The sequence below is a fragment of the Nisaea sp. genome (assembly GCF_040217065.1).
Lineage (GTDB): Bacteria > Pseudomonadota > Alphaproteobacteria > Thalassobaculales > Thalassobaculaceae > Nisaea.
Window position 1 is genome coordinate 398035 of record NZ_JAVJNX010000004.1, and the last position, 113520, is coordinate 511554.

Consider the following 113520-nt stretch of genomic DNA (forward strand, 5'->3'; position numbering starts at 1 on the left):
CGTAAACCTCGCCCCATACCGCTTAGACGCGGCGCCCGCTCGTAAGGGCGGGCGCCGTTTTCACATCCAGAGGCAAAAACGATGTCCGCCAAGTCCGAGCCGAGCTGCGAGCTGTACCTGATCACCCCGCCGAAGATCGAGATCGATGCCTTTGCGGAAGACCTCGCCGCCGCCCTTGATGCCGGACCGGTCGCCTGCCTGCAGCTCCGTCTGAAGGAAGTCTCCGACGACGAGATCAAGCGGGCCGCCGAAGCCCTGCTGCCGGTCTGCCACGAGCGCGGCGTGCCCTTGTTGATGAACGACCGCCCGGATCTCGCCCTGCTGACGGGCTGCGACGGCGTGCATATCGGCCAGCAGGACACGCCCTATGCGGAAGCCCGCCGGATCCTCGGCGACGAGGCCATGATCGGCGTGACCTGCCACAACTCCCTGCATCTGGCCATGGAAGCGGCGGAAGCCCTGGCCGACTATGTCGCCTTCGGCGCCTTCTATCCGACCGAGACCAAGGAGATCCTGCACCACGCAGAGATCGAGACCCTGGAAAGCTGGGCCGGTTCCACCACCGTGCCCTGCGTCGCCATCGGCGGCATCACCCTCGAAAACGCGCAGCCGCTGATCAATGCCGGCGCGGATTTCCTCGCCGTGATTACGGCGGTGTGGAAGCATCCGGAGGGACCGGCGGCGGCGGTGAAGGCGTTTGAGGAGCTGATGGCTCCTGCGTCAGCTTAACCGCTCGATCTCGCCATAAAGCTGTCAGGCTCTTAACTTCAGCAGCAAGATGGAGAGCCGCTTTAGCTCTCCACACCGCATGTCTCCCAAGCCGTGCGGGAGGGACACAGCCGCTCACGAAGCCGCCTTGTCGATAACCTCTTCCGCCCACTGGTTCAAACTCTTGCCAGCCAGTTCCGCAGCCAGCGCGGCCTTGCGATGCGTCTCGGGATCGACCCGGAACATCATCTTGCCGGAATAGGCTTTCTGCGGCTCCTTGCCGACCCTGGCGCAGGTCTCGAGGTAGTCATCGACCGCCTCCTCGAAAGCCGCCCTCAGACCCTCGACAGTCTCCGCATGAAAGCCGACACCGTCCCGAATGCCCGCGATCCGGCCGACGAGGATGCCGTCCTCGTCGTCATAGTCGATCCGCGCGGCGTATCCTTTGTAGCGCATCATGTTCTTCACGGAGTCACTCCAATACGTCCATAAAGCGCCGCGCCGCCCGCACCTGATAGCGCTTGGCTTCTTTCGCCGGATGCGGCCGGTGAAACGTCTCGATCTCACCATCCTTCTCGAACCGGACCCTGGAGCCGCGCCCCTCGATGAGGCGGGCCCCGGCGGCGACAAGAAGCGCTTCGATCGCCGACCATTCCAAAGTTCCCGGCACGGGTTCCGAGAAAACGAGCCCGAGGTTTTTCCGGTGCCGGTTATTCATATCTCAATATAAAGCGATAGCACTTTATGCAAGCATCTGCGACGCATGCAATTTCTGCAGGACCGCCACCAATAGACTTCCCCCGCGCAACCTGATAAAAGCGCGCCGCACCTGACCCAGTGTGCGTCCGCGCGGATTCGCGCGACGCCGGACACCGCGACAGCTCGACGGACAGAGATATGAAAATCAACGGTAACGCCATCCGCATCGGTAATGTCATCGAACACAAGGACCGCCTGTGGGTCGCCATGAAGACCCAGGCCGTGAAACCCGGCAAGGGCGGCGCCTTCAACCAGGTCGAGCTGAAGGACATCCGGTCCGGCACCAAGCTGAACGAGCGCTTCCGCGCCGACGAGCAGGTCGAGCGCGTGCGTCTGGAGCAGCGGTCGGCCCAGTTCCTGTTCGCCGAGGACGCGCTGCTGACCTTCATGGACAACGAGACCTACGAGCAGACCCAGATCTCGCGGGATCTGCTCGGCGACAATGTGGTCTTCCTGCAGGACGGCATGGAAGTGCAGATCGAGAGCCACGAGGGCGAGCCGCTTTCCGTGCAGATGCCGGAAACCGTCGTGCTCGAGATCGTCGAGGCCGACGCCGTGGTGAAGGGGCAGACCGCCTCCTCGTCCTACAAGCCGGCGATGCTGGAAAACGGCGTGAAGATCCTGGTGCCGCCGCATATCGAAAGCGGCACCCGCGTCGTCGTGCGGACCGAAGACAGCACCTATGTCGAACGCGCCAAAGACTGAGGCCGACATTTAACCAAGGCTGGATGCCGGGATAGCCCGCATCGCCCCGACCCTGTTTGAACTGGAGAGACCATGGCGACCCGTTCGCCCGCAATCAACGTGATGGTGAAGGCCGCCATGAAGGCGACCCGCCAGCTGCTGCACGATTTCAACGAGGTCGAGCAGCTCCAGGTCTCGAAAAAGGGCCCGGCCGATTTCGTCTCGAACGCCGATACCGCGGCGGAAAACACCATTGTCGACACGCTGAAATATGCCCGGCGCGACTACGGTTTCCTGCTCGAGGAAGGCAAGGAGATCGAGAGCAAGGACGAGCTGAAGCGGCGCTGGATCATCGATCCGCTGGACGGCACCACGAATTTCCTGCACGGCATCCCGCATTTCGCGATTTCCATCGCCCTCGAGGAAGAAGGCGAGATCGTCTCCGCCGTGATCTACGAGCCGACCCGGGACGAGCTGTTCTGGGCGGAAAAGGGCAAGGGCGCGTACCTGAACGACCGCCGCCTGCGTGTTTCGGCGCGCCGAAACCTCGAGGACAGCGTTTTCGCCACCGGCATTCCGACCCTGCGCGGCACCGATCACGAATCCTATCTGAAGCAGCTCGAAGCGGTGATGACCCGCTGCTCCTCCGTACGCCGCCTCGGCGCCGCCGCGCTCGACCTCGCCTATGTGGCGGCCGGGCGCTATGACGGCTATTGGGAACGCGGCCTCAGCCCGTGGGATATTGCAGCGGGCCTGCTGATCGTGAAGGAAGCGGGCGGCTATTGCACCGATTACCGGAACCGCGACAAGGCTCTGGAATCCGGCGAGGTCGTTGCCGCCAACGACCAGGTTCACGGCAGACTTCTGAAAGTTTTGCGGGACGCGACGAAGGCCTGAGTCCGATTGTTGCGCTCGACCGGGCGAAACCGGGCCGATAATTGCACCCCGAAGCCGAAACTCGGTGATTTGTTTTTCGTCGCATAAGGATATGATTCTAACAATTTTTAATATTATTTTATTCACCTTTTGTTTACGCAATTCCGCCCTGTTCGCTGTGTCGTGATTCGCAGGCGCATGGTCGCCCGCGCAAAATCGGGAGATATGAATTGCATAGGTTTTCCATCGCGCAGCGCGTTCTGCTTATCAGCGTAGTCGCTCTCATCGGCTTTATCGTAATCGGCTCCGTTATCCTCTGGGGCCAATCCGTGCGCACCACGGGCGCGGAACGCCAGAAGGCTGAACTGAGCCGACTGGAACGGGCACAGGCGGTCTCCGAACTCTTCCTGCTGGCGCGCCGGAGCGAGAAGGATTTCCTGCTGCGGCTCGACCCTAAATATATCGACCGACATGCGAAGATCTCGACGGAGGTCAAAACCATCCTCGCCAGCCTCAAAGGCGAGGTGAATGAGACCAACGCCGCGATTCTCGAGGGCGTCGAGAAGACCTACGATGCGTACCAAGCCCAATTCGTGGAGGTCAGCGCCAACTGGCAGCAAATCGGTTTCGACGAGAAATCGGGGTTCCGGGGGGCGCTGCGTGGCGCCGTGCACGAGGCGGAAACCCTGATCAAGGAGAACGCGAGCGACGACCTCATGGTCAAGCTGCTGATGATGCGCCGGCACGAGAAAGACTTCATTATTCGTCAGGATCCGAAATACATCGGGCGGCTGTCGGACCGGATTGCGGAATTCACCGAAATCCTCGGAACCAAGTCGCAAATCGACGCCGCGATCAAGACCGAGATCCAGGCCAAACTCGAGGCCTACAAGACGCGGTTCGGAAATCTCGCGGAAATGACGCTGACGGTCGGCCAACAGACCAAGAATCTTTCGGCACTCTACGCCGAGGCTTCGCCGCTGCTCGAGGAACTGCACGCGAATATCAGCAGCCAATACGCCGCCTTAACCGCGGACGTAGCCGCGACCGATGAGCAGGCGCTCATCCTCACGGAGATCTTTATCGTGATCATCGGCGGCGCTGTCTTTGCCATCGGCCTGATCGTCGGCCGCTCCATCAGCCGGCCCATCGGGAACCTGTCCGCCCAGATGCACCGGCTGGCGGAGGGCGACAAGTCCATCGAGGTGCCCGTGCGGGGCAAGGACGAGATCGCCGAAATGGCGCGGGCCGTGCAGGTCTTCAAGGACAACATGATCCGGAACGATGAGATGCAGGCCGAATCCGATGCGCGCCAGGAGCGGGAGCGGAAGCGCGCCAGCGACGTCGACGCGCTGACATCCTCGTTCGACGGCGATGTCGGGGAATTGCTCAACGCCCTGTCAGCTGCGGCCGCCACGCTGCAGAGCACTTCGGCGGAAATGACCGAGACGGCATCGGATTCCGGCAACCGCGCAACCGCCGTTGCCAGCGCCACGGAAGAGACCACCGCGAATGTCCAGACCGTCGCTACCGCGACCACGGAGCTGTCTGCCTCAATCGCCGAAATCTCCTCGCAGGTGGCCAATGCGACGGCCGTGGCCACCGATGCGGCGCGGCAGGCAGACGACACCTCCACCGTGATCGACGAGCTGAACGAGGCCACAGGCCGGATCGGCGAGATCGTCACCCTGATCCGCGAGATCGCGGAGCAAACCAACCTGCTGGCGCTGAATGCGACGATCGAATCCGCCCGCGCCGGCGAGGCCGGGAAGGGCTTCGCGGTGGTCGCCTCGGAAGTGAAGAATCTTGCCGGACAGACCGGAAAGGCCACGGAGGACATCGCGGCCCAGATCGGCGCCATCCAGGAACGCACCTCGGGCGCGGTTGACGCCATCCGCTCCATCGTCGCCAAGGTCGGGGAAATGGAGAACATCACCGGCTCCATCGCCGCTGCTGTCGAGGAACAGAATGCGGCCACCCAGGACATCTCCCGGAACATCGAGGATGTCGCCACCGCGGCGCAGGATGTCAGCCAGAATGTCGGTTTCGTCGGCGAGGCTTCGCGAAACACCAGCCGAATGGCCGGCGATGTGCTCGGTGCCTCGTCCGAGATGAACGAGAAATCCTCGAGTCTCGGTCAGCGCATCAAGGATTTCCTGCAATCGGTCCGGGCCGCCTGACCGGCCAGGGGGCAATGCGGGCGGTTCGCAGGATAGGCGGTTGTCGCGAAAAGGCCTGTTGCGATAAGGTCATCGGTGAAATTAACCCTCTACCCGAGGACGCACTGACATGGCCGGATCAACTTCCCGGGGCAATTGCCCGGTGTTTCTTCTCCTCGCGGGCCTGATCGGGCTGTCGGCCACACCGGCATCCGGTCAGGACACAATCTATATCGGCGGCTCCGGCGGGTCGGTCGAAGTCAATCTCGATGTGCTCGACCAGCTCGGCGCGCCGCCGACCGTTGCCGGCATGCTGCGGGCCGATATCCGTCGCGGCACGGCGCTCGCAGATGCGCCTCTGCCCCTGCCGGGTGAAACACGCGCTGTTGTGTCCCGCGGCGCCCCGATGCCGCCGCCGACGCGGCCGACCATCAGCAGGACCAGCCGCTCGCTGGCCTCCGGACCGATTACCCAGCCACGTACCAGTGCCCCCCGGCAGCCGGCATTGCCGTCCGCGCGCAGCACGGCCGGGACCCCGGCTCCGGCAATCGTGACCCCGAGCGTGCCTGCCCCGGCCCGGGTCGCCGCACCGATCCCGAACGCACCGGCAGCGGCCAGGAGCGCGGCGCCGATCGTTGCGCCGGCCGCGAAGGTCATGATTCCCGCCCCGGCCCCCAAGGCGCCGGAGACGAAAACCAGAATCCCGGATATCGAGATCCCCAACGCCCCCAAGGCAGCCACCCGCACGAAAGCCGTCGTCCCCCCGCCACCACCGGCGATCACGGCGCCGGCCGTTGCAGCGCCGGCCGCCAAGGCACCGGAGCCGGCGAAACGGGTTGCTGCCGCCGCGCCGGCCCCAAAAGCCGCCGCACCGGCGCCAAAGGCTTCCGCCGGAAGCGCCATCAGCATCGCCTTCGGCACCGACGCAAAATCCCTGCCGGCGAACGCCGAGGGCACGCTGGATGACGTGGCGCAGAAAATGAAGGCGGACACGGCGATGCGGGTCCAGCTGCTGGCCTATGCCAGTGCCGGGGAACGCTCCGAAGCCAAGGCCCGTCGGCTGTCCCTCTCCCGCGCTCTGGAAGTGCGCTCCTACCTGATCGGCAAGGGCGTCGCCAGCACCCGGATGGATGTGCGCGCCCTCGGCAACCAGGCCCCGGACGGGGCACCTGACCGTGTCGATCTGACCCTGATCAGCCGCTGACCGGAACCATGACGGACAGGATGCCGAGGAGAAATGCCGGCGGCCGGAAATTGGCCGTATTTCTCGTTCATACGACCGGACAGGCAGCCGGGACATAAAGCTCAAACGGCCAAGCCAGGCCAAAATCACGGGATCGATCAGGTGACCAAACCCACGCGTTTTCTTGTCCGGATGGCGATCTTCCTTGCGCTTGTCACTGTGGTCGCCGTGCTTCTGGTCGGCGCGCTGCTGGATGCCTTCATGGCGAATGCCGCGCTCAACGGCATGATCCTGGCCACCCTGGCCATCGGCGTGCTCTATGTCGTCCGCCAGGTCATGTCGCTCGGCCCGGAGGTCGCCTGGATCGAGTCCTACCGGTCCGGCCAGCCCGGCCTCTCCATGCAGCAGGCCCCGGCCCTGCTGGCCCCGGTCGCAACCATGCTGGGCGAGCGCCGGGACGACCGGGTCAGCCTGTCCGCCATATCCCTGCGCTCGCTGCTCGACAGCATCGATTCCCGGCTCGCGGAAAGCCGCGACATCTCCCGCTACATCGTCGGCCTGCTGATCTTCCTCGGCCTGCTCGGCACATTCTGGGGCCTGTTGCAGACGGTCGGCGCCGTCGGCACCGTGATCGGCAGCCTGAGCATCGAAAGCGGCGATATCGGCAGCGTCTTCGGTGACCTGAAGAACGGCCTCGAATCACCGCTGAACGGCATGGCGACCGCCTTCAGCTCGTCCCTTTTCGGGCTCGCCGGCTCGCTCGTCCTCGGCTTCATGGAGCTGCAGCTCGGACAGGCCCAGAACCGGTTCTACAACGACCTCGAGGAATGGCTCTCCGGCCTGACCCGGCTCAGCTCCGGCGGCGGCGTGCTGGCGGACGGGGAACATTCCGCCAGCGCCTACCAGACCGCGCTCTGGGAACAGACGGCGGACTCTCTCGACAAGCTGCAGCGGGTCATCCTGCGCAGCGAGGACGACCGGCGCCAGGCCAATACCAACCTGATGAGCCTGAACGAGAAGCTCGGCACCCTGGTCGACCAGATGCGCAGCGACCAGGACCTGATGCGGAAGATCGGCGAGGCCCAGCTGGAAATCCGGCCGGTGCTGGCCAGGATCGCCGAGAGCCAGACCAGCGGCCGGGACGAGCTGATGCGCAGCCATCTGCGCAATATCGAGGCCTATATCGCCCGCCTGGTCGAGGACAGTGCCGAGGGCCGGAACCGGACCGTGGAGGAAATCCGCCAGGAAATCCGCCTGGTCGCCCGGACCATCGCCGCGCTCGCCGAAGAAGAGCGCTAGGGGAGCCGCGGCCATGTCCGCCCGCAGCCGCGCCTCGATGCGCGAAACCAACATCTGGCCGGGATTCGTCGACGCGCTCGCCACGCTGCTGATGGTCATCATCTTCGTGCTGATGGTGTTCATCGTCTCGCAATTCTACCTGACCCAGGCCCTGTCCGGCCGGGACGAGGCCCTGCACCGGCTCGAGGCGCAGATCTCGGAGCTGTCCGAGCTGCTCAACCTGGAACGGGAAACCAACACCGAGCTCCGGCTCAATGTCGCCCAGCTCTCCACCGAGCTGCAGGCCTCCATCGCCAGCCGCGACGCGCTGAGCCAGCAGGTCACCCAGCTGGCCGCGCAGAGCGAGCGGCTGGAGGACCGGCTGGCCGAGGCCGTGCGCGACAAGGCCGCGATGACGCAGCGCCTGACCGAGCTGGAGAACGGCCGGGCCGGCCTGAATGAACGGCTGACCGAGGTGCTGAGCGAGCGCGACGCCCTGATGGCCAAGCTGCGCTCGGTCGAGACCGACATGGCCCTTGCCAGGGCGGAACGGGACGAGGTCACTGCCGGTCTCGAGGATGCCTTCAGGGTGATCGCCGCGGACCGGGAGACCATCAAGGCGCAGCTCAAGGACCTGGAAAGCCTGCGCCGCGATCTGGTCGCCCTGAAACAGGCCCGCCAGGACCTGGAATCGGAGGTCGCGGATCTGGCCGCCCAGAAGCTGGCCCTGCAGAAGACCCTGAGCCAGAGCGAAGAGCAGCGCGCGGCGGCCGAGCTGAGCGCCGAGGAGCGCAAGCAGCGAATCGACGCCCTGGTCGCCGAGATGAGCCAGGTCCGGGACCGCAGCAAGGAGCTGACCGCCGAGCTCAACGAAAGCCAGGAACGCACCCTGCTGCAGCAGAAGGAGATCGCCGAGCGCGACGTCCGGCTGTCGGAGCTGACCGCCAATTTCAACGAGACCGCCGCGGCCCTCGGCGCGGAAAAGGAACTGTCCGCCAAGGCCCAGGACGCCGTCGCCCTGCTGAACCGGCAGATGCTGGCGCTGCGTCAGCAGCTGCTCGCCCTGCAGGAGGCGATGGACGCGCTCGAGGCGAAGAACAAGGAACAGAAGGTCGAGATCGTCGATCTGGGTGCCAAGCTGAACCGGGCACTTGCGACCAAGGTGCAGGAACTGGCCCGCTTCCGCTCGGAATTCTTCGGCCGCCTGCGCGAGGTTCTGAGCGACCGGCAGAATATTCGCATCGTCGGCGACCGGTTCGTCTTCCAGTCCGAGGTGCTGTTCGACAGCGGCTCGGACCAGATCGGCCCGGCGGGCGAAATCCAGCTCCGCCAGTTCGCCGACGAGCTGAAGGACATCGCCGCGAAGATCCCGACAGGCATCGACTGGATCCTGCAGGTCGAGGGTCACACGGACCCGGTACCGATCTTCAACGAGCGCTTCAAGAACAACTGGGACCTCTCCGCCGCCCGCGCGATTTCAGTCGTGCAGACGCTGATCTCGGAAGGCATCCCGGCCGGCAAGCTCTCCGCCACAGGCTATGGCGAGTTCCAGCCGATCGACGAGCGCAAGGACGAGATCGGCAACCGCCGGAACCGCCGCATCGAGATGAAGCTGACCCAGCGGTAAAATGCTCATTTCACCGCTGGGTCATCCCGGCCAAAGAGCCGGGATCTTTGCGATCACAGAACCACGCCCGCCATCCATGGATCCCGACCTCCGTCGGGATGACGGAGTAGGCTGGATGTAGATTGAAGTTTATGGCTGCTTGTGATTCGTCATCACAATCACCGTCATCCCGACGCAGGTCGGGATCCACGGCTCCGTCTTCGCCGCGCTCCTGACGCCGCTGCTCTAGAACAGATGCTCATAGAGATCCCGCCACTCCGGATTGGCCTTCTGGATCAGCCTGATCTTCCAGGCCCTCCTCCATTCCTTTAGCTGCCGTTCCCTCTGGATTGCGCCCTCCATCCGGTCGTGCAGCTCGAGAAACACCAGCCGCGTCACACCATGTCGGGAGGTGAATCCGGGAACGGAGCCAATCCTGTGTTGTGCGATGCGACGCGTCAGATCGGACGTCACACCGATATAAAGCGTGCCGTTCCGTTTGCTGGCGAGGATATAGACGCACGGCTGCATGGCTCGCTCATGGGCAGAAGAGAGCCATTTTCTGGATTGAGCGCGCCATCCATGGAAAGCCCCCCCTATTCCGCCGAGATCGCCATCCCCGCTGCCGCCGAATCCGCGAATTGCAGCTCGGCCAGGTGGCGGTAGAGCGGGCTGCTTTCCAGCAGCTCGGCATGCTTGCCCTCGGCAATCAGGCGGCCGTCTTCCAGCACCAGGATCCGGTCCGCCTTCAGCACCGTGGCCAGGCGGTGGGCGATCACCAGCGTGGTGCGGCCCGGCATGATCGCTTCCAGCGCCTTCTGCACGGCCCGCTCGCTTTCCGCGTCGAGCGCGCTGGTCGCCTCGTCGAGCAGCAGGATGACCGGATCGCGCAGGACGGCGCGGGCAATGGCGATGCGCTGGCGCTGGCCGCCGGAGAGGCGGACGCCCTTCTCCCCGAGATGGGTGGTGAAGCCGTCGGGCAGGGCGTCGATAAAGCCCCAGGCATTCGCGACCTCGGCAGCGGCGATGACCTCGGCGTCCGACGCATCCGGGCGGCCGTAGCGGATATTCTCCATCGCATTGTCGGAAAAGATCACCGGTTCCTGCGGCACCAGGCCGATCAGCGAGCGGAAGGCGCGCGGGTCGGCTGCCGTCAGATCGACGCCGTCGATCCGGATATGCCCCGCCTGCGGGTCGTAGAACCGCAGCAGCAGCTGGAAGATGGTCGACTTGCCGGCGCCGGAAGGGCCGACGATAGCAACCCGCTCGCCGGGCTTCACCGACGCGGTGAAGCCGGACAGGGACGGGATGTCGGGACGGGCCGGATAGCAGAAATCGACATCCTCGAAGCTGACCAGTCCTTTCGCCGGATCGGTCAGCGGCACCGGATTGGTCGGCGCGGAGACCTCGCTCTCCGCCTGCAGGAGCCCCATCAGGCGTTCCATGGCGCCCGCAGCCCGCTGCAGGTCGCCAAGGACCTCAGAGAGGGCTCCCGTGGAGCCTGCGACTACCGCTGCATAGAAGACGAAGGCGGAAAGCTCGCCGGCGCTGATCCGGCCGGCCAGAACGTCCCGGCCGCCGATCCAAAGAATCACGGCGATGGAGCCGAAGACCAGCGAGATGACGATGGCGGTCAGGGCCGCACGGGCCCGGATCCGGCCGAGGGCGGCACTCAGCGCGTCCTCGACCCGGGCGCCGAACCGTTCCCGGTCCACCGGCTCGTGGGCGAAGGCCTGCACGGCGCGGATGCCGTACAGGGTTTCCTCCGCATAGGAGCCGAGATCGGCCACCCGGTCCTGGGTGTCGCGGGACAGCCGCCGCACCTTGCGGCCGAGCACGATGATCGGAACCACCACGATGGGCACGACCAGCAGGACAAAGCCGGACAGCTTGGCGCTGGTGATCAGCAGCATGACCAGCGCGCCGCAGAACAGCAGCATGTTGCGCAGGGCGATGGAGACGGAGGAGCCGACCACGGTCTGCACCAGGGTGGTGTCGGTGGCGATGCGGGACAGCAGCTCGCCGGTCCGCGTGGTCTCGAAAAAGCCGGGGCTGAGGGAGATCACGTGGTTGAACACCGCCTTGCGGATATCCGCCACCACCCGCTCGCCGATCCAGGAGACCAGGAAGAAGCGGGCATAGCTCGACCCTGCCAGCAGCACGACCACGCCGATCAGGACGATTACCGCCCGGTCCAGCAAAGCCGGATCGCCGGCCGAGAAGCCCTTGTCGACCAGCAAACGCAGCCCGTTGCCCATGGCCAGCACGGTGACTGCGGCAACAATCAGCGCCACCGCCGCGCCGGCAACCTGGAGCCGATAGGGCCGGACGAACGGCAGCAGGGCCCGCAGGGGGCCGAGTTTGCGCCGGCTATTCTGTTCGCTCATATCGGATTCCCGTAAGAACAGGTCCCTTCGCCCTTGCGTTCGGTCCCTGTCTCCTCTATATCGTCGCGCTCTTATTCACGGATTGATACCCGCGCCCATGAACGCTCGGGGGCAGGAGTACGAAAAATGAAGACCGATATCCATCCCGAATATCACGCGATCACTGTCGTGATGACCGATGGCACCGAATACCAGACCCAGTCGACCTGGGGCAAAGAGGGCGACGTGCTTCGGCTCGAAGTCGACCCGTTGACCCATCCGGCATGGACCGGCCAGCACCGGATCCTCGACAGCGGCGGCCAGGTTGCGCGCTTCAACAAGCGTTTCGCCAATCTCGGCATCTAAGACCATTTGCCGCAGGCTTCGGCCGGCGGAAACTGAAACGGGCGTCCTTCGGGGCGCCCGTTTTCATTTCTGCATATTTCCCTCTTGAATCCGATTTTACGCCTTCCCAAATTCTTGTCAGGCGCCGTTGCCAGCTTCGGGACGGTGCTTCTGGAACGCCACCCGGCCTGCGATCAGGCGGGTGACAGATTGACGACCATGTTGCTTGGAAAGGATATGGACCCAATGCGTACGATCGATTTTTCCCCGATGTTCCGTAACTCCATCGGCTTTGACCGGATGGCGCAGCTGGCCGACTCGGCGCTCCGCGCCCCGGCCACCAACAGCCAGCCGACCTACCCGCCCTACAATATCGAGAAGGTGGGCGAGGACGATTACCGCATCACCATGGCGGTTGCCGGCTTTGCCGAGCAGGATATCGACGTTACGGTGAACCAGAACTCGCTTCTCATCACCGGCAAGGTCGAAAAGGCCGAAGACGGCAGTGACAGGGAGTTCCTGTATCGCGGCATCGCGGAGCGCACCTTCGAGCGCCGCTTCGAGCTCGCCGATTTCATCAAGGTGACTGGCGCAGCTCTTGAGAATGGCCTGCTCCACGTCTCCCTAGTGCGTGAAATCCCGGAAGAGGCGAAGCCCCGCAAGATCGAGGTGCGGCCGTCCGTGAAGGCCATCGAAGGCAAGAAAGCGGCTTAACCTCCACCGCTTTCAATCACGCCACGTGACAGACACCCGGGCCCGCACGCCCGGGTGTCTATCTATTGGCGCCTGATACCTCCCCATGGTCGCCGGCCAGCCCGGCGGCAACGTCATGGATCCTGCCCGTGATGGATTTCATCCGGGCGGCCATCCGGCGGTCCCGGCGCCTGATCAGCCAGATATCCCGCCATACCGCATGCGGAAGCATGGCAATCGAGAGCCTTTCCCTTTCAGGGAAGGAATCAACTCCGCTCCGCGGCAAAACCGTGAAGCCGAAGCCGTGCGCCATGGGCGCGGGGATCTGACCGATCTGGTTCACGAACGAGCGCAGACGAAGCTGATCCGCACCATTGAACGCGTCGGGAAAATTCGCCGAGAGCAGGGCATCCGCATATGCATATCCGTCCGGATGCGCGATGAAGCCGAGCCTGTCCAACTGACTGAAGGCAATCTCCCCGGCCGCGAATTCTTTCGGGAGGACGAGACACAACTCCTCGCTCCCGATCCGTTCAGCGACAAGGCGCACATGCTCGGGCGGGCGGGTGACGACGCCAAGATCGAATCTGCCCTCCACGACCTCTTCCACAATGCGCGGTTCCGGCATCGCTTCCAGCCGGACGGCCAGACCCGGCGCCTTCTCCATCAGGGGAAAGAAGGACGGGAAGAGAAGCGTGGCAAAGCTGCCGGAACAGGCGACAAGAACGTTGCCGACCTCGGGGTCATCAATCCAGATGCTGTCGCGCAGGATCTTCTCTTCCTCGCGCCGCCGCTGCCCGACGGCCAGCACGGACTCTCCCGCTGCCGTAAGACTGAAACTCTTGCCGACCTGCGAAATCAGAGGTCGGCCTATCTGTTCCTCAAGCTTGCGCAGATGTTGGGAGACGCCCGGCTGGGTCATGCCCAACAGCTCTGCGGCCCGGGTGAAGTGACGGGTTTCGGCCAGAAGGACGAATGTGTGGAGCCAGCGTGAGTTCAGCATGATAATTACATTATGTTATTAAATATAATTCTAATCATTATTTAATGTTCTTCACCAGCATGTCCATATCCATGCCACCCCTAACGGAAGGACATCATCATGCTCCCAACACCCCGCTCGTTTTCGCATATCGGATTATCGGTCCCCGACATTGAAGCAGCCGTTGCGTTCTACGCCGAAACCCTCGGCTTCTATGTCATCATGGAGCCGACCGAGATCGTCGAGGATTCCACCGACATCGGGCAGATGTGCACCGATGTATTTGGCCCGGGCTGGAAACGCTTGCGTATTGCGCATCTCGCGACGGCCGACCGGGTCGGGATCGAGCTCTTCGAATTTGAGGGCAACGACGCCCCCGAGGACAATCTCGACTTCAGGCGCCACGGCACCTTTCATTTCGCGATCCAGGATCCCGATCTGGAAGGCCTGCTCGCCCGTATTGTCGCCGCCGGCGGCAAACAGCGCATGCCTGTCCGCGAGTATTTTCCCAACGATAAGCCGTACCGGATGGTCTATGTGGAGGATCCCTTCGGGATCGTTTTCGAGATCTACAGCCATAGCTATGAGCTGACTTATTCGGCCGGTGCCTATACCCAGCCCGGCCGCTGATCGCCCTCGCACGTAGCAGGGGCAGTTTCAGGCAGCCGCGGAGGGCAGCTCGAGCGCGGTCTCGCAGCGGGCAATCCAGGCGGTGAGGTTCGGGCGCTTGGACAAATCGAAGCCGCCCTCCCCTGCCAGCCTTGTATAGGCAAGCAGGGCGATGTCGGCCACGGAGAGACTCTCGCCGACCAGAAAGCTCTTGCCCGCAAGCTGGGCGTCCATATGGTCCAGCGCCGCCTCGGCCCGCTCCACCCGCCAGGCCTCGCGGTCGCCGGGCCCCTTGCCCTGATAGACCATCTGGAACCGGCAGACGGCGACATAGGGCTCGTGGCTGTACTGCTCCCAGAACAGCCACTCGTTCACCTTGGCCCGCAGGAACGGGTCCTGCGGCAGCAGCGCCGTGTTCTCCGCCAGGAAGAGCAGCACCGCATTCGACTGGGCCAGGCTGCGGCTGTCGTCGAAGACCACGACCGGCACCTGACCGACCGGATTCACCGCCAGGAATTCCGGCGTCCGGCTCTCGCCCGCCATGACGTCCACATCGACGAACCTGTAGTCGAGGCCGAGCCAGTCGGCGGCGAAGACGATCTTCTGGCAATTGCCCGAGCGCCGGTCGCCGTAGAGCGTGAACGCGGGACCGCTCACGCCCGCTTCTCCCGGCTGGAATAGCTCAGCGGCTGCGGCAGCCGGGCCACCATCTCCTTCGGCACGACCTGCCAGAACTGGCCGATCTCCTGCCCCCAGTTGATCAGCAGGCGCTCGGCGAAGCGGGACTGGGTCTGCTCCACATGTTCCTGCACCAGACGCTTCAGGGCCGCTTCCCAGTAATCCGTCTCGATCCGCTGCCAGAGTACCGATTCCGGATTGACGTTGCGTTCGAAGCTGCCGTCCGCATCGTAGATGAAGGCCATGCCGCCGGTCATGCCCGCGGCAAAGTTCTCGCCCACCGCGCCGAGCTGCACGATCGTGCCCCCGGTCATGTATTCGCAGCCGTTCGAGCCGCAGCCCTCGACCACCGCATCGGCGCCGGAGTTCCGCACGGCGAACCGCTCTCCTGCCTGTCCTGCGGCAAAGAGCTGCCCTGCCGTCGCCCCGTAGAGCACGGTGTTGCCGACAATGGTGTTCTCGTTCGAGGCAAAGGGCGCCGCCGTCATCGGCCGGATGACGATGGTGCCGCCGGAAAGGCCCTTGCCGACATAGTCATTGGCATCGCCGAACACTTCCAGCTTCAAACCCTGCACCGCGAAAGCGCCGAGGGACTGGCCGGCAGAGCCGCGCAGGCGCACGGTGATGTGCCCCGGCTGCAATCCGAACATGCCGTATTTCCGGGTGATCCGGGAGCTGAGCTTGGTGCCGATGGCGCGCAGCGTGTTGGCGATGTTGTAGGTGAGCTGCATCTTCTCGCCGCCCTCGAGCGCTGGCTGCGCATCCTTGATCATCTGCGCGTCCAGCGTCTCCGGCACCTCGTTCCGGCCTTCCACCGCATTCATCACCGGCAGCCCGCCGCTGTCGGCGCGCACCAGGATCGGGTTCAGGTCGAGATCGTCGAGGGACGGATCGCCACGGCTGACCTGATGTAGCAGGTCGGTCCGGCCGATCACTTCTTCCAGCGACCGGACACCGAGTTCGGCAAGAATTTCGCGGACTTCTTCGGCCACGAAGGAGAACAGGTTCATCACCTTTTCCGGCGTGCCGTCGAACTTGGCGCGCAGGCTCTGGTCCTGGGTGCAGACCCCGACCGGGCAGGTGTTGCTGTGGCACTGACGGACCATGATGCAGCCCATGGCCACCAGCGAGGCGGTGCCGATGCCGAACTCCTCGGCCCCGAGGATGGCCCCGATGACCACGTCCCGGCCGGTCCGGAAACCGCCGTCGACACGCAGCAGGACCTTGTGCCGAAGCCGGTTCAGGGTGAGCACCTGATGCACTTCGGAAAGGCCCATTTCCCACGGGATACCGGCATATTTGATGCTGGTCTGCGGGCTGGCGCCGGTACCGCCGCCATGGCCGGAAATCAGGATCGTGTCCGCCTTCGCCTTGGCCACGCCCGCGGCAATCGTGCCGATGCCGGAAGAGGCCACCAGCTTCACGCAGACGCGCGCATCCGGGTTGATCTGCTTCAGGTCGTAGATCAGCTGCGCCAGATCCTCGATCGAATAGATGTCGTGGTGCGGCGGCGGCGAGATCAGGGTCACGCCCTCGGTCGAATGCCGCAGTTTGGCGATCATGGCATTGACCTTGATGCCCGGCAGCTGCCCGCCCTCGCCCGGCTTGGCGCCCTGGGCGACCTTGATCTCGATCTCGCGGCAATTGTTCAGATATTCCGCCGTGACGCCGAAGCGGCCGGACGCGACCTGCTTGATGGCCGAGCTCGGGTTGTCGCCGTTCGGCCGCGGCTTGAAGCGTGCCGGGTCCTCACCGCCCTCGCCGGAATCCGACTTGGCGCCGATCCGGTTCATGGCGATGGAAAGGGTCTCATGCGCCTCCGGGCTGAGCGCCCCGAGGGAGATGCCCGGCGCCACCAGGCGCTTGCGGATCTCGGTGATGGACGACACGTCCTCCAGCGCCACTTCGTCGCCGGTCGGCTTGAAGCCGAGCAGATCGCGCAGATTCACCGGTTTCTGGGCGTAGATCTCGTTCGCGTACTTCTTGTAGAGGTGATAGCTGTCCGTCGCGACCGCGTGCTGCAGGGCATGCATCATCGGCCCATCGAAGGCGTGCCGCTCGCCCTGGCGGCGGAACCGGTAGAGCCCGCCGACCGGCAGCGTCACCACGGTTTCGTCGAACGCCTTGCGGTGCTGTTCCAGCGCCTTTTTCTGGATGCCGGGCAGGCCGAGGCCGGAAATCCGCGAGGACATGCCCGGGAAGAACCGGGCGACCAGCGACCGGGACAGGCCGACCGACTCAAAGTTATAGCCGCCACGATAGGAGGACAGGACGGAGATGCCCATCTTGGACATCACCTTCAGGATGCCGTCCTGGATGGCCTTGCGATAGGCGCCGACACAGGCGTCGAGCGACTTGTCGCCGAACAGGCCTCTTGCATGCCGGTCCGCAATGGCTTCCTGGGCGAGATAAGCATTTACCGTCGTGGCGCCGACCCCGATCAGCACGCAGAAATAATGCGTGTCGAGACATTCCCCGGTCTGCACATTGATCGAGGTGAAGGTCCGGAGCTGCTGGCGCACCAGATAGGAATGCACGGCGCCGGTGGCCAGGATCATCGGGATCGCCGCCCGGGTGGAGCAGATCGCCTTGTCCGACAGCACCACATGGGTGCAGCCGCCGCGCACCGCGTCTTCCGCCTCGCGCTGGATCCGGTCGATGGCTTCCGCGAGCGCGGAGTCGCCGCCGGAGACGTCGAAGGTGCAGTCGATCTCCTCCGCCGTGTCGCCCATATAGTCCCGCATGGCCTGGAACTCGGCATTCGAGAGGACCGGGGATTCAAGCAGCAGGTGTTCGCACTGCTCCTCGGTCTCGTCCAGGATGTTGCCGAGATTGCCCAGACGGGTGCGCAGGGTCATCACCCGGCGCTCGCGCAGACTGTCGATCGGCGGGTTCGTCACCTGGCTAAAATTCTGCCGGAAGAAATGGTGCAGACCGCGGTACTTCTCGGAGAGCACCGCCAGCGGCGTATCGTCGCCCATCGAGCCGATGGCTTCCTTGCCGCCATCCGCCATGGGTTGCAGGATCAGCTCCATATCCTCAAGCGACCAGCCGGAAACCACCTGGCGGCGGCGCAGATCGTCGCGCTCCAGACCCGGCTTCTCCTCGTGGTGGCTCTTGATCAGCTTGTCGATCTTCGTGCTCTGCTTGATCCACTTGCCGAACGGACGTGAGGAGGCGATGTGCGCCTTCAGTTCGGTATCGTGGTAGAGCTTGCCGCTAATCAGGTCGACCGCGATCATCTGGCCCGGATCGAGCCGGCCCTTCTCGATGATGTTCTTGTCCTTGATCCGGACCATGCCGGTTTCGGACCCGGCGATCAGCAGGCCGTTGTCGGTGACGCTGTAGCGCATCGGGCGCAGCCCGTTCCGGTCCATGCCGCCGAGCACCCAGTGCCCGCCATAAGCGGCAATCGCCGCCGGGCCGTCCCACGGCTCCATCACAGCATTGCAATAGGCGTAAAGGTCACGCAGTTCCTGGGTCAGGTTGCCACCATCGGCGACCGCCTCCGGGATCATCATGCTCTTCACCATGGGCAGAGACCGACCCGCCCGGACCATCAGTTCGAACACCGCGTCCAGCGCGGCGCTGTCGGAGCTGCCGTCCTGGATCACCGGCTTGATGTCTTCGATCTCGTCGCCGAACGTATCCACGGCCATCCGGGTCTCGTGGCTGCGCATCCAGTTCCAGCAGCCCTTCAGCGTGTTGATCTCGCCGTTATGGGCAAGCACGCGGAACGGCTGGGCGGCACGCCAGGCCGGGAAGGTGTTGGTCGAGTAGCGCTGGTGATAGATGGCGAAGTTGGAGACGAAACGCTTGTCCAGCAGATCCGGGAAGAACTCGGAAACCTGTTCGGCCAGGAACATGCCCTTGTAGATGATCGACCGGCAGGACAGCGAGCAGATGTAGAAGTCGGTGATGTTCTCGGCCAGCGCGGCACGCTCGATCCGGCGCCGGATCAGGTAGAGATCGCGCTCGAACTTGATCTCATCCGCCCCGGCAGGTCCGGAGACCATGATCTGCTCGATTTCCGGACGGGTGGCGTTCGCCTTCTCGCCGATCACCTCGACATTCACCGGCACCTGGCGCCAGCCATAGATCTTGTAGCCGCGGGAGAGGATCTCTTCCTCGACGATACAGCGGCAGCGCTCCTGCGCCGCCAGATCGGTCCGCGGCAGGAACACCATGCCGACGGCGATCAGGCTGTCGCCGACCGCCTGCCCGGCACGCTCGACATGCTCGCGGAAGAAATCCTGCGGGATCTGCAGATGGATGCCCGCGCCGTCGCCGGTCTTGCCGTCCGCATCGACCGCGCCCCGGTGCCAGATCGCCTGCAGCGCCTGGATGCCGGCCTCGACCACGTCGCGGCGCGGCGTGCCGTCGATGGAGGCAACGAAGCCGACGCCGCAATTCTCGTGCTCGTCCGCCGGGTTGTAGGCGTGGGCGGCCTGCAGCCGCTCCATATTCGCCTTCCAGTCGGCCACGAAGGCGTCGCCACCGGTCATCGGGAATTGGTTATCCTGTTTCATGTCGGTCATCCTCGGCTTCAGGAAGCGCGATCGAGCACGGCATGGGCCTTCTGCTCGATATAGGCGTGAATCTGGTCCGCAACATCCCGGCCATCGCGCACGGCCCAGACCACGAGGGACGCCCCGCGCACGATGTCCCCTGCGGCAAAGACGCCGTCGAGACTGGTCATCATGCTCGAGAAATCGATCGACAACGTGCCCCAGCGGGAAACCTTGAGGTCTTTCTCGCCGAACATGGTCGGTATGTCTTCCGGATCGAAGCCGAGTGCCAGAATGGCCAGATCCGCCGGTATCGTGAAACTGCTGTCCTTAACCACTTCCGGGGCCTGGCGGCCGGTCGCGTCCGGCACACCGAGATGTATACGGTGGCAGCGCACACCGTCGACGACACCGTCGCCGGTGAAGGCCTCGGGGGCGGAAAGCCACATGAACTCGACGCCTTCTTCCTCGGCATTCTGCACCTCGCGCTGGGAGCCCGGCATGTTGGCCTTGTCCCGGCGATAGACGCATTTGACCGATTTGGCCCCCTGGCGAATGGCCGTGCGCACGCAGTCCATCGCGGTATCGCCGCCGCCGATGACGACGACATTCTTGCCCTCGGCATTCAGACTGCCGTCCTCGAAGGCCGGAACACTATCGCCGAGGCCCTTGCGATTGGACGCGGTCAGATAATCCAGCGCCGGACGGACATTGCCGAGACCGACGCCCGGGCACTTCATGTCGCGCGCCTTGTAGACGCCGGTAGCGATCAGGACGGCGTGATGTTTCTCGCGCAGCGCGGCCACGGTGATGTCCTTGCCGACATCGACACCGGTATGGAAGTGAATGCCGCTCTCCTCCAGCACCCGCGTCCGGCGCTGGACGACGTCCTTCTCAAGCTTGAAGTTCGGGATGCCATAGATCATCAGGCCGCCGATGCGGTCGTACCGGTCGTAGACATGCACCTGGTAGCCGCGCTTGCGGAGCTGCTCCGCCGCCGCCAGCCCGCCGGGACCGCCGCCGATGATCGCGACACTTTCGCTACGCTCGCGCACCGGTGTGACCGGCTTCACCCAGCCCTGCTCGAAGGCCGTCTCGGTGATATATTTCTCGACGGAGCCGATGGTGACCGATTCGAACCCCTTCTCGATCACGCAATTGCCTTCGCAAAGCCGGTCCTGCGGGCAGATCCGGCCGCAGATCTCGGGGAAATTGTTGGTCGCGCTGGCGATCTCGTAGGCTTCCTCGAGCCGGCCCTCGGCGGTCAGCATCAGCCAGTCCGGAATGTTGTTCGACAGCGGACAATGCACCTGGCAATAGGGCACGCCGCACTGGGAGCACCGGCCGGCCTGTTCGGCAGCATGATCGGTCACGAACTCGTCATAGATCTCGTCGAAATCCTGACGGCGCGCATCCGCCGCGCGCTTGGCCGGCATCCGCTTCGCGGTTTGGACGAATTTCAGCATGCTGTCGGTGGTCATTACGCTCTCTCCCATGGCCCTAAGGGCCTTAGTCCGCTTCAGGCTTGTAGCGCCGCCCGAATTATCATTTTGACGGCACCATACCTCATCGGGGAGCGCTTATCTACGGAAAGAAGAGAGAAAGGTCAATAGTTAGGACTAATTTCCTCTATATCATCGCCTCGATGTGTGGAGCACAACTGCATGCACGAAGCGCGATCAATATTTAGTCTCTTTTCGGACCTTTGTGTAATATTCTTTACGTCACAACGGGATGTTATAATCTTACCTCTGTCACATGCCGGAGAAACGGGGGTCCCGGCTGCGCCATCCATCCTCACCGCCCCTCGGCAACATCAAGACCGGAGCCCGACGGTGCCGATACTTCATCTGGCCATTCTTGCCCTGGTTCAGGGCATCACCGAATTCCTGCCCATCTCCTCAAGCGGCCATCTCGTTCTCGTCCCCTTCATGATGCAGTGGCAGGATCAGGGCCTGATGCTGGATGTTGCCGTCCATGTCGGCACGCTCGGCGCCGTGATGGTCTATGCTTGGCGCGAGATCGGGATGATGATCGCCGGCCTCTGGAAACTGGTGCGCGGCCGCGTCGATCAGGGGACCAGGCTGATGCTGCAGGTCATTATCGGGTCAATCCCCGTCGTCATCGCCGGCTTCGCGATCACCAAATATGCCGGCGGCATGCTGCGCAGCGTGGAAATTATCGGCTGGACGACGCTCGGTTTCGGCCTGCTGCTCGGCTTCGCGGACCGGGTCGGCATGACTGTCCGGCGGCTCGAGCATATGAGCTACGGCGGCGCGCTGGCGATCGGCATGGCACAGGTTCTTGCCCTGATCCCGGGTACCAGCCGCTCCGGCATCACCATGACCATGGCCCGGTTCCTCGGCTTCGAGCGGGCCGATGCGGCCCGCTTCTCCCTGCTGCTGTCCATTCCGGCCATCGCCGGCGCCGGCACGCTGACCGGCATCGACCTGTGGCAGAGCGGTGACGTCGCCCTGACCCGGGACGTCCTGACGGCGGTCGGTCTCTCCTTCGCGTCGGCCCTGCTTGCGATCACCCTGATGATGGCCTGGCTGCGCCACGCCGGCTTCATGCCCTTCGTAGTCTACCGGATCCTGCTCGGCGCCCTGCTGCTCTATCTGGTTTATGCCCCCTGACGGCGCACATTGGTGCCGGATCGGGCATCGACCGCAGCTGACAGGATTTCTAGACTTCCGACAAAGCCAAACGAAAACGCCAGGGAGGCGGCATATGAGGTTCGCAACATTTGAATTGGACGGCAAGGCGGTCTGGGGATTGGCGTCCGACGCGGGGCTGCATGCTGTCGACGCCGACACCCTTGCCCGATACCCGAGCCTGAAAGCCGCCATCGCGGCGGACGCCCTGGCTTCGGCCGCCGCCGCCCTGAAAGACAGCGCCCCATCGGCCACGCTGGCGGACGCGCACTTCCTGCCGGTTATTCCCGATCCCGAGAAGATCCTCTGTGTCGGGCTCAATTACGAGGCACACCGCCTTGAGGGTGGCTGGCCGGAAGTCGAAAACCCGACGATCTTCAGCCGCTTTGCCAATTCGCAGATCGGCCACCGCCAGCCGCTGATCAAGCCGAAGGTTTCCGACAAGCTGGACTACGAAGCCGAGCTCGCCGTCATCATCGGCAAACCCGGCCGTCATATCGCCGAGGCGGACGCCATGGATCATGTCGCAGGCTATGCCTGCTACAATGAAGGCAGTGTGCGGGACTGGCAGCGCCATACCACCCAGTTCACCCCGGGCAAGAACTTCATCGGCACCGGCGCGTTCGGACCGTATCTGGTCACGAAGGACGAGATCGACGATCTCGGCCCCCTGGTGATGGAAGCGCGCCTGAACGGCGCCGTCATGCAGCACACGAAACTCGACGACCTGATCTTCTCCGTTCCCCGGCTGATCAGCTACATCAGCACCTTCACCGAACTGGTACCGGGTGATGTGATCGTCACCGGCACGCCGGGCGGGGTCGGCTCCCGCCGGGATCCGCAGGTCTGGATGAAGCCCGGCGACGAGATCGTGATCGAGATCGACAGGATCGGCCTGCTGTCCAACACCATCGTCGCGGAAGCCTGACCCCGTGGCGACGGTCATTCCCTTCGACAGGGATTTCGAGCCGCCCTACGGCGTTATCGAGCGGCTCGCCCCGGGTCTCCGGCGGATCGTCGCCCGCAATCCCGGCCCCTTCACCTTCCGCGGAACGGCAACCTTCATCGTCGGGGAGGGAGACGTCGCCGTGATCGATCCGGGACCGGATCTGCCGGACCATGTCGCGGGCCTGGTGGCCGGTCTTGGGGACGAGAAAGTCACGCATATTCTCGTCACCCACACCCATCTCGACCATTCCCCCGCCGCCGCCGCCCTGAAAGCGGCAACAGGCGCGCCGACTTACGGCTTCGGTCCGCACGGCCGCGGCCTGGACGGCGTTGAGGCCGGTGGAGACGCGGACTTCGTCCCTGATGTCACACTCGGGGACCGCGACATGATCAAGGGCAGCGGCTGGCAGCTCGAAGCCCTGCACACGCCGGGTCATACATCAAATCATCTGGCCTTCGCCTGGCCGGACCGGAAAATCCTGTTTCCCGGCGATCTTGTCATGGGCTGGTCCACCAGCGTGATCTCGCCGCCGGATGGAAATATGGGGGACTATCTCAGGAGCCTCATCCGGCTGCTTGACCGGGACGACGAAATTTACTGGCCGACCCATGGCGGACCAATCCGCAATCCGAAGCCCTTCGTCGAGGCCTTTATCGCCCACCGCCGGGACCGTGAAGACGAGATTCTTGCCTGTCTCCGGAATGGGCAGGAAACCATCGCTGACATGATTCCGGTGATCTATGCCGATGTGCCGCCCGCATTGCACGGGGCCGCGGCCCGCTCATTGCTTGCGGCATTGATACATCTTGTCGAGACCGGGACAATCTGGTGCAGCGCGCCGGCCGATGAAGAGAGCATCTATCGGTTACGATGAGCCGGCCCTGTTTCACGATAAGTTTTCTAGTTAACCAGTGATTTTGTTTTTAAAAAACAATAGACTGGAAACAACGTGGTGGAATTGTAGAATTCTCAATTGAGCGCCGTCTTTTGGATGCTCCCGTATTCTTTTCGGTGAATTTCATTTTATGAACGATAAAAAGCAGGAAATCGACATCCATCAGGCCATTTTGGTGGCGGTTTACAATGCTGAGAACGAAGGGCGTTATGATGACGCCGAAGAAATATTATCGAAAGCGATCCAGCAGCAATCGACACCGCAGAGGACAGCATTGTATCTCGGGGAGCTGGCGCTCATCAATCTGGCGCTGAAGCGATACGACAAAGTGCTCGGGATCTGCAGCAACCTCCTCAGCAATGATGATCTCAAAGTCCAGCATCCCCTCCTCTATCTGAACCTCATCGCCTGCCAGGAAATCTCCACTTTCCTGCGCTCTGGAAAAGACGTTGCAGAGGTTCCGTTCCGGGGTAGGACACTGAAATTCGCGATCTCGGGGCACAACAGCGAGCTCGAGATTCAGCATATCCGGCAAAAACTCTACGAGCCGGAAGAGGTCGAGCTTATTCTGAAGCATATCGGGGAAACCGATATCGTCCTCGATCTCGGGGCAAATGTCGGCAACCACGCCATCGCGTTGGCGACGGCCCGCCCAGGCTCGACTGTGCATGTGTTTGAGCCCATTAGAATAACCTGCGACCTGCTGCGCCGGAACATCGCCCTTAACGGTTTGAAAAATATCGATGCGTCAAATCTCGAAGTGGCTGTTGATTCCGAAGACGGCATGCTCAACATGGTGCAGCGGATCAACCTGGCGAGCAGTCGCGAAGCCATGAAAGGCATCGGACCGGCGATTCCGAAACGCGCCTTGCGGGAGCTTTGGCCGGAACGGGTCGATTTCATAAAGATGGATGTCGAAGGCGCGGAGCTGCGCATCATCAGGTCGGTCCTGGACCTGATCCGCAGAGACCGCACCAAGATCATTCTCGAGTGCTACAAAAGCACTGCGGAACAGGATTTTTCCGACTTGGCCGACCTGGGGCTGGAACAGATAGACTGCATCGAGCAATCGGCCGTTTTCAACGTCCTGGTCCAGCCCAGGTAACGGCGAAAGCCCGCGCCAGCCAAACCCTCAGCTATACCGGATATAGGGTGATTCCGTGCGATAACTGAAGAAGGGGTATGTCTCTCTCGGCCTCAGCTTTTCTTTGTTGCGGCGTTGGATTTCCAGCAGCATGAACTCGGTCACATCCACCAGAGGAAGCTTGAGTGCCTCATGCAACGGGAAAAAATCGAGATCAGCCAGCTCGCCACTCCCGCCGAGTTCGCCCGACATGTGCTCGGCCCAGGCAAAGAAAAACCGGGCATTGAAACGCGCCTTGCGCTTTGACGGCGTGATCGCGTGACCGACATAGCCAAGTTTTGCGAGATCCGGCGCGATGCCGCGCGCGGCGAAATCCAGCCACGTCTCGTGTCTCGTCGATCCGATATCTGCCGGCCCCGCCAGCAGCAAGCCGGTTTCCTCGAAGGTTTCACGGACCGCAGCCACGGAGAATGCCCGCGCGCGGCGCTGATCCTTGGAAATACGGGTCAAGAGTTCGGGCGCGAGATCGGAAGCGACACCGACGGAGCGGTCCGCAGCATCGACCTTGCCGCCAGGAAAGACGAAGACGCCGCCGAAGACGGCTTTCTTTCCCCGTCGCCCCATCAAGACCTCAAGCCCATCCCCGCTTCGTCGCAGAATGATAAGGCTCCCGGAATCTTTCGGGCGAACGGGTTTCTGTCCGGGCTCAGCGAGTCCGGGCAGGGATTTCGGCGGGGCACGTCTCATGGGACAATGGTGACCGGGTAAAGTTGAAGTCACCCAGTCTAGGCCGGTTGTGGTGAGACCTCCAACCCTGTTCGTGCCCTTCCGAAAAGGCGGTCTCTAGAGGCTATTCATCGCGCCGTAATAGGCAACAGAGCCGATGAGCCCGAGAATACCAGCACAGGTCAGGATGGTCTGCGTGATGTTGATCTGGTTCATGTCCGTATTCCTTCCGTAGGTGGACTGTTCGATGATCCGAATATAGGCGGGATGCTGCTCCGCAACATCCGCATATACCGCAACGCACAATTGCGCCTACAGCATGGATGACAAAAAACGCAAGCCATTATCTCCAAAACGGAATGAATGAAACATGATTGCGCCGTGAACGCTCAGCTCATCAACGGCGCATCCAATAGAGCGGCAAGACGGCGCGCAGCCGTTCGCGCCAGTTTCAAGGTCAGGGCTTTGCGGCGCGCGGCGGCTAGTTTGCTGGCCTCCGCCTCCCGAAAGATCACGGCATCATAGTGATCGGCGAGAATCAGACCGCAATGCGGGTCATGTGGCAGAAATTCGCGCGGGAAATCCGGCGCGACGGCGAAATAGAACCGGTCGCAGAACTCGAGATATTCGTGCCATTTGCCGTCCGCACGATAATCAGCCAGATCGGACTTGACCTCGACGATCGCAATCTCGCCCGAAGCATCGAGTGCCATGACATCGACCCGGCGCCCGGATCGAAGCGGCATTTCGGTGACATGGCACCAGCCGAGATTGCTGAGAAGCCGTGTGACCCCGCGAGTCACCTGCAGAGTCACTTCAGGGCGGCGCACACTTGTTTCGGGAGGGGCAGGCATGGCAGACGCCCCGTCAATCCAGCTTGAGATTGCTCGCCCCGCGCGTGTCCGCCCCGGAGAGATCCGCGCCACGCAGATCCGCGCCGTCGAAATCCGCATCGCGGAGCACCGCGTTGCGCAGATCGCAATCGCGCAGGTCAGCACCGTTGAAAACCGCGCCGCTCATTTCCGCCTGATGGAAATCGCCGCCGCGCAGCACGGCATTGTCGAAGCGGGCGCGCTCAAAATGCGCCGGCCAGCGCTGTGTCTTCGCCCCGACGATTTGCACCGGACTTGCCTGTACCCCGACAAGCCGCGCCTCCATCAGATTGGCGCGGCGCATGGTGACCCCGCGCAAGTCCGCGTTCGAGAGATCCGCCGTCCGCAAATCCGCCAGCGCCATATCCGTCATCAGCAGATTGGTTCCGGAGAGATCGGCCCCCGTCAGCACACAGCACTCCATGTTCGCCGCCGCCAGATTGAGGCGGCTCAGGCTCTGGCGGCTGATATCCCGCCGTGCCAGGTTGGCCCGCTCGCCCTTCTTGCCGTTGCTTTTGATCCAGACATCATGGCGGACCATGATATCCGACATTTCCGGGCCCAGGGTATCCAGCAGCTTCGGCATCCGTGCCAGGCGGAACTCGGGATCGCTCGGGTTCATGTTGGAGAACACGGCCCCGGCCAGATCCGCATCGGTCAGGTCCGTGCCACTGAAAATCACGTTATACAGGATGGCGCCGTTTAGAATGGCCCCGGTCAACACCGCTTCGGTCAGGTCCGCCCCTTCCAGGTCCGCCCCCGTCAGGTTGGAGTGACTGAGATCCGCCCGGACGAAGCGCGTATTGCGCAGCTTTGCATCGGTCAGATCGGTCTGCACGATAAAGGCGTTTGAAAGCCGGGCACCGCTCATATCCGCGCGGGTCGCATTGGCGACGGCGAGATCGGCATCGACAGTATTGTAGGTCACCGCGACGAGATTGCCTTTCCGGTCCGGTTTCAGCAGCACGCCGTCCCGGAGATCCGCTTCCATCAGCAGCACATCGCAGAGATCGGCCCCGCGCATGCAGGCCCCGCGCAGATCCGCGCGGGAGAGATCTGTTCCCTGGAGGATGGTCTCGCGCATGTCGCAGGCGAACAGGTTTGCTGTCTGCAGGTTTGCTCCCCGGACATCGGCGCCGCGCAGGGACGAGCCCGAGAGTTCGGCGCCGCGCAAATCCTTGCCGGCAAGATTCATGAACTTGAGATCATATCCCGGTAGGTTGGCACGGCCGCCTCCGGTCTGCCCGCGCAGAAACATGCCGTGGCGCTCGATGACATCTTCAAGTTCCGGAGCGGAAATACGCTTCAGGGGAAGGTCGTCGGTTGCCGACGGACCGAGATCCAGCCGCTTTTCCGACGCGGCCCATGCAACCTCGGACGGGATACCCGTTACTGTCTCATCGTCAGGCTTTTTTCCTGGCAAGAAGCGCGCCTACTCTCCGACTCTGTGCACCAGCTGGAAATCGCCGTGCGGTTCATGCAGTAAATATGTCTTGAGCCCGGATCTCAAAACAATACTCGAAAAGGACGCGCTACATCCAATCCTGAGCTTGCGGAAAATTGTACGCGACGAAGCGATACGTTGACTGAACGGCCTCGCGGATACCTTTGGAACGGGATGACAGATCGATTTCCCATGTCTCGATCACCTCATCCCAGATCATGATCTTCTTGTGCAGTTCGTCGCGCATCTCGCGAATGAAATTGATCTGCTTGTCGTAGCTCTTCAGGACCGTGAGAATTTCACCGGTCTGGGCGTCGACCTGATCGAAAATGAAGCTGAAATCACGAATAGGCGGCTCCATCAATGTTCTGACGCGCTGCACCTCGCTGACGAACTGGCGATCGCCCCGGTGCAGAGCCGCCACCTGAAGCAGCTTGTTCTGGATCGCGCCCGCATGGGTAAAACGGTCGCGCAGGGCTTCGATATAGGCGAGTTCCCGGGCAACCCGGTCCACCAGATCGATCACTTCCTGCTTGCGGTCCGCGCCCAGCCCAAGTTTCTCGGCAATATCGGCGATGCCCTTCTGAATCCGCTCCTTTGTCTCCGGCTTCGCCATTTCAGCCTGGATATCGGCTTCGCCCGGCATGAAGACATCTTCGCCGGACACCCACTTGGCGATCTGGGCCATCAGCCGGTTCTTGGCGCGCTCAAGATGCTTTTCCTCGATCGACCAGCTGGCGGAACCGTCAAGCAGCTCACGCGGGATCGTGTCACCGGGGCGAATATCCTTGACGTAATTCAGGCCTTTGCGAACCGTGACGAGCAGTTTGCCGTCCTGGGAATCTTCATCGATGCCGAACTCGGTGCACAGGGACTCAAGCGGGACAGACGCCTCAAGGTCGCCGACCTTCACCCGCAAGGCCGCGGTCCGGTCCTGGCCGCTCAACATGAAATGAGCGCCATTTACCTTGAAAATTCTATGCTCGAAAGCGAAGTGCGTGGATGGATCCAGCGCGCCTTCTTCTTCAGCAGCAGTCATTTTTGCTCCACACCATCAGGCACACGGCCACGGGCTGATTGCCCCGTCGTATTGAAGACATCATGCATCAGAAGCATTAAACGAATTGCTAACATTGTTGCTGCTCTATCTCAACGTACCTCTTTGCAAGTCGATTAATAGTGGAAATTGATTAACGGAAAATTAGGAACGCTCCGGGTATGGTGTAAATTGAAGAAGGTCGCGTCCTCAAGACGAGCCGCGCGGTCTGAAAGTCCAACAAGTGCTGAGGGTGCGCCGTGGGTGAAGCTAAGGGAAAACTCTTCTCAGTGGAGCGCCGCGCTCAAGCGCGTGGCGAGCCGGTCCAGTCACCTACCTCGCCCAACGGTGTAACGGCAGCGTTCTCCTCCAACGCCTTCGAACAAGCCCTTCTGGCCGAGATTTCCAGCTTGAGAACCGAGCTTTCCGAGATCCGAAAGACTCTTGGCATGGGCGTTCCGGCCCCGGCACATCCCGCCCCGCCGGTCGAACCGGAAGAGACGGAAAGCGGTATCGATCAAAACGATATCGATCACGATTTGCGCGTCGAGATCGCGCAGATGGTGCGATCCATCGGCAAGGCGAAAACGCAGATTGCCGCGATCAAGCATCCGATGTCCGCGGAAGACCAGATGCAGACCGCCTCCCTGCAACTGGACACGATCGTGCAGACCACCGAAACCGCGACCAATGAAATCATGACGTCGGTCGATGCCATCGAAGGCACCCTGAAACAGATCCACGGCTTCACGCTCGACGACCCCGAAGTGCAGCAGCTGATCGATCAAGCCTCCAACCAGCTCATCTCGATCATCGAGGCCTGCAGCTTCCAGGACCTTACCGGCCAGCGGATCAATCAGGTGGTCAAGACATTGCGCTTCATCGAAAGCCGCATCCTCGCCATGATCGATATCTGGGGCGGCCTTGAGGCCTTCAGGGATCTGCCGATTCCAGAAGACGAATCCGGGAGCGGCGTGACAGAGGAGGAAGAGGGTCTGCTCAACGGCCCGGCGCTTGGCAGCCAGGGCCTCAGTCAGGACGATATCGACGCCCTGTTCGACTAGACCGGACATTCGCGCCAAAGAATGCGTGCACGGCAGGACCAGAGGATGAGTCGGGGATCTTGATCCCGGCGGGCCGATCACCTACATGAGGTGGGCGCGTGATCAATGAGGATGCGCGCCCTGAGTGCCGCTCGCGCGGGCTCGCAGATCGTCTCGCTCATGCCATGAGGGGTTGGTCCCATGTCGCGTATGTCTGTTTTTAGTTCTCCGCTCTTGCTCGGTTTCGATCATTTCGAACGAACCCTTGACCGGATATCGAAGTCCACCGCCGACGGTTATCCGCCGTACAATATTGAGCAGACGACGGCTGCAGGGCTGCGTATAACGCTTGCAGTCGCCGGATTCAGCTCCGACGAGCTCTCGGTGCAGATCGAGGACAACCAGCTGGTTATCCGCGGACGGCAAAGCGAGGAAGATGACAGAGTCTACCTGCATCGGGGCATCGCAGCGCGCCAGTTCCAGCGCACCTTTGTGCTGGCGGAAGGCATTGAAGTCGAATCTGCGGACCTCGACAATGGCCTGCTCCACATCGATCTCCGGCGCCCGATGCCGGAAGTGAAAGTGCAGACCATACAGATCAACGCCGGTAGAACAATTCCGTCGTCGAGCACGGCGAAGAAACTCGATGTCGAGCGCGCCGACTGACTTTTGTCGGTCGATCGATTGGAATCAGGACATCCGGGACAGTGTCCGGAAGACGGAGATGCAGATGGGAACCGAGATGAGCGGACTGAACAGCGTACGCCGCCTGAGTTCACGGGACTTCGCAGCCCTCGGGCTGTTTGATGTCGCCTTTGTGAAACCGGTGACGAGCGACGGTGAGGAGAATTTCGAAATCCGCACGGCCGACGGGCTTCTGGTTGCCGACGCGCCCAGTTGGGAGGCTGCCGTCACCATCATCGCCGAAAATGAGATGCAGGCGGCGCGCATCCAGTAGGGCGCCGCCACAACAGGAATTCCTCCGGGAATACCGGTAGGGCGCAAGGCGGCCTCAGGCCGCGTTACTGGCCGTTGCTTCTGTCAACAGGGCATAGATCGCGTCGACGCTGTCGGCACCACGGATCTTCTCGCAGATGCCCTTGTCCCGCAGCAGGCGGGATACCCGCGCCAACGCCTTCAGGTGATCCGCACCAGCGGATTCAGGCGCCAGCAAGAGAAAAATAATATCCACCGGCTTGTCGTCGATCGCATCGAACTCAACGGCGCGGTCGGCGCGCGCGAACACGGCATAGAGCCGGTCAAGCGCCGGCAGCTTGCCATGGGGGATGGCAATGCCATCACCCATGCCGGTCGTGCCGAGGCGCTCGCGCTCCAGCAGCACGTCAAAGATCGCTCTCTGCTCAAGTCCGGTCACATCGGCAGCACGGCGGGAAAGCTCCTGCAGTGCCTGCTTCTTGGATGTGACCTTCAAATGAGGGAGAACCCCCTCGGGGAAAAGGATGTCCGCGATTTCCATCGTGTCTACCCTGCTTGTGCTCCATCTATGGCGCGGCCCGCCAGGCTCCTGCTGACTCTCGTCAGCCGCCTGGGCGCCGTGCCGATCTACCTGGGATCCGGCTCAGCCCTGAGCCAGCCCCTTCGGATCAATCCAACCGATATTACCGTCACTCCGACGGTAGATCACGTTCATCTCGCCATGCGCCCGGTTCCGGAACATCACAATCGTGAGTTCGCCGAGCTCAAGGCGCATCACGGCCTCTTCAACCGAAAGATCTTCGATCGACGTGGTCATCTCCGCGACAACGACCGGCTGCCACTCATCCTCTACCGAGGGTTCCGAGGGCACGTGGTCCGCCGCAAGGACATACTGTTGCGCTGCAACTTTCGCGCCACCGTTCCCGCGATGATGATCACGGACGCGGCGCTTGAAGCGGCGCAGGCGCTTGTCGATATGTTCACCCGCCTGATCCGCGGAGGCGTAGGCATCGCCCGCCATACCCTGGCCGCGCACAAACATGTCGCGTCCGACATGGACCGCGATATCGGTGCGGAAATCGTTCCCTTCCTTGGAAACGGTCACGCTTCCGTCCAGAGGATCGCCGAAATATTTTTCTGAGATCGCGGTAACCAGACGCTCGATATGTTCCTTGAGCGCGTCGCTGACCTGGATCTGCTTGCCGTTAATCGATAATTGCATGCTTCTTTCGCGGTCGATTGAATCTGACCTGTCTGTGTCTGGCTCGGAGCTCGCAAGCACCGGTGAGAATTCAGCCTGACCGCCGCCCCGCCAGCGAAGGCGCGGAACTTATTCGCGCCCAAGGGGAGAGTCAAGCATTGCGCTTACCGGTTTCCTAAGTGCCCGACACTAGGATCAAATTCGCATCGACTTTTCACGCCTCCTCTGAACCGACGAGGGTATTTTCATCGCTTCGCGATATTTGGCAATTGTTCGCCGCGCGATATCGACGCCGTCGCCCCTTAGTATCTCCACGATGCGATCATCTGATAACACTTTTGTCGGTGGTTCCTCGTCGATCAACTTCTTGATTTTGAACCGGACCGCTTCCGCGGAAAGGGCGTCGCCACCCGCAGATGATGCAATCGCACTGGTGAAGAAGTATTTAAGTTCGTAAATACCGCGCGGCGTCGCCATGAATTTATTCGAGGTGACACGGCTGACTGTGCTTTCGTGCATTTCGATCGCCGCGGCGATGTCCCGCAGCACAAGCGGCCGCAGATACTGCACGCCATTCTGGAAGAAACCATCCTGCTGGCGGACGATTTCGCCGGCCACTTTCAGGATCGTCGTCGCCCGCTGGTGCAGCGAGCGCACGAGCCAGTTGGCCGATTGGTGACACTCGCTCAGATATTCCCGGTCCGACTTGTGCTTCGGCGCCCGGCTGACTTGCGAGAGATAGGCGTTATTCACCAGAACCCGCGGCAGGGTGTCGGGATTGAGTTCGACGATCCAGGTGCCGTTCGGCGCCGGCCGGACCAGCACGTCCGGGACCATCGCCTCGCTGTTGTCGGGTTCGAAGGCCAGGCCCGGTTTCGGGTTGAGGGAGCGGATCTCCTCGATCATCTCGGTCATGTCCTCGGCATCGACGCCGCAGACCTTCAGCAACCCCTGCATATCGCGCTTGGCCAGCAGCGGCAGATTGTCGAGCAGGGCCTGAATCGCCGGGTCGAGCCGGTTCCGGTCCTTCAGCTGCAGGGCAAGGCATTCCGACAGGGTCCGGGCAAAGATACCGGGCGGATCGAGGGACTGCAGTTTTCCGAGCACCGCCTCGACCGCATCGAGCGGACAGACGAGACGCTCGGCCACATCCTGCAGCTCGCCGGTGTAATAACCGGCATCATCCAGCGAATCGAGCAGGTCGGCCGCGATGATGCGCTCATCCGGCCGGGCGATATCGAGCGAGACCTGCTCCAGCAGATGCTCACGCAGCGTCTTGTTCTGCCGGACGGTTTCTTCCAGACCCGGCATATCCTCGCCGCCGCCGCGCCCGCCGCCGCTGCCGGCGCTTTCCCAGCTGCCGAGCGTCGGGGACAGGGACGGATCCGCCTCTTCGACGCTGGCGCTGCTCCAGTTGTTGTCATAGTCCGAATCGCCGGGATCGTCGCCGGTTGCGGGCAGGGATTCCGCGCTCGTCCGGTCCATGGTATCCGGGCCGTCAGGCGCCTCGTCCCAGCCGCTGTCGGCCGCGGCGCCGGGCACAGCCTCACCCTCGATCGCCTTGTCATAGGCCGCGAGATTGTCCGCCTCGAGCGCTTCAAGGGTTGCCGGCCCGTCGCCGTCATTGCGCTCCAGCAGCGGGTTCTGCTCGATCTCGGCTTCGACGAATTCATTCAGTTCAAGATTGTTGAACTGCAGCAGTTTGATCGCCTGCTGCAGCTGTGGCGTCATGACCAGATTCTGAGACTGTCTGAGGTCCAGTCTGGCTGAGAGCGCCAAGGACGGTCTCCCTAAAGCCGGAAACGTTCGCCGAGATACACCCGGCGCACGTCGTGATTGGAAACAATCTCATCCGGCACGCCGTCCATCAGCACCTTTCCATCGTGCAGAATGAAGGCGCGGTCGACGATATCCAGGGTCTCGCGGACATTGTGATCGGTGATCAACACACCGATGCCGCGGTCCTTGAGATGGGAAATCAGGTCGCGGATCTCGCTGACGGCGATCGGGTCGATGCCCGCCAGGGGTTCATCGAGCAGAATGAAACTCGGATGTGACGCCAGGGCGCGGGCAATCTCCACCCGGCGCCGCTCACCACCCGACAGTGCGATGGCCGGCGTCCGGCGCAGATGGCTGATCGAGAATTCCGCCAGAAGGTCTTCCAGCAGGGCATCCCGCTTGCCGGGATTTTCCTCGACCACTTCCAGTACCGCCCGGATATTCTGCTCGACCGTCAGCCCGCGAAAAATCGAGGCTTCCTGGGGAAGATACCCGATCCCGAGCCGGGCCCGCCGGTACATGGGCAGGTCCGAAATATCCGCGCCATCAAGATGGATGGAGCCGTAATCGGCGGCAATCAGCCCGGTAATGACATAAAAGCAGGTGGTTTTGCCCGCGCCGTTCGGGCCAAGCAGGCCAACGGCCTCTCCACGCTGCACGGAAAGGCTGACATCGCGCAATACCGGCCGTGACTTGTACCGCTTGCCGAGATTCCGGGCGACAAGCCCGAGATTCTTGCTGACCAGGCGCGGGCCACCGCCAGCTCCCGACGAACTGTCCGCCGCAGCGCTATTACTGTCGTTCATCCCTAGCCTAGCCCCGCTTTCCGGTGTGCCTATTGCCGTGACGGGTCATTTGATGCCCGTCTTCGGATTGAACAATCCCCTGACCCGCTGTCGCGTGCCGTTCGGACCGGCCAGCAATTTGCTGATACCGGTCTTCAGGTTGACTTCGGCCCGTTCGCCATTCAGCTGGTTCTCGCCTCGGGTGATCCGGACATTTCCCTGCAGGACAGCGGTCTCAGAAATAACATTGTAGATGCCTTCATCGCCCCGCGCGACCTCCTCGGCCGTGGAGATCACGACATTGCCGACCGCATCCATGCGTGTCGCCACCAGGGTGCCCGTCGAATCCTTTTCAAACCGGGCGATCAGCGTGTCCGCCCGGATCGTCCGGTCTTCCTTCTTTGCCACGGCATTGCCCCGGGCCACGGCGATCTGGCGCTGATCCCAGTATTCCAGACTGTCCTGCGCCGTGATGGTTTCGGTACCCGTCTCCAGCCGCGGCGGCGTCTTTGCGCCCAGCAGGACGGCGACCGCCTCGTCCAGGTCGTAGACGGCGCGCTCGCCATAGCCGGTCTGCTTCTCGGAGGAGATCACCACATTTCCGATCGCCTCGATCCGGTAGATATCCGTGGCGCCCTTCTGTTCTCGATACAGCGCCGTCAGCGTATCCGCCGCGACCGTCACGCCATTCCGCTCGGCCTTGGCATTGCCGCGCGCGACATACATCTGCTCGTCGCGGATCCATTCGATACCGTTGTCTGCCTCGACGGTCACCGGCCCCTGGTCACCGTCGCCGCTCTGCAGGGACTGGCCGCGGGCATCGGGAGAGCCCAATGAGATCACGGCAACGAAAATGGCGGCGCCGAGAAAACTCCCGAAGCGCGGCCCGAAAAGCGGGTCACGCATCACTTCACACCCCGGGCCTCAAGCCCCTGGAGATGATCCGGATACAGGGTCAGCTTGCTTTTCCCGATGAAAATGACGCGCTCTCCCCCGTCATAGATCCGGAAGCCCTCGCCGGTCACGATACCGCCCTGGCCGTGGGCGCTGACCGGATCGTCGCTCGTCGCCAGTCCCTCATTCAGCAATACCCGCGCCGTGTCGGACGTCACCGTGTAGCCCCGGTCGTGAAACACCGTCACACCACCGGAAAGATCGATCGTTTTCTGCACCTTGTCATAGATTCCAGTGGCCGCGGAAAGCGCCATCCATTCCTCGTCATTGACCGCCAGATCCGCCTGCGGATTGACCAGATCAAGCTGATCGCCGTCATGCGACGCCTGGCTCGCGCGGGACGCAGTGACCTCGTAGGGACGATGTGCCTCGTCCACCCCGACATAGCGCGGCTGGTCCATGCTGAGCCCGTCCGTTGCGGCGGCCAGCACGCTCTTCACATTGTCGCCGAGTCGGAATTTTGTGTGGTCCGGGATCAATTGCGGCCAGCTCACGATCAGGGCGATGATGGCCAGCGCCAATGCCGGGAGGATCAGTTTCATCAGGACAACGGTCCGGCTGGCACGAAACTGGGCGGCCCTGAGCGCCCGCGGACCGCTTGAAACGAAGCGTCGCCCGACGAGTTTCTCACCCATATTTCCCGCAGCGTGGTCGGCCATCCAGTCCTCTTTCATGAATCCGCGGGAATCATCCTTGAATCCCGCTCGCGGCACCGCTTTCTTCGCGCTGGCACCGTCATGCGCCCCTTATTGGCCCGACAATTGCTTGTCTTACACCCGAAGTATGGCGAATACCCGGCAAAGGGTCAACGAAACCCGATAGTTCCGCGGTCAATGAGCGAAAATATCTTCCCCGCCATAGCCGATCAGATCGAGAGCGGCGCGGACCGGCAGATAGGCGAAGCTCGCCGCGGCAATCCCGTCCCGGCCCTCACGCACCAGACGACGGTCCAGTTCCTCCCGCATCTTGTGCAGATACAGGACGTCGGACGCAGCATAGGCCATCTGCTCCTCGGTCAGCGTCTCCGCGCCCCAGTCCGAGGATTGCTGCTGTTTCGACATGTCGACACCGAGCAATTCCCGGCACAGATCCTTCAGGCCGTGACGGTCCGTATAGGTCCGCACCAGCTTGGACGCGATCTTCGTGCAATAGACCGGCCCGGTCACCACGCCGAGATAGGCCTGCATGACGGCCACATCGAAACGGGCAAAATGGAACAGCTTCAGGACATCCGGATCGGTCAGCAGCCGGGACAGATTCGGCGCGTCGTAGGCGCCCTGGGAAAACTGCACCAGATGGGCATTGCCGTCGCCGGAAGACAGCTGCACCAGGCAAAGCCGGTCACGCTCCGGCCGCAGCCCCATGGTTTCGCTGTCGATCGCGACCACAGGTCCGAGATCAAGACCGTCCGGCAGATCGCCCTTGTGCAAAGTGATGGTCATCAGGTGCTCCGTCCCGTCAGCGGCCGGAAATGACCGCGCGCAAAATCAGGTCCTACGACAGAATATCGGGACCCGCCAACCGTTTTGCTATTTCTTTCGGGAAGACGCTGCCGCGGAGCGGAAGCGGATCATACAAAACCCGGCGCATTTTGCGACTTCGGAAGAGATGGTGCCCAGGAGAAGACTCGAACTTCCACGACCTTGCGGCCACTGGCACCTGAAGCCAGCGCGTCTACCAATTCCGCCACCTGGGCACAACGGCGGGAAACGTGTCCGCCGGTGAGGCCGGGTAAATGCCAGCACGCGGCGCGTCTGTCAAAGGCTTTTTGCTGCGGGTCGGCAATCCGGTCGCCGGCCGTCCCGTTGGCCGGGAAATTGATCGCCCGCGGCGCGGCGCTATATTATAAGCGCCTGTGAGGTTAGGAATAGCGCTGCCGGTTTCGCGTGGGCCGGTGCAGCGCACTTGAGAAGGATGATCGCCATGTTCCGAGGCAAGAAAATCACCGTTTTCGGCGGCTCCGGATTTATCGGACGCAACATCGTGCGCGAACTCGCGCAGCAGGGCGCCCGGGTGACCGTCGGATGCCGCGATGTCGACGGCGCCAAGCATCTCAAGGTCCAGGGCGTGGTCGGCCAGGTAACGCCGGTGCATGTCGATGTGACCAGGGGCGAGGGCATCGCGGCGCTTCTGGATGGCGCCGACATGGCGATCAATCTGTGCGGCATCCTGTTCGAGAGCGGACGCAACCGGTTCGACGCTGTGCAGGGTACGGCCGCCGGCCTGATCGCCACCGAAGCGGCGAAAGCCGGCGTCAGCAAATTCGTCCATGTCTCCGCCATCGGCGCGGACGCCGGTTCCGCCTCCCGCTATGCCCGCAGCAAGGCCGCCGGCGAAGCCGCCGTGCAGAGCGCCTTTCCGACGGCCACCATCCTCCGCCCCAGCGTCGTGTTCGGCCCGGATGACGATTTCTTCAACCGCTTCGGCGCCATGGCCGAGAAGGCACCGTTCCTGCCGCTGATCGGCGGCGGCCGGACGAAATTCCAGCCGGTCTATGTCGACGACGTCGCCCGGGCCGCGCTTGCCGCCCTGACGTCCGACGCGGCGGAGGGCAGGATCTACGAGCTGGGCGGCCCGACAATCTACAGCTTCAGGGAGCTGATGGAGCTGGTGGTGGCGCAGACCGGGCGCAAATGCCGGCTGATCGACATCCCGTTCTGGCTCGCCACCCTGCAGGCGGCCTTCCTGGAAAGACTGCCGACACCGCCGCTGACCCGCGATCAGGTGGTTCTGCTGAAAACGGACAATGTGGTGTCGCAAGGCGCGGCGACCCTGAAAGATCTCGGCATCGAGCCAACCGCCTGCGAGGCGATCCTGCCGACCTACCTGGACCGCTTTCGCCCCGGCGGCCGCTACAACCGCTTCCGCGCCGCTTAAGGCAAAAATCCGCACCTGACAGACGGCCGTCGGTCCGAACGGCCGTCAAAGCGACCGCGCCCAAGAGCGGCCGGCGGCCCGGACTCGCCCGAATGGCCGCCGCACCGCCCCGATCCGCGCGGGACGCGGCGCAAGCTTCTGTCCCGGCACATCGCGCACGCCCCCAGAGAAAATCACCCGCCGGCGTGAACACCGGACAGATTTCTCGTTGTTTCGTAAAATTCGCGTGACCGATAACGAAACAAGCTCCTGAAATCGCTCCAAACTCACGCTTGATTTCAATAAAATCTCAATATTTCTATTTCTTTTTATTAATTTTCGTGCCTATGTCTAACGACTAAATCTTGCAATTATCTTTCTTGCTCGGCAAGATGCAGAAATATTGGCACAATATTCATCTTAGATATTTTTGAATTATTGTATCTCGAACAGAACAGTGCGGACTAGACGTGCTGTGTTCTGCCCAACGACACGTCACACCTGAATTTGAACCTGCGGCCTCTTTGCCGCCAGATGGAGTATCGGACATTGGCATTACCTGAATGGCTTAAGCCGGGCGTACTTGGCTTTGGAGTCGGCGCTATCGCGGTCACGATCGTCGGCTTTTCCTGGGGCGGCTGGGTCACCGGCAGCAAGGCGGACAAACTCGCCTCCGACAGGGCGGAAGTCGAAGTCGTGAAGGCTTTCGTCCCGGTCTGCGTGGCCCGATCCATCTCGGATCCGAATGCGGCCAAGACACTGGCCGACCTGGAAAACGCACAGTCCTACCAGCGCGACGATGTGATCATGGATTCCGGCTGGGCCACGATGCCGGGCGCACGCAGCCCCTCCAGGCCGCTGGCCCTGGCCTGCATCGAAGAAATCATGCCGAAAACCTGACGAACACCGAGCCGCTTTGGCGGCGCAGTGTCCGACATGGACCGTATATGAATAACCCGGCAAGCAAGATTCCGTTGGGAGCGTTGCTTGCCGGGAACGATACCGGCCAGAGGCCAGACCGCTTGCCCCCGGCCGGCATATCCTCGCCGGAGAGCATCACCGGCCCGCGCCTGCACATTGGCCGGGCCGTCGGCGCGCGGCCCCCGGATGACCCACCCGCCGACCTTTTCAGGCTGATCGAAGTCCCCGACGGTGATGGTTGCGGCGGCCATAACAGGTTCCAGGCGGCCTGATACTCAACCAGTTCACACTCAATTCGCGGCAGAACGGAACGGCACCGGCCGGGTATCTTCTTGGCCTCGATCCTGTGAACAGTGCATCGGATCGGAGCGGAGCTGTCGTCGACGGCCTTGTTAGACCTTTTCAGGACGCGGCCATGAAGCCCAGTTGCGCCGATATATCCGCAACGGCCTCCAGAAGCGGCACCGCGTAAAGATCGGTGTTTTCGGACAGCCGGAACAGCGGTACCGAGACACTGACACTCGCGACCGGGCGGGCGGCGCCTTCACAGATGGCAGCGCCGAAGCACACAATCCCGACCTCGTTTTCCTGGTTGTCGCAGACGAAGCCGGCGGCCCGCGCCTGCCGCACAATCTCTCTCAAGGCGTCGCGATCGGTCGTCGTGAAAGATGTGACCCTGGGGAGCGCCATCTGATCAATCAGGCGGTCCGCTTCCGCTGCGGGCAAGGCACTCAAAAACGCCTTGCCGACTCCACTTGAATGAAACGAAATCCGTGTGCCTATCGTCGAAGCCATACGGACGCTTTCCCGGCTTTCGATCTTGTCGATATAGACGAGTTCCTCCCCGCTGCGGACGGCAAGATGAACCGTCTCCCCCGTTGCATCCCGCAGCCGGGCCAATATCGGCTCGGCAATTCTGCGCACGTCGTTCTGGGCCAGGGACCGGCGCGCGAGGCTGACCAGCCTGCCGCCCAGCTTGTAACGCTGGTCTCGTGTCGCCTCGATCAGCCCTTCCGCCTCCAGCGACGCGATAATGCGATAGAGCGTTGGCCGGGTCAGCCCGCTGTCCCGGAGCAATTCGGCCCGTGTCGGCGCTACGCCTGCATCGGCAATCTGCTGCAGGAGCTTCATGTTTCGGGCGAAACTCTGCGCGCCTTGAATGGTCTTCGGCATGTGCGGGCCGCCCCTCTGGTGCCGGCGATTGACAACTCCATGCCTGATGCATAGGGTTCATTTAATGGACAATAGTCCATATTATGGACAAATGCAAGCGCCAAGACCGGCTGCGCTACCGGAACCACACTGAATGTCGACGGCGGCTCTGCCGCGCTGTAATCAAGAAAGGATAGCCCGTTGCCCCTCGTAGAAACCGACGAGAATCCCCGCACACCCTACCAGCTGCCGATGCCGCCGGACGCCGTGCCCGAGATTGTTGTTCCTGACGCCTTGTCGGAAAGCGACGAGCGCATGTGGGTCCGGCAGAGCGCGCACGTGTTCTTCCGGCCGCTTTGTCTCAACGTGTCCCAGGGCTACTGGATGAACCTGCTGAAGGTGACAAAGTCGGGCGTCCTGTCCCGGCATCGGCACCCCAATGCGGTGCATGGCTTTGTCCTGAAAGGCCACTGGCATTATCTCGAGCATGACTGGGTCGCCGAGGAAGGCAGCTATGTCTACGAGCCCCCCGGCGAGACCCATACACTGGTCGTGCCGGACGATGTCGATGAAATGATCACCTACTTCCAGGTGAACGGCGTGATGTATTACGTCGATCCATATGGCAACCATCTGGGGTACGAGGACGTCTTCACCAAGATCGACATGTGCCGTGCTCACTTTGAAAAGGTCGGTCTTGGCGCGGACTATGTAAAACATTTCATTCGTTGAGCTCATGAGTGACACGATCCGCGTCCGGGGTTTCAAACCGGGCACCCGAATTCACATGGCGATGGGACAGACATGACGCGGCTTCATTACTTCAATGGTCGAGGGCGGGCAGAGACGACCCGGTGGATGCTGGCGGCATGCCGGATCGGATTTGAGAACGTGCCGGTCGATACGCCGGAAGCGCTCGCCGCATTGCGGGCGGCCGGCAAGCTTCCGTTCGATCAGATGCCGCTGCTGGAAATCGACAAGCTCAATCTGAGCCAGTCGACGGCGATGATCCGTTATCTGGCGCGGCGCGGCGGCTATTACGGGGAAACCGATGCGGACGCGCTCTGGTGCGACATGATAGCCGGTGCCGTCGCAGATTTCGCAGAGACCGCACTGCAGGCCGCCTTCCAGCCGACCGAAGACTCGGCAGTGGAAACATTGCGGGCCCGGTTCCGGAAGTTCGGACCGCGCTTCGAAGCCCGGCTGGCCGGCAACCCTGCGGGTTTCTGTGCCGGTGCACGCCTCACATTCGCCGATATCGTCCTGGCCGAAGCACTGTCCGCATATCTGGACTGGGTGCCGGATATCCTTGGGAACAGCCCGCATCTGGCAACGCTGCATGAGCGGGTTCTGAATGAGCCGGGTATCGCGCGCTATCTGCAGTCGCCACAACGCTATCCGATGGCCGGCGCCGATTATGTGATAGATGTCGCCAGGGTGCTGCAACGCGCCCTTCCGGCCCATTTTCCAGACCCTGACCGGTTTGTTCCCGGCCAAGACGGCCAGGAAGATCAGATTTCCAGAGAGTGAAGCAAAGGACGACAGACTATGGACGTAGCAAAGAAAAAGGCCGTCATTTTCGGCGGCACCTCGGGCATTGGCCTCGCCGCCGCAAAACGGCTTGTGGCACTGGGCGCCGAAGTGATCGCTGTCAGCCGCAACCCCGACAAGGCCGGCGACGTGCCCGCGGGCATCACCCTGAAGAAATGCGACGTGCTCGACCGCGACGCCCTGCAGGCCATGCTCAGGGAATGCGCTCCCTTCGATATCCTGGTGAGTGCCGCGACCGGCGGCGAGCGGGCGATCGGTCCGTTTCTCGAAATGGACATGGACGGTTTCAAGGCGTCCTTCGACAAGCTCTGGGGATATGCCAATGTGGTGCGTTTCGGCGCCGAGCATTTGAGCGACGACGGCACCATCGTTCTGGTCAGCGGCGCTCCGGCGCGAAAGACCAGACCGGGTCAGGTGGCCATCGGCTCTGTCGGCGGGGCGGTTGAAGCCATGGTTCGCGCCATCACCGCCGAAATTGCGCCAAAGCGCATCAACCTCGTCTCGCCCGGAATCATCGATACGCCGATGGTTGCCGCCCAGGGCGACGCACGCGCTACGTTCTATTCGAAAGCAACGGGCGGAAACATCATCCCGCGCGCGGGCACGGCCGACGAAGTGGCGCAGGGGATCATATTCCTGATCCAGAACGACTTTGTCACCGGCACGACCATCGATGTCGATGGCGGCTGGCTGTTGTCGTAACAGGACCTGATGCAGGCGCCGGTCAGTCCGGCAAGCCCGCCAAAAATGGACGAAGCCCCAAGGTTTCCCTTGGGGCTTCGGTGGTGGAGCCAAGCGGGATCGAACCGCTGACCTCTACAATGCCATTGTAGCGCTCTCCCAGCTGAGCTATGGCCCCGTAACCTTGCGCCGGGTTGGGCCCCGGCGGCGGGTGGGCTCGCTATGTAGCGAGCCCGGCCCGTCGGATCAAGTGCTTTCTGCCGATGCCGGCAAAACGCTGCCGATCAGGAGTCGTCCTGGTCTTTCTTGACGACCACGACATCATCGTCATCGCCGAGATCCGACGTATCCTCGATCAGCGAATCATCATCGCTGTCGTCGTCATCGTCGAGATCGCCGATCAGCGTGTCGTCCGACGAATCATCATCATCATCGTCGTCATCATCGTCATCGCTCGAGGCGGGCTTGGCGGTTTCCGCTTCCAGCTCCTCGACCTCGTCGTCCTCTTCCTCGTCGAGATCGGCATCCTCCGTCTCGGCAGGTTTCTTCTTTTTCACGTCCGCCACTGGAACCGGGCGTCCCCGACGGCTTTTCAGCACCGCCTCGGGATCATACGCGGTTTCGCATTTCGGGCAGACGATGGGAGATTTCATCAAGTCATAGAAGCGCGCGCCGCAGGATTGGCAGGTGCGCTTGATGCCCCATTCCGGTTTCGCCACGTCGTTCCTCCGACAGTCACTTGACTCTGGATCGCTAATGCAAGAGGCGCCGAATAACGGTGATGCGCGCATCTGTCAAAGTGAAAATGCGCAATGGAGCCCCCGGAATCCTGCCAATCGTGCCTATTTCTCCCAGACAGGCCGCTACCCTCTGTGATAGAGAGCCTGCGGTCAACCCGAAGCCGACGCGAATTTGCCGCGAAAAGCCCCGTGAGAACCCCATGACGTCCCTTACCTCATCAAAATGCGCCGCCCTCACCGGAACCCTCAAGGTGCCGGGCGACAAATCGATTTCCCACCGCTCCCTGATCCTCGGCGGTCTCGCCGTCGGCCGGACCGCGGTGTCGGGTCTGCTGGAAGGCGAGGATGTGCTGGCGACGGCCGCCGCCATGCGGGCGCTCGGCGCCACCGTCAACCGCCTGGACGACGGCAGCTGGGAGATCTTCGGCCGCGGCATCGGCACGCTGGACGAGCCGGAGGACGTGCTCGATCTCGGCAATTCCGGCACCGCCGCCCGGCTTCTCATGGGACTGGTCGCCGGCCATCCGATCACGGCCGTCTTCACCGGCGACGCCTCCCTGCGCCGCCGCCCGATGAGCCGGATCACCACACCCTTGAGCCAGATCGGCGCCGTCTTCCATGGCCGTTCCGGCGGCCGGTTGCCGCTCTGCGTCCTCGGCGCCACCGATCCGTTGCCGATCCGCTACACGCTGCCGGTCGCCTCGGCGCAGGTGAAATCGGCCATCCTGCTGGCCGGTCTGAACACGCCGGGCGAGACCACCGTGATCGAGCCGGAGAAAACCCGCGACCATACGGAAACCATGTTCCGCCATTTCGGCGCGGACGTGCGGGTCGAGGATCTTCCGGAAGGCCGCGTCATCACGCTGACCGGCCAGCCCGAATTCAAGGCAAGCGACATCGTCGTTCCCGCCGATCCCTCCTCCGCGGCCTTTCCGGCCGTGGCGGCGCTGATCACGCCGGACTCCGACATCACCCTGCTCGCCGTCGGGCTCAACCCGCTGCGCTTCGGCGTGTTCGAGACATTGCTGGAAATGGGCGCGGATATCGAGATTTCGAACCGCCGCATCGAGGCCGGAGAGCCTGTCGGCGACATCCGGGTCCGGAGCAGCGCGCTGAAAGGCATCGAGGTGCCGGCCGAGCGCGCGCCGAGCATGATCGACGAATATCCGATCCTCTCCGTCGCCGCCGCCTTCGCCGAGGGCGCGACCATCATGCGCGGGGTCGGCGAGCTGCGGGTCAAGGAGAGCGACCGGCTGGGCGCCATGGCCCGCGGCCTTGCCGCTGCCGGCGCCCGTGTCGAGGAGGGCAAGGATACGCTCGCCGTCACCGGCTCTTCCAACGGCGTGGCCGGCGGCGCGACCATCGCCGCCGATCTCGATCACCGCATCGCCATGTCCTTCCTCGTCCTCGGCATGGCAGCCCGGTCCCCGGTCACCATCGACGACGGCCGGACCATCGACACCAGTTTCCCCGGCTTCGCCGATCTGATGCGCGGCGCGGGTGCGAGGATCGACAGCGGAGACGCCGCATGATCATTGCCATCGACGGACCGGCCGCCGCCGGCAAGGGCACGCTCGCGCGGCGCCTGGCGGATCATCTCGGATATGCCTATCTCGATACCGGCTCGCTTTACCGCGCGGTTGCCGTGACATTATTGCGCCGCGGCGCCGACCCGGAAGACGCGGAGGCGGCGACCGACGCGGCCCGCACGCTGGACCTGGAGCTTCTCGGCAGCCCGGACCTGCGTACCGGGGAGGCCGGGGCTGCGGCGTCGAAAGTCGCGGCAAATCCCGATGTCCGGGCCGCCCTGAAAGACTTCCAGCGGCAGTTCGCCGGCAATCCGCCGGGCGGCGCCGGCGGGGCGATTCTGGACGGCCGGGACATCGGCACGGTGATCTGCCCGGACGCGGACCGGAAACTCTTCGTCACCGCGTCGGTGGAAGCGCGGGCCGGGCGGCGATTCAAAGAGTTGCAGGAACGGGGCGAGGCCGCTATATATGCGCGCGTTTTACAGGATATGCGTGAACGTGATGCCCGCGATGCCGGTCGGAGCGATGCCCCGATGAAGCAAGCGGACGATGCGATCCTGATCGACACGTCGTCGATGACCCCGGACGAAGCTTTTACAGCGGCACTGGACGTCATCAGCGGCGCGGGCTGATCACCGCAGACTGCGGAATGCGAGAGATGCCGGTCATTAGGTCCGATGACCGGTTTTGGAAACCAACGGTGGCTGACAGGCTCAGCCGCGTTCCAGCCCTGGACCGGGTGGAACGGTCCCGCGATGCGGGACGCAAATTCTATTTGCACAGCCACCATGAACAGATGCCGGCGAACCTCGGTTTTCCGGCAAGACCCACTGAGGAGCTTACATGGCTAATGCAGCCGGAGCGGTTCAAGAACCGGAAATGACTGAGAATTTTGCTGCCCTGCTCGACGAGTCCTTTGGCGACGTCACGAGCATCGAAGGCAGCGTCGTAAAGGGCACCGTTATCTCCGTCGACGGTGATGCGGCCCTGATCGACGTCGGACTGAAGTCCGAAGGCCGCGTGGCGCTGAAGGAATTCGGCAACCCGGGCCAGAAAGCGGAACTGAAGCCCGGCGACATCGTCGAGGTCTATGTCGAGCGCATGGAAGACCGCAACGGCGAAGCCATGCTCAGCCGTGAGAAGGCCCGCCGCGAGGAAGCCTGGGCGGTTCTGGAAACCGGGTTCGAGAACAACGAGCGCGTTACCGGCACCATCTTCGGCCGGGTCAAGGGCGGCTTCACCGTCGATCTCTCCGGCGCCGTGGCCTTCCTGCCGGGCAGCCAGGTCGACATCCGTCCGGTCCGCGACATCGGTCCGCTGCTGGGTACGCCGCAGCCGTTCCAGATCCTGAAAATGGACCGCCGCCGGGGCAACATCGTCGTTTCCCGCCGTGCGGTTCTTGAAGAGTCCCGCGCCGAAGCCCGTTCCGAGCTGGTCGCGAACCTCCAGGAAGGTCAGGTCCTTCAGGGCGTGGTCAAGAACATCACCGACTACGGCGCGTTCGTGGATCTCGGTGGCGTCGACGGCCTGCTGCATGTCACCGACATCGCGTGGCGCCGCATCAACCATCCGAGCGAAGCCCTGCAGATCGGCTCCACCGTCAAGGTGCAGGTCATCCGCTTCAACCCGGAAACCCAGCGTATTTCCCTCGGCATGAAGCAGCTCGAGGCGGATCCGTGGGAAGGTGTGGATCTGAAGTACCCGGTCGGCACCAAGTTCACCGGCCGCGTCACCAACATCACCGACTACGGTGCGTTCGTCGAACTCGAGCCGGGCATCGAAGGCCTGGTCCATGTCTCCGAAATGAGCTGGACCAAGAAGAACGTGCATCCGGGCAAGATCGTCTCCACCAGCCAGGAAGTCGAGGTCATGGTCCTCGATGTCGATCCGGCGAAGCGGCGCATCTCCCTCGGCCTCAAGCAGTGCATGGCCAACCCGTGGGACGATTTCGTCACCAGCTACCCGGCCGGCACCGAGATCGAAGGCGAAGTCAAGAACATCACCGAATTCGGTCTGTTCGTTGGCCTCTCCGGCGAGATCGACGGCATGGTTCACCTTTCCGACCTCTCCTGGGAGCAGTCGGGCGAGGAAGCCATCAAGGAGTACAAGAAGGGCGACATGGTCAAGGCGAAGGTCCTTGACGTGGATACCGACAAGGAGCGCATCTCCCTCGGTATCAAGCAGCTCTCCGAGGACCCCTTCGAGTCCGGTGCTTCCGACCTGCGCAAGGGTGTGGTTGTCACCTGTACGGTGACCACGCTGACCGACAACGGTCTCGAGGTTTCCGTCGGCGAAGGCCTGCACGGCTTCATCCGCAAGGGCGACCTGTCCCGGGATCGTTCCGAGCAGCGTCCTGACCGGTTCGCCGTCGGCGAGAAGGTCGATGCCAAGATCACCCAGATCGACAACAAGACGCGCAAGCTGACCCTGTCGATCAAGGCCCGTGAAGTCGAGGAAGAGAAGAAGGCCATGGCCGACTACGGCTCCTCCGACAGCGGCGCCAGCCTGGGCGACATCCTCGGTGCTGCCCTGAAGCAGCGCGAAGAGCAGGACGACTAAGGGTTAACCCCGATTCGACCGTTTCACGTTATGCGGCGCCGCCCAGTTTTGGGCGGCGCCGTTTTCGTTTCTTCCGTGTCAATTCCGCACCTCTGATTTTGTGAAGTGCATTTTTATTATGCAAAAGAGAGACTTACACTTGACGAACCGGTGTAATCTTCTGTTTTATTAGCACCATGTCCCGCTTGGTCGCGAGATGAGTGCGACAGACGGTCAATTGGGGGAGCTTGGCAAACATGACCAAATCTGAGTTGATCATGCGTCTTGCCGAGGCGAACCCGCACCTCTATCAACGCGACGTGGAGCGGATTGTTTCCGCTATCTTCGACGAGATTTCCGATGCCCTCGCCAGCGGCGATCGTGTCGAACTCCGTGGTTTCGGCGCCTTTTCGGTAAAAAAGCGCGACGCCCGCGTCGGTCGCAATCCGCGTACCGGCGACTCGGTTCCCGTGCAGGAAAAGTTCGTGCCCTTCTTCAAGACCGGCAAGCAGCTGCGCGACCGGATCAACGACGGCTAAGGCCTCTTCGGCGGCCCGGCCTCCCGGACGGTTCAACGATTATCTTCTCCTATCGCGTCTCGGGACTTCGATCCACGCGCCCGATGGCCTATATTTGACCGCAGTCTCGAAATTACGGTAGCGCCATGGCCCGCAGATCCCTCTTTGCCAAGATTCTCGGCTTTCTGATCGGACTTCCCGTCGCGGTCGTCATCATCCTGTTCGCCGTCTCGAACCGGCACGGCGTCGAGGTCGGTTTCTGGCCGCTGCCGATCACCGTCGAGGTCCCGGCCTATTTCCTCGGCCTGTGCACCATGATGTTCGGCTTTGTTCTCGGGGTGATCGCCACCTGGTTCAGCGGCGGAGAGACCCGCCGCCGGGCGCGGCTGGCCGAAGGCAAGGCGCGCCGGCTCGAGGACGATCTGGACCACAGAACCCACGAGGTCGAGGATCTCCGGAAAGCCCTGCCGGCACCGGGGCGCCGCTGAGCTTCGAGAAAGCCGATCATCACATGGCCAATCATCACATGGACGTCAAAATCTGCGGCCTGAAGACGCCGGAAGCCATCGCCGCGACAGCGGCGGCGGGTGCCAGCCATATCGGGCTGAATTTCTTTCCGCCTTCCCCGCGCGCGGTCACGCCCGAGGAAGCCGCCGAACTGGTGCGCCATGTCCCGGCAGGGATGAAGGTCGTCGCCCTGATGGTCGATGCCGACGACGCGCTGCTCGACGCCGTCTGGGCGGCCGCGCATCCGGCCATCTTCCAGCTGCACGGCAAGGAGACGCCGGAGCGGGTGCGCGAGATCAAGCAGCGTTACGGCGCCCAGGTGATGAAGGTCATCCGGGTGGCCGAGGCGGCGGATGCGCGCGCAGCCGAGGCCTTTGACGGGGTCGCCGACCTGATCCTGTTCGACGCCAAGCCGCCGAAGGACAAGGACAAGCTGCCCGGCGGCAACGGGCTCATCTTCGACTGGACGGCACTGAAGGCCTACCGGGGCAAGACGCCCTGGATGCTGGCCGGCGGGCTCGATGCCCGGAATGTCGCCGAGGCGATCCGGGTGACCGGCGCACAGGCGGTTGATACCGCCTCCGGCGCCGAGGATGCACCCGGTGTGAAGAACCCGGAAAAGATCCGGGCCTTTGTCAGTGCCGCATTGCAGGCAGATTAGCGCCCGCGAAGCCGTTCCCGGTCTTGCCTTACAAGGGCGCCCAACGCATTATGCGGCGTTTCGCGCGCCGCCCTGAACCCGCGCCGCGAGTCCACACGCCCCGATCCGACGAGGAAGCCTGACAATGGCAAGCTCCACGCCAGCCCTGAACTCATTCCGCAACGGCCCCGACGAGAACGGCCATTTCGGTATTTTCGGCGGCCGCTATGTCGCCGAAACCCTGATGCCTTTGGTCCTGGAGGTCGAAAAGGCCTACCTGACGGCGAAGGGCGATCCGGATTTCTGGGCGGAGATGGAATATTACCGGAAGCATTATATCGGCCGTCCGAGCGCGCTCTATTTCGCGCCCCGGCTGACCGAGCATTTCGGCGGCGGCAAGCTCTACTTCAAGCGGGACGAGCTGAACCATACCGGCGCGCACAAGATCAACAACGTGATGGGCCAGGCCCTGCTCGCCAAGCGCATGGGCAAGACCAAGATCATCGCCGAGACCGGCGCCGGCCAGCACGGCGTCGCCACGGCGACCGCCTGCGCGCTGTTCGGCATGGAATGCGAAGTCTTCATGGGCGCCGAGGACGTGAAGCGGCAGAAACCGAATGTCGACCGCATGCGCCTGCTCGGTGCCAAGGTGGTGCCGGTGACCTCCGGCTCCTCCACCCTGAAGGACGCCATGAACGAGGCCCTGCGCTACTGGGTCTCGAAGGCGGAAACCCATTTCTACATCATCGGCACGGCCGCCGGACCGCATCCCTATCCGGCCATGGTCCGCGATTTCCAAAGCATCATCGGCGAGGAAACCCGCTGGCAGATGGAGGAGGCCGAAGGCAGGCTTCCGGACGTCCTGGTTGCCTGCATCGGCGGCGGCTCCAATGCCATCGGCCTGTTCCATCCGTTCCTCGATGACGAGAGCGTGGAGATCATCGGCGTCGAGGCGGCCGGACATGGCATCGACAGCGGCGAGCATGCCGCATCGCTGACCGGCGGCAATCCGGGCGTGCTGCACGGCAACCGGACCTATCTTCTGCAGGACGATGACGGCCAGATCACCGAGGCACACTCGATCTCGGCCGGTCTCGACTATCCCGGCATCGGCCCGGAGCATTCCTGGCTGCATGAGAGCGGCCGGGTGAAATATGTCAGCGCCACCGACACGGACGCGCTGGAAGCCTTCGCGCTCTGTTCCAAGCTGGAAGGCATCATCCCGGCACTGGAGCCGAGCCATGCGCTGGCTTATGTCGGCACCATGATCGGCGATCTGGCGAAAGACAAAATCGTGGTCATGAATCTGTGCGGCCGCGGCGACAAGGATCTGGATGCGGTGATTCCGCGGCTCGAAGAAATGGGCAAACTCTGATGGATTACACCGCTTCCCGCCTCGATAGCTCCTTCGCGGCCCTGAAGGCCGAGAACCGCGCCGGTCTCGGCATCTTCATCACCGCCGGCGATCCGGACCCGGAGACCTCGCTCGCCATCATGCAGGCCCTGCCGGGCGCGGGCGCCAACATGATCGAGTTCGGCATGCCCTTCTCCGATCCGATGGCGGACGGCCCGTCCGTCCAGGCTTCCAGCCAGCGGTCGCTGAAGGCCGGCGGCAGCCTGGCCAAGACCCTCGCCCAGCTCCGCGCATTCCGGGAAGGCGACAAGACCACGCCGGTCGTGCTCATGGGCTACTACAACCCGATCTATATCTACGGGGTCGACAGGTTCCTGAGTGACGCGATCGCGGCCGGGGCCGATGGCCTGATCGTTGTCGATCTGCCGCCCGAGGAAGACGACGAGCTGTGCCTGCCCGCGGTCAAGCGCAACCTGCCCTTCGTCCGGCTGGCCACGCCGACGACGGACGACGCCCGCCTGCCGACGGTGCTGACCAATACCGGCGGCTTCATCTATTATGTCTCCATCGCCGGGGTCACCGGCACGGCCGAGGTGCCGATCGACAAGGTCACGGCGGCCCTGGAAAGACTGCGCAAACATACCGATATACCGATCGGCGTCGGTTTCGGCATCAAGACGAAAGAGCAGGCCGCCGCCGTCGCCTCGGTCGCCGATGCCTGCATCGTCGGCTCGGCCGTGGTCGATGCGATCAAGAATTCGCTCGATTCCTCCGGCAAGGCGACGGCCACAACCGTTGGCGCCGTCACAGACCTTGTCTCCGACCTTGCAGCCGGTGTACGGCAAGCCCGGTCTTGATACTATAATCACCGCACCCTGCGGAGAGGACGGATATGAACTGGATCACAAACTCGGTCCTGCCGAAGATCAAGGCGCTGGTACAGCCGCGCGACGTTCCGGACAATCTCTGGATCAAGTGCGGCGGCTGCGGCGAGATGATCTTCCACCGCAATCTCGAAGAGAATCAGCAGGTCTGCCCGAACTGCGAGCATCACATGCGGTTGGGCGCGGAAACCCGGATGAAAATGCTGTTCGACGATGACAGCTTCAACCGGATCGAGCTGCCGAAACCGGTTCTCGACCCGCTGAAATTCCGCGACCGCAAGCGCTATACGGACCGCCTGAAGGAAGCCCAGGCGAAGACCGGCGCGGATGACGCGATCATCGTCGCGCATGGCAAGATGGGCGGCACGCCGGTCGTGCTGGCGCTGTTCCGCTTCGATTTCATGGGCGGCTCCATGGGGGCGGCGGTCGGCGATGCGCTGGTCCGCGCAGCCGAACTCGCCAAGGCCCAGAAAGCCCCGCTGGTGGTGTTCCCGGCCTCGGGCGGCGCCCGCATGCAGGAAGGCATCCTGTCGCTGATGCAGATGCCGCGCACCGTGATCGCGCGGGAAATCGTGCGCGAGTCAGGCCTGCCCTTCGTCGTCGTGCTGACCGACCCGACCACCGGCGGCGTCACCGCCTCCTTCGCCATGCTGGGCGACATCCATATTGCCGAGCCGGGCGCCATCATCGGTTTCGCCGGCCAGCGGGTGATCCAGGAAACCATCCGCGAGCAGCTTCCGGAGGGCTTCCAGCGCTCGGAATACCTGCTCGAGCATGGCATGGTCGACATGGTGGTGCACCGCAAGGAGCTGCGCGACACGCTGATCCGGGTGTTCTCCATGATCCGCAATCCGATGCCGAAAGCCGTCGTGGTTGCCTTGCCGCAAGCCGACGAGACGGAGCCCGACGAGAACGACAGCGACAGCTGACCGCACTCGCTCGCTGGAGGATCCCGACATTTCCGCATCCGCGCCCTCGCCGCAGCCGATCCTGGACCGGCTGCAACGGCTGCATCCGAAGCTGATCGACCTGACGCTGGACCGGCTGGAACGGCTGCTCGGCCTGCTCGGCAATCCGGAGCGGAAGCTGCCGCCGGTGATCCATGTCGCCGGCACCAACGGCAAGGGCTCGACCGTGGCCATGCTGCGGGCGATCTACGAAGCGGCGGGCCGCACGGTCCATGCCGACACCTCGCCGCATCTGGTCCGCTATAACGAACGCTTCTATATCGCCGGCAAGGAGATCGAGGATTCGGCGCTGGTCGGGATCTTGGAGGAGTGCGAGCGGGCCAATGGCGGCACCCCGATCACCCTGTTCGAGATCACCACGGCGGCGGCCTTCCTCGCCTTCTCCCGCACTCCGGCAGACGTGCTGCTGCTCGAGGTCGGCCTCGGCGGCAGGTTCGACGCGACCAACGTGGTCGACAAGCCCGCCGTCTCCGTGATCACGCCGATCTCCATGGATCACATGGGTTTTCTCGGCGACACGATCGAGAAGATCGCCTTCGAGAAAGCGGGCATCCTGAAGCCGGGCGTGCCGGCGGTGATCGGCCCGCAGGACCCGGCGGCACTGGCCGTGATCGAGGCCCGCGCGGCGGAAGTCGGCGCCCCGCTCTACAGGTACGGCCATGAATGGACCATTGCCGAGGGCGGCGACGGCATGCTTTTCAGCACCGGCGGCAAGACCCGGCGCTATCCGCGCCCGGGATTGCTCGGCGCGCATCAGGTTTTCAATGCGGGACAGGCGCTGATGGCGGCCGATCTCGCCGAAACCTCCGTCAAGACAACCGAGGGCGCCCGCGCCAAGGGCATCGCCGAGGCCTCCTGGCCGGCCCGGATGCAGCATCTGGAAAGCGGCGCACTGACCGAATATCTCAATCCCGGCTCCAGCCTTTGGGTCGATGGCGGCCATAATGAGAGCGCCGGCGAAGCGGTTGCGAAAATCCTCGACGGCTGGGCAGCCGAGCCCGGCGCCCTGCCGGTCTATCTGCTGTTCGGCTCACTCAACACCCGCGACCCGGCGGCTTATCTGAAACACATGCGGGGGCGGGCCCAGCGGCTCTACGTCCTGCCGATCCCGGGCGAGGAAAACAGCCTCACCGAGGACGCGCTGATGGACGGCGCCAAGCGCGCGGCCCTTCCCGCCATTCCGGTTTCCAGCGTCAAGCAGGCGCTCCGCGACAGCCAGAAAAAGGGCAAGTCCGTGCGCTTCCTGATCTGCGGCTCCCTCTACCTCGCCGGGCACGCGCTCGGACTTAATCAAAACGCCTGATCTCTCGGGCGTTTCTTATCTTTTTAATCGTCATTCCCGCGCAAGCGTGAACCCAGTGATCATAGGACTTTCCCCTACGTTCCCTGGGTCCCTGCTTTCGCAGGGATAAAAATTTGGAAACAGGGAGCAGCAGCATGGATCTCGGACTCACAGGCAAGAAAATCATCGTCACCGGCGGCACCCGCGGCATCGGCCTTTCGATCGCCGGCGCCTGCGCCGCCGAAGGCGCGTCCGTTTCCGTCTGTGGCCGCACCGAGGCCAGCCTGAGCGCCGCCGCTGAAAAACTCGCGCGGCATGGCGGCCTGGTGCACACGGCGCCCTGCGACGTTGCCGACGCGGACGCGCTCAAGGCCTATATCGAGGCGGCGGCGGAGGCGCTCGGCGGCATCGACGGGCTGGTGAACAATCCGTCCGGCTTCGGCGCCAGCGATGACGAGGACGGCTGGAAGAAAAGCATGGATGTCGACCTGATGGGCGTCGTCCGGGCGACCTGGGCCGCCTACCCGCATCTCGTCGCCAGCCAGGGCGCGGTGCTGACCATCTCGTCGGTCTCCGGCATCGGCGCCACCACCAACATGCCCTACGGCGCGGTGAAGGCGGCGGTGATCCAGCTGACCCAAAGCCAGGCCAAGAAATTCGCCGCCGACCGGGTCCGGGTGAACTGCATCGCCCCCGGCTCCATCATCTTCCCGGGCGGCAGCTGGGAGCGGCGCGAGACGGAGAATCCCGAACTCTACCACAACACCCTCAACCGCATTCCGTTCGGCCGCTTCGGCACGCCGGAGGAAATCGGCACCGTGGCCGCCTTCCTGCTCTCGCCGGCGGCAAGCTGGGTCACCGGCCAGACCGTCGCGGTCGACGGCGCGCAGAACCTGTAGACCACCGGAGCCTTCCGGACAGCATCTCGAACGAAACAGGCCCGGCAATTTGCCGGGCCTGTTTCCGTATGAAGCCTCCAACACGCACATCATGATGCGGCGGCTGTTTGCCAATTGATTCAAGCGCCACCAGAAAACTCGATTTTATTTTTTTACAGGATAAAACATCGATAAAATTTGACGCCTGCCCGAGCTTATCCCAAGATTAATCCAAACAAACAACCGGCAGCTTCCACTCATGGTGAGCATACGACCCAAGACGATTGTGACGACAACGGTACGGGCCGTCGGGACGTCTCATGCGCGTTCCGACATCACGGTCCGTGACGTCAGCTCCATCATCGACGAGCCGGAGGAGCGCGGCGGCAGCAATACCGGCCCGTCCCCGACGGAGACCACACTGGCCGGGCTGGCCGGTTGCACGAATGTCATTGCCCATAAATGCGCCAAGGCACTCGGTATCGATATCGGCCATCTCGACATCACGGTCGCGGCCAGATTCGACCGGCGCGGCGTGACGCTCACCGAAGAATTCGACCTGCCGTTTCCGGAAATCGACGTCACCGTCATGGCGGACGGGCCGGTCTCCGACGCGGATCTGCAACGCGTCGCCGAGGAGGTCGGCAAGTTCTGTCCGGTCTCGAAGCTCTTCAAGGCGGCCGGGACGAAGATCACGGAAACCTGGAAGAGCAATTCACATCAATCCTGAACGGGCAAAGATCCGTCGGATAAAGGGGAGGACCTCATGACTATAAAATTCAAGAAGGTACTTGCGGCGGCAGCCGTATTTGCGGTCCTTGCCGCGCCGGTCGCACGCGCCGCCGAAACCATCAAGATGGTGGCCATCGACGGGTATCCGGACCGTGCCATGTGGGTGAAGGAGTTTTCCGGCTTCTTCCTGCCCGAGGTGAACCGTCTGCTTGCAGCCACCGGCAACTATACGATCGAATGGCAGGAAGCCTACGGCGGCACCATCGTCAAGCCGAAGGGCGTGCTCGACGGCGTCAAGCTCGGGCTCGGGGATGTCGGTGTGGTGACCACTGTCTTCCACAGCTCGAAGCTGCCCCTGCAGGGGCTCGCCTTCGTCACCCCCTTCATCAGCTCCGATCCGCGTATCGTCGCCCGGGCGATGGATGAAATTGCCGCCGAATTCCCGCAGATGGGGGCGGCATTCGAGAAGCAGAACCAGATCCTCCTGGCGAACGGCGTGGCCCTCGACAGCTACCAGGTATTCTCGCGCGAGCCGCTGTCGGATCTTGCCGGAATGCAGGGCAAGAAGGTCGCGGGTGCCGGCTACAATCTCCGCTATCTCGAAGGTGTCGGTGCCGCCGGGGTGCGCGGCGGGCTGACCAATTTCTACAACATGCTGCAGACCGGCGTTGTCGATCAGGCCATGTTGTGGCCGGAGGCTGCCAAGACCTTCAAGATCGCCGAAGTCGCACCATACATGCTGAAAGCCGATCTCGGCTCGGTCAACACCAAGGCGCTCACGGTCAACAAGGACCGCTGGAATTCACTGCCGGACGAAGTGAAAACGGCGATGCGGACCGCAGCCGTCGCCTATCGCGACCGGATCGCTTCCGTTGCCGTCGACAAGGCCGCGGCCAGTGTCGCGGCCTACAAGGCCGGCGGCGGCGCGGTGGCCGACCTGACGGACGAGCAGCGCAAGAAATGGGCCGCCGCGATGCCGAATATCGCCGCCGAATGGGCGGACGGTCTTGAGGCTCAGGGCATTCCGGGCCGGAAGATCGTGCGGGCCTATATCGACAAGCTGAAGGCTGCGGGCGCCGTCCCGGCCCGCGACTGGGCAAGCGAATTCGGGAGCTGAGCCCTCGTGCCTGTTGAAACCGCACCGCGGCAGAGCGCGCCGGTCGCGCATCTCGCCGCGGCGCTCTCCCGCATTGTCAACCGCGCGGCCATGGCGCTGAACGCTGTCGGTACCCTGTTCGTTATGGCTCTCGTCATCGTCGTCGTTGCCGACGTGATCGCGCGCGGGGTCTTCACCGCGCCGTTCAACGGCGCGGTCGAGCTGGTCGAGTTCTCGGTCGTCTTCATCGTCTTCCTGCAATTGACCGACGTCGTCCGGGTGCAGCGGATGACCCGTTCCGATGGCGCCCTGAACACGCTTACGGCCATCCGTCCCGGAATCGCCCGCTGGCTCCGGGTCGGCCTCGACCTGTTGTCCGCAATCTTCATGGGCTTGATCGCAACGGCCATTTTCCCGGAATTCACAGACGCCTGGGTGAATGAGGACTTTGTCGGGACACCCGGCATCTTCACCGTCCCGGCCTGGCCGATCAAACTGGCCATTTTCACCGGTTCCGGCCTCTGCGCCCTGAGGTTCTGGCTGACCGCAACACTCTCCATCCTGCAGCGCGGCGAATCCCATGAGCACGCTTGAGGTCGGGTCCCTTTCCGTCGTCCTGATCGTCGGCCTGATCTATGCCGGCCTGTATGTCCCGATCGCGCTCGGCGTGGTCTCCTTCCTCGGGATCTGGCTGATCCGGGACGACCCGACCCTGGCGATGAACCTGCTGAAGATCACCATCTCGGACAGCGTGACGGAATATACCTTCGCCACAATCCCGCTCTTCACCTTCATGGGGATCGTTGTCTCCAAGGCCGGGCTCGGCAGCGATGTCTATTTCGCCATGAATGTCCTGTTCCATCGGGTCCGCGGCGGGATCGGGATGGCGACCGTCGGGGCGAATGCGCTTTTCGCCGCGGTGACCGGCTCGTCGATCGCATCCGCGGCCGTGTTCACCCGGGTCTCGGTGCCCGAGATGCTCCGGCTCGACTACAATCCGCGTTTCGCGGTCGGTGTGGTCGCCGGCTCCTCGGTGCTCGGCATGATCATCCCGCCGAGCGCCATGCTCATCATCTATTCCTTCGTCGCCGAGCAATCCGTCGGCCACATGTTCCTGGCCGGGATCGTTCCCGGCCTGATGCTCGCCGCCGCGTTCGTCATTGCCATTGCCCTGATGGCCTATCTGCGCCCGGGTTTTGTCGGCGGCCAGCCGCTTGCCGCCCTGGAAGCAGGCCCGGTCCCGAAGCAGGGCCTTACTGCGCTGCGCCGGACCCTGCCGGTGATCCTGCTCATCGTCCTGGTCCTTGGCGGGATCTATGGCGGGCTTTTCACCCCGGTCGAGGCCGGCGCCGTCGGATCGGCCGCAGCCCTGGTGATCGCGCTGTTCCGGCGCAAACTGACCGGCGCCGCCTTCAAGGAAACCCTGATCGAGACGGGCCATATCACGGCGAATATCCTGTTTCTGATCACCGCGGCCTCGATGTACAGCCGGATGCTGGGATTTGCCGGCCTGCCGGACGAGATCAGCCAGCTGCTGGAAAACCATCAGTTCTCCCTGTTCGGGATCATGGTGCTCTACGTGCTGCTGATGCTGTTCCTCGGCACCCTGCTCGACACCGCCTCGATCATCCTGATCGTGGTGCCCCTGTTTCTGCCGGTCATCGAGCCCATGGGCCTCAGCCTTGTCTGGTTCGGGATCGTCACCGTCATAGGGGCCGAGATCGGTCTTCTGACCCCGCCGCTCGGGCTGTCCTGTTTCACCATCAAGGCGACACTCGACGACAGCCGGATCACGCTCAAGGATGTCTTTCTTGGCTCCCTGCCCTTTGCGGCTATCATACTTGTCGTCCTGATCCTGCTGATCGAATTCCCGGTGCTCAGCACCGTCCTTCTACCCTGATTTCCGGAGCACGCTCATGCGCACCGTTGACCCGACCACGATAAAAGACGCACTGATGGACACCTGCGGGCCGGGAACCAGTCCGCGCACGCGCCTTGTTCTCGAGCGGCTGGTGCATCACTTGCATGCCTTTGCCAAGGAGGTCGATCTCAGCCACGAGGAATGGCGGCTCGGCATCGATCTGCTGACGCGGGCCGGTGAGATCACGGACCGGGAGCGCAACGAGTTCGTCCTGTTTTCGGACGTCCTCGGCCTGTCTTCCCTGGTCGACATGCTGCATTCGCCGAAGGATGCGACCCCTTCCAGCGTGCTCGGGCCGTTCCACATTCTCGGCGCGCCGGAAATCCCGTCCGGCGGAGACCTGATCGGCGATAACGAGGGCGATCATGTTGCCGTTATCGGCGCGATCCGCTCGACCGACCGCAGCCCCGTGGCCGGCGCCGTCATGGAGATCTGGCAGACCGCCGCCAACGGCCTCTATTCGAACCAGGACACCGATCAGCCCGAATACAACCTGCGGGCCCGGCTCAAGGTCGGTGAGGATGGCCGGTTCTGCTTTACCACTGTCCGCCCGGCGCCCTACACGGTACCGACGGACGGCCCGGTCGGGACCGTGCTCGGCGCCATGGACCGCCACCCCTGGCGTCCGTCACACCTGCATCTGATCGTCGAAGCGCCGGGTCACCGCTCCCTGGTCACGGAGCTGTTTCCGAGCGACGACCCCTATCTTGACGAGGATGCGGTCTATGGCGTGCGGGAAGCCCTGGTGACGGAATATGTCCCCCGGACCAGCACAGAGGATCTCCCGGCGGAATTGGAAGCGCGCGAGCGCCTCGCACTGCCCTATTTCAGGGTCGATTTCGACATATCTCTGGCACGCGAGACGGAGGACCAGCCCCGGGAGGCGTCCCGGATCTAGGTTCCGGCAGTGTCCAGCATCGACCCCTCAAGATATCCGCCCGTGCGGGTGTAATGCGCGATCAGGGCGGCGACGGCGGCATCCGCATCGCCGTCGATCGCGGCTTCCATGATCGCCTTGTGCTCCGCCTCGATATCCCGTTTGGGCAGTGCCGCCGGGCGCGAAAGCTGCCGGTAACGGATATTGCGGTCATAAAGCTGGTCGCAGAACCGGATCAGGATGTCCGACCCGCAGCCGCCGATCAGGGCCATGTGAAACGCCTTGTGCAGGGCTTCCCATTCGCTGGACCCGGAAAGATCGCCCGCCTCCGGCCCGCCGCGCGGCGTCCGCGAGAGCCGGTAATACGCCAGCACGACCCTGTCCTGCCAGGCGCTGTCGCCCGCGGCGATGGAATCCCGCAGGGCCCGCTCCTCCATCCAGCAGCGCGTCTTCAGGATGTCCCGGAATTCAAGCCCGCTCACCGGAGCGACCCGGAACCCGCGCTGGTCAAGCCGCTCCACGAGACCGTCGGATGTCAGCAGGCTGAGGGCTTCCCGGATCGGGCTGGCGCCGAGATCGTAGCGTTCCCGCAACTGATCGATCTTCAGCTTGACCCCGGCGCCGAGCGCCCCCGACAGGATGTCCTGACGAAGAGCGGCACAGGCCTGCGTCGTCCGGGACTCAGGGCCCCGGCCCGGTTCTGCAAGTGCAGATGTATTCAGTACGTTTGTATCGACGGCATCCAAAGCGACATATTCTCCAAACCATGCTTTCCGGTGAGTCTATAACAAATCGATGGTAGGGGCATCTCTGTCATAATATCGATTATTTATTATTTTCCTTCCATAATCGATATTATAGCGTTCCCGCACCGGAAATTCCGGCGATGCGAACGCGCTCCTAATCCGCGCGAAGACGGCGGGATCGGCGAATGGCGAAACCCGCTCAGAGATAAGGCCAAGAGGAATGAACACCGCAACACTAAAGGCCCGGACCGAAATCGAAGCGCTCAAGGCGCGGATCTCGCAGCTTGACGGCGATTCTCTGGATCTTCTGTTCCGGCAGGCGCGAACGCATAACACCTGGACGGAACTTCCGGTACCCGATGCCATGCTGCACGACCTCTACGAGATCGTGAAAATGGCACCGACCGCGAATAACGGCTGCCCGGCCCGCTACCTCTTTGTCCGTTCGGAAGCGGCGAAAGAACGCCTCGCGGGCTGTGTCGCCCCGGGCAACGCCGACAAGGTCCGCGCCGCGCCTGTCACGGTGATCATCGGATACGACACACGCTATTTCGAAACACTCGACCGGCTGTTCCCGCACAAACCGGAATTCAAGGCCAAGTTCGCCGGCAACCTTGCCGCAGCGGAAACCGCGGCCTTTCGCAACAGCAGTCTCCAGGGGGCCTTCCTGATTCTGGCGGCCCGCGCCCTTGGCCTGGATACCGGCCCGATGTCCGGTTTCAATAACGCCGCTGTGGACGGCGCCTTCTTCGCCGGCACATCCGTCAGGTCGAATTTTCTCTGCTCGCTCGGTTATGCAGATCCGGCCGGACTGTTCGAGCGCCTGCCGCGCCTCGATTTCAGCCAAGCCTGCACGCTCCTGTAAAGAGCTGGAGGGTCAGCCTCTCAACCCGTCATCCTTTTGAAGAACGGGATGACGGTGACGGAGCGATTGCGGGCGCGGCCGTCGACCGGCTCTGGACGTCATCCCGGCCGCAGAGCCGGGACCTTGTCGAACATAGAGCGAACTCCTCGAAAGGTCCCGGATCAAGTCCGGGATGACGAACTTGGGGAGGGCTTACCCCTCGATCAATACACCACCACGCTGCGGATGCTCTTGCCCGCATGCATCAGGTCGAAGCCCTTGTTGATGTCTTCCAGCGGCATGGTGTGGGTGATCAGGCTGTCGATGTCGATCTTGCCGTCCATGTACCAGTCGACGATCTTCGGCACATCCGTCCGGCCCCTTGCGCCGCCGAAGGCGGTGCCGCGCCAGGAGCGGCCGGTGACGAGCTGGAACGGGCGGGTTGAGATTTCCTGACCGGCACCGGCGACGCCGATGATGATGCTCTCGCCCCAGCCCTTGTGGGCGCATTCCAGCGCCTGGCGCATGGTGTTCACGTTACCGATGCACTCGAAACTGTAATCGGCGCCGCCACCGGTGAGGTCCACCAGATACGGCACCAGATCACCCTCGACCTCCTTCGGATTGACGAAGTGGGTCATGCCGAATTTCTCGGCGATTTCCTTGCGGGCCGGGTTCAGGTCAACACCGATGATCTTGTCGGCGCCGACCATGCGGGCGCCCTGGATCACGTTCAGGCCGATCCCGCCGAGACCGAAGACAACAACGTTCGAGCCCGGCTCAACCTTGGCCGTGTTCACCACGGCGCCAACGCCGGTGGTCACGCCGCAGCCGATGTAGCAGATCTTGTCGAACGGAGCGTCCTTGCGCACTTTCGCCAGCGCAATCTCCGGCATCACCGAGTGATTGGCGAAGGTCGAGCAGCCCATGTAGTGGAAGATTTTCTCGCCATTGATGGAGAACCGGCTGGTGCCGTCCGGCATCAGGCCCGCGCCCTGGGTGGTGCGGATCTTCTGGCAGAGATTGGTCTTCGGATTGAGGCAGTATTCGCACTCACGGCATTCCGGGGTGTAGAGCGGAATCACGTGATCGCCCTTTTGCAGGCTGGTCACGCCCGGGCCGACCTCGACCACAACGCCCGCGCCCTCATGGCCGAGGATCGCCGGGAAGATGCCTTCCGGATCGTCGCCCGAGCGGGTGAATTCGTCCGTGTGACAGATCCCGGTCGCCTTCATCTCGACCAGCACCTCGCCCGCGCGCGGCCCGTCCAGCGTGACGGTCTCGATGCTGAGCGGCTTGCCTGCCTGGAATGCAACGGCGGCTTTGGTTTCCATGGGGTGCTCCCTCTCGTGCCTTTATCGGAATTGGACGCATACAGTCTTTCATCAGTTCCGCTTTTGCAATGCGCGTCTCGGAGCGTTCCGAAACCGCCACCGCTCTCGACCTGTTCGGAAAAGCAGGGAAAGATAGCGGCAACAAAAAAATCGGGAGGAGACCGGACGATGAGTATCAAAGCGGTGATTACAGGCGGGGCCAGCGGCATTGGATATGCCACCGCAAAGAAGATCCTCGCGGACGGCGGCACCGTCTGCCTGCTGGATATGAACGAGAAGGCGCTGGCGGACGCGCAGACAAGTCTCGGCGGCGACCGGGTGATGACGGCGGCGACGGATGTGCGCGATGCGGCGGCACTGGATATCGCCATCCGCGCCGGGGCCGAATTCATGGGCGGTCTCAACGCCTGCGTCGCCAGCGCCGGGATCGGTTACCGGGTGCCCATCCTCGAATCCGACACCAACGAATTCGAACGTGTCCTGTCCATCAACCTGACAGGCGTCTATTCGACACTCCGCGCGGCGGCTTTGGTCATGGTCGAGCAGGGAAGCGGCGGGTCCATCGTCACACTGGCGAGCGTCTGCGGTGTGCGCGGCTGTGCCGACCGGGCCGCCTATGGCGCCGCCAAGGCCGGGGTGATCAACCTGTCTGAGACCGCCGCCATCGAGCTGGCCCAGCACAGGATCCGGGTCAACGCGCTCTGTCCGTCACCGATCAACACGCCGCTGATCGCCGGTGTGCAGGACGAGGCGGCCGTCGCAGACTGGATGGTCGGCATTCCGATGGGCCGCTATGGCGAGCCGGAGGAAGTCGCCGAGCTCGCATCCTTCCTGCTCAGCGACAAGGCCTCCTATATCACCGGCCAGTCCATCGGCGTCGATGGCGGCTGGATGGGCGCGGGTTTGCAGAATTCCGCCTACCGGGTGGCCGTCAAATGACCGGCGGGAAAGACATCAGGATCGGCAGCTTCCGGGTCCGCACCGTCACAGCGCCCCTGCCGCAGCCGCACAAGACCGCGTCGGGGACACTTGAGGCCGCGCCGCTGGTCCTGCTGGATATCGAGACCGATGCGGGCGTCACCGGCTCCGCCTATCTGTTTCCCTATGCCGCCTTCTTCCTCCGCCCGCTCGCGCTCCTGGTCTCCGAACTTGAGGAGCTGATAAAGGGCCAGCCGCTGATGCCGCGCGACATCTGGACCATGCTGAAAACCCGCACCCGGCTGGCGGGTTATCCGGGCCTGATGGCCTGTGCCGTCGGCGGCATCGACATGGCTCTCTGGGACGCGCTGGCGAAGGCCCATGGACTGCCGCTGGCCTCCCTGCTCGGCGCAGAGCCGCGTCCGGTCTGGGTCTATGACAGCCTCGGCCAGATGGGACCGGAAGAGACCGCCCGGGACATTGAGCGCTCCCTGAAAGACGGCTTCCGGGCTTTCAAGGTCAAATCGGGCGATCCCGATCCGAGGGTCGATGTTGCCGTTGCCCGCGCGATCAGATCGGTCGCCGGGGACGACGCCTGGACGGCGATGGATTTCAATCAGGCCTTCACCGCCGAGGAAGCCGTCAAGCGCATGCATCTGCTCGACCATGAAGGCATTGCCTGGATCGAGGAGCCTGTGGCCTGGGATGATTTCGAGGGACACGCCAATGTCCGCGCGGCAATCGCGACGCCGGTACAGAGCGGAGAGAACTGGTACGGCGCCCGTGACATGGCGAAGATGATCGAGGCTGGCGCAATCGACCATGCCATGCCGGACGCCATGCGGATTGGTGGCGTTACCGGCTGGATGGAAGTCGCAGGCCTCGCCGCCGCGCACAATATCCCGGTATCGAGCCATCTCTTCCCGGATCACTCTGTGCATCTGCTGGCGGCGACGCCGACCGCTCACATCCTCGAATGGTTCGACCTCGCCGCCGGTATTCTGGCGGAGCGGCCAAAGATCGTGGACGGCATGGTCAGCCCGCTCGACCTGCCTGGTGCCGGCATTGTCTGGGACGACAAAGCGATCGCGGAATACGCGGCCTGACCGCCAGACCGCCTAGCCTATCGACATCAGGCTGGCATTGCCGCCGGCCGCCGCCGTGTTGATGCTGATGGATTGCTCCTCGACCAGCCAGTCGAGGCAGTAATCCTCCCGGTCGGACACGAGCCCTGCGGATGACACGCCCTGCACGCCGACCAGAGGGCCGTCCCGTTCCGCCGCCTGCTTCTGCACGGTGATCAGCGCATCCGCGTCTCCCTCGAACAGCACGGCGGCGAGCTCGGTCTCGGCCTGCCAGTCCTGTGTCAGGTGCACCCGCTCCTTGAGATCGGCGGGCAGGCTGCCGACCAGCGCGCTGGCCGCATCGCTTTCCTGCAAGACGGCCTCGTCCCCCGCCGCGAGGATGGCCGCGACCTGCCGGAGCAAACCGGCCTCGCCCTGCGCGATGGCCGCGACACGGCCTTTCGGGTGGACCAGATAACGGTTCCGCTCCCCGACAGGACCCGGCAAATCCAGATCGGTGCCGAGGGGCGAGCGGGCGATATAGGCCGCCGTCATGTCCGCTTCCGTCGTCCGGCCTGCCTCACGCAGCCAGGCTTCGAGCTGGTGCGCCGGTTCCGGGCCAACATCCGGCGCCCGGTCGGAGATCGCCGAGCTGAAGGGGCGGCGTGCCAGCAACCGGGTGAGATAGAGCGGGCCGCCCGCTTTCGGGCCGGTGCCGGAAAGGCCACGGCCACCGAACGGCTGCACGCCGACGATGGCGCCGATGATGTTGCGGTTCACATAGACATTGCCGACCCTGATCCGCCGGGCCACCCGGTCGATGGTCTCGTCGATCCGGGAATGCACCCCGAATGTGAGGCCGTAGCCGGTCGCGTTGATGTCGTCGACCAGCGCATCCAGCCCCTTCCGCCTGAAGCGGACAACATGCAGGACCGGGCCGAACACCTCGCGCTCCAGCTCGGCCAGGCTGCCGATCTCGATCAGGGTCGGCGGGATGAAGGTGCCGTGCCGTGTGTCGGCGGGCAGGTCGAGCTGTTCGACCTTGTTGCCGCGCTCCCGCATGGTCTCGATATGCGTGCGGATACCCGCCTGCGCTTCCGCCGTGATGACCGGGCCAACATCGGTCGAGAGCCGGTCCGGATTGCCGATGGCGAGCTCGTGCATGGCGCCCTTCAGCATCTCCAGCATGCGGTCGGCGACATCTTCCTGCAGGCAGAGCACACGCAGGGCGGAGCAGCGCTGACCGGCACTGTCGAAGGCGGACATGATGACATCTGCGACGACCTGTTCAGGCAGGGCCGAGCTGTCGACGATAAGGGCGTTCTGGCCGCCCGTCTCCGCGATCAGCGGGATCTGCGTGCCGTCCGGCGCAAGACGCCCGGCAAGGCCGGCCTGGATCAGCCGTGCAACTTCGGTCGAGCCGGTGAACATGACACCGCGCACCCGCCTGTCCGCGACCAGGGCCGCGCCGACCTCGCCCGCGCCCGGAACCAGTTGCAGCGCGTCCTTCGGAATTCCTGCCTCGTGCATCAGCCGGACCGCCTCGGCGGCGATCAGCGGGCTTTCCTCCGCCGGTTTCGCCAGCACCGGGTTACCGGCAGCCAGTGCCGCCGACATCTGACCGGTGAAGATCGCCAGCGGGAAGTTCCACGGGCTGATGCAGACCACGGGCCCGAGCGGACGGTGGCTGTCCATGTTGAATTTCGTCTCCACCTCCATCGCGTAATAGCGCAGGAAGTCGACGGCCTCGCGCACCTCGGCGATGGCGTTGGCCATGGTCTTGCCGGCCTCGCGCACGCAAATGCCCATCAGCACCGGCATGCGGGCTTCCATCAGGTCGGCGGCCCGCATCAGCAGGGCGGCACGCTCTGCCGGTTCCGTCGCCGCCCAGACCGGCGCCGCGGCCTCGGCGATCTCGAAGGCCCTATCGATCACAGCCGCGTCCGCATCGCGCACGGTGCCGACCAGATCGCGCCGGTCGGACGGGTTGCGCACTTCGCGCACCGGGCCGGTTTCGGCGGCGCCCTCCACCGTCGGTGCCGATTGCCAGAAGGTCTCCGCGCTGGACAGCAGAGCGGCGGAAAGGGAGGCCAGCCGGTGTTCGTTCGACAGATCCAGTCCCTGCGCGTTCGGCCGTTCCGGGCCGTAGAGCGTGCGCGGCGCGCTGATTTTCGGATGCGGTGCGCCGACCGGCTCGACCTTCAGGGCCTCCGCCACCGGATCGGCGATCAGATCGTCGATGGAGAAGGCCGAGTCGGCGATCCGGTTCACGAAGGAGGTGTTGGCGCCGTTCTCGAGCAGACGCCGGACCAGATAGGCGAGCAGGGTTTCGTGGCTGCCGACCGGGGCATAGACCCGGCAGGGCCGGTTCAGCTTGTCCCGCCCGACGACTTCCTCATAGAGCGGCTCGCCCATGCCATGCAGGCACTGGAACTCGTACTGGCCGGCGTAATAGTTCGGCCCAGCCATCTGCATGATGGCGGCGAGGCTCTGGGCATTATGGGTGGCGAATTGCGGATAGACCGCGTCCGGCGCCGCCAGCAGCTTCTTGGCGCAGGCGAGGTAGGAAACATCCGTGTGGATCTTCCGGGTGAAGACCGGGAATTCCTCCAGCCCGTCCACCTGGGCGCGCTTGATCTCGCTGTCCCAATAGGCGCCCTTCACCAGCCGGATCATCAGCCGGTGGCCGCTGCGCCGGGCCAGGTCGATCAGGTAATCGAGCACGAAGGGGCAGCGCTTGGAATAGGCCTGCACCACGAAGCCGATACCGTTCCAGTCCGCCAGATCCGGATCGAAGCAAACGGCTTCCAAGAGATCGAGGGAAAGCTCCAGCCGGTCCATTTCCTCAGCATCGATATTCAGGCCGATATCATAGGAACGGGCGAGCAGGGCCAGCTTTTTCAGGATCGGCAGCAGCTCGTTCATCACCCGGTCCTGCTTCATCCGCCAGTAGCGCGGATGCAGGGCGGACAGCTTGATGGAGATGCCGGGGCCTTCATAGATGCCGCGGCCCTTCGAGGCCTTGCCGATGGCATGGATCGCCTGCTCGTATTCCTTCAGGTAGCGGGCCGCGTCCTCGGCCGTCGTCGCCGCCTCGCCCAGCATGTCGTAGGAATAGCGGAAGCCCTTCTTCTCCATCGACCGGCTGTTCGCCAGCGCCTCGGAGATGGTCTGCCCGGTGACGAACTGCTCGCCCATCATCCGCATGGCAACGTCGACGCCGCTGCGGATCAGCGGCTCGCCACCACGTCCGATCATCTTGGTCAGCGCCGCGCCCATGCTGTCCTCGCTCTGGGTCGCGGTCAGCTTGCCGGTGACGACAAGCCCCCAGGTGGCGGCATTGACGAACATGGAGGGGGAATGGCCGAGATGGGATTTCCAGTCGCCGCTGGAGATCTTGTCGCGGATCAGCGCGTCCCGGGTCTGCCGGTCCGGGATCCGGAGCAGCGCCTCGGCGAGGCACATCAGGGCGACGCCTTCCTGGCTGGAGAGATCATATTCGTGGATCAAGCCCTCGACGCCGCCGCGCACGCTCTTCTCGCGCAAGGACTCGACCAGGGTACGGGCCAGACGGGCCGCCTCCCGCTGCTTGGCGGGGGGCAGGGTCGCCTCGGAAATCAGATAGGGCAGGCATTCCGGCTCCGGCTTGCGGTAGGCCGCCGTGATCGCCGCCCGCAACACGCTTTGCGCCTGCACACCCTGGGCAAACTCCAGAAACGGCCGGGTGAGCTGCTCGCCGGCCAGCATGTTTTCATCGAAATCGCGATCGGCATCGCCCGAAAGATACCCGTCCAGCGGCTCACCCCGCTCGATCCGCTCGATGGCGCCGACGAGGGACTGTTTCACCAGCCAGTGGGGCGTACGGCCGATCAGGTCCGCGGCATTCTTGAGCCGCGCCCGCAAGTCCTCGCTGACCTTCACACCTATGGTCTGTGCCGCCATTACCGCCTCCCCTGGATCGATCCGAAAGCGAAGGTTACACCAGCAACGCCTTGCAGGTGCAACCTGATTCTTTTAAAGGGTAACCGAGACCGATTGCATCGACTCCAGTAGCGGCCGGTGGTCATGAAAACCCGTCTCGAGCGGCGCCGAGACAACGCAGTCGGACGATATCTTTCCGATATACAGCCACATCAACAATCGAAGTACATTCCTCATAGCCGGCGCCAGAAAATTGCTCCGCAGACAAGGATCAAGAACACCCTTGCAAGAGCAAGCCCTGACTTGGACGGGAGGATTCGTCAATGCCACTTTCAGGTTCTAAGCTGATCGTTTTAGCTGCAGCGATTGCCGTGACACTCGCATCGGCACCTGATGCAACCGCACAGTCAGCAAGAGAGACCGACCCGCGCGTAATGGGCTGGATGGACGGTTTCCCGCCCGCGCCCGACAAGCTGATTACGCAGCCGGATTCGGATTACTTCAATTTTCCGAAGCTCCGGTGGTCGGTCTGCCACCTGCGAGAACTCCTTCCAACGAAACAAATCAGCCGCGGACTCGGCGCCCCCATATCGCTGCAATATCTTCCGCCTGAGGAACTCTCCGGCGAACGGCAGGCAATCGACATGCTGACCTTCAAGCCGTCGAACAGCAACGACGAGATGACATGGGAGGAATCGCTCTACGCGAATTACACCGACGGCATACTGATCATCCATAAGGAGCGGGTCGTTTACGAACGCTACTTTGGCTGCCTCAGAGAAGACGGCAAGCATGCCGCCATGTCGATGACGAAGTCGCTCACCGGGCTTCTGGCCCAAATCCTGGTCGAAGAAGGCGCCCTGGACGAAACACTTCCGGTGCGCGACCTCATCCCCGAAATCGAGGATAGCGCTTTCGCGAACGCCACCGTCCGCCAGGTCATGGATATGACCACCGGCGTCCGGTACTCCGAGGACTACTCCGACCCCAAAGCAGATATCTGGATCTATTCAGCTGCGGCAAGCCCGCTGCCCAAGCCCGAGGGATACAATGGTCCGGACGGATATTGGGAGTACCTGCAGCAAGTGAAGCCGGACGGCAAGCACGGCGAACAGTTCCACTACAAGACAATCAACTCGGACATGCTGGGATGGATCATCTCGCGGGTCTCCGGCAAGTCCGTAGCCGATCTCGCCTCGGAACGGCTCTGGCGGCGGATCGGGATGGAGCAGGATGCCTACCAAACGGTCGACGGCAAGGGGGTCCCCTTCGCCGGCGGCGGTCTATCAGCAGGCCTGCGCGACCTCGGACGGCTTGGGCTCGTCATGCTGAACGAAGGTGTGATCAACGGCGAGCGCTTGTTTCCGGCGGAGGTGGCGCAAAGGATCCGCACCGGCGGCGATCCGGCGAAGTTCACCGGTTTCCCGACAATTCCGCAGGGTAGTTACACCAGCCAGTGGTGGGTTTTCCACAATGCCCATCAAGCCTATGCCGCGCGTGGAGTTTACGGGCAGACGATCTACATTGACCCGACCGCTGAGATGGTGCTGGTACGCTTCGCCTCATTCCCGAAGGCGCAGAACAGCTTCATCGACCCCACGTCGTTGCCAGCCTATCAGGCAGTGGCCGAATACCTGATGTCGAAGTAAGCGATCCGGGTCACGCGTGGCAGATCAGAAAAGCGGCCGTGCTGTAAGGAGAACCAGCCCCTCGACACGCCGGCAACCCGAACCGATTACATCGGCTCCAGTCGCAGCAAGTCGCCGCCGGAGCTGTCCGTCAGAACATAGAGATAGCCGTCCGGCCCCTGCTTCACCGCGCGGATGCGCTCTTCCAGATCCTCCAGCAGCACTTCCTGCTCCGTCACCCGATCACCATCGAGCACCAGCCGCCGCAGATGCATGTGCGCCAGCGCCCCGACAAAGAGATTGCCGCGCCAGTTCGGGAACTTGTCGCCGTCATAGAATTCCATCCCGCTCGGCGCGATGGAGGGCACCCAGTAGACCACCGGCTGCTCCATGCCGGGTGCGGCCTTCTTGTCGGAGATGATGGCGCCGCTGTAATCGATGCCATAGGTGATCGCGGGCCAGCCGTAATTCCGGCCGGGACGGAGGATATTCACCTCGTCACCGCCACGCGGCCCATGCTCCTGCGCCCAGATCGTGGTGGTGCCGGGCCGCAATGCCATGCCCTGCACGTTCCGGTGCCCGTAGGAATAGATCTCCGGCAAGGCGCCCGACCGGCCGACGAGCGGATTGTCCTGCGGCACCGAGCCGTCATCATTGATCCGGGCAATGGTGCCGATATGGGTTCCGGGATTCTGCGCCTCGTTCATGTAACCGCCCCGGTCGCCCATGCTGACGAACAGCGTGCCGTCCGGCGCGAAGACGAGCCGGGAGCCGAAATGCCTGCCGCCGCCGACCTTCGGGTGCTGCCGGAAGATCACCTCAAGGCCCGTCAGCGCATTGCCGTCAAGACGCGCCCTTGCGACTTCGGTTCCGGCGCCGCCGTCACCCCGCCCGGCAAAGGACAGATAGACCAGCCGGTTCTCGGAAAACTTCGGATGCAGCACCACGTCGAGCAGGCCGCCCTGACCGGAGGCATAGACCTCCGGCGTGCCGCTTACCGGCTCCGGCTCCAGCCCGTCCGGCCCGACAATGCGCAGTGCCCCTTCCCGCTCCGTCACGAGAATGCGATCGTCCGGCAGGAAGGCGAGCCCCCAGGGATGTTCCAGGCCACCGGCCAGTCTGGTGACCCTGAAATCGTGGACCTCGGAACGCTCGGTCATCGGCATGTCGGCGACGGCCGCACAGGCCGTCATGCCAAGCAGCAGCATGCCGCTTATTGCTCCGACTCTCCGGCCGGGCCGCCGTGAAAAAGATCGCGCCTGCATGTCATCCTCCGCCTCAATAGCTGACATGGACATGGCATTCCGGGCGCCGCCTGCAAGGCCCGCGATGCGGACAACGGCTTCAGGAAAGGACACAGCCTATATCCACATAAAACATCCGGTCTATTTTCCCGTAAATTATCCAGAACATTATTGTACTGTTTACAGAACGAAATTCAGGCCGAGCCTGATCAGAATGCGCAAGACCGAAGCCGGACAACGGCTCGCAAGCGTCATAAGAGGGGAAGAACAGCGAATGACGGATCAGACGGAAAACGCGCGACGGGCTTTTGCCGAGATCGACCAGTCGGTCCTCACGGCACTCTCGGAGATATGGCCCCTGGTCAAGAGTGGCCTGCCCCTGATCCTTGACGCGTTCTACGATCACATCAGCTCTGCCCCGGAAACAGCCATCATCCTGAAAAAGGGACGCAGCATCGAGGCGCTGAAGGAAGCCCAGACCGAGCACTGGCAGTCGGTTTTCAACGATGGATTCAACGCCGGTTATTTCGAGCGCGCCCGCCGGATCGGCACCGTCCACTCCCGCATCGGGCTGACCCCGCGCTGGTATATCGGCGCCTATGCCTTCATCCAGCCGCGCCTGTTCTCGCTGATCGCGCGGAAACACAAACGCGCCGACACGGCCGCCCGGTACTGCAATGCCGTGGCAAAGGCCATTGCGGTGGACATGGATATGGCGCTGGACGCCTACAACTCGTCGGGCGAAGCGGAAAAGCTGAAACAGCAGGTCCTCAATCTCGCCGACACCCTGGAGCGGGAAATCGACCAGACCGTCGAGGAAGTCATGCTGCAGGCCGGCCGGGTAGCCGAACTGACCAACAGCCTGGCCGCCGCCGCCACCGAAATGGCAGCGCTGGTGAACGAAGTGCGCGGCGCCACCGACATCACGGCGAACAACGTGAATTCCGTTGCCGCCGCAACCGAGCAGCTCAGCGCATCAAGCCAGGAGATCGCCACACAGGTCTCCGACTCCGCCCGGCTGACCAGCGAAGCGACGGACAGCGCCGACAGCGCGCGCGCAGGTCTCCGCCCTTGAGGAAGCCACCAAGAACATCAGCTCCGTCGTCGACCTGATCAACACCATCGCCGCCCAGACCAAACTGCTGGCCCTGAACGCGACGATCGAGGCGGCCCGCGCGGGCGAGGCGGGCAAGGGCTTTGCCGTCGTCGCTTCCGAGGTGAAATCGCTGGCACAGCAGACCGAGAACGCCATCCAGGATGTCAGCCAGCATACCGCCGGGGTGCAGAACGCAACCCGCTCCTCGGTCGAGGCCATCACCGGGATCGCGTCGAAGATTGCCGAGGTGAACGGCATTTCCTCGGGCGTCGCCTCCGCCGTCGAGGAACAGCTGGCCGCCACGACCGAAATCGGCCGCTCCTCCAGCGAGGCATCGGACATGACCGGCCAGGTTGCCGCGTCCATCGCCAAGGTGGCCGAACATGCCGAGCGCACCAGCCGGTCGGCCAGCACGATCGAAACCCTGGCGAAGAATGTCAGCCTGAATGTCAGCGACATGAAACGCCGGCTCGGCATCGTGGTGCGGGCAGGCGAGAGCGCGAACCGCCGGGGCACCGACCGGGTGCCGACCGTGATCGACGGGACCATCCAGTTCGGCGATATCAACGAACAGGGCTTCATCGCCGATCTCTCGCCCCGTGGCGCCCTATTGCTCTGTGAAAGCCAGGAGAGCGTGGTGCCGGCGACGTTCGGCAACATCACGCTCGCCAACGGGGTCCGCATCCCGGCGCGGGTGGTGGCCGCGACATCTCTCGGCATTCATGTCGCCTTCGAGGATATCGACGCCATGGCGGCCGAAATGGTCGGCTCCATGATCGAGCAGGCCCTGAGCGAGAATGACGTCTTCCGCGACATCTGCATGACCGCTGCAGGCGAGGTGGAGACGGCCCTCGAGTCCGCTGTCAGTTCCGGCCGGATTTCGCTCGAGGACATGTTCGACAACAATTATGCGGTGATCCCGGGCTCCAACCCGACACAGTTTTCCACCAGGTTTGTCGACCTTACCGACGAGCTGCTGACTCCGATCCAGGAACATCACAAGGAGCGCGACGATCGCATCCGTCTGCTCTGCGCAACCGACCGGAACGGTTATATCGGCACGCACAATGTCGCGGTCTCAAAGCCGCAGCGCCCGGACGACCCGGTCTGGAACGCCGCCAACTGCCGCAACCGGCGGATTTTCGACGACCGGGCGGGCCTGCTCGCCGCCGGCAACAGGGAGCCCTATCAGCTGCAGACCTATATCCGGGACATGGGCGGCGGAAAGAACGTGCTGCTCAAGGAAATCGACGCGCCGATCACCCTGTCCGGGCGCCCCTGGGGCAACATGCGCTGCGCCTTCGTGCCCTGAACATGCCGGCATCCGGCAAACCGGCTAGCTGTTGACCTTGCAATAGAGCTGCCGGACGGTCCCGATACGCTCCAGTTCGGCAAAGGACGGCGCGGCGGCCCAGGCCGAGGGCGCCGCGCCGTCGACCGGGACTTTCCCGCTTGTCAGCATGTGCCGGATCGTGCGCGGCGCAACCGTGGATACACGCCCGCGCCGTGTGTTCGAGGTGATGGCGACGCCGACCAGGCGCCCCGCTTCATCCAGCGTCGGCCCGCCGCTGATGCCGCCGAGACTGCCCGGGGCCACACCCTCTCGGCCGGTCTCGGCCCAGACCAGGACGAGGCGGCCGAGGCCGCGCAGCGCGGTCGAGCGCAGATCTCCTCGGCCCAGCAGAGTGGAGGTTACCCGGCCCTTGCCGGCGCCCGGGAAGCCGTAATGGTATCCGACATCGCCGATCTCCGGCAGCGGCCCCAGGGAGAGCGCGGGAGAGCGGCCCGCATCGGCCTGCACGAGGGCGATATCCGCATCCGGATGCTGAAGCGCGCTGTCACGGATCGGCACCACATGCCGGCGATCGACCACGAAGCCGAGCCGGTCGCAGCCTTCGACGACATGCCGCGCGGTCAGCCAGTATCCGGGCGAGATGACAAAGGCCGTCCCGACACCGCTCTGGATCTTGTGCCGCGCTTCGACCTGCAATCTCAAATCGCCGGGTCCAGGAGGCGGTAGCGGCCGGCGCAAGGTACGGCCGGGCACCTGCCCGGCGTCCGGTGCAGCCGGCGCCGCTTCATGGCGGGGGCGAACCGGCGGCGCGTCAGGCGCGGGCTGCAGCTGGTCGCCGCCCCATTCGAACAGCGCCGCCAGGATGAAAGCCGCCACGGCCCCGAGGATGCCGAGCTTTTCGGGCGGAAGGGAGCGCTTCATGGTCTAGCCCGAAACAGCCGCCGCGTTCAGGGCGGCAACCGAGAGCTTGATCGAGACGAGCAGCGTCGCGGCCCCGATCTCGCCATCCTCGATCCGCCGGGAAAGATTGCGCACCGTGAGATCCGTCACCCGGAAGACCAGTATCTGGATCAGCAGCGTGACCGTGCCCCAGATCAGGATATCGAGAAGGCTGACACTTGCCGCCAGGCAGAAGGCGAGCGGGATCGCCAGCCCGAGAATGGCGCCGGCAAGCGACAGCGCGGCCGCCGCATTGCCGTCCCGGATCAGCTTCAGCTCGTCATGCGCCGTGATCCTCATATAGATCACCGTGCCGATCATGAGCATTCCCAGGCTGGCCGCAAAATGCGCGACCAGATAGGGCAGACCCGCCGCCAGGCTGCTGAAGACACCGGACATCGGCAAAATCCCTTTCTCGAATCACCCGCCGGACAATAACCGCTTCCACGGCCGCCGGTCACTACATATGGGACAACCGGAATCGGAGCACCACAAAATATTCGAAATTTTTAGGGATATTCACCTCTGATTGCGTTTATAGTGAATCGTCGGCTGAACGGCGATGAGTTGAAAATTATTTTTAAGCCATTTGATGAAATTTGGTTTAAGATTGGAAATCAAATCGTCGATCAACCTTCTGAAGGAAACGAGTTTCGGTGATGCCACGCTACATCATCCTTGACGAGCAGGCCGAACGCGAAGCACGTGTCATGCACCGCTATCGCGTTGAGGTTGCCGCATACTGGATGAAGTGGCATCTCTGTGTCGGACTGGTTTCCGCCCTCGGGATGATCTTCCTGACAGGTCTCGTGGTTGCCCTCTACAACGCGGCAATCCTCGGCATCGGACCGACCCTGAACGATTGGGGCGATTTCTCCTTCCTGCTGCACATCAATATTTTCAACTGGCGGGTCGATCCGGACTATTACCATCGGCTGGTCACCTACCCGATGATACCGGTCACCCTCGACCATATGCCCTGGGCCCATCTTTTCGGCTTCATCACGATAGGCACATGCCTGATCACGGCGATGATGAGCGTGCTGCATTTCGAGCCGATCGTCAGCCATGATCCCAACCGCTATATCCGGATCGAGCCGGTCAGGCTGAAGCCCCCGATCGAGGTCTATTTCGAGACCGACCGCGGGCTCGACCAGAAATGCGTGATCGACGTCGTCTTCACCGCGCCCGGCCCGGCCAGCGCCCAGGTCATCCGCGAGAAATCCAAGGCGATCTCCCTGCATTGCCAGACCGAAATCCAGCGGCTGGTCGACAGTGCGGTCTGGCAGATCCGGGTGCCGCAGCTGCGGCGGCAGCTCGCCCGGATCGCCGTGGAATACGTCCCCCGCGATGCGATTCACGACCTCAAGATCCGTTCAATCAAGATGCACCCGGTGATGCGCCCGGTGCCGCTGATGGCGGCAGAGGCTCAGGCCGAGGCAGCCGCCGTGCTGCCCGGCGCCGAGCGGATACCGGAACCGGTTCCCGCGGAATAGCCGCCCGGCGGCGTTTCGGCAATTGCGGCTCAATCGCCGGCACGCTCCCAGACAGTCACATTCTTCTGCTCAATCATCGGCGCGACATGGCTGTCAAACGCCTTGAAATGGGCGCTCCCCAGATGGGCCTTGAAGGCCGCTTCATCCTCATAGACCTCATAGAGGAAGCAGTGCGCCGGGTCCTGCGGATCGAAGCAGACCTCGAACAGGCTGCATCCGGGCTCTAGCCGCAGGGATGCGGCCGCATTCTCGAGCATGGCCGGCCTGAAAGCCTCCGCCATGGCCGGCCTGATGTGGAACTCGACGGTGATGACATACATGTTCTTGTCCTTTCAGAAACAAAATGGACCGGTCCGGGTCACGGCATCAAATTGCTGACACCGACCCAGAGCAAGCGCGCCGCCAGCAGCGTCAGAACGGTCTTGAAACCGATCGCGAAGATGCGCTCCGGCATGCGCTCCAGAAACCGTTTCCCCGTCGCCGTGCCGAGGAACCCGGTCGCGATCATGGCGGCGATCAGAGGGATCCATTCCGGGAAGGCGAAGCCGACGATGCCGAACGCCACGACCTTCACGCCGTGCTGTACGGTCATGCAGGCGCTGTGGGTCGCCACCGTGACCATCTTGCCGTAGCGGTCCGGCGGCAGGAACGCGGCCAGCAGCGGGCCGGTCGCCCCGACGAACATGGTGGCGAATGTGGTCGCCGCGCCGACCACGATGAAACCGGCGGCCGAAATCTTGTGCTTGCCGAGTTTCGGGCCCCAGACCGTGTAGAGGATGAAACAGGCCAGCACCGCCTGCAGGGCCGCCTGCGGGACCGAGATGACGACCTGCGCCGCGACGGCGACGCCAAGCAGTGCACCGATCACGAAAAATCCGGAAATCCTGCGCTCGGCATGCGCCCGCATCATATAGGCACGGCCGGCATTGGAGCCGAACTGCACCACACCATGCACCGGAATCACCGCCAGCGGCGGCAGAACCGAGCCGATCGCAACCAGCATCATGACGCCCCCGCCAAGGCCGAAGGTAACGGTGATCGCGGACGTCACGTAGCTGAACAGGATCAACGCGATACCGGCCCATAACGGCACGGAGTCGGGCAGTAAAAACTCGATCACGATGCGTGCCCCCCGGCACAGGGATTGTCAGAAGCGGCCGCAGCTTAGCGCATCCGCGTCCGCCCGCCATCCCGTTGCGTCAGCCGACTTGTACCGCATAACGCGCCCTGTAGAGTGAGCATCCGATTTCGGTCATATTGCTGTCGTAGATTTCAACAGCCCCTGTCGGCGACGCGTCGACGGCACCCTTTGGAGGCCCCTCGTGAAGAAACTGGTTCTGGCAGTTCTGGCGCTTATCGTCGTTCTCGGCGCGATCGTCCTGGTCGGGCCCAGTTTCGTCGACTGGAACAGCTACAAGGCGGAGATCACGCGGACCGTCGAGGAGCAGACCGGGCGCCGGCTCGAGATCGACGGCGACATCAGTTTCCAGATCCTCCCGGCGCCGCGCCTTTCCGTGGCGCAGCTCACGCTGGCCAATATCGACGGCGGCAGGGCCGACACCTTTGTCTCGGCCGGCGCCCTGCAGATCCATGTCGCCCTGGCGCCGTTGCTGCGCGGCCAGATCAAGGTCGCCTCCGTCACCCTGAAAGACCCTGTCGTCGCACTCGAGCAATTCGCTGACGGACGCAACAACTGGACCTTCGGCACGCCCGGCGGCGCGGCGCCGGACACGGCATCCGAGGCGGCCGGCTCCGGAGCCGCCGACGCCGGAGCGATCGATTTCAGCCTCGACGGCGCCACCATCGAGAATGGCCGGATCTCATTCTTCGATCACGGCACCGAAACCGCCCATACCGTCGCCGGTCTCGACGCCGCGCTCAGCGCCAGCAGCCTGAACGGCCCCTTCAGGCTGACCGGTGATTTCCGCTACAGGGATGTCCCGGTCACGCTTTCCGCGGCGACCGGCAAGATCGATGCCGGGCGGGCGACGCCGCTTGAAGCCGTGCTCTCCGTCGCCGGCAAGGCGGCGGAGCTGTCCTATGGCGGCACGCTGGTGCTCGGCGACGCGCCGCGGCTGATGGGCACGGTCACGGCCGCCGGCAAGGATCTGGTAGCCGCCGGTGCCGCCCTGGCGCCGCTCGGCACCGGTACCGAAGCCCTGCCGGCCGCCCTCGCCGGCCCGTTCAAACTGTCCGCGAAACTGGAAGCCTCCGCGGAACAGGCCAGGCTCGGCGATCTGGTCCTGACGGCCGGCGGGCTCTCGGCGAAGGGCACCGTCACCGCCGCCCTCGATGACCGGATCGCAGTCAATGCCGCCCTGGCCTTCGATCGCTTTGCCCTCGACACCCTGCTGACGGCCCTGGAGAGCCCGTCCGGCGCCGCACAGGCGACAGCCGCCGGCGCCGCGGCGCCCGGCACCCCGGCGCGCGCGGCATTTGCGCTCCCCGCCGGAATCGACGCCGATCTGGTCCTGACCGCCGATGCCGTCGACTATCGCGGCGGGGTGATCCGCCAGCCGCGCATCGAGGCCGCGCTGAACGATGGTGTGGCGGTTTTGAAGAGCTTCAGCGCGCAGATGCCCGGCGGCTCCGATCTCAGCCTCTCCGGCAGCCTGGAGAGCAGCAACGGCAACCCGCAATTTTCCGGCCGGGCCGATTTTGTCTCGGACAATCTGCGCGAGACCCTCGGCTGGCTCGATATCGACGTCTCCTCCGTTGCCGCCGGCCGGCTGCGCAAGGGCAGCCTGGGTGCCGACATTTCGGCAAACCCGGATCAGGTGCAGCTGACCAACTGGATCATGGATCTCGATACCACCCGAATCCGGGGCGGCCTCACCCTGCTGCTGCGCGACCGCCCGGCCTTTGGCCTGGCGCTCGATCTCGGCAAGGTCAATCTCGATGCCTATCTGCCGCCGGATGGCACGGCGGAAAAGCCGGCACCGGCCGGGGCCGCGGGCGGAACCGGGCCGGCCGGCCGGTCCCCGATGGAACGGGCCGCAGTCGCTTTCAACAGTTTCGATGCGAATGTCCGGATCGGATTCGACGAGATCACGGTGCGCAAGACCACGATCCTCGGCGGTCAGGTCGAGGCCCGGATCCAGGATGGCGCGCTGTCCGTCACCAGATTTGCCGTCGCCGATCTCGCCGGCGCGAAGATCTCGTTGAGCGGCTCGCTTGCCGGGGCGGTGTCCGATCCGAATACGAAGCTGCAGTTCGAGATCGACGCCACGTCGGTCTCCCGGCTCGCCCGCCTCGCCGGACTGGAGCCGAACGAGACGCTGCAGCGCATCGGCGGTGCCAGACTCAGCGGCAGTATCTTCGGCGACCTGTCGGCCCTGACCATTGATGCGACGGCAAATGCCGCCGGTGCCAGCGCCTCGGTCAAGGGCGTGGTGCAGCCGCTGGCGCAGCCGCTGAATCTCGATCTGGCCCTCAAGCTGCAGCATCCGAGCATGAACACGCTCGCGGCGACCCTGTCTCCCGGTGTCCTGCCCGACGGCATGACGATCGGCTCCCTGGCGCTCGCGGCAACCGTGATGTCGGCGCCGGACGGCGCCTACGGCCTCGACGCCACCATGGATCTCGGCGGCGGCCAGCTCGGGCTGAAGGGCACGGTCTCCCCCGGCCCCGACAGCACCGGGCTGGCGCTCGATACCCGCTATGCGCATCCCGATGTGGTTGCCCTGATCCGCAGCCTGTCGCCGGACTACACCCCGTCGAAACGCGATCTCGGCCCCGCCACCATGCAAAGCCGCCTGGAGGGCAGCACCGCGGCCCTGAAGATCAACGGCCTCAGGCTCGGCCTCGGTCCAGTCGCGCTGAACGGGACGGCAACGCTCGCCCTTGGCGGAACCCGGCCGAAGCTGACTCTGTCGGCTGATTCCGGAACCATCGCCATCGATCCCTGGCTGCCGAAAGGCAGTGCCGCGCCGGCCGGCGGCGTCGCCCCGATCGTGCCGGTGAAAAGCAGCTCCCGGACCTGGTCGCGGGAGAGCATCGACACCTCGGGGCTGCTCGCCCTCGACGCGGATATCAGCCTGAAGGCGGAACAGCTGCTGTATGGCGCCTACAAGCTCGACTCGCTCGATCTGGCTGCCGTTCTGGACGCCGGCGCCCTGACAGTCTCCCGCCTGTCATCCGGCCTGTTTGGCGGCACGCTTCAGGGCACGGGTTCGCTCACGCATGCGACAACACCCACGGCCGGGCTGACCCTGTCGATCAAGAATGCCGATGTGCGCGAGGCGGCCATGACCGCGTCCGGCGCAGCGCAGGTGACAGGCACCCTGGATTACGAAACCACGCTCAACACGGCGGGCCGCAGCGAATATGCCCTGGTCTCCGGACTGCAGGGCGCGGGCTCGATTGCGGTGACGGACGGGACGGTCGAGGGCTTCGACCTGCCGGCGGTGAGCGAACAGCTGAAGCAGCTCGACCGGTCCGTCGATTTCCTGGTGCTGGCCCAGCGGGCCATGCAGGGCGGTACGACACCCTTCGACAGCCTGACCGGAAGCTACAAGATCAGCAATGGCGTGCTGCAATCGGAAGACATCGCGCTCAAGTCCGGTACCGCCGAAGGACGGGGCACCGCCGTCGTCAACCTGCCGCCGCAGGAGATGGATGTCCGCACCCAGTTCTGGCTCAGCCAGCATCCGAACTCGCCGCCGATCGGCCTGCGCCTGACCGGACCGCTCGACAATCCGCGCCAGATCCTCGACGCCAACAAGCTGCAGGCCTATGTGCTGCAGCGGGTGATCGAGCGCGGCATCCTGCGGCAGTTCAACAAGGGTGGCAGTTCGGGCAGCGACGGCTCGACAGCGACAACGCCGGACTCCGCACCGACGGAACCGGTCGAGAAGGTCGATCCGCGCAAGGCCTTGCGCGGCGTGCTGAAGGGGCTACTCGGGAACTGACGGCTTCCGGCCCTGCAGATCCGACAGAACGAACACGCGCAGCGCACTCGACAGGTTGCCGCTGCGCGCGGCGTCGATTTCCGAGACCAGCATGTTGATCGAGAGATCCCGGGCGGCGGCGATCTCCTTCAACGCCTCCCAGAACGCCTGCTCGAGCGACACCGAGGTGACGTGCCCCGAAACCGTCACCGTCCGTTTGCGGATCCGGGCCGGATCCCCGCCCGGTGCCGCAGTCACGGCGCGCGCCGGGTGAAATGGGCGACCAGTTCGATATGCGGCGTCCAGAGGAACTGGTCGATCGGCGTGACCTGCAGGCAGTCATAACCGCCATCCACCAGCGTCCGCGCATCCCGGGCGAAGGTCGCCGGGTTGCAGGAGACATAGACGATCCGCTGCACCTTTGACTCCGCCAGCGCCGCCGCCTGCTCCCGCGCGCCGGCCCGGGGCGGGTCCAGCACCACGGCATCGAATTTTGCGAGCTCCTTGCCGGCGAAGGGACGCTGGGTCAGGTCGCGCTTCTCGGTCCGGACACGGCCGCCCAGCCTGGCGACATCGGCACCGGTCCGGATCGCCGCCAGCAGACCGTCGTCGCCTTCCACCGCCAGCCGTTCCGCGGTGCCGTCCAGCGCCAGGCAGAGGGTACCGCAGCCGGCATAGAGATCGAGCACGGCACGGGCGCCGTCAGTGCCCGCGCGCACCAGTTCCTGGATCGCCGCCTCGCCAGCCGCCGTCGCCTGCAGGAAGGCGCCGGGCGGCGGTGCCACCGATACCGTGCCGAAGGTGATCACCGGCGTGCGGCGCTGGGCCAGCGGCACCGCTTCCGGCAGGCTGTCGCCCTCGGCATGGTAGGACAGCCGGGTCAGGTCCTGGTCATCGGCGAAGGCGGCGAGCCGCTCCCGGAAATCGAGATCGGGATGATCCGGCAGGCGCAGCAGCAGGTCGAGCCCGTTATCCAGTTCGTTCACCACGCAATCGACGGACTGCCCCTGTTCCAGCATGCCCTCGAAGAGCTGCCGCAGCGGTGCCATCAGGGCGAAGACCGCCGGGCGCAGCACCGGGCATTCGCTGATCTCCACGATCCGGTTGCTGCCCCGCTCGTGGAAGCCGGCGACCAGTTTCCTGCCGACCACGCGCAGCACGAAATCGGCCCGCCGCCGGGCCGCCGGCGCGCAGGTCCGCAATGCCGCCACCGGGACATCGGCAAGGCCGGCCCGGCCGAGATACTGCACCACCTGATCCCGTTTCCAGGACTGGTAGGCACCGGCCTCGAGATGCTGCACGGCACAGCCGCCGCAGGTCATGAAATGGGTGCAGGCCGGATCGACCCGGTCGGGCGCCGCCTCAACCAGTTCCACCAGGTCGCAGACCACGCCCTCGCCGCGATCGGAAACCGGCCGCACCCGGACCCGTTCGCCAGGCAGAGCGAAGGGGATGAAAAGCGGCCGGGTCTCGCTGACATAACCGGTCTTGATCTCCGCTTCCGCCAGCCCGTCGCCGCGCCCGCCGAGCCGCGTGACAACCACGTCGAGGAGCGGCGTATTGGCCGGGTATCCGCGGCGTGCCGCCGGCCGTTGCGCCGGCCGCACCCGCTTGCTTCTCTGCCGTCCTCGGCCCATAAAGCCCACCCTTTTCTGCATGCGACGTATGGCGCCTAACCCCAGTCGGCGGCGCCTGCTATGGTGATGACATGCGACGCGCCAGGCTGACAATAACCGAACTGCGAAATCCGGCGGGACACAGCCATGCCCGGCGCCGGCTGATCGCCGCTGTTTTCGGCATTCTCGCCCTGCTCACCCAGGCGGGCTTCACCCTCGGGGCGGCCGCCGGCAGCGCCGCGGCCGAGCCCGGAAGCCTTTCCGCGGACCTTGCCCACCGCTGCCTCGGCGCCATCGACGGCCCGGCCGATGATTTGGCGGATGACAGCACATATGGCGGCACGCTGGAGTGCGGTCATTGCACCCTGTGCGGTTTCGCCGTCCAGGCAGTGCTGCCGGTCTCCCCGGCCGCAGCCGGACATGCCGCCATCGCACGCCTTCCGGCCGCCCTGCCCGCGCAGGCTTACCGGCGCAGCGCCGCCCGATTCCGCAATCCCCGGGCGCCGCCTCTCCGAGCTTTCGATTAGCTTGCCTAACATTCAGCGGCCCTGCCGCATCCGATTCAATCGAAAGACAGAGCAATGATCCAGTTTGTAAAAGCCGCCGCGCGGGTTGCCGCGCTCGCCGTCGTCACCCTGCCGCTGTTCGGCGGCATCGCCTGCGCCCATGAATTCAAGGCCGGCGAGATCATGGTCGACCATCCCTGGGCCCGGGCAACCCCGGGCCGGGCCAGGAACGGCGCCGCCTTCATGACCCTGAAGAACCACGGCAGCACCGACGACCGGCTGGTCGGCGCCTCCGGAGCGGTGGCGGACCGGGTCGAGCTGCATACCCATATCCACGAGAACGGGGTGATGAAAATGCGCCCGAGCGGTCCGGTTTCGATCCCCGCCGGCGGCGAGGCGATGCTGAAGCCCGGCAGCTTCCACGTCATGATGATCGGCCTGAAGGCGCCGCTCGTCGAAGGCGAGACATTCCCCCTGACCCTGAGATTCGAGAAATCCGGCACGGTGACGGTCGAGGTGAAGGTTGAATCGGTCGGCGCCGGCGCCGGCGCCGGAAAACCCATGAATCACGACATGAAGTCCGGTCACGGCATGAAGAAGAACTGAGCCCGGCCTACCGGGTTCGGGCGGTCAGGCCAGGTCTTCCAGCTTGACCGCGCCGGGCCGGGTGGCGATCCAGGCCGCGACCAGCGCCAGCACCAGACCGGTCGCCGCGGCCAGCCGCCAATCCTCCAGCACGAAGCCCCAGAGTATGGCGAAGGAAACCGAGATCATCGTCACGGCGGCGATCTTGGCCCGCGTCGGAATCACCCCATGCTCATGCCAGGCCCGCACACCGCGCCCGAAACGCGGATGGTTGTAGATCCAGAGATGGAACCGTTCCGACGAGCGGGAAAAGGCCCAGACCGCGATCAGCAGGAACAGCGTGCCCGGAATCCCCGGCAGCACGATCCCGGCGATGCCCAGCCCCGTGCAGAAGATCCCGACCCCCAGCAGCACGTAGCGGAAGGGGCCGCAGATGGTTTTCGGAAGTCCGCTCACTCTTGTCTCCGCGCGTTCCGGCAAGGCGCCGATTGTCGGTACGGCCCGTTAAGAAATGGTGTTGAACGGCCGTTTGCCTAGAGGCTCCGGGCGAACCATATCACGCGGCCGACGATATTCACCTCCTCGACCGTCCGCTCGTATGTCTGATAGCGCGGGTTTTCGGAGCGGATCAACACGCGCGGCGGATCGCTGTTGGGAATATATTCAAGCTGTTTCGCCACCAGCCCGATGCCGTCATGCAGCACGAAGATACCCGGCGGCGAAGGAGCCGTGCGGCTCAGATCGATCATCACCTTGTCGCCGGAACACAGCACCGGCTCCATGGAATCGCCGTCGATGGATATCACCCGGAGGTCCCGGGCCGTGGCCCTGAGCTCGTGCCGCAGCCAGCCGGCATCGAAATACCAGTCATTGCCGCCAGGCTCATGCTCGAGATTGGCGCCGCCGCCGGCGGATGCGGAAACCCGCACTTCGGGAACCGCTACAAGACCGGCGTGACCGGACGGACCGACGCCGCCGAACGGCGGCTGGGCCGTTCCCGGCCCGGCGCTGCGCATCGGCGCCGGCACCGAGGCCTCCCGTTCCGGCCGCAGCACCGCCTCGTCAACGCCGAGATGCCGGGCCAGCGCATGGCGGGTGTCCTCGGGCAGTTTGCGCGGCGTGCCCCGATTGATGAATTGGTGGAGATAGGCGTGATTCTTGCCGCAGGCCAGCGAGGCTTTCTTCAGGTCCGTCGGCGGATCACAATGCGCCACCAGTTCCAGGATGCGCTTTCGCTGGAGATCAAGCTTCATGCCCGGAGCCTAGACTTACTCAATCGGACAGGCAAGAGTTTTTTTCCTATTGATAACTCATGATTTTTCCGATAAAACAATCTAAGCGTCAGTGATGTAGGTATTTTTCGACCGGCAAAATCCGATCCGGCCGCGATTCACCGCCTCATGGCGAAAACCACCTCATCCTTTTGACGGCGCTCCGACCATCGCATCGTGGCCTGGATCGGTTCCGAATGGAGGAGTCACATGACCAGCACGCAGATTGTGCCGGATCCAAAATGGATCAAACACTACCTGAGAGAAGCAGCGGACACTTTGCATCGATTGCCGCGGGCCTATGCCAAACCCCGGCTCACCGGCTGGCCGGACGTGGTGCAGAACAGCTTTGCCTACGACCATACCCCGCGCCGGACACGGCCGGCATCCCCGAGTCCGGCGGCCATCGACCGGCTCGACGAGAGTCTCGGATGGATGTTCGTCTGCAACCAGGAGCAGCGGGTCGTCGTCTGGGCCCGGGCCTGCGGCATCGCCTGGCGCCGGATCGAGGATATGGACGGGCGCAGCCACATGACATTGCGCCAGATCGAGGACAGGGGAGTGGCGGCGATCCGCGAACGGCTGCGGATCACACCCCCTCCGCGGATTTTCGATCTGCCTGATTGATCGTTTTTTTCCGATTACACCAAATATCACCACATTGAAAATACACACTAAATTCCGGATTTCGCTCCATACGCATACATAAAGGTGGCGCTCTATCGGAAAAAACCGCTTTACATGGTTTATAAAATCGGCTAAATACTATTCTAACGTCGGCGCCTTGTGGGAACACCCCGCAGGGCGCTTTTCTTTTGGGTGAGACACATGGCCGATTCCCCTGCCCGGACCCGCAAGAAACGGGCGTTTCTGAAAGCCCTGGCAGAAACCGGCAATGTCAGCGAAGCGGCCCGCACAGCCCGCCTGGACCGCAGCCAGGCCTACCAGATCCGGCGCCAGGAAACCGACTTCGCCGCGGCCTGGGATGCCGCGCTGGACACGGCCGTCGACCTGCTGGAATCCGAGGCCCGGAGCCGGGCGGTCGAGGGGGTGGAGCAGCCGCGCTTTCACCAGGGCCGGATCTGCGGAACGGTCCGGAAATATTCCGACTCACTGCTGATGTTCCTGCTCCGGGCACACCGTCCGGAGACTTTCCGGGAGGGCCGGGATGCCGGATCCGAAGATCTCGACCGCCAGCTCAGGGGCGCCAAGGAAAAGCTCGCCGCCCGGCTCCAGGCCCTCGCCCCGGCCGCCGGCGCTTCAGACCCCGGCGCTCCGGACCCCGGCGCTCCGGACCCCCACGCTCCGGACCATGGGCCCGGCGGAACGGGCCCGGTTTCTGAGCGGGATCAGTGACGCGGAAGCCGCCCTGCTGCTGCATGACTGGCCGTTCTGGGCCCGGGCCAAGCAGCTGCCGCCGGACGGCGACTGGCGGGTCTGGCTGATCCTCGCCGGCCGCGGCTTCGGCAAGACCCGGACCGGGGCCGAGTGGGTCCGGGACGGAATCGAATCCGGGCGCTGCCGCCGGGTCGCGGTGATCGGCGCCACGGCGGGCGATGTCCGCGACGTCATGGTCGAGGGCGAGAGCGGCCTGCTGGCCGTTGCCCCGCCCTGGCAGCGGCCGCTCTACGAGCCGTCGAAGCGCCGGCTGACCTGGCCGTCCGGAGGGGTCGCGACATTGCTGTCGGCCGACGATCCGGACCAGGTCCGCGGCCACCAGTTCGACGCCGCCTGGGCCGACGAGATTGCCGCCTGGCCCCGGCCCGATGCCTGGCACAATCTGATGATGTCCCTGCGGCTCGGCCGCCGGCCGCAATGTGTCGCCACCACGACGCCGCGCCCCAGGGCCTGGCTGAAGCGCATCGCCGAGGCGCCGGACACGGTGCTTGTCCGCGGCCGCAGCTCGGAGAACCGGCTCAACCTGGCCCCCGGCTTCCTGGCCGCCATGGAGAGCGCCTATGGCGGCACCCGGCTCGGCCGGCAGGAGCTCGACGGCGAATTCCTGGAGGATGTGCCCGGCGCCCTGTGGCGCCGGGACGGCCTGGAAGCCGCCCGCGCCGCCCCGTCGGAACGGCCGGTGCCGGACCGGATCGTCGTCGCCATCGACCCGGCGGCGAGCCACCATGCCGGCTCGAACGAGACCGGCATTCTGGTCGCCGGGCGGGCCGGCGAGACGGCCTATGTGCTGGAGGATATTTCCGGGCGCTATGCCCCCGGTGACTGGGCGGCCCGCGCCATCGACGCCTACCACCGGCATGGCGCGGACCGCATCGTCGCCGAAGTCAACCAGGGCGGCGACATGGTCGAGCAGGTTCTGCGCAGCGTCGATCCGTCCGTGCCCCTGCGTCTGGTCCGGGCCAGCCGCGGCAAGCAGATCCGGGCCGAGCCGGTCGCCGCCCTCTACGAGCAGGGCCGGGTCCGCCATCTCGGCCGTTTCGACCTGCTCGAGGACCAGATGTGCGCCTTCACCGGCGCGCCGGCCGGCGCCGCATCGCCGGACCGGGTGGACGCGCTGGTCTGGGCCCTGACGGATCTGCTGCTGAGCCGGAACAGGACACGCACCGACCAGTTCCTGATCTGAAGGGAGCCGCAGCAACGGCTTTCCGGGAATGACCATTGGGGAGGGGAACATGCCAGCGACCGCGTGCCTCGAGGCAAGCGTCGGACCCGGCATCGGACAACCGCACGATATCGCGCTGGTCCAGGCGATGCTGGTCCATGTCAGGGATCTGGACGGCCGGTCCTACTGGCCAGCCAGGATCGACGGCAGGGCCAGCGACAGCCTGGCGGATGCGATCGACCGGTTCCAGGAGGATTTCGGTCTGCTCGACGCCGCCGGTGACGATATCCGCTGCATGATCTCGCCGGCCTCCGCGACCTTCCAGTGCCTGCGGGAGGCAACGGCGCGGGAACTGGCGGGCCTGCGCGCCGTGACAGGCACCGCCACCCTCTATATTCCGCCCCGCGGCGGCGCCCAGATCCTGCGGGTGATGGTCGCGAGGCTGCGCAGTCTGGGGCACGGCGGCGACGCTCCCCTCGGCCGGCGGCTGGCTGCCCTGGCAGAGCGGATATTTGACCGGCACCGCTTCCTGATCCGCTTTCCGGCACCGGAAGACCAGCATCCGGTCCGCCGGGTCCGGGTGCATTTTCACGGCCTGAAATGGCTGACGGAACAGGGCCGGCTGACCTCTTCGGAAGACCCGCAAAGTCCGGTTCCCGACGCTGTCTGGGCACTGGTCGCGGATGAAACCCGGCCGATCGGATGCCTCACGCCGGAGCAGATCCACCATGCCGGCCGCCGGGAACTCTGGCTCCGGCATGACGGCTGAACCAGCGCACGGAAAGGCCCGACCATGAGTGCAGATGTCGCCACCCCGAATGCCGCCTACCAGGACATGGCCACCGACTGGGAGCTGATCCACGACCTGCTCGGCGGCACCCGCATCATGCGGCAGCGCGGCGAGAAATGGCTGCCCCGGGAGCCCGGCGAAAGCCGAGAGGCCTATGCCATCCGGCTGAACCGCAGCGTGCTGTTCAACGGGCTGCAGCGCACCATCCAGACCCTGCTCGGAAAGCCGTTCCACCGGCCGGCCAGCCTGACCGGCACTCCGCCGGAGGCCCTGGCGGCGCTGGCGGACAATGTCGATCTCGGCGGCCGCAACCTGACGGTGTTCGCCCGCGACGTCATGCAGGCCGCTCTGACGGACGGGCTGACGCATATCCTGGTGGACCATCCCCGCATCGGCGACGGCGCACCGGAGGTTGCCCGGCCCTATCTCGTTCATGTCCGGGCCGCGGACCTGATCGGCTGGCGCGGCCAGGACAACGGCATCGGCAGCGCCCTGACCCGGGTCAGGATCCGCGAGAGCGTGCACCGGACGGCGGGCACCTGGGAAGACAGGACCGAACGCCAGATCCGGGTGCTCTATCCCGGCCGCTTCGAGATCTGGCGGCGCGGCAGCGACGGTCTCGGCCCATGGCATCGGGCAGAGACCGGGAACAGCAGCCTGGACTGCATTCCCCTGGTCACCCTCTATGCCAACAGGACCGGTTTCATGACCGCCCGGCCGCCGCTCATGGATCTGGCCTGGCTCAACCTGGCGCACTGGCAGTCGGCGAGCGACCAGCGCCACATCCTGCATGTCGCCCGGGTGCCGATCCTGTTCGGCCGCAACCTGACCCTGCCCGAGGACGGCCTGGCGCTCGGGCCGAACCGGATTGTCACCGGCGAGGGCGAGAGCGCGGATCTGCGCTTCGTCGAGCATAGCGGCGCCGCCATCGCCGCCGGGCGGCAGGACCTGATCGACCTGGAGGACCGCATGGCGGTCATGGGACTGGACCTGATGACCCGGCGCGGCGGCGCGGGATCGACAACGGCAACGGCACGGGCAATCGACGCCGCGGAAAACACCACCTCCCTGCGCGGCCTGATCCACGCGGTCGAGGACGGCCTGACCACCGCCTTCGGCTTCATGGCCGACTGGCTCGGCATCGCCAGAGCCGACGCCGGTCGGGTCGCCTTGCACCAGAAGGATGCATCGGATATGTCCACTTCCTGAATTTCGCACTCCCTGCAAACCGAATGATTGCAGGGATGTTTCCGGCAATCCGAACGTCTTTACCGATTGATAACCTCCATCGCGTATGACTTGGGCGAGTTAGAGGAGCACCGATTTGCCTAGGTATATGAAAACGCCGTACAGCATCGAGACGCGCAACACCCCGAAAGCGGGTGCGAAGAACGGTGCGGGCGCCAGAAACAACGCGGGCGCCAGGAATGCCTTGGGTGCCGCGAGCGTCGTCGCCACCGCCGAGGTGGACCTGTCCGAGGTCATGGATGCGATCCGCGCGCTGGAGCGCAAGATCGACGGACAGCACCCGGCACCGGCGGGCGCGGATACCGCGGATGAAGCGGAGAATGCGGCCGCGGCTGTCGGCAAGCAGGACCAGAAGATCGAGGAGATCCGGACCGAGATCGCGGATATCGCCGGCCGGATCCAGGCCACCAAGGTGGAGATCGCCGCCCTGCGCCACCCGCTCGCGAGCGAGGACAAGTTCGATTCGGCGACAGAGGAACTTGGCGAGATCGTGCGCCAGACCGAGAACGCGACCGAAGGGATCATGAGCAATGCGGAGAAGATCGAGGAAGTCGTCGCCGACCTTCTGACGGTGACCACGGATGAATATGCCAATTCGCGGCTCGGCGACATCGCGGACCTGATCACGGCCATCTACGAATCCTGCAACTTCCAGGATCTGACGGGCCAGCGCATCAACAAGGTGATCAAGGTCCTGAACTATATCGAGGAACGGGTCGACGCGATGATGGCGACCTGGGATATCCGCGAATTCCAGACCATGCCGCTGCCGCAGGATATCACCCGCAAGGACGAGGACCTGACCCTGAGCGGCCCGATGACGGAGGGCCAGGCGATCTCCCAGGACGAGATCGACGCCATGTTCGACTGACCTGCCAATCTCCAGAAGATTTCAAAGCGCCCCGCCCAGCGGGGCGTTTTTCGTTTCAGCCTCTTGTTTTCGCCACCGGAGCCCTGCCATGCCCCTGCCCGCCGAGAGTGACTCCCTCGATGCCGTCCCGGAAGCGGCCCGCGCCTTCTATGTCGAGACCGGCGATGGCCGGTTCCACCTGGACGCCGAAGGCGTGGAGGATGTCTCCGGCCTGAAATCCGCGCTGGAAAAGGAACGCGCCGCCCGGCGGGAGCTGAAAGCAGAGCTCGACCGCCGCGGCGAGGATGGCAGCGACGGGGAAGCTGCCCTGACGCGGGCGAAACTGGAAGCTGCCCTGATCGCCGCCGAGGCCCGCGCCGCCATTCACGCCGAACACGGGATCGCCGAGCTGCTGCTGCCGGTCATCGTGCCCCGGCTGGTCCTGAGCGAAAGCGAGGCCGGTATCTCGGTGTCGGTCCGGGGCGAGGGCGAGGCCCCGGCGGAAAACCCGGAAGACGGCAGCCCGCTCACCCCGCGCGACCTGCTGCGCCAGCTCCAGGCCAGCCCGGTCTATGGCCGGGTCTTCGAGCCGCCGGCCCGCGGCGGCAGCGGCGCCCCCAGCCTGGGCCAGGCCGGCGGCAGCGAGAATGTCATTGCGCTGAGCGACCAGAACGCGCTCGACCGCAACATCGCCGCCATCGCCAGCGGCCGGGTGCGCGTCGCTCGCTAGCAGCTGCAAAGACAAGCATAGGCAAGTGAATGTAAATTGCGCTCTACTACCTTGAGGTGCATAATGAACCAAATGAATTAGAATTGGCGCGCTTTCCTCACCTTGAGTACAGCATGAAGCAAGTTCTTAGAGCCGGAGAGGCTTTAAGTGGTGATTTCGCCTATCTGCGGCACCAGCGGAACCTGTCGGAGAAGATCGGGACCGGCGTGCGCCTGATGGTGCTGACCAGCGTCATCAGCGCCGGGCTCGCCACCATCTGGCTCGGTCTCCGCCACGCCCTGTCGCTGAAATAGGGGTGTTCTTCGGTTGTCAGGGCTTCAGCAGGGCCCGCTCGGCCAGATCGACCCGTTCGGACGCGCCGGTAATGTGGCCGACCAGACTGCCGAACCGGCCCTCAGATTCCAGCCGGACCGGAATCCAGGGCCCGCCCGGACTCAGCCGGGCCACCCAGAGCCGGGTCACCGCATCCGTCTTGTCCTCGCCGAACCACGGCTTCTTGTACCCGCCGGCGAGGGTTTCGTACTCCACCCTGCAGATCTGCGCCGGCCCGCTGAAGGCGCTGTAGTCCGTTTTCGTCAGATTGTCGGAGCCGGCGTGAATCAGCCGGAAATCCGTCCGCGTCCTGCCGTTGAAGACCTGCAGGTCTGCCGCACAGGGCGTGGTGTTGGTTGTGAGCGCCAGCGAGACGACCGCCGCGTAGGGATCGATCGTACCCCGTTGCAGATCTTCCGGCACGGCGTCCCGCTTCTCCGGGTCGCGCGGCGGGTCCAGGGCGACCAACGGCACAGAGCCATCCCGGCTGGTGAGCATGATCCGGCGCGGCTTGCCGTCGAAGGTGCCGGTGCTGCGGTAGATCTCCGGTTTGACGCCGCTGCCGGTCAGCTGGCCGGTGCCCTCGCTGGTGACGGCGATCGGAAAGAAGAAATCAAGGATGCCGAGTGACCGGGCATTGGTGCTGACCCGGTAGGCCGACCGGTCGACCTTGATTGTCGAGTCGATGGCGGCAACGGAAAAGCCGCCGAAATAGATCGTGTAGGAGAGATCAAGCTCGCGCGCATCCGCCCGTGCGGTGCACAGAGCAGCGGAAACCAGACCCAAAAAAAGCCACCGCATGTCCCGCCCTCATGTGCGTTTTGCGTATGGCTTTAGGTAGGGGAATGCGGCGGCAGGTCAAGCACCGCCGCCGCATTCAATGTGATTTTAGTAACGGTAGCTGTCGGACTTGAACGGGCCTTCCGGCGTAACGCCGATATAGGCCGCCTGCTCCTTGGAGAGCGTGGACAGCATGGCGCCGACCTTCTTCAGGTGCAGGGCGGCGACCTTCTCGTCCAGATGCTTCGGCAGGACATAGACCTGCTTTTCATACTGGCCGGCATTGTTCCAGAGCTCGATCTGGGCCAGCGTCTGGTTGGTGAAGGAGGCGCTCATCACGAAGCTCGGATGGCCGGTGGCGCAACCGAGATTCACCAGCCGGCCTTCGGCCAGCAGGATGATCCGCTTGCCGTCCGGGAACTCGACCTCGTCGACCTGCGGCTTCACATTGTGCCATGTCAGGTTGCGCAGCGGCTCGACCTGAATCTCGTTGTCGAAATGACCGATGTTGCAGACGATGGCGCGGTCCTTCATGGCCCGCATGTGGTCCATCGTCAGGATGTCCTTGTTGCCGGTCGCGGTGACGAAGATGTCGCCGCGCGGCGCGGCATCGTCCATGGTCACGACCTCGTAGCCTTCCATCGCCGCCTGCAGGGCGCAGATCGGGTCGATCTCGGTCACCAGCACCCGGGCGCCGCCGTTGCGCAGGCTGGCGGCCGAACCCTTGCCGACATCGCCGTAACCGGCGACGACCGCGACCTTGCCGGACAGCATGACGTCCGTGGCCCGGCGGATGCCGTCGGTCAGGCTCTCGCGGCAGCCATAGAGATTGTCGAACTTGGATTTGGTGACGCTGTCATTGACGTTGATCGCCGGAACCTTGAGCGTTCCCGCCTTCGCCATCTCGTAAAGCCGGAGCACACCGGTCGTGGTCTCTTCCGACACGCCGCGGACATCGTCCATCAGCTCCGGATATTCCTCGTGCATCAGGACCGTCAGGTCGCCGCCGTCATCCAGCAGCATGTTCGGCGTCCAGCCGTCCGGGCCCTTGATGGTCTGGTGCAGGCACCATTCGTATTCCTCTTCCGTCTCGCCCTTCCAGGCAAAGACCGGGATACCCGCCGCCGCGATGGCAGCAGCCGCCTGGTCCTGGGTCGAGAAGATGTTGCAGGAACTCCAGCGGATCTCGGCGCCGAGATCGATCAGGGTCTCGATCAGCACGGCCGTCTGGATGGTCATATGCAGGCACCCGGTGATGCGCGCGCCGGCCAGCGGCTTCTTGCCGGCATTCTCCTCGCGCAGCGCCATCAGGCCCGGCATTTCGGTTTCGGCGATCGCGATTTCGCGGCGGCCCCATTCGGCGAGCGAAATATCGGCGACTTTGTAGTCGGTGAATGCGGCGTCGGCCATGCGGCAGCTCCTTGCACTTTTTCTATCCGGCGTCACTGCCGGTACCCGGTCGCTGTGGGCTATAACAGCCCCGGAAAATAGGGGCAAGCGGGCAAAGGGCAAGGGCGACGGATTGACAGGCCCACGGCACACGCTTTATCTGGCCCACCCTTCGCCTGCCGAAAGACCGTATTCATGCCCCTGCATTCCTCCTATATCGCCGCCATGGGCGGAAGCGACGCCGACGACGCCTGGGCCATTCACTCCGAGGCCCGCAAGCGCTACCGGGCAGGCGAGACCGATGTCATCGTGCTGTCCGTCGGCGATCACGATTTCACCACCGACGACCGGATCGTCGAGACAGCGGTCACCGCGCTCAGGGACGGCAAGCATCACTATACGGCGAGCATCGGCTTCCTGCCGCTGCGGGAGCGGCTCGCCGCCTTCCATGGCGCACGCATTGGCGAGCCTGTCACGGCGGAGAATGTCGCCGTCATCCCGGGCGCCCAGTGCGGCGTCTTCACCGCCGGTCTGGTGACCCTCAATCCGGGCGACCATGTCATCGCCTTCGATCCGATGTATGTCACCTATTACGGCGCCCTGATCGCCCGCGGCGCCACGCTGAGCCAGGTGCCGCTGCACCCGGAAAACGGCTTCCAGCCAGACCCGGCCGATATCCGCGCGGCCCTGCGCCCGGAAACAAAGGCGATGGTGATCAACTCGCCGAACAACCCGACCGGCGCCGTCTGGCCGCGCGAGACCATGGAGGAGATCGCCCGGATCTGCCTCGAGCACGATCTCTGGCTGATTTCCGACGAGGTCTATTGCTCGATGACCTACGAGCAGCCGCATTTCAGCCCGCGCCTGATCGACGGCATGCAGGACCGCACCCTGTCCGTCTACAGCTTCTCCAAGGGCCATGCGATGACCGGCTGGCGGCTGGGCTGGATCGTCGCCGATCCGGACAGCATCAACGCCGTCGATCACGTCATGGGCTCCATGCTGTTCGGCTCGCCCCCGTTCGTTCAGGAAGCGGCCATGACGGCGCTCGGCGACGCCGCCGACACGGTGGACAGGATCCGCGATCTCTACCGGCACCGCCGGGACCGGGTCTGCGAGGCGCTGACCGCCGTGCCGAAAGTGAAGATCCGCAAGCCCGATGCCGGCATGTTCCTGATGCTGGATATTCGCGAGACCGGCATGGACACCATCGATTTCGCCTGGAAGCTGCTGGAGGAGCAAAAAGTCTCGCTGCTCCCCGGCGAAGGCTTCGGCGACATGCTGGCAGGACATCTCCGGCTCAGCTTCGGCGCCTCCGACGAGACGCTGGATGAAGCGGCGCGGCGGCTCTCGGCCTTCATCCAGAAAAACGGGTAGGGCACGCGCCGGTATCGCCTAACGCGCGAATAACCGGGCGTCCCACCAGACCGGTGTTTCCAGCCCGACCACGATCCGGGCGAAATCCTCGTGTCCGGTATGGAAGATAAAGTTGCGCTCCATCCGGGCGACAACGGACGGAACCACGAGAATTGCCGAGCGCTTTTCCGCATACCATTTGCGGCCGAAGTCCCGCGCCGCAATGCCGGAAATATCCGACCACCCGGCGAGACGGTCCGGGTTCACCACCTCATAGGACAGACCTGCCGGGAGCGTGATCTCGATGAAATGCTGATTGCCCGGGAGCTCGCCGCCGAAATGCACCAGCTTCTCCAGCATCGCGGTCGAGTAATGCTCGGAGGCATAAATCACCCCGGATCCGGCCTCGTGCCAGCGGCCGAATGCCTGCCGGGCGCCGCCATCGTCCCAGATCGGGAATTCGCCGTCCGGATCGCCGATCCTGTAGCCGGTCAGCGGAGACGGCAGTGTCCGCAGAGCGGTCATACCGCGAAACCGGACTCCGCACGCCGCAACAGGTTGATGACGGCATCCGCCCCGGCCGAGCTGGAGCGCGCGAGATCAAGCGGCGCGCGGCCATGCAGAAGGGGATGGGGGCGATTGAGGAAACGGGAGATCGCCGGCATGTCCCCGCGATAAAGCCGGCTCGCGGCGTCGATGACCCGCGAGACCTCGTAGAGCCGCTCGCTCATCTCCCGCGACAGCGCTTTCCGCTGCTTTTTAGCCCGGCGCAACGTCGCTTCGGGGATCAACGGGCCGACAATGCTGGCGCGCCCGAGGAGCGTACCGAGAGCCTCCGCCGCCGACACGGCAAGCCCCGATGCCACATGATCCGCCAGCAGGATGTCGTCCAGGGCAGCCGACCCTTTCAAACCCAGCAATTTCCCGACCCGGGCGGCTTCCGTGCCCGGAAGGTTTTCAGGGGTCATATAGACATCGAGCGCGACCATGGCCTGGATCTCCAGAAATCGTCATTTGACGATAATATAATCGCCGATTGACGATTTTTCAATCACCCCACGTTTCACTGCCTATCGCGACGGGAGTGTCAGAGCCGCTTTTCCATTTCCATGGAGGTCGGTGCGTCGAAACCCTCATGGGCTTTTCGGCCGGTCTCGACAAAGCCCCAGCGCTGGAAATAGTCGATATTCTGCTGTAGGGCGAGACGGACGCCGAGGGTGATCCGGGCGGCGCCGGTGGCGCGGGCATGGGCCTCGACGGCCTCGATCAGACGGCGGGCGATGCCCCGGCCGCGCACGGCGGGATCGACGGCCAACCGGTCGAGATAGACGGCGTCTCCCTTTTCCGTGGCGAACACGGCACCGCAGATCCTGCCGTCATCCTCGGCCAGAAACAGCCGGTTCTGTTCCAGCCGCCTGCGCAGGCTGTCGACACTCTCCGACAGCGCCCCGCTCTCCGGCTCCAGCTTACCCCGGTACTGCGCGAAGGCACGATGGATCAGGCCCACGATCCCGGCGAGATCGTCCCGCGCCGGATCGTAGGGCCGGGTTCCGGTCATGCGGCGAGGCTGGCGCGCAGACGTTTTGCCAGCTCCGGCATCTCTTCCGCCGTCGCATTTGCGAAAGCGAGGCGCAGAAAGCGTTCCTGGCCGGGGCCGAAAAAGCTGCCCGGCAGACAGAGAATGTTCTGCTCGTCCGCCAGCTTGCGGGCCACCTGCTTCGCGCTCAGATCCTCGAACGGGTGCCGGACATAGGAGAAATAGGCCCCGGCCGACACCAGCTCGTAGCCAAGATCGTTCGACCGGAAAGCCGCCTCCAGCGCTTCCTTGCGCCCCTTCAGCATGTCCCGCTTCTCCGCCACCCACGGCCAGACATGGCGCAACCCGTAGAGCGCGGCATATTGCGAGATGCGCGGCGTGCAGATCTGGATCGTGTCCATGATCTTGGTCACCGCGTCGATGGTTTTCGCCCCGGCCATGACGGAGCCCGCGCGGTAGCCGGTCAGGCTGAAGGTCTTGGAAAAGCTGTAGAGCTGGATCAGCGTCTCGCCCCACTTCTCGTCCCGGAACAGGTCATGCGGCGGGCCGTTCCCGTCCTCCAGAAAATCCCGGTAGGTCTCGTCCAGGATCAGCGCGATGCCGCGTTCGGCGGCAAGGTCGCGGAATTCGGCGATCACCTCCGGCGGATAGACGGCGCCGGTCGGGTTGTTCGGCGAGACCAGCACGATGGCCTTGGTCCTGTCGGTCAGCAGCCTGCGGGCCTCTTCCGGGTCCGGCACACCCGCCCGGTCGAACCGGAAGGGCAGATGGATCGGATCGATCCCCTGCATTTCCAGCCACATCTGGTGATTGAAGTAATAGGGCACCGGCAGCATCACGGCATCTCCGGCCCGGGCAATGGCCAGGATCGCCATGCAGAAGGCCTGGTTGCAGCCGGCCGAGATCAGCACATTCTCCGGCCCGATCACCCCGCCATAGCGGCTCGCGACATGGTCTGCGAGTTCCTGCCGAAGCTCCGGCACCCCCCGGATGACGGAATATTGCGCGGTTTCGAAATCCGCCGCGCGTTCGGCCACGTGATCCGTCAGCTCCTTTGCCGGCGGATAGCTCGGCACGGCCTGGGACAGGTCCAGCAACGGCTTTTCCGCCGGGAAGGTCCGGCCGGCGATCCAGGTCTGGGACTCGGCAATCGGCGGTTCGATTGCGCTGAGCACATCGGCATTCAAGACAAAACTCATGGGGCTCACCAGCAGGAGCGGGACGGGAAGTTCCGCAGACTAGAGACTGTCGTTGAAATCGTCCAGCAGCGCCGAAATCCGGCCCTCGTCGCCCTGGTCCATGATGGCCAGCGCCCGCCGCATCGCCGCTCCGGTATCGAGTGCACGGACCCGCTGCTTCACCCGCGGGATGCTGTGCGAGGACATCGACAGCTCGCGCACCCCGAGTCCGGTCAGCAGCGGCGTATAACGCGGATCGCCCGCGATCTCGCCGCAGATGCTGACCGGAATGCCGGCCCTGTTTCCGGCATCGACGGTGAACTGGATCAGCCGCAGCACCGCCGGATGCAGCGGGTTGTAGAGCCCGGCCACCGCGTCGTCGCTGCGGTCGATGGCCAGTGTGTAGCTGGTCAGATCGTTGGTCCCGATGGCGAAATAATCGACCTCGCGGGCAAGAGCGTCGGCCGTCAGCGCGGCGCCCGGCACCTCGATCATCGCCCCCAGCGGCGGCACCGGATCGGCGATCCGCACGCCCTTGCGCGTCAGCCGCTTGACCACCCGTGTCAGGATGCGCCGGGCCTGGCGGATCTGCTCGACCGATGAAATCAGCGGCAGCAGAAGGCGGACGGGGCCGTGCGCGCCGGCCCGCAGGATCGCCGCAAGCTGGGTTTCGAACAGTTTCGGCTCGGCCAGCGACAGTCTGATGCCGCGCAGCCCGAGGGCCGGGTTCGGCGAGACGCCGATCTTGCCGCCAAGGGCCGACGAAATCTTGTCGCCGCCGACATCGAGCGTGCGGATCGTCACCGGAAGCCCGGCCATGCCTTCGACAATGCCGCGGAGCACGGCATATTGCTCGTCCTCGTCGGGCAGCGTGTCCCGGTTCATGAACAGGAACTCGGTACGCAGCAGGCCGACACCTTCGGCTCCCGCCCGCACCGCTCCCTCGACATCGCGCGGCAGCTCCAGGTTCGCCATCAGGGAAATACGCTCCCCGTCCCGGCTTTCCGCCGGCAGCGACCGCAGCCGGGCAAGCTGGCGTTCCAGCCGCTTGCGCGCCTCGGCCTTGCGTCCGAACTCGGCCAGGGTTGCGTCGCTCGGCGCGACGACGATCCGGCCCTGCTCGCCATCGACCAGCACCCGTTCGCCGGACCGGACCTTGCCCAGCAGGCCCTGCACGCCAAGTACGGCCGGCAGCCCCATCGACCGGGCCATGATCGCCGAATGCCCTTCCGGTCCGCCCGCCGTCGTCACCAGCGCCGCGACCCGGGCCGGATCAAGCAGCGCGGTATCGGCGGGGCTGAGCTCGTCCGCGATGATAACGGCGTCTTTCGGCAGGACGGAAAAGGCCTGGTAGGGCTTGTCGGCCAGATTGCGCAATATCCGGCCGGCCACATCCCGCACATCCGTGATCCGGGCGGCCAGATAGGGATCCTTCATGGCAGCGAAGGCTTCATTGATTTCGTGCACGACCGACTGAACGGCCGCTTCCGCATTGATCTTGCGTTCCCGGATCAGCGTTTCCGTGCCGGCGCCCATCCGCCCGGAGCCGAGCATCGCGGCATGCGCATCAAGCAGCGGCGCCAGTTCTTCCGCCACGGATTCAGGCATGCTGGCCGTCTTTTGCCGGAGCTTTCCAACCTGCTTCTGCGCCTTCGCCAGGGCCGCGCGAAAACGCCCGGCTTCCGCTTCGACCTGCGTGTCTTCCAGCTCGTATTCCGGCAACTGGCCAAGGCCGGTCTCGACGACATGGGCGACGCCAATGGCGATCCCGCCGGAAACGCCGACCCCGTCAATGACCCGTTCCCCGCCTTTTCCGGTTACCCGTTTTACCATGGCGGTCAGATCCTCAATCTTCGTCGAATTTGTCGTCCACAAGCTGGGCGATGGCAGTGAGCGCATCCTGTGCGTCCTGGCCTTCGGCAGCGACATGAATGGTGCAGCCGGGGGCCGCGGCAAGCATCATCAATCCCATGATCGAGCGCCCGGAAACGGTGGTATCGCCTTTGGTGACGGAAATCGCCGCCACGAAGGTATCGGCCAGCTTCACGAATTTGGCCGCCGCCCGCGCATGCAGACCGCGCTGGTTCACGATCGTCAGATCCCGTTTCACCACCGTTGCCGCGGCCGATCCATCGTTCATTTTCAATTTCCGGCCAGAACCTGCGAGGCGATGCGGATGTATTTGCGCCCCGCCTCCTGTGCCTCGTGCGCCGCCGCAGCGAGGGCCATTGTGTTGCGGACGCTTGCCAGCTTGATCAGCATCGGCAGATTGGCGCCCGCGATCACCTCGACATTCGCCTTCTCCATGATCGAGATGGCCAGGTTCGACGGTGTCCCGCCGAACATATCCGTCAGCACGATGACCCCGCGCCCCTGATCCACCGCACCGACATTCTTCAGGATTTCCGCCCGGCGCTGCTCCATATCGTCCTCCGGGCCGATACAGACCGTCGCCATATGCTCCTGCGGTCCGACCACATGTTCCACCGCGGAACGGAATTCATCCGCGAGTTTTCCGTGCGTTACCAATACGATGCCAATCGGCAATTCGCCTGCCTCCGAGTCCATCTGGTTTGCCCCTTGCCTACAGCGTTCCAAGCACTGTTCCGCAGCGCCGGCTCTTTTCCATGCGGATCATTCCTGCCCGCTTCGGTCGACGTCGCGATGTAGCAGCGTGACAGCAAGCCCGCCGGCCTTCAACTCCCCAGCCAGCTTTTCCGCCACGAATACGGACCGGTGCCGGCCACCGGTACAGCCCACCGCGATGGTGAGATAGCTCTTCCCCTCGGCCTGATAGCGCGGCACCAGCGGCGTCAGAAATCCCACAAGGCGCTCGTAGAATGCCGGAAATTCCGGATCCGCCGCAACATAGCCGGCAATTTCCCCGTTCCGTCCGTCCAACGGCCGCAGCCGCTCGTCATAATGCGGATTTCGCAGGAACCGGACATCGAACACCATGTCGGCCTCACGCGGCAGACCGCGCCGGAAACTGAAGGAGGTGACGGTGATGGTCAAGCTGCTGTGACCGGCGATCCCGAGCTGCTCGGCGAACACCCGCTTGAAATCGGCGGTGGTCAGACGCGAGGTGTCGATGGTCACGTCCGCCAGCTCGCGCAGCGGTGCCAGCAGTTCGAGTTCCGTCCGGATGCCGTCCGCCACCGGCCGGTCCACCGCCAGCGGATGGCGCCGCCGGGTTTCCGTGAAACGGCGGATCAGCACATCCGTATCGCAATCGAGAAACACTACGGTCAGCGTGATGTCGGCCCGCTGCCTCAGGGCCTGCAGCTCTGCGGTCAGCCGCTGCGGGGTGAAATCGCGGGTTCTGGTGTCGATGCCGACGGCGATCCGGTGGTTGCCCTCGGGCTCGGCGCGCGGCGCCAGCAACGCCAGCAGCAATGACAGGGGCAGATTGTCCACCGCTTCGAACTCGGCATCCTCCAGCGCTTTCAGGCTGGTCGTCCGGCCGGCGCCGGACAGTCCCGTGACCAGCACGATTCTGATCGGCTGCCCCGCCGCCTCCGCGGATGCCTGCATGTCGGTCTCCCCCTTAACCCATGCTTCCGAAGACGCCATTATCTGGCCGGGAAATGGGTGAGTGCAAGGCGCACCTTGGCCGGGGCCGATGCCTCGAACGGGGCCAGGGCCAGCAACGGGATCGTCAGGTCGAGATAGGTGCAGGACCCGGCCTCGGGAAACCGGTCGACCTGTTCCGGCGGCACCAGGTCGATGACCAGATCGAGCGGCGCCCGCCGGGTATTGGGAACCGGCACAATTCCGATGCCGCGGACCTCGAGCTGTCCGGCGATGGTGTCCGGTGCGCCGGCGACGAGCCGTCCGGCTTCCCGGACCAGCCGGGTCTGGTCGTCCGAAACGAGCATCGCCCCGCCTTCGATCAGGCGCAGCGCCAGATCGGACTTGCCGCTGCCGCTCGGTCCGCGCAGCAGAACCCCGCGGCCGTCAATGGCGACCGTCGTGCCATATACCAGTTCCATCGGATTCCCGCCGGGTCCCTCTCACCGTTCCAGAGCCTTCAGCTCATCACGCGGGGCAACCGTATGACGAACCGCGCGCCAATAACAGAGGCATCGGCGCCCGTGCGGTTCTCCGCCCAGAGCCGACCGGAGGAGGCATCGACGATCTGCCGGGAAATGCTGAGGCCAAGACCGGAATGGGTGCCGAATTTCTCCCCGCTCGGCCGCTCGGAATAGAACCGGTCGAAGATGGCGTCGAGCTTGTTCTCGGGAATGCCGGGTCCGTTATCCTCGACCGTGACGATCACCTCCCGGCCGTCCACCGGATCCGCGCCCGCCGTCAGCCGCACGGTCCCGCCTTCCGGCGAGAAGGTGATGGCATTGGCGACCAGGTTGCGGATCACCTGGACAAGCCGGCTCTCGCTGCCCCGGACGCTCAGATCGGCGGAGCCGTTCACGGCGATCTCGACCCGCACGCCATGGGGATTGTCGGTTGTCCCGTAGACTTCGGCCAGGGTCGCCAGGATCGCCGCCAGATCGACAATCTCGGCCCCGGAACGGGACAGTTCCGCATCGATCCGGGAGGATTCGGAGATATCGCTGATCAGCCGGTCGAGGCGCTGCACGTCATCCAGGACGATCGCCATCAGCTTCTTCTGCTTTTCCGGGTCCTGCACCCGCGCCGCCGTCTCCACCGCGCTGCGCACGGAGGTCAGCGGGTTCTTAATCTCATGGGCGACATCCGCGGCGAACCGGTCGATGGCGTCCATCCTCTGCCAGAGCGCCTCGGTCATTTCCCGCATGGCCCGGGCCAGATCGCCGATCTCGTCGCCCCGGCCCTCGAAAGCCGGAATTTCCGTTTCCCGGTTGCGGTCCCGGCGGATCCGCTCGGCCGCGGCGGCAAGCCGCTGCACCGGACGGGTGATGGTGCCGGCCAGGTAGAGCGACAGCAGGATGGTGACGGCGAAGACGAAGGCGAACACGCCGAGAATCTCGAACCGCACGTCCCGCATGGCGTCGTCGATCTCGTGCCCGTCTATGCTCAGCATCAGGGCGCCGAGGACCTGCTTGTAGCGCCGCACCGGCACGGCGGAGGTCAGGATCAGGCCGCCGTCCGGACCCGTCCGGACCGCCTGCGCCCGCCGCCCCCGCAGCGCGTCGACCGCTTCCGGATAATCCGCGGCAGACTGGTTCACCGTCTCCACATAGCGCGGAAAATCACCGCGCCGGGGCAGCCTGTTCACCAGCAGGTCATAGAGCTCGTCGGCCCAGGCGCCGGGATCGAAACCGGCCTCGCGCGGCGGCGGCAGCGGCCGGATCTGCACCACCCCGCCCTTGCGCCCGAAACTGTTGCTGTCCGCCATCAGATGGCCGTCGGGCGCGAACAGGCGCAGGCGCGTGCCGAACTGATCCGACGCGTGCCGGACCATGCGCCGCACCAGATCCTTCGACAGCTCCGTCGCTTCGGAGAATTCGGGCTCGACGGCGAGGGCGGCGACGCCCTTGGAAAAAATGCTGCCCTGCCGGGTCAGGGCTTCCAGTTCGGCCGCAATCAGGTTGTCCTGATAGCGGTCCATGTAGAGCAGGCCGAACAGCGGGATCGCGACCGCGAAGAGATTGATGGCCAGAATACGCAAAGTGAGGCCGGAGATTCGCGACCGGCGGCGCGGTCGTTCCGACGCCCGGCGCTCATGCGCGCCGGTCCGCGCCCTGTTCAGGGCGTCCGTCAATGCTCCGGACCGCCGCCACCGCCTGACGGCGCGCAGACCCTCCGCCCAGGACAGATTCATGCGGAACCGGCAGGCACCATGGCCGGATCCCGGTACCGGTATCCGACGCCGTACAGCGTCTCGATCTGGTCGAAATCGTCGTCCGCGCCCTTGAACTTCTTGCGGATGCGCTTGATGTGGCTGTCGATCGTCCGGTCATCGACATAGACCGCGTCGCCATAGGCGGCGTCCATCAGCTGGTCCCGGTTCTTCACATGCCCGGGCCGGGTGGCGAGGGAGCGCAGGATCAGGAATTCGGTCACGGTCAGCGGCACCTGCCGGCCCTTCCAGGCGCACAGGTGACGGGAGCCGTCCATCACCAGGCTGCCGCGGGACAGCACGGAATCGCTGGCCGGGTTGGCCTCGTCCTGGGCCAGTTCCTGGCGCCGCAGCAGGGCCCGGATGCGCTCGATCAGCAGGCGCTGGGAGAACGGCTTGGTGATGTAATCGTCGGCCCCCATCTTCAGGCCGAGCATCTCGTCCAGCTCGTCATCCTTCGAGGTCAGGAAGATCACCGGCAAAGCGCTCTGGCGGCGCAGCCGCGACAGCAGCTCCATGCCGTCCATGCGCGGCATCTTGATATCGAGAATGGCAAGGTCGACCGGCCGCTGGGTCAGCCCGCGCAGGGCTTCCTCGCCGTCCTTGAAGGTGCGCACCTCGAAGCCCTCGGCCTCGAGCGCGATGGAAACAGAGGTGAGGATGTTCTGGTCATCGTCGACCAGTGCGATCGTGTTCATGTCGAAACCCTTTCCGCCGGAGTGCGGCGCCCCCAATTCTGCACGTTTCCGCCTTCCGGGACCAGCCGGTAGGCACGTGCCACTAACCCATCCGACTGAATGGCGGCGGAATGAGGCAAAGCTGTGACCGGCCCAAGGCATTGTCTTGGCAGCCCTGGCTGAATACCATCGGCGCCCGGCAATCTCCCGCAGGCGGCATGCCTTTGATAGCCCCCTGCTTCTGACTGACAGGAATCGATGAAGATGAGCGATGCCGAGACCCGCGCCCTTTCTCCCGGCGCCCAGATCCGTTCCCTGATGCGCAGCCTTGACCGGGCGACGCTCTCGACCGGCATGGCCGGCGGGGATGGCTGGCCCTACGGCTCGCTGGTCATGGTGGCCGTCGATCAGGACGGGAGCCCGCTGCTCTTGCTCTCCGATCTTGCGGAGCACACGACGAACCTGAAGGCCGACCCGCGCGTCTGCCTGCTGTTCGACGGCACCGTCGGCCTTGAAGAACCGCTCACCGGCGCCCGCGCCTCCGTGCTCGGACGCATCGAGAAGGTCGCGGAGGATCGGCTGGCGGAGCGCTATCTGCGCCGCCATCCGAGCGCCCGCATGTTCGCCGGATTCAAGGATTTCAGTTTCTACCGGGTGGCGGTCGAACGGGCCCATATCGTCGCCGGGTTCGGCAGGATCCACTGGGTCCAGGCGGCGGATATCCTGTCCGAACGGGCGCCGGAACTGGAACAGGCGGAAGCCGGGATCGTCGCCCATATGAACGAGGACCATGCCGACGCGAACCAGCTCTACGCTTCGGTCCTGCTTGGCCGCGATGGCGACGGCTGGGAGATGACGGGCTGCGATACCGAGGGGTGCGACCTGCGTCTCGGCGGCGCGGTCGCGCGGCTCGACTTCGACGCTCCGGTCGGCGATGCGGAGGAGACTCGCAGGGCGCTCGTCGCCCTTGTGCAGCGTGCGCGGCAGAGTGCCGCGGACTAATCGGTTCTTTTTCGTGAAAACCGCCGCCCAGGCAGTTGCAATCACTGAAACAGACCCGTAACAATTTCCGACCCAAGCGGAGCGGGACTACACAGAAGAGTCAGGTTTCCGCGCAGCGTTACAAGAAACCAGATCGAGGAAACGAGTCATATGGGCCAGGAACGATCCGTGAAGGATCTGGAGCAGCACGGGCTGTTCAATCTCGGAACCGCTTACTGGAACCTCTCCGAGGCGGAACTGTACGAGCATGCCATCCGCAACGACGAGGGCCAGGTCGTCCCCGGCGGCGCCTTTGCGGTCGAGACCGGCAAACATACCGGCCGCTCCCCGAAGGACAAATTCATCGTCGACGCCCCGTCGGTCCATGATCAGATCAACTGGGGGTCGGTGAACCGGCCCTGCACGCCGGAGCTGTTCGACGAGATGCACCGCCGGCTCGCCGGTTACATGCAGAACCGCGACTGCTACGTGCTCGACTGCTATGCCGGCGCCGACGAGGATTACCGCCTTCCGGTCCGCGTGGTGACCGAGACCGCCTGGCACAATCTCTTCGCCAAGAACATGTTCCGCCGCCCGGAACGCAAGGAGCTGGCCAACTTCGAGCCGCAATTCACCGTGCTCCAGGCCCCCGGCCTGCAGGCCGCCGGCGAGGCGGACGGGCTGAATTCCGAAACCTTCATCCTGGTCAATTTCGACAAGCGCCTCGTCGTCATCGGCGGCAGCTGGTACGCGGGCGAGATCAAGAAGTCGATCTTCGGCATCCTCAACCACCTGCTGCCGGACAGCGGCGTCATGCCGATGCATTGCTCGGCGAACGTGTCGGAGGACGGCGACAGCGCCATCTTCTTCGGCCTCTCCGGCACCGGCAAGACGACGCTGTCCTCGGACGGCACCCGCATCCTGCTCGGCGATGACGAGCATGGCTGGTCCGACAAGGGCATCTTCAATTTCGAGGGCGGCTGCTACGCCAAGGTGATCCGGCTGTCCGAGGAAGCCGAGCCGGAAATCCACGCCGCCTCGCAGCGTTTCGGCACAGTGCTGGAAAACGTGGTCTACGACCCGGAAACCCGGGAAATCGACTTCGACGATGGCAGCCTGACCGAGAACAGCCGGTCCTGCTATCCGATCCACTTCATCCCGAACACGGACCTGTCCGGCACGGCGGGCCATCCGAAGCACATCATGATGCTGACGGCGGACGCGTTCGGCGTGCTGCCGCCGATCTCCAGGCTGACGCCCGAGCAGGCCATGTACCATTTCCTGTCCGGCTATACCGCCCGGGTCGCGGGCACGGAAAAGGGTCTCGGCAACGAGCCGCAGGCGACCTTCTCGACCTGTTTCGGCGCCCCCTTCATGCCGCGCCATCCGAGCGTCTATGGCGAGATGCTGCGCGAGCGGATCGCCCAGCACGGCGCCACATGCTGGCTGGTCAACACGGGCTGGCAGGGCGGTCGCGCCGGCTCCGGCGCCAACCGCATGGAGATCGCCTTCACCCGCGCCATGGTCCGGGCCGCGCTGGCCGGCAAGCTGGACGACGTGCCGGTGAAGCAGGAGCCGCATTTCGGCCTCTATATCCCGGAGAGCTGCCCGGGCGTGCCGTCGGAGGTGCTCGACCCGCGCAACAGCTGGTCGGACAAGGCGGCCTACGACACCACCGCCTCCGACCTCCGCGCCCGCTTCCAGGAGAACTTCAAGCAGTTCGAGAAATATGTGGAAGCCGCCGTGATCGAGGCCGGGGTGAAAGCCGCCGCGTAAGCGGAGAATTACAATCGTTTCGAAAAGGCCGCCTCCGGGCGGCCTTTTCTTTTTCCACACCGCTTCCCCCCACCGTCATTCCGACGGAAGTCGGAATCCATGGCCCCGCCGGAGAAGTGGATCCCGATTTTCATCGGGATGACGTCCTGGGGGACGACCGTGCAACGCGCCCCTGTGCTCCCGCCCCCTCCATCCCCATATGCCAATCAGGAAAACGGACCGGAGATCTCCGATGATCACGATCACGAAAACCGCAGCGAACCGCATCGACATGGAATTCGACGCCTCTTCCATCGACGAGGGCACCATGCGCGCCGCCCTCGAGGAGCTGATCGAGAAAGCGGACGGCATCGAGCACGGCCAGCTGCTCTACCGTCTGCACCATTTCCCCTGGCCGTCCCTCGGCGCCGTCGCGGTCAAGCTCGAACATCTGCCGAAGCTCTTCCGTCTGCTCGGCAAGTTCGACCGCTGCGCCATACTCAGCGACGAAGCCTGGCTGCGCAAAGCCGCCGATATCGAGGGGGCGCTGATCCCGGGACTGGAAATGAAGGCGTTTGCAATGGATGAGGCCGAGGCGGCGGAAGCATGGCTGGCAGCGGCAGGCAGCAACACCTGATGCGCCGCTCAGCCCGAACAACGCCACCAACCGGCCCTCGCCTGTAGAGGTTATCGAAAGCCTTACCGAAGGTCTTTCCGGAACACGTGCGTCGCCACCTTGTAGCCGAGGATGTCGTTGTCGATCCGGCCGGTCTCCTCGTAGCCCATGGCCCGGTAGAACACCGCCGCGCGGGCATTGAAGACATCCGCCTCGACATGCACATGATCGTGCCCGGCTTCCCTGATCCGGGCCTCGGCGTCCTGCAGCAGCGCAAGACCGATGCCGCGGCGCTGCAGATCCGGCAGCACCTGCAGGGTTTTCGTCTCGTTATCCAGCAGGAAGCAGAAGCCGACCACGCCCAGCTTGCCGTCCTCGGCCTCGGCCACCCGGCAGGTGCGCCAGGCGTTTTCGACAAAGGCCCGGCCGAGATTCTCGTTCCGGTAGCGTGCCGGGACGGCGGGCGGCATGAACGGCATCCAGGTCGCCTCCCAGGTCTTGTCCATGATCTCGACCAGCCGGTCCTTGTCCCGCTCCTCCGCCTGGCGGACCAGAACGGGGACCGGGCTGGCCGTGCGTTTCGGTTTCGCTGCCGTGCTCATGTTCCCTCCACGAAAGTCTGCCGCCTCAGTGCGCTTCCGACCAGCTGTCGCCCACACCGGCGTCGGCGACCAGCGGCACGGAAAGCTCCACCACCGGATCGGCCGCGCCTTCCATCACCCTGCGGACCAGCGCCGTCGCCTCCTCGACTTCCGCCTCAGGCAGCTCGAACAGCAACTCATCATGCACCTGCAGCAGCATGGTCGCCTTCAGCCCGGCCTCCCGGATCGCCGGACCGATCCGGACCATGGCCCGCTTGATGACATCGGCGGCGGACCCCTGGATCGGCGCATTGATGGCGGCGCGCTCGGAGAAGGCGCGGCGGGCCGGATTGTTGTCCTTGATGCCCGGGATATGGATGCGGCGCCCGAACAGGGTGGTGACATAGCCGTCTTCGCGGGCCTGCGCCTTGGTCTTGTCCATGTAATCGCGGATTCCCGGGAAGCGCTCGAAATAGGCGTCGATATATTTCTTCGCCACCCCCGGCTCGGTGCCGAGCTGACGGGCCAGGCCGAAGGCGGAGATGCCGTAGATGATGCCGAAATTGATCGCCTTGGCATTGCGCCTTGTGACCGGGTCCATGTCCTTCAGCGGCACGTTGAAGACTTCCGAGGCGGTCTGGGCATGAATGTCGATACCGTCCCGGAAGGCCTGCTTCAGGCTCTCGATATCGGCGATATCGGCGACCAGCCGCAGCTCGATCTGGGAATAGTCGACCGCCAGCAGCTTGTGTCCCGGCTCGGCGACGAAGGCGGTGCGGATCTTGCGGCCCTCTTCCGAGCGGATCGGAATGTTCTGCAGGTTCGGGTCGTTCGAACTCAACCGCCCGGTGCTTGCTCCGGTCATGGAATAGGAGGTGTGGATGCGCCCCGTCTCCGGATTGATCGCCTCGACCAGCGCGTCCGTGTAGGTCGATTTCAGCTTGGCAAGCTGGCGCCAGTCCAGCACCCGCGCCGGCAGATCGTGACCCTTCGCCGCCAGTTCCTCCAGGATATCGGCGCCGGTCGCGTAGGCGCCGGTCTTGCCCTTCTTGCCGCCGGGCAGGCTCATCTTGTCGAACAGGATCTCACCGAGCTGCTTCGGGGAGCCGATCTTGAATTCCTCGCCGGCCAGCTCGTGGATCTGCACCGCCAGCTCTTCCAGCCGTTTCTCGAAGTCCTTCGACATGGCGCGCAGGATCTGCGGATCGACCTTGATGCCCGCCTTCTCCATGCCGACCAGCACCGGGATCAGCGGCCGCTCCAGCGTCTCGTAGACGGTCAGCAGCCCGGCCTTCGGCAGTTCCGGGCGCAGCTTGCGGTGCAGCCGGATCACCATGTCCGCATCCTCGGCCGCGTAATCCAGTGCCTTTTCCAGCGCCACGTCGCTGAACGGGATCTGCGTCTTGCCCTTGCCGCAGACATCGCCGAACTTGATGTTGGTATGGTCGAAATGCAGCTCCGACAGCTCGTCCAGCCCATGCCCGTGCATGCCGCCCTCAAGCACATAGGACATGCACATGGTGTCGTCGACCGGCCCGAGGGCAATGCCGCCATTGCCGTCCTGGGCCAGCACCAGCGCGTCATACTTCGTGTTGTGCAGTACCTTCAGCACCGACGGGTCTTCCAGCAACGGCTGCAGCAGGGCCAGCGCCGCATCCCGCGGGATCTGCTTCGGCCCGTCCGCGCCGCCATCCGATCCGCCGAGCAGGCTGCCCTGCGCCTCGCCCGCCGTATGGCCGAGCGGGATATAGCAGGCCTTGCCCGGCACGACGCTCATGGACACACCGATCAAATTCGCCCGCATGGCGTTGAGCGATGTTGTTTCGGTATCGACGGCAACCGTTCCCTCGGCATGGGCGGCCGCGATCCAGCGCTCCAGATCGGCGATCTCCTGCACCAGCTCGTAACTGACATCACCGGCCGGATTGGGGGAGCCGACAGAGCCTTCCGCCGGCGCCGCACCCGGCGTCGCGGCCGCAGCGCCGTCCGCCAGCTCCGACTCGAACCGGGCGATCAGCCGCTTGAACTCCATTTCCTTCAGGAAGGCCAGAACGGTGGCATCGTCGGGATCCTCCACCGTCAGCCGCTCCAGCGGCTCGGTAATGGCGACATCGTCCTTCAGCCGGACCAGATCGCGGGAAATCCGCGCCTGGTCGGCGAATGCGATCAGGTTCTCCCGGCGCTTCGGCTGCTTGATCTCCCCGGCCCGGGCCAGCAACGTATCCAGGTCGCCATATTCATTGATCAGCTGCGCCGCGGTCTTGATGCCGATGCCGGGAACGCCAGGCACATTGTCGACGCTGTCGCCCGCCAGCGACTGCACATCGACCACCCGCTCCGGGCCGACACCGAACTTCTCGATCACCTCGGCCCGCCCGATCGCCCGGTTCTTCATCGGATCGAACATGTCGACACCGTCATCGACCAGCTGCATCAGGTCCTTATCGGAGGAGACCACGGTGACCCGCATGCCCTTTTGCTTCGCCTGCAACGCGTAGGTCGCGATCAGGTCGTCCGCTTCGTAACCTTCCATTTCCAGGCAGGGCACGTTGAAGGCCCGCACGGCGTCGCGGATCAGCGCGAATTGCGGGCGCAGGTCCTCCGGCGGCTCGTCCCGGTTCGCCTTGTAGTCCGGATAGATGTCATTCCGGAAGGTCAGCCGCTTGGTATCGAAAATCACCGCGACATGATCCGCTTCCAGATCCTCCACCAGCTTCATGAGCATGTTTGTGAATCCGAACACCGCGTTGGTCGGCGTGCCGTCGGACCGCCTCATCGGCGGCAGGGCGTGGAATGCGCGGAAAATATAGCCCGATCCGTCCACCAGGTAGAGATGGTTCTCTGTATCGGAAATGGCAGCGGGGATGTCGGACGCGGCAATATCGGTCATCAATGGATCCAGGGCGGGCTTCGGGAAACGGGCTGCGGGAAGAGTCTAGCGACGGGGCGGCCCATGACAAGAGAATTGGCGGAGCGGGCATCACGCGACGGACAGAACGGCAATTGAAAGCTGGCGGCGGCAGCGCTATTCATCATCCAATCGGAAATCAGCGGAAGACGGCAACCGGCCATGGAATCGACTGGATTGAAGACATTGCTCCATGTGGGCTGCGGCCTGCAGAGCAAGGAAGTACTCCCGGCACTGGACTTCGAGAACGAGTGGCGCGAAGTCCGGGTCGATATCGACCCGGCCGTCAAACCGGACGTGATCGACGATATCCGCACCCTGTCGACCATTCCGGACAGCTCCGCCCACTACCTGTTTTCAAAGCACAATCTGGAACATCTCGAGTTCCATGAGGTGCCTGTCTGTCTCGCGAATTTCTACCGGGTGCTGGACGACACGGGATTTGCCGTGATCCGGACTCCCGACCTCGACAGCATTTGCCGCGCGATTCTGAAACATGGCCCCGAGAAAACGCTGTATTCCACCGATACGCATGACGGGATGGTGGACATCATGGGGCTCGACATGCTGTTCGGCGCGTCCTGGGCGATCGAGCACGGCAACAGTTTCATGGCGCACCGCACCGCCTTCACCACGAAAACCCTGACGGCCAAACTCGAGGCGGCCGGTTTCGAAAAGGTCGCGATCTCCGCCGCCCGCGGCGAGCTGCGCGGCTTCGCCCTCAAGAAGGCCGAGAACAACGTCTACTGGAAAATCACCGGAAAAACCCCCGAAGCGGCCTAGGGTGCCGCCGACCCGAGGTCAGGCCGCGCTTTCGCCGGGCACCGGTGCAGAATAGACGAACTCGCGCGAACAGTAGGGGCAGGTCACCTTGCCCGCGTCGCCAATTGTGAGAAACACCTTCGGATGGCCGAGCGCGCCCTTGCCGCCGTCGCAGGCGACACGCTTCTCCGAAACGGTGATCACTTCGAACGGTTTTGCCATCTGACTGGTCCTTCTCCGCGCCGGTACCTATATTGAGCGTAGCCTCCGTTCCCGGAATGCCGGGAGATAATAGCCATTCGCCGCGTATTTTCAATCGCCTGAAAAGGTTCATCACCGTGCCGACACGCATCCAGCCGTCCCAAAGCGCACCGGAGCTCGCCCTGGAGATCAAAGGCCTTGAGAAGGTCTATGGCAAACCGGGCTCTTCCCGGAGCAAGCATGCCTTGAAAGGCGTCGATCTCGAGGTGCCGCGCGGCTCGATCTTCGCCCTGCTCGGGCCGAACGGCGCCGGAAAGTCGACCCTGATCAACATTCTCGCCGGCATGGTGAACAAGAGTGCGGGGACCGCGAAGGTCTGGGGCATCGATATCGACGAGGACCCGCGGCAGGCCCGGGCGGCGATCGGCATCGTGCCGCAGGAACTGAATATCGACGCTTTCTTCAGCCCGCGCGAACTGCTCGACCTGCAGGCCGGTCTCTACGGTGTGCCGAAAGCGGAGCGGCGGACCCAGGAAATCCTCGACCTGGTGGAACTCGGCGACAAGGCGGATGCCTATACCCGCTCGCTTTCCGGCGGCATGAGCCGGCGCCTGCTGGTGGCCAAGGCGATGGTACACAACCCGCCGATCCTGGTGCTGGACGAGCCCACGGCGGGCGTCGATATCGAACTCCGCCGCAAGCTCTGGGACAATGTGCGCGAGCTCAACCGGCGCGGCGTCACCATCCTGCTGACCACGCATTATCTGGAAGAGGCGGAGGAGCTCTGCGACCGGATCGCCATCATCAATCACGGCGAGGTCATTGCCTGCGACACCAAGGCAGATCTGATGCAGCGGATCGATGTCAAGTCGGTCGCCGTCACCGTCGCCGAAACGCTTCCGGAAAGCGCCGACAAGCTGCCGCAACCGCTGCAGCCCTTCTCGGTTGCCATAACCGGGCCAAACCAGCTGACATTCACCTACCGCAAGAGCGAGGGACCGATCGCCCGCATTCTCGGCGCCCTGGCCGCGGCAAACTTCCATATCCAGGACATCAGCACCGACGAGAGCGACCTTGAGGATATTTTCCTCGCCCTCACCAGCGACACGCCGGGAACCGACCGCTTTCATGCGGCGTAGGAGACCGGGACCGGCACCGCACGCCGTTCTTGCCGCCTTCCTCCTCATACTCGGCGGCTGCGCTCCCGGCATTGCGCCTCGGCCCGAGGCGCATCAGCCCGCCGCCCTCCGGGATGACGCCTTCGTCATGCCGGACGGGACGGAACTGCCCTACCGGCGCTGGGCACCGGAAGACCCCGCCCGCGCCGCGGTCATCGCCCTGCACGGCTTCAACGATTATGCCGGCGCCTACCGGGATCTCGGCCCCCTGCTCGCCCGGCACGGCCTGCTGGTCTATGCCTATGACCAGCGCGGCTTCGGCGGCACATCCATGCGCGGGGACTGGGCCGGCACCGCCGCCATGACCGACGATCTCGGCACGGTCACGGAACTGCTCCGCACGGCCCATCCGAATCTTCCGGTCTATGCCCTGGGCGAAAGCATGGGCGGCGCGGTGATCATGGCGGCCCTTGCCGGCGACACCCCGCCCCGGCTGGACGGCGCCGTGCTCTCGGCCCCCGCCGTCTGGGGCCGCAGCACCCTGACATCCTGGCAGCGCTTTGTCCTCACCCTGGGCGCGCACATCGCCCCGCGCATCCGTGTC

The 113520-nt window shown here is 64.1% G+C and carries 114 protein-coding genes and 2 tRNA genes (2 of these 116 cut by a window edge); 65 read left to right on the top strand and 51 right to left on the bottom strand.

What is annotated here, in order from left to right:
* Together RH950_RS03355 and thiE are read left to right on the top strand one after the other, a co-directional pair.
* Positions 1-5, top strand: partial view of a class I fructose-bisphosphate aldolase gene (locus RH950_RS03355; protein ID WP_350053695.1) — the final stretch only. Its footprint begins 925 nt before the window's first position; the window shows 5 of its 930 coding nt (coding positions 926-930); its start codon lies off the left edge, out of view; it ends in the stop codon at positions 3-5.
* Positions 6-81: 76 nt separating this feature from the next.
* Positions 82-729 carry a thiamine phosphate synthase gene (gene thiE / locus RH950_RS03360; protein WP_350053697.1) on the top strand — a complete coding sequence of 216 codons (648 nt, stop codon included), beginning with the start codon at positions 82-84 and terminating at the stop codon, positions 727-729.
* Positions 730-843: 114 nt separating this feature from the next.
* On the opposite strand, the gene RH950_RS03365 is transcribed toward thiE, so the two are convergent.
* Positions 844-1167, bottom strand: a complete 324-nt coding sequence (locus tag RH950_RS03365) for a type II toxin-antitoxin system HicB family antitoxin (RefSeq protein ID WP_350054244.1) — start codon at positions 1165-1167, stop codon at positions 844-846.
* A gap of 13 nt (positions 1168-1180) precedes the next feature.
* On the bottom strand, positions 1181-1378 hold the full coding sequence (locus RH950_RS03370) for a type II toxin-antitoxin system HicA family toxin (protein WP_350053699.1): 198 nt from the start codon (positions 1376-1378) through the stop codon (positions 1181-1183).
* A gap of 227 nt (positions 1379-1605) precedes the next feature.
* Between RH950_RS03370 and efp the strand changes: the two genes are divergently transcribed.
* The 6 genes from efp to RH950_RS03400 all read left to right on the top strand — a co-directional run bounded on the left by efp (position 1606) and on the right by RH950_RS03400 (position 9274).
* Positions 1606-2172, top strand: a complete 567-nt coding sequence (efp, locus tag RH950_RS03375) for an elongation factor P (RefSeq protein WP_350053701.1) — start codon at positions 1606-1608, stop codon at positions 2170-2172.
* Between the two features lie 72 nt (positions 2173-2244).
* A complete protein-coding gene (locus RH950_RS03380) occupies positions 2245-3048 on the top strand; it encodes an inositol monophosphatase family protein (RefSeq protein WP_350053703.1) in 804 nt (267 codons plus the stop codon).
* 209 nt (positions 3049-3257) lie between these two features.
* Positions 3258-5207, top strand: a complete 1950-nt coding sequence (locus tag RH950_RS03385) for a methyl-accepting chemotaxis protein (RefSeq protein ID WP_350053705.1) — start codon at positions 3258-3260, stop codon at positions 5205-5207.
* Positions 5208-5316: 109 nt separating this feature from the next.
* Positions 5317-6390, top strand: a complete 1074-nt coding sequence (locus RH950_RS03390) for an OmpA family protein (RefSeq protein WP_350053707.1) — start codon at positions 5317-5319, stop codon at positions 6388-6390.
* Between the two features lie 141 nt (positions 6391-6531).
* Positions 6532-7668: a flagellar motor protein MotA gene (locus RH950_RS03395; protein ID WP_350053709.1), complete on the top strand. Its 1137-nt coding sequence runs from the start codon at positions 6532-6534 to the stop codon at positions 7666-7668.
* Between the two features lie 13 nt (positions 7669-7681).
* Positions 7682-9274 (top strand): OmpA family protein, encoded by a 1593-nt coding sequence (locus tag RH950_RS03400; RefSeq protein WP_350053711.1) that lies wholly within the window; start codon positions 7682-7684, stop codon positions 9272-9274.
* A 225-nt stretch (positions 9275-9499) separates the two neighbouring features.
* Here the strand turns inward: RH950_RS03400 and RH950_RS03405 are convergent, their stop codons facing one another.
* Together RH950_RS03405 and RH950_RS03410 are read right to left on the bottom strand one after the other, a co-directional pair.
* Positions 9500-9784, bottom strand: a complete 285-nt coding sequence (locus tag RH950_RS03405; RefSeq protein ID WP_350053713.1) for a GIY-YIG nuclease family protein — start codon at positions 9782-9784, stop codon at positions 9500-9502.
* Between the two features lie 65 nt (positions 9785-9849).
* Positions 9850-11640: an ABC transporter transmembrane domain-containing protein gene (locus RH950_RS03410; RefSeq protein ID WP_350053715.1), complete on the bottom strand. Its 1791-nt coding sequence runs from the start codon at positions 11638-11640 to the stop codon at positions 9850-9852.
* A gap of 126 nt (positions 11641-11766) precedes the next feature.
* Here RH950_RS03410 and rpmE point away from each other — a divergent pair, with 126 nt between their 5' ends.
* Both rpmE and RH950_RS03420 read left to right on the top strand, forming a co-directional pair.
* Positions 11767-11985, top strand: a complete 219-nt coding sequence (gene rpmE, locus RH950_RS03415; RefSeq protein ID WP_350053717.1) for a 50S ribosomal protein L31 — start codon at positions 11767-11769, stop codon at positions 11983-11985.
* A 225-nt stretch (positions 11986-12210) separates the two neighbouring features.
* Positions 12211-12678 (top strand): Hsp20 family protein, encoded by a 468-nt coding sequence (locus tag RH950_RS03420; RefSeq protein WP_350053719.1) that lies wholly within the window; start codon positions 12211-12213, stop codon positions 12676-12678.
* A gap of 58 nt (positions 12679-12736) precedes the next feature.
* Here RH950_RS03420 and RH950_RS03425 read toward each other — a convergent pair whose 3' ends face one another.
* Positions 12737-13660, bottom strand: coding sequence for a LysR family transcriptional regulator (locus RH950_RS03425; RefSeq protein ID WP_350053721.1), 924 nt, complete (start codon positions 13658-13660; stop codon positions 12737-12739).
* Positions 13661-13759: 99 nt separating this feature from the next.
* Between RH950_RS03425 and RH950_RS03430 the strand changes: the two genes are divergently transcribed.
* Positions 13760-14269 (top strand): lactoylglutathione lyase family protein, encoded by a 510-nt coding sequence (locus RH950_RS03430; protein WP_350053723.1) that lies wholly within the window; start codon positions 13760-13762, stop codon positions 14267-14269.
* Positions 14270-14296: 27 nt separating this feature from the next.
* Here the strand turns inward: RH950_RS03430 and RH950_RS03435 are convergent, their stop codons facing one another.
* From RH950_RS03435 to RH950_RS03445, 3 genes are read right to left on the bottom strand one after another with little or no spacing between them, the layout of a single operon-like run.
* Positions 14297-14905, bottom strand: coding sequence for a glutathione S-transferase family protein (locus RH950_RS03435; RefSeq protein WP_350053725.1), 609 nt, complete (start codon positions 14903-14905; stop codon positions 14297-14299).
* Positions 14902-19464 carry a glutamate synthase large subunit gene (gltB, locus tag RH950_RS03440; RefSeq protein ID WP_350053727.1) on the bottom strand — a complete coding sequence of 1521 codons (4563 nt, stop codon included), beginning with the start codon at positions 19462-19464 and terminating at the stop codon, positions 14902-14904. The genes RH950_RS03435 and gltB overlap by 4 nt, the downstream gene beginning before the upstream one ends.
* Before the next feature lie 8 nt (positions 19465-19472).
* Entirely contained in the window at positions 19473-20915 is a 1443-nt protein-coding gene (locus RH950_RS03445) for an NAD(P)-dependent oxidoreductase (protein WP_350053729.1), read from the bottom strand.
* Between the two features lie 354 nt (positions 20916-21269).
* On the opposite strand from RH950_RS03445, the gene RH950_RS03450 reads away from it, so the two are divergent.
* The 4 genes from RH950_RS03450 to RH950_RS03465 all read left to right on the top strand — a co-directional run bounded on the left by RH950_RS03450 (position 21270) and on the right by RH950_RS03465 (position 25037).
* Entirely contained in the window at positions 21270-22070 is an 801-nt protein-coding gene (locus RH950_RS03450; protein WP_350053731.1) for an undecaprenyl-diphosphate phosphatase, read from the top strand.
* A 94-nt stretch (positions 22071-22164) separates the two neighbouring features.
* Positions 22165-23016, top strand: a complete 852-nt coding sequence (locus RH950_RS03455; protein WP_350053733.1) for a fumarylacetoacetate hydrolase family protein — start codon at positions 22165-22167, stop codon at positions 23014-23016.
* 4 nt (positions 23017-23020) lie between these two features.
* Entirely contained in the window at positions 23021-23911 is an 891-nt protein-coding gene (locus RH950_RS03460; RefSeq protein ID WP_350053735.1) for an MBL fold metallo-hydrolase, read from the top strand.
* A gap of 151 nt (positions 23912-24062) precedes the next feature.
* Positions 24063-25037, top strand: a complete 975-nt coding sequence (locus RH950_RS03465) for an FkbM family methyltransferase (RefSeq protein ID WP_350053737.1) — start codon at positions 24063-24065, stop codon at positions 25035-25037.
* Between the two features lie 27 nt (positions 25038-25064).
* Here the strand turns inward: RH950_RS03465 and RH950_RS03470 are convergent, their stop codons facing one another.
* From RH950_RS03470 to RH950_RS03485, 4 genes are all read right to left on the bottom strand, one after another.
* On the bottom strand, positions 25065-25640 hold the full coding sequence (locus RH950_RS03470; RefSeq protein WP_350053739.1) for an NUDIX hydrolase: 576 nt from the start codon (positions 25638-25640) through the stop codon (positions 25065-25067).
* Between the two features lie 491 nt (positions 25641-26131).
* Positions 26132-26596 (bottom strand): MmcB family DNA repair protein, encoded by a 465-nt coding sequence (locus tag RH950_RS03475; RefSeq protein ID WP_350053741.1) that lies wholly within the window; start codon positions 26594-26596, stop codon positions 26132-26134.
* A 13-nt stretch (positions 26597-26609) separates the two neighbouring features.
* A complete protein-coding gene (locus tag RH950_RS03480; RefSeq protein ID WP_350053743.1) occupies positions 26610-28037 on the bottom strand; it encodes a pentapeptide repeat-containing protein in 1428 nt (475 codons plus the stop codon).
* Between the two features lie 109 nt (positions 28038-28146).
* Positions 28147-29097 carry a hypothetical protein gene (locus tag RH950_RS03485; RefSeq protein ID WP_350053745.1) on the bottom strand — a complete coding sequence of 317 codons (951 nt, stop codon included), beginning with the start codon at positions 29095-29097 and terminating at the stop codon, positions 28147-28149.
* 257 nt (positions 29098-29354) lie between these two features.
* On the opposite strand from RH950_RS03485, the gene RH950_RS03490 reads away from it, so the two are divergent.
* From RH950_RS03490 to RH950_RS03500, 3 genes are all read left to right on the top strand, one after another.
* Positions 29355-30158, top strand: a complete 804-nt coding sequence (locus RH950_RS03490) for a protein phosphatase CheZ (RefSeq protein WP_350053747.1) — start codon at positions 29355-29357, stop codon at positions 30156-30158.
* Between the two features lie 180 nt (positions 30159-30338).
* Positions 30339-30803, top strand: coding sequence for an Hsp20 family protein (locus RH950_RS03495; protein ID WP_350053750.1), 465 nt, complete (start codon positions 30339-30341; stop codon positions 30801-30803).
* 58 nt (positions 30804-30861) lie between these two features.
* Complete coding sequence (locus RH950_RS03500; protein WP_350053752.1) at positions 30862-31095, top strand: hypothetical protein; 234 nt, start codon at positions 30862-30864, stop codon at positions 31093-31095.
* Between the two features lie 54 nt (positions 31096-31149).
* Here RH950_RS03500 and ptsN read toward each other — a convergent pair whose 3' ends face one another.
* The 8 genes from ptsN to RH950_RS03540 form a co-directional block, all read right to left on the bottom strand.
* The gene (ptsN, locus tag RH950_RS03505; protein WP_350053754.1) at positions 31150-31614 is read right to left on the bottom strand and encodes a PTS IIA-like nitrogen regulatory protein PtsN; all 465 of its coding nucleotides are present in this window, start codon (positions 31612-31614) and stop codon (positions 31150-31152) included.
* A gap of 102 nt (positions 31615-31716) precedes the next feature.
* Positions 31717-32295 carry a ribosome hibernation-promoting factor, HPF/YfiA family gene (hpf, locus tag RH950_RS03510; RefSeq protein ID WP_350053756.1) on the bottom strand — a complete coding sequence of 193 codons (579 nt, stop codon included), beginning with the start codon at positions 32293-32295 and terminating at the stop codon, positions 31717-31719.
* 174 nt (positions 32296-32469) lie between these two features.
* On the bottom strand, positions 32470-34053 hold the full coding sequence (gene rpoN / locus RH950_RS03515; protein ID WP_350053758.1) for an RNA polymerase factor sigma-54: 1584 nt from the start codon (positions 34051-34053) through the stop codon (positions 32470-32472).
* An 11-nt stretch (positions 34054-34064) separates the two neighbouring features.
* Positions 34065-34859, bottom strand: coding sequence for an LPS export ABC transporter ATP-binding protein (gene lptB, locus RH950_RS03520; protein WP_350053760.1), 795 nt, complete (start codon positions 34857-34859; stop codon positions 34065-34067).
* Positions 34860-34904: 45 nt separating this feature from the next.
* Complete coding sequence (locus tag RH950_RS03525) at positions 34905-35744, bottom strand: LptA/OstA family protein (protein ID WP_350053762.1); 840 nt, start codon at positions 35742-35744, stop codon at positions 34905-34907.
* Positions 35744-36451, bottom strand: a complete 708-nt coding sequence (gene lptC / locus RH950_RS03530) for an LPS export ABC transporter periplasmic protein LptC (RefSeq protein ID WP_350053764.1) — start codon at positions 36449-36451, stop codon at positions 35744-35746. The genes RH950_RS03525 and lptC overlap by 1 nt, the downstream gene beginning before the upstream one ends.
* 171 nt (positions 36452-36622) lie before the next feature.
* On the bottom strand, positions 36623-37234 hold the full coding sequence (locus RH950_RS03535; protein ID WP_350053766.1) for a ribonuclease D: 612 nt from the start codon (positions 37232-37234) through the stop codon (positions 36623-36625).
* 167 nt (positions 37235-37401) lie between these two features.
* Positions 37402-37488: transfer RNA gene (locus RH950_RS03540), tRNA-Leu, on the bottom strand.
* 227 nt (positions 37489-37715) lie between these two features.
* Between RH950_RS03540 and RH950_RS03545 the strand changes: the two genes are divergently transcribed.
* The 3 genes from RH950_RS03545 (at position 37716) to RH950_RS03555 (ending at position 39841) form a co-directional block, all read left to right on the top strand.
* Positions 37716-38669 carry a complex I NDUFA9 subunit family protein gene (locus RH950_RS03545; protein ID WP_350053768.1) on the top strand — a complete coding sequence of 318 codons (954 nt, stop codon included), beginning with the start codon at positions 37716-37718 and terminating at the stop codon, positions 38667-38669.
* Between the two features lie 528 nt (positions 38670-39197).
* Complete coding sequence (locus RH950_RS03550; RefSeq protein WP_350053770.1) at positions 39198-39548, top strand: hypothetical protein; 351 nt, start codon at positions 39198-39200, stop codon at positions 39546-39548.
* Positions 39549-39595: 47 nt separating this feature from the next.
* Positions 39596-39841, top strand: a complete 246-nt coding sequence (locus tag RH950_RS03555; RefSeq protein ID WP_350053772.1) for a hypothetical protein — start codon at positions 39596-39598, stop codon at positions 39839-39841.
* A 130-nt stretch (positions 39842-39971) separates the two neighbouring features.
* On the opposite strand, the gene RH950_RS03560 is transcribed toward RH950_RS03555, so the two are convergent.
* Positions 39972-40742 carry an IclR family transcriptional regulator gene (locus RH950_RS03560; protein WP_350053773.1) on the bottom strand — a complete coding sequence of 257 codons (771 nt, stop codon included), beginning with the start codon at positions 40740-40742 and terminating at the stop codon, positions 39972-39974.
* Between the two features lie 180 nt (positions 40743-40922).
* On the opposite strand from RH950_RS03560, the gene RH950_RS03565 reads away from it, so the two are divergent.
* The 3 genes from RH950_RS03565 to RH950_RS03575 all read left to right on the top strand — a co-directional run bounded on the left by RH950_RS03565 (position 40923) and on the right by RH950_RS03575 (position 42974).
* Complete coding sequence (locus RH950_RS03565; protein WP_350053775.1) at positions 40923-41453, top strand: 2,4'-dihydroxyacetophenone dioxygenase family protein; 531 nt, start codon at positions 40923-40925, stop codon at positions 41451-41453.
* Positions 41454-41525: 72 nt separating this feature from the next.
* The gene (locus tag RH950_RS03570) at positions 41526-42251 is read left to right on the top strand and encodes a glutathione S-transferase family protein (protein WP_350053777.1); all 726 of its coding nucleotides are present in this window, start codon (positions 41526-41528) and stop codon (positions 42249-42251) included.
* Between the two features lie 18 nt (positions 42252-42269).
* Complete coding sequence (locus RH950_RS03575; RefSeq protein WP_350053779.1) at positions 42270-42974, top strand: SDR family oxidoreductase; 705 nt, start codon at positions 42270-42272, stop codon at positions 42972-42974.
* Positions 42975-43055: 81 nt separating this feature from the next.
* On the opposite strand, the gene RH950_RS03580 is transcribed toward RH950_RS03575, so the two are convergent.
* Positions 43056-43131, bottom strand: a tRNA-Ala gene (locus tag RH950_RS03580).
* A gap of 106 nt (positions 43132-43237) precedes the next feature.
* On the bottom strand, positions 43238-43672 hold the full coding sequence (locus tag RH950_RS03585; protein ID WP_350053781.1) for a TIGR02300 family protein: 435 nt from the start codon (positions 43670-43672) through the stop codon (positions 43238-43240).
* A 221-nt stretch (positions 43673-43893) separates the two neighbouring features.
* On the opposite strand from RH950_RS03585, the gene aroA reads away from it, so the two are divergent.
* The 16 genes from aroA (at position 43894) to RH950_RS03665 (ending at position 59438) form a co-directional block, all read left to right on the top strand.
* On the top strand, positions 43894-45225 hold the full coding sequence (gene aroA / locus RH950_RS03590) for a 3-phosphoshikimate 1-carboxyvinyltransferase (protein WP_350053783.1): 1332 nt from the start codon (positions 43894-43896) through the stop codon (positions 45223-45225).
* Positions 45222-45854: a (d)CMP kinase gene (gene cmk, locus RH950_RS03595; protein WP_350053785.1), complete on the top strand. Its 633-nt coding sequence runs from the start codon at positions 45222-45224 to the stop codon at positions 45852-45854. The genes aroA and cmk overlap by 4 nt, the downstream gene beginning before the upstream one ends.
* A 211-nt stretch (positions 45855-46065) precedes the next feature.
* Positions 46066-47781 carry a 30S ribosomal protein S1 gene (gene rpsA / locus RH950_RS03600; RefSeq protein WP_502889703.1) on the top strand — a complete coding sequence of 572 codons (1716 nt, stop codon included), beginning with the start codon at positions 46066-46068 and terminating at the stop codon, positions 47779-47781.
* Positions 47782-48017: 236 nt separating this feature from the next.
* Positions 48018-48299, top strand: coding sequence for an integration host factor subunit beta (gene ihfB / locus RH950_RS03605; protein WP_028467651.1), 282 nt, complete (start codon positions 48018-48020; stop codon positions 48297-48299).
* A 125-nt stretch (positions 48300-48424) separates the two neighbouring features.
* On the top strand, positions 48425-48766 hold the full coding sequence (locus RH950_RS03610; RefSeq protein ID WP_350053789.1) for a lipopolysaccharide assembly protein LapA domain-containing protein: 342 nt from the start codon (positions 48425-48427) through the stop codon (positions 48764-48766).
* Positions 48767-48789: 23 nt separating this feature from the next.
* Positions 48790-49446 (top strand): phosphoribosylanthranilate isomerase, encoded by a 657-nt coding sequence (locus tag RH950_RS03615; protein ID WP_350053790.1) that lies wholly within the window; start codon positions 48790-48792, stop codon positions 49444-49446.
* Between the two features lie 124 nt (positions 49447-49570).
* A complete protein-coding gene (gene trpB / locus RH950_RS03620; protein ID WP_350053792.1) occupies positions 49571-50800 on the top strand; it encodes a tryptophan synthase subunit beta in 1230 nt (409 codons plus the stop codon).
* The gene (trpA, locus tag RH950_RS03625; RefSeq protein ID WP_350053794.1) at positions 50800-51636 is read left to right on the top strand and encodes a tryptophan synthase subunit alpha; all 837 of its coding nucleotides are present in this window, start codon (positions 50800-50802) and stop codon (positions 51634-51636) included. The genes trpB and trpA overlap by 1 nt, the downstream gene beginning before the upstream one ends.
* Before the next feature lie 35 nt (positions 51637-51671).
* Complete coding sequence (gene accD, locus RH950_RS03630) at positions 51672-52592, top strand: acetyl-CoA carboxylase, carboxyltransferase subunit beta (RefSeq protein ID WP_350053796.1); 921 nt, start codon at positions 51672-51674, stop codon at positions 52590-52592.
* Positions 52537-53934: a bifunctional folylpolyglutamate synthase/dihydrofolate synthase gene (locus RH950_RS03635; RefSeq protein WP_350053798.1), complete on the top strand. Its 1398-nt coding sequence runs from the start codon at positions 52537-52539 to the stop codon at positions 53932-53934. Before accD ends, RH950_RS03635 begins: the two co-directional genes overlap by 56 nt.
* A 134-nt stretch (positions 53935-54068) precedes the next feature.
* Complete coding sequence (locus RH950_RS03640; protein WP_350053800.1) at positions 54069-54812, top strand: SDR family NAD(P)-dependent oxidoreductase; 744 nt, start codon at positions 54069-54071, stop codon at positions 54810-54812.
* Between the two features lie 238 nt (positions 54813-55050).
* Positions 55051-55521: an OsmC family protein gene (locus RH950_RS03645; protein WP_350053801.1), complete on the top strand. Its 471-nt coding sequence runs from the start codon at positions 55051-55053 to the stop codon at positions 55519-55521.
* Between the two features lie 36 nt (positions 55522-55557).
* The gene (locus tag RH950_RS03650; protein WP_350053803.1) at positions 55558-56640 is read left to right on the top strand and encodes a C4-dicarboxylate TRAP transporter substrate-binding protein; all 1083 of its coding nucleotides are present in this window, start codon (positions 55558-55560) and stop codon (positions 56638-56640) included.
* A gap of 6 nt (positions 56641-56646) precedes the next feature.
* Complete coding sequence (locus RH950_RS03655) at positions 56647-57213, top strand: TRAP transporter small permease subunit (RefSeq protein WP_350053805.1); 567 nt, start codon at positions 56647-56649, stop codon at positions 57211-57213.
* Positions 57200-58519: a TRAP transporter large permease gene (locus tag RH950_RS03660; protein WP_350053807.1), complete on the top strand. Its 1320-nt coding sequence runs from the start codon at positions 57200-57202 to the stop codon at positions 58517-58519. Before RH950_RS03655 ends, RH950_RS03660 begins: the two co-directional genes overlap by 14 nt.
* Before the next feature lie 16 nt (positions 58520-58535).
* A complete protein-coding gene (locus RH950_RS03665; protein ID WP_350053809.1) occupies positions 58536-59438 on the top strand; it encodes a dioxygenase family protein in 903 nt (300 codons plus the stop codon).
* On the opposite strand, the gene RH950_RS03670 is transcribed toward RH950_RS03665, so the two are convergent.
* Positions 59435-60163, bottom strand: a complete 729-nt coding sequence (locus RH950_RS03670) for a GntR family transcriptional regulator (protein WP_350053811.1) — start codon at positions 60161-60163, stop codon at positions 59435-59437. The genes RH950_RS03665 and RH950_RS03670 overlap by 4 nt on opposite strands.
* Positions 60164-60383: 220 nt before the next feature.
* Between RH950_RS03670 and RH950_RS03675 the strand changes: the two genes are divergently transcribed.
* Positions 60384-61028 (top strand): malonic semialdehyde reductase, encoded by a 645-nt coding sequence (locus RH950_RS03675; RefSeq protein ID WP_350053813.1) that lies wholly within the window; start codon positions 60384-60386, stop codon positions 61026-61028.
* A gap of 203 nt (positions 61029-61231) precedes the next feature.
* On the opposite strand, the gene RH950_RS03680 is transcribed toward RH950_RS03675, so the two are convergent.
* On the bottom strand, positions 61232-62341 hold the full coding sequence (locus tag RH950_RS03680; protein WP_350053815.1) for an S-(hydroxymethyl)glutathione dehydrogenase/class III alcohol dehydrogenase: 1110 nt from the start codon (positions 62339-62341) through the stop codon (positions 61232-61234).
* A gap of 168 nt (positions 62342-62509) precedes the next feature.
* On the opposite strand from RH950_RS03680, the gene RH950_RS03685 reads away from it, so the two are divergent.
* Together RH950_RS03685 and RH950_RS03690 are read left to right on the top strand one after the other, a co-directional pair.
* The gene (locus tag RH950_RS03685) at positions 62510-63280 is read left to right on the top strand and encodes an SDR family NAD(P)-dependent oxidoreductase (protein ID WP_350053817.1); all 771 of its coding nucleotides are present in this window, start codon (positions 62510-62512) and stop codon (positions 63278-63280) included.
* Positions 63277-64365: an enolase C-terminal domain-like protein gene (locus tag RH950_RS03690; RefSeq protein ID WP_350053819.1), complete on the top strand. Its 1089-nt coding sequence runs from the start codon at positions 63277-63279 to the stop codon at positions 64363-64365. The genes RH950_RS03685 and RH950_RS03690 overlap by 4 nt, the downstream gene beginning before the upstream one ends.
* A 12-nt stretch (positions 64366-64377) precedes the next feature.
* On the opposite strand, the gene putA is transcribed toward RH950_RS03690, so the two are convergent.
* Positions 64378-68265 (bottom strand): trifunctional transcriptional regulator/proline dehydrogenase/L-glutamate gamma-semialdehyde dehydrogenase, encoded by a 3888-nt coding sequence (gene putA, locus RH950_RS03695; RefSeq protein WP_350053821.1) that lies wholly within the window; start codon positions 68263-68265, stop codon positions 64378-64380.
* Between the two features lie 302 nt (positions 68266-68567).
* Between putA and RH950_RS03700 the strand changes: the two genes are divergently transcribed.
* The gene (locus RH950_RS03700; protein ID WP_350053823.1) at positions 68568-69893 is read left to right on the top strand and encodes a serine hydrolase domain-containing protein; all 1326 of its coding nucleotides are present in this window, start codon (positions 68568-68570) and stop codon (positions 69891-69893) included.
* Between the two features lie 86 nt (positions 69894-69979).
* On the opposite strand, the gene RH950_RS03705 is transcribed toward RH950_RS03700, so the two are convergent.
* Complete coding sequence (locus tag RH950_RS03705) at positions 69980-71230, bottom strand: PQQ-dependent sugar dehydrogenase (RefSeq protein ID WP_350053825.1); 1251 nt, start codon at positions 71228-71230, stop codon at positions 69980-69982.
* Positions 71231-71390: 160 nt separating this feature from the next.
* On the opposite strand from RH950_RS03705, the gene RH950_RS03710 reads away from it, so the two are divergent.
* Positions 71391-72191 (top strand): protoglobin domain-containing protein, encoded by an 801-nt coding sequence (locus RH950_RS03710; RefSeq protein WP_350053827.1) that lies wholly within the window; start codon positions 71391-71393, stop codon positions 72189-72191.
* Between the two features lie 37 nt (positions 72192-72228).
* Positions 72229-73524, top strand: coding sequence for a methyl-accepting chemotaxis protein (locus RH950_RS03715; RefSeq protein WP_350054246.1), 1296 nt, complete (start codon positions 72229-72231; stop codon positions 73522-73524).
* A gap of 24 nt (positions 73525-73548) precedes the next feature.
* Here the strand turns inward: RH950_RS03715 and RH950_RS03720 are convergent, their stop codons facing one another.
* Together RH950_RS03720 and RH950_RS03725 are read right to left on the bottom strand one after the other, a co-directional pair.
* Positions 73549-74427: a S1 family peptidase gene (locus RH950_RS03720; protein WP_350053829.1), complete on the bottom strand. Its 879-nt coding sequence runs from the start codon at positions 74425-74427 to the stop codon at positions 73549-73551.
* A gap of 3 nt (positions 74428-74430) precedes the next feature.
* Entirely contained in the window at positions 74431-74844 is a 414-nt protein-coding gene (locus tag RH950_RS03725) for a DUF350 domain-containing protein (protein WP_350053831.1), read from the bottom strand.
* Positions 74845-75104: 260 nt separating this feature from the next.
* Between RH950_RS03725 and RH950_RS03730 the strand changes: the two genes are divergently transcribed.
* Positions 75105-75941 carry a hypothetical protein gene (locus RH950_RS03730; protein WP_350053833.1) on the top strand — a complete coding sequence of 279 codons (837 nt, stop codon included), beginning with the start codon at positions 75105-75107 and terminating at the stop codon, positions 75939-75941.
* Positions 75942-75970: 29 nt separating this feature from the next.
* Here RH950_RS03730 and RH950_RS03735 read toward each other — a convergent pair whose 3' ends face one another.
* Both RH950_RS03735 and RH950_RS03740 read right to left on the bottom strand, forming a co-directional pair.
* Entirely contained in the window at positions 75971-76261 is a 291-nt protein-coding gene (locus RH950_RS03735; RefSeq protein ID WP_350053835.1) for a putative quinol monooxygenase, read from the bottom strand.
* Between the two features lie 38 nt (positions 76262-76299).
* On the bottom strand, positions 76300-77061 hold the full coding sequence (locus RH950_RS03740; RefSeq protein WP_350053837.1) for a sulfite exporter TauE/SafE family protein: 762 nt from the start codon (positions 77059-77061) through the stop codon (positions 76300-76302).
* Between the two features lie 202 nt (positions 77062-77263).
* On the opposite strand from RH950_RS03740, the gene RH950_RS03745 reads away from it, so the two are divergent.
* A complete protein-coding gene (locus tag RH950_RS03745; RefSeq protein ID WP_350053839.1) occupies positions 77264-80851 on the top strand; it encodes an AsmA family protein in 3588 nt (1195 codons plus the stop codon).
* On the opposite strand, the gene RH950_RS03750 is transcribed toward RH950_RS03745, so the two are convergent.
* Positions 80837-81088 (bottom strand): ribbon-helix-helix domain-containing protein, encoded by a 252-nt coding sequence (locus tag RH950_RS03750; RefSeq protein WP_350053841.1) that lies wholly within the window; start codon positions 81086-81088, stop codon positions 80837-80839. The genes RH950_RS03745 and RH950_RS03750 overlap by 15 nt on opposite strands.
* Positions 81085-82437 carry a class I SAM-dependent RNA methyltransferase gene (locus RH950_RS03755; protein ID WP_350053843.1) on the bottom strand — a complete coding sequence of 451 codons (1353 nt, stop codon included), beginning with the start codon at positions 82435-82437 and terminating at the stop codon, positions 81085-81087. Before RH950_RS03755 ends, RH950_RS03750 begins: the two co-directional genes overlap by 4 nt.
* A 101-nt stretch (positions 82438-82538) precedes the next feature.
* Between RH950_RS03755 and RH950_RS03760 the strand changes: the two genes are divergently transcribed.
* Together RH950_RS03760 and RH950_RS03765 are read left to right on the top strand one after the other, a co-directional pair.
* Entirely contained in the window at positions 82539-82973 is a 435-nt protein-coding gene (locus RH950_RS03760; protein ID WP_350053845.1) for a hypothetical protein, read from the top strand.
* 54 nt (positions 82974-83027) lie between these two features.
* Positions 83028-83558 (top strand): copper chaperone PCu(A)C, encoded by a 531-nt coding sequence (locus tag RH950_RS03765; protein WP_350053847.1) that lies wholly within the window; start codon positions 83028-83030, stop codon positions 83556-83558.
* A gap of 24 nt (positions 83559-83582) precedes the next feature.
* On the opposite strand, the gene RH950_RS03770 is transcribed toward RH950_RS03765, so the two are convergent.
* Together RH950_RS03770 and RH950_RS03775 are read right to left on the bottom strand one after the other, a co-directional pair.
* Positions 83583-83993 (bottom strand): YbaN family protein, encoded by a 411-nt coding sequence (locus tag RH950_RS03770; RefSeq protein ID WP_350053849.1) that lies wholly within the window; start codon positions 83991-83993, stop codon positions 83583-83585.
* A 77-nt stretch (positions 83994-84070) separates the two neighbouring features.
* A complete protein-coding gene (locus RH950_RS03775) occupies positions 84071-84790 on the bottom strand; it encodes a S24 family peptidase (protein ID WP_350053851.1) in 720 nt (239 codons plus the stop codon).
* A gap of 228 nt (positions 84791-85018) precedes the next feature.
* Here RH950_RS03775 and RH950_RS03780 point away from each other — a divergent pair, with 228 nt between their 5' ends.
* The 8 genes from RH950_RS03780 to RH950_RS03815 all read left to right on the top strand — a co-directional run bounded on the left by RH950_RS03780 (position 85019) and on the right by RH950_RS03815 (position 91279).
* The gene (locus tag RH950_RS03780) at positions 85019-85435 is read left to right on the top strand and encodes a DUF6362 family protein (RefSeq protein ID WP_350053853.1); all 417 of its coding nucleotides are present in this window, start codon (positions 85019-85021) and stop codon (positions 85433-85435) included.
* Positions 85436-85636: 201 nt separating this feature from the next.
* Complete coding sequence (locus RH950_RS03785; protein WP_350053855.1) at positions 85637-86164, top strand: hypothetical protein; 528 nt, start codon at positions 85637-85639, stop codon at positions 86162-86164.
* Positions 86121-87389 carry a DNA-packaging protein gene (locus RH950_RS03790; RefSeq protein ID WP_350053857.1) on the top strand — a complete coding sequence of 423 codons (1269 nt, stop codon included), beginning with the start codon at positions 86121-86123 and terminating at the stop codon, positions 87387-87389. Before RH950_RS03785 ends, RH950_RS03790 begins: the two co-directional genes overlap by 44 nt.
* 49 nt (positions 87390-87438) lie before the next feature.
* A complete protein-coding gene (locus RH950_RS03795; RefSeq protein WP_350053859.1) occupies positions 87439-88137 on the top strand; it encodes a hypothetical protein in 699 nt (232 codons plus the stop codon).
* Positions 88138-88161: 24 nt separating this feature from the next.
* The gene (locus tag RH950_RS03800) at positions 88162-89367 is read left to right on the top strand and encodes a DUF4055 domain-containing protein (RefSeq protein WP_350053861.1); all 1206 of its coding nucleotides are present in this window, start codon (positions 88162-88164) and stop codon (positions 89365-89367) included.
* A gap of 115 nt (positions 89368-89482) precedes the next feature.
* The gene (locus RH950_RS03805; RefSeq protein ID WP_350053863.1) at positions 89483-90277 is read left to right on the top strand and encodes a protein phosphatase CheZ; all 795 of its coding nucleotides are present in this window, start codon (positions 89483-89485) and stop codon (positions 90275-90277) included.
* 88 nt (positions 90278-90365) lie between these two features.
* Positions 90366-90986, top strand: a complete 621-nt coding sequence (locus RH950_RS03810; protein ID WP_350053865.1) for a hypothetical protein — start codon at positions 90366-90368, stop codon at positions 90984-90986.
* 113 nt (positions 90987-91099) lie between these two features.
* A complete protein-coding gene (locus RH950_RS03815; RefSeq protein WP_350053867.1) occupies positions 91100-91279 on the top strand; it encodes a hypothetical protein in 180 nt (59 codons plus the stop codon).
* A gap of 16 nt (positions 91280-91295) precedes the next feature.
* On the opposite strand, the gene RH950_RS03820 is transcribed toward RH950_RS03815, so the two are convergent.
* Positions 91296-92099 (bottom strand): DUF3108 domain-containing protein, encoded by an 804-nt coding sequence (locus RH950_RS03820; RefSeq protein WP_350053869.1) that lies wholly within the window; start codon positions 92097-92099, stop codon positions 91296-91298.
* An 87-nt stretch (positions 92100-92186) separates the two neighbouring features.
* A complete protein-coding gene (gene ahcY / locus RH950_RS03825; protein WP_350053871.1) occupies positions 92187-93488 on the bottom strand; it encodes an adenosylhomocysteinase in 1302 nt (433 codons plus the stop codon).
* 174 nt (positions 93489-93662) lie between these two features.
* On the opposite strand from ahcY, the gene RH950_RS03830 reads away from it, so the two are divergent.
* Complete coding sequence (locus RH950_RS03830) at positions 93663-94844, top strand: pyridoxal phosphate-dependent aminotransferase (RefSeq protein ID WP_350053873.1); 1182 nt, start codon at positions 93663-93665, stop codon at positions 94842-94844.
* 18 nt (positions 94845-94862) lie between these two features.
* On the opposite strand, the gene RH950_RS03835 is transcribed toward RH950_RS03830, so the two are convergent.
* The 11 genes from RH950_RS03835 to RH950_RS03885 all read right to left on the bottom strand — a co-directional run bounded on the left by RH950_RS03835 (position 94863) and on the right by RH950_RS03885 (position 104015).
* Positions 94863-95348 (bottom strand): RES family NAD+ phosphorylase, encoded by a 486-nt coding sequence (locus RH950_RS03835; RefSeq protein WP_350053875.1) that lies wholly within the window; start codon positions 95346-95348, stop codon positions 94863-94865.
* On the bottom strand, positions 95345-95812 hold the full coding sequence (locus RH950_RS03840) for an antitoxin Xre/MbcA/ParS toxin-binding domain-containing protein (RefSeq protein WP_350053877.1): 468 nt from the start codon (positions 95810-95812) through the stop codon (positions 95345-95347). Before RH950_RS03840 ends, RH950_RS03835 begins: the two co-directional genes overlap by 4 nt.
* 98 nt (positions 95813-95910) lie before the next feature.
* Positions 95911-96381: a GNAT family N-acetyltransferase gene (locus RH950_RS03845; RefSeq protein WP_350053879.1), complete on the bottom strand. Its 471-nt coding sequence runs from the start codon at positions 96379-96381 to the stop codon at positions 95911-95913.
* Positions 96378-97559, bottom strand: coding sequence for an aminotransferase (locus RH950_RS03850; RefSeq protein WP_350053881.1), 1182 nt, complete (start codon positions 97557-97559; stop codon positions 96378-96380). The genes RH950_RS03845 and RH950_RS03850 overlap by 4 nt, the downstream gene beginning before the upstream one ends.
* Positions 97560-97598: 39 nt before the next feature.
* Positions 97599-99371: a phosphoenolpyruvate--protein phosphotransferase gene (gene ptsP / locus RH950_RS03855; RefSeq protein ID WP_350053883.1), complete on the bottom strand. Its 1773-nt coding sequence runs from the start codon at positions 99369-99371 to the stop codon at positions 97599-97601.
* Between the two features lie 13 nt (positions 99372-99384).
* The gene (locus tag RH950_RS03860; protein ID WP_350053885.1) at positions 99385-99678 is read right to left on the bottom strand and encodes an HPr family phosphocarrier protein; all 294 of its coding nucleotides are present in this window, start codon (positions 99676-99678) and stop codon (positions 99385-99387) included.
* 2 nt (positions 99679-99680) lie between these two features.
* The gene (locus RH950_RS03865; RefSeq protein WP_350053887.1) at positions 99681-100106 is read right to left on the bottom strand and encodes a PTS sugar transporter subunit IIA; all 426 of its coding nucleotides are present in this window, start codon (positions 100104-100106) and stop codon (positions 99681-99683) included.
* A gap of 66 nt (positions 100107-100172) precedes the next feature.
* Entirely contained in the window at positions 100173-101072 is a 900-nt protein-coding gene (gene rapZ, locus RH950_RS03870) for an RNase adapter RapZ (RefSeq protein ID WP_350053889.1), read from the bottom strand.
* A 38-nt stretch (positions 101073-101110) separates the two neighbouring features.
* Positions 101111-101530, bottom strand: coding sequence for an HPr kinase/phosphorylase (locus RH950_RS03875; protein WP_350053891.1), 420 nt, complete (start codon positions 101528-101530; stop codon positions 101111-101113).
* Positions 101531-101568: 38 nt separating this feature from the next.
* Entirely contained in the window at positions 101569-103239 is a 1671-nt protein-coding gene (locus RH950_RS03880) for a sensor histidine kinase (protein ID WP_350053893.1), read from the bottom strand.
* Positions 103240-103295: 56 nt separating this feature from the next.
* Positions 103296-104015 (bottom strand): response regulator transcription factor, encoded by a 720-nt coding sequence (locus RH950_RS03885; RefSeq protein WP_350053895.1) that lies wholly within the window; start codon positions 104013-104015, stop codon positions 103296-103298.
* A 243-nt stretch (positions 104016-104258) separates the two neighbouring features.
* Between RH950_RS03885 and RH950_RS03890 the strand changes: the two genes are divergently transcribed.
* The 3 genes from RH950_RS03890 (at position 104259) to RH950_RS03900 (ending at position 107367) form a co-directional block, all read left to right on the top strand.
* A complete protein-coding gene (locus RH950_RS03890; protein WP_350053897.1) occupies positions 104259-104996 on the top strand; it encodes a HugZ family pyridoxamine 5'-phosphate oxidase in 738 nt (245 codons plus the stop codon).
* A gap of 150 nt (positions 104997-105146) precedes the next feature.
* Positions 105147-106751 carry a phosphoenolpyruvate carboxykinase gene (locus RH950_RS03895; protein ID WP_350053899.1) on the top strand — a complete coding sequence of 535 codons (1605 nt, stop codon included), beginning with the start codon at positions 105147-105149 and terminating at the stop codon, positions 106749-106751.
* A gap of 232 nt (positions 106752-106983) precedes the next feature.
* Positions 106984-107367: a SpoIIAA family protein gene (locus tag RH950_RS03900; protein ID WP_350053901.1), complete on the top strand. Its 384-nt coding sequence runs from the start codon at positions 106984-106986 to the stop codon at positions 107365-107367.
* Positions 107368-107429: 62 nt separating this feature from the next.
* Here RH950_RS03900 and RH950_RS03905 read toward each other — a convergent pair whose 3' ends face one another.
* Entirely contained in the window at positions 107430-107948 is a 519-nt protein-coding gene (locus RH950_RS03905; RefSeq protein WP_350053903.1) for a GNAT family N-acetyltransferase, read from the bottom strand.
* Positions 107949-107973: 25 nt separating this feature from the next.
* Positions 107974-110817 (bottom strand): DNA polymerase I, encoded by a 2844-nt coding sequence (gene polA, locus RH950_RS03910; protein WP_350053905.1) that lies wholly within the window; start codon positions 110815-110817, stop codon positions 107974-107976.
* A gap of 195 nt (positions 110818-111012) precedes the next feature.
* Here polA and RH950_RS03915 point away from each other — a divergent pair, with 195 nt between their 5' ends.
* Complete coding sequence (locus tag RH950_RS03915) at positions 111013-111618, top strand: class I SAM-dependent methyltransferase (protein WP_350053907.1); 606 nt, start codon at positions 111013-111015, stop codon at positions 111616-111618.
* An 18-nt stretch (positions 111619-111636) separates the two neighbouring features.
* On the opposite strand, the gene RH950_RS03920 is transcribed toward RH950_RS03915, so the two are convergent.
* Entirely contained in the window at positions 111637-111819 is a 183-nt protein-coding gene (locus tag RH950_RS03920) for a zinc-finger domain-containing protein (protein WP_350053909.1), read from the bottom strand.
* 110 nt (positions 111820-111929) lie between these two features.
* Here RH950_RS03920 and RH950_RS03925 point away from each other — a divergent pair, with 110 nt between their 5' ends.
* Positions 111930-112937, top strand: a complete 1008-nt coding sequence (locus RH950_RS03925; protein ID WP_502889710.1) for an ABC transporter ATP-binding protein — start codon at positions 111930-111932, stop codon at positions 112935-112937.
* Positions 112927-113520, top strand: partial view of an alpha/beta fold hydrolase gene (locus RH950_RS03930; protein WP_350053913.1) — the 5' portion only. It continues 447 nt past the right edge of the window; 594 of the gene's 1041 nt are visible here — the first part of the coding sequence; its start codon is at positions 112927-112929; its stop codon lies beyond the right edge, outside the window. Before RH950_RS03925 ends, RH950_RS03930 begins: the two co-directional genes overlap by 11 nt.

Excerpts from the sequence above, each read along its gene's own strand:
- RH950_RS03845 (WP_350053879.1), bottom strand. The coding sequence starts at position 96,381 with ATGACCGGAACCCGGCCCTACGATCCGGCGCGGGACGATCTCGCCGGG.
- RH950_RS03710 (WP_350053827.1), top strand. The coding sequence starts at position 71,391 with ATGACGGATCAGACGGAAAACGCGCGACGGGCTTTTGCCGAGATCGAC.
- RH950_RS03660 (WP_350053807.1), top strand. The coding sequence starts at position 57,200 with ATGAGCACGCTTGAGGTCGGGTCCCTTTCCGTCGTCCTGATCGTCGGC.
- RH950_RS03790 (WP_350053857.1), top strand. The coding sequence starts at position 86,121 with ATGGGCCCGGCGGAACGGGCCCGGTTTCTGAGCGGGATCAGTGACGCG.
- rapZ (WP_350053889.1), bottom strand. The coding sequence starts at position 101,072 with ATGCAGGCATCCGCGGAGGCGGCGGGGCAGCCGATCAGAATCGTGCTG.
- RH950_RS03420 (WP_350053719.1), top strand. The coding sequence starts at position 12,211 with ATGCGTACGATCGATTTTTCCCCGATGTTCCGTAACTCCATCGGCTTT.
- RH950_RS03840 (WP_350053877.1), bottom strand. The coding sequence starts at position 95,812 with ATGGTCGCGCTCGATGTCTATATGACCCCTGAAAACCTTCCGGGCACG.
- RH950_RS03835 (WP_350053875.1), bottom strand. The coding sequence starts at position 95,348 with ATGACCGCTCTGCGGACACTGCCGTCTCCGCTGACCGGCTACAGGATC.
- RH950_RS03700 (WP_350053823.1), top strand. The coding sequence starts at position 68,568 with ATGCCACTTTCAGGTTCTAAGCTGATCGTTTTAGCTGCAGCGATTGCC.
- trpB (WP_350053792.1), top strand. The coding sequence starts at position 49,571 with ATGGCAAGCTCCACGCCAGCCCTGAACTCATTCCGCAACGGCCCCGAC.
- cmk (WP_350053785.1), top strand. The coding sequence starts at position 45,222 with ATGATCATTGCCATCGACGGACCGGCCGCCGCCGGCAAGGGCACGCTC.
- RH950_RS03690 (WP_350053819.1), top strand. The coding sequence starts at position 63,277 with ATGACCGGCGGGAAAGACATCAGGATCGGCAGCTTCCGGGTCCGCACC.
- aroA (WP_350053783.1), top strand. The coding sequence starts at position 43,894 with ATGACGTCCCTTACCTCATCAAAATGCGCCGCCCTCACCGGAACCCTC.
- RH950_RS03495 (WP_350053750.1), top strand. The coding sequence starts at position 30,339 with ATGTCGCGTATGTCTGTTTTTAGTTCTCCGCTCTTGCTCGGTTTCGAT.
- RH950_RS03410 (WP_350053715.1), bottom strand. The coding sequence starts at position 11,640 with ATGAGCGAACAGAATAGCCGGCGCAAACTCGGCCCCCTGCGGGCCCTG.
- RH950_RS03475 (WP_350053741.1), bottom strand. The coding sequence starts at position 26,596 with ATGCCTGCCCCTCCCGAAACAAGTGTGCGCCGCCCTGAAGTGACTCTG.
- RH950_RS03895 (WP_350053899.1), top strand. The coding sequence starts at position 105,147 with ATGGGCCAGGAACGATCCGTGAAGGATCTGGAGCAGCACGGGCTGTTC.
- RH950_RS03820 (WP_350053869.1), bottom strand. The coding sequence starts at position 92,099 with ATGCGGTGGCTTTTTTTGGGTCTGGTTTCCGCTGCTCTGTGCACCGCA.
- RH950_RS03850 (WP_350053881.1), bottom strand. The coding sequence starts at position 97,559 with ATGAGTTTTGTCTTGAATGCCGATGTGCTCAGCGCAATCGAACCGCCG.
- RH950_RS03810 (WP_350053865.1), top strand. The coding sequence starts at position 90,366 with ATGCCCCTGCCCGCCGAGAGTGACTCCCTCGATGCCGTCCCGGAAGCG.
- RH950_RS03815 (WP_350053867.1), top strand. The coding sequence starts at position 91,100 with ATGAAGCAAGTTCTTAGAGCCGGAGAGGCTTTAAGTGGTGATTTCGCC.
- RH950_RS03900 (WP_350053901.1), top strand. The coding sequence starts at position 106,984 with ATGATCACGATCACGAAAACCGCAGCGAACCGCATCGACATGGAATTC.
- trpA (WP_350053794.1), top strand. The coding sequence starts at position 50,800 with ATGGATTACACCGCTTCCCGCCTCGATAGCTCCTTCGCGGCCCTGAAG.
- RH950_RS03425 (WP_350053721.1), bottom strand. The coding sequence starts at position 13,660 with ATGCTGAACTCACGCTGGCTCCACACATTCGTCCTTCTGGCCGAAACC.
- RH950_RS03575 (WP_350053779.1), top strand. The coding sequence starts at position 42,270 with ATGGACGTAGCAAAGAAAAAGGCCGTCATTTTCGGCGGCACCTCGGGC.
- lptB (WP_350053760.1), bottom strand. The coding sequence starts at position 34,859 with ATGAACGACAGTAATAGCGCTGCGGCGGACAGTTCGTCGGGAGCTGGC.
- RH950_RS03535 (WP_350053766.1), bottom strand. The coding sequence starts at position 37,234 with ATGACCATCACTTTGCACAAGGGCGATCTGCCGGACGGTCTTGATCTC.
- RH950_RS03485 (WP_350053745.1), bottom strand. The coding sequence starts at position 29,097 with ATGACTGCTGCTGAAGAAGAAGGCGCGCTGGATCCATCCACGCACTTC.
- gltB (WP_350053727.1), bottom strand. The coding sequence starts at position 19,464 with ATGACCGACATGAAACAGGATAACCAATTCCCGATGACCGGTGGCGAC.
- RH950_RS03500 (WP_350053752.1), top strand. The coding sequence starts at position 30,862 with ATGCAGATGGGAACCGAGATGAGCGGACTGAACAGCGTACGCCGCCTG.
- efp (WP_350053701.1), top strand. The coding sequence starts at position 1,606 with ATGAAAATCAACGGTAACGCCATCCGCATCGGTAATGTCATCGAACAC.
- RH950_RS03865 (WP_350053887.1), bottom strand. The coding sequence starts at position 100,106 with ATGGACTCGGAGGCAGGCGAATTGCCGATTGGCATCGTATTGGTAACG.
- RH950_RS03615 (WP_350053790.1), top strand. The coding sequence starts at position 48,790 with ATGGCCAATCATCACATGGACGTCAAAATCTGCGGCCTGAAGACGCCG.
- hpf (WP_350053756.1), bottom strand. The coding sequence starts at position 32,295 with ATGCAATTATCGATTAACGGCAAGCAGATCCAGGTCAGCGACGCGCTC.
- RH950_RS03775 (WP_350053851.1), bottom strand. The coding sequence starts at position 84,790 with ATGAAGCTTGATCTCCAGCGAAAGCGCATCCTGGAACTGGTGGCGCAT.
- putA (WP_350053821.1), bottom strand. The coding sequence starts at position 68,265 with ATGGCGGCACAGACCATAGGTGTGAAGGTCAGCGAGGACTTGCGGGCG.
- RH950_RS03570 (WP_350053777.1), top strand. The coding sequence starts at position 41,526 with ATGACGCGGCTTCATTACTTCAATGGTCGAGGGCGGGCAGAGACGACC.
- RH950_RS03380 (WP_350053703.1), top strand. The coding sequence starts at position 2,245 with ATGGCGACCCGTTCGCCCGCAATCAACGTGATGGTGAAGGCCGCCATG.
- RH950_RS03465 (WP_350053737.1), top strand. The coding sequence starts at position 24,063 with ATGAACGATAAAAAGCAGGAAATCGACATCCATCAGGCCATTTTGGTG.
- RH950_RS03470 (WP_350053739.1), bottom strand. The coding sequence starts at position 25,640 with ATGGGGCGACGGGGAAAGAAAGCCGTCTTCGGCGGCGTCTTCGTCTTT.
- RH950_RS03780 (WP_350053853.1), top strand. The coding sequence starts at position 85,019 with ATGACCAGCACGCAGATTGTGCCGGATCCAAAATGGATCAAACACTAC.
- RH950_RS03430 (WP_350053723.1), top strand. The coding sequence starts at position 13,760 with ATGCTCCCAACACCCCGCTCGTTTTCGCATATCGGATTATCGGTCCCC.
- polA (WP_350053905.1), bottom strand. The coding sequence starts at position 110,817 with ATGACCGATATTGCCGCGTCCGACATCCCCGCTGCCATTTCCGATACA.
- RH950_RS03640 (WP_350053800.1), top strand. The coding sequence starts at position 54,069 with ATGGATCTCGGACTCACAGGCAAGAAAATCATCGTCACCGGCGGCACC.
- RH950_RS03680 (WP_350053815.1), bottom strand. The coding sequence starts at position 62,341 with ATGGAAACCAAAGCCGCCGTTGCATTCCAGGCAGGCAAGCCGCTCAGC.
- ptsP (WP_350053883.1), bottom strand. The coding sequence starts at position 99,371 with ATGGTAAAACGGGTAACCGGAAAAGGCGGGGAACGGGTCATTGACGGG.
- RH950_RS03760 (WP_350053845.1), top strand. The coding sequence starts at position 82,539 with ATGCGACGCGCCAGGCTGACAATAACCGAACTGCGAAATCCGGCGGGA.
- RH950_RS03645 (WP_350053801.1), top strand. The coding sequence starts at position 55,051 with ATGGTGAGCATACGACCCAAGACGATTGTGACGACAACGGTACGGGCC.
- RH950_RS03795 (WP_350053859.1), top strand. The coding sequence starts at position 87,439 with ATGCCAGCGACCGCGTGCCTCGAGGCAAGCGTCGGACCCGGCATCGGA.
- ahcY (WP_350053871.1), bottom strand. The coding sequence starts at position 93,488 with ATGGCCGACGCCGCATTCACCGACTACAAAGTCGCCGATATTTCGCTC.
- RH950_RS03725 (WP_350053831.1), bottom strand. The coding sequence starts at position 74,844 with ATGTCCGGTGTCTTCAGCAGCCTGGCGGCGGGTCTGCCCTATCTGGTC.
- RH950_RS03650 (WP_350053803.1), top strand. The coding sequence starts at position 55,558 with ATGACTATAAAATTCAAGAAGGTACTTGCGGCGGCAGCCGTATTTGCG.
- RH950_RS03445 (WP_350053729.1), bottom strand. The coding sequence starts at position 20,915 with ATGACCACCGACAGCATGCTGAAATTCGTCCAAACCGCGAAGCGGATG.
- RH950_RS03885 (WP_350053895.1), bottom strand. The coding sequence starts at position 104,015 with ATGAACACGATCGCACTGGTCGACGATGACCAGAACATCCTCACCTCT.
- RH950_RS03525 (WP_350053762.1), bottom strand. The coding sequence starts at position 35,744 with ATGCGTGACCCGCTTTTCGGGCCGCGCTTCGGGAGTTTTCTCGGCGCC.
- RH950_RS03555 (WP_350053772.1), top strand. The coding sequence starts at position 39,596 with ATGAATAACCCGGCAAGCAAGATTCCGTTGGGAGCGTTGCTTGCCGGG.
- RH950_RS03905 (WP_350053903.1), bottom strand. The coding sequence starts at position 107,948 with ATGAGCACGGCAGCGAAACCGAAACGCACGGCCAGCCCGGTCCCCGTT.
- RH950_RS03455 (WP_350053733.1), top strand. The coding sequence starts at position 22,165 with ATGAGGTTCGCAACATTTGAATTGGACGGCAAGGCGGTCTGGGGATTG.
- RH950_RS03720 (WP_350053829.1), bottom strand. The coding sequence starts at position 74,427 with ATGAAGCGCTCCCTTCCGCCCGAAAAGCTCGGCATCCTCGGGGCCGTG.
- RH950_RS03665 (WP_350053809.1), top strand. The coding sequence starts at position 58,536 with ATGCGCACCGTTGACCCGACCACGATAAAAGACGCACTGATGGACACC.
- RH950_RS03405 (WP_350053713.1), bottom strand. The coding sequence starts at position 9,784 with ATGCAGCCGTGCGTCTATATCCTCGCCAGCAAACGGAACGGCACGCTT.
- accD (WP_350053796.1), top strand. The coding sequence starts at position 51,672 with ATGAACTGGATCACAAACTCGGTCCTGCCGAAGATCAAGGCGCTGGTA.
- RH950_RS03675 (WP_350053813.1), top strand. The coding sequence starts at position 60,384 with ATGAACACCGCAACACTAAAGGCCCGGACCGAAATCGAAGCGCTCAAG.
- ptsN (WP_350053754.1), bottom strand. The coding sequence starts at position 31,614 with ATGGAAATCGCGGACATCCTTTTCCCCGAGGGGGTTCTCCCTCATTTG.
- RH950_RS03800 (WP_350053861.1), top strand. The coding sequence starts at position 88,162 with ATGAGTGCAGATGTCGCCACCCCGAATGCCGCCTACCAGGACATGGCC.
- RH950_RS03890 (WP_350053897.1), top strand. The coding sequence starts at position 104,259 with ATGAGCGATGCCGAGACCCGCGCCCTTTCTCCCGGCGCCCAGATCCGT.
- RH950_RS03735 (WP_350053835.1), bottom strand. The coding sequence starts at position 76,261 with ATGTATGTCATCACCGTCGAGTTCCACATCAGGCCGGCCATGGCGGAG.
- RH950_RS03545 (WP_350053768.1), top strand. The coding sequence starts at position 37,716 with ATGTTCCGAGGCAAGAAAATCACCGTTTTCGGCGGCTCCGGATTTATC.
- thiE (WP_350053697.1), top strand. The coding sequence starts at position 82 with ATGTCCGCCAAGTCCGAGCCGAGCTGCGAGCTGTACCTGATCACCCCG.
- ihfB (WP_028467651.1), top strand. The coding sequence starts at position 48,018 with ATGACCAAATCTGAGTTGATCATGCGTCTTGCCGAGGCGAACCCGCAC.
- RH950_RS03875 (WP_350053891.1), bottom strand. The coding sequence starts at position 101,530 with ATGGAACTGGTATATGGCACGACGGTCGCCATTGACGGCCGCGGGGTT.
- RH950_RS03365 (WP_350054244.1), bottom strand. The coding sequence starts at position 1,167 with ATGATGCGCTACAAAGGATACGCCGCGCGGATCGACTATGACGACGAG.
- RH950_RS03920 (WP_350053909.1), bottom strand. The coding sequence starts at position 111,819 with ATGGCAAAACCGTTCGAAGTGATCACCGTTTCGGAGAAGCGTGTCGCC.
- rpsA (WP_502889703.1), top strand. The coding sequence starts at position 46,066 with ATGGCTAATGCAGCCGGAGCGGTTCAAGAACCGGAAATGACTGAGAAT.
- RH950_RS03860 (WP_350053885.1), bottom strand. The coding sequence starts at position 99,678 with ATGAACGATGGATCGGCCGCGGCAACGGTGGTGAAACGGGATCTGACG.
- lptC (WP_350053764.1), bottom strand. The coding sequence starts at position 36,451 with ATGGCCGACCACGCTGCGGGAAATATGGGTGAGAAACTCGTCGGGCGA.
- RH950_RS03730 (WP_350053833.1), top strand. The coding sequence starts at position 75,105 with ATGCCACGCTACATCATCCTTGACGAGCAGGCCGAACGCGAAGCACGT.
- RH950_RS03830 (WP_350053873.1), top strand. The coding sequence starts at position 93,663 with ATGCCCCTGCATTCCTCCTATATCGCCGCCATGGGCGGAAGCGACGCC.
- RH950_RS03390 (WP_350053707.1), top strand. The coding sequence starts at position 5,317 with ATGGCCGGATCAACTTCCCGGGGCAATTGCCCGGTGTTTCTTCTCCTC.
- RH950_RS03610 (WP_350053789.1), top strand. The coding sequence starts at position 48,425 with ATGGCCCGCAGATCCCTCTTTGCCAAGATTCTCGGCTTTCTGATCGGA.
- RH950_RS03400 (WP_350053711.1), top strand. The coding sequence starts at position 7,682 with ATGTCCGCCCGCAGCCGCGCCTCGATGCGCGAAACCAACATCTGGCCG.
- RH950_RS03560 (WP_350053773.1), bottom strand. The coding sequence starts at position 40,742 with ATGCCGAAGACCATTCAAGGCGCGCAGAGTTTCGCCCGAAACATGAAG.
- RH950_RS03765 (WP_350053847.1), top strand. The coding sequence starts at position 83,028 with ATGATCCAGTTTGTAAAAGCCGCCGCGCGGGTTGCCGCGCTCGCCGTC.
- RH950_RS03685 (WP_350053817.1), top strand. The coding sequence starts at position 62,510 with ATGAGTATCAAAGCGGTGATTACAGGCGGGGCCAGCGGCATTGGATAT.
- RH950_RS03785 (WP_350053855.1), top strand. The coding sequence starts at position 85,637 with ATGGCCGATTCCCCTGCCCGGACCCGCAAGAAACGGGCGTTTCTGAAA.
- rpmE (WP_350053717.1), top strand. The coding sequence starts at position 11,767 with ATGAAGACCGATATCCATCCCGAATATCACGCGATCACTGTCGTGATG.